The sequence below is a fragment of the Mesorhizobium sp. WSM3224 genome (assembly GCF_000427725.1).
Taxonomy (GTDB): domain Bacteria; phylum Pseudomonadota; class Alphaproteobacteria; order Rhizobiales; family Rhizobiaceae; genus Mesorhizobium.
This window is the reverse complement of sequence record NZ_ATYO01000006.1, coordinates 111,245-223,667: the sequence shown is the minus strand read 5'-3', so window position 1 is coordinate 223,667 and position 112,423 is coordinate 111,245. Positions and strand designations below refer to the sequence as shown.

Below are 112,423 nucleotides of genomic sequence, written 5' to 3'. Positions count from 1 at the left end.
CGAGACGATCGCGGCCGGCCTTTCCGAGCCGCGCGACGCCATCGAGGACATCATCGAGCCCTATCTCATCCAGCAGGGCTTCATTCAGCGCACGCCACGCGGCCGCGTGCTGACGGCGAACGCATGGCGCCATCTCGGGCTTGACCCGCCGAAGGATCTCGCCCAGCAGCAGATCAGCCTGTTCCAGGAAGAATAACGGAGATTTGTTCGCCATTTGGCCGTGCAATGGCCTGCCTGCGCAGAATCTGCGCGCCTCGGCCTAGGTGAGGGCGCAATTGCGGCCTTTAAGGCACGCTTACCGGATGCAATCCCAAGGGGCTTGGGCGATCTATGATCACCAGACGTGGTTTCCTGCGCGTTGTCGGCAGCTCGGCCTTCACCCTGGCGTCGCTCGGTGCCTATGCGGTCGGCATCGAGCCGATGCTGCTGACCCATGTGAAGCGCTACACGCTGACCCCGCCGCATTGGCCGGCCGGGCTCAAGCTGCGCGTCGTGGCGCTGGCCGACATCCATGCCTGCCGGCCGTGGATGACGCCGGAACGGATCGCAGCGCTTGCCGCGGAGGCCAATGCGCTGCAGCCGGACCTCATCGTGCTGCTGGGCGACTATACCGCCGGAACCAAGATCGTGACGGGCCGGGTGCGCGTGACGGAATGGGCGAGGCCTTGTCGGGGCTGAAGGTGCCGCTCGGCGTGCTGTCGATCCTCGGCAATCACGACTGGTGGACGGATTTTTTTGCCCAGCGCGCCGAAGCCGGGCCGACCCAGTCACGCAAGGCGCTCGAGCATGTAGGCATCCCGGTGCTGGAAAACGATGTCGTGCGGCTGGAAAAGGACGGACATGGTTTCTGGATCGCCGGGCTTGCCGATCAGCTGGCGCTGCTGCCGAACAAGGCCAGGGGCCGCGACAGTTTCCAGGGTCTCGACGATCTCGACGGCACCTTGGCCAAGGTGCAAGGAAGCGAGCCGGTTATCCTGCTCGCGCATGAGCCCGACATTTTTCCGAAAGTGCCATGGCGGGTTTCCTTGACGTTGTCCGGGCATACGCATGGCGGACAGGTGCGGCTGCTCGGCTATTCGCCGGTCGTGCCTTCGGCCTATGGTAACCGCTTCGCCTATGGCCATGTCGTGGAAAACGACCGCAACCTGATCGTGTCCGGCGGGCTGGGCTTCAGCATCGTCCCGGTGCGTTTCGGGGTGCGGCCGGAGATCCTGCAGATCGATCTCGGCTAAAGCGCGTCGCGTCGAAACGGATTCAGGCGACGCGCTTTAAGTCTTTGTTTTGATGCATGTCGTTGTCCCAGAACCGCTGCGCACTTCTGGGCGACATGCATTAGAGCTCCCATTAAAGCGCGTCGCGTCGAAACGGGTTCAGGCGACGCGCTTTAAGCCTTTGTTTTGATGCATGTCGTTCTCCCAAAACCGCTGCGCACTTTTGGGCGACATGCATTAGTCTAATTTCTCTAGGTGGCGTGGATGGGAGTGCCGTCGGCTTCGTAGCCGGTGATGCCAGGTTCCCACCACAGCACCGGATTGTTCCGGAAGCTGGCGCGATCTTCCATCCTGCTCACAAGCGCACGGATTTTCGGATGCCCGTCAAGCCGGGTATCGAGGTCCAGGGGCCGGTTGGCAATGAAGCGAAGGTGGCAGGCGAGAAAAATGTCCTGGACCGACACGACCTTGCCGAAAAATCCCTCGCCGCCGCGGTCGATCCGCTCCTCCAGCCATCCGATCAGATGGGCAATGCGCTCGGCGCAGCGCGTCAAATGCGAATTGCCGCGATGCCTGACTCCGGACCATTGCATCTGGCTGATCGTCGTTGCGGCGGTGCCCAAAGTCTGGATCGAAGCAAAGAGCAATCGGTCCTGCCATTCCGATCTCGCCCGCCACATCGACGACGCCAGAACCGGCTCACTGCCGACACGCTGCGGATAGGTGGCAAGCAGATACTCGGCGATCACACCGCTTTCCCAAAGTGTCAGATCGCCATCGCGTAACGTCGGGACTTGAAGCGCAGGGGTCCATTCGGCGCGAGACGCTGCAGATGGCGTCGTCGTCTCCTCCTGGCGCTCATAGTCGAGGCCGATTTCGTCCAGCACGACACGAGTGCCGCGCGCGAAAGGTGATCCGGTCGTATAAAGCAGCGAGCGCATAGCCTAATCCCCCCGATGCCAACGCGGAATTGGTAGCATCGCTGGTGACTAACGCGGAAGCTGGCGGATTACGTCCATCACGTCGGGTTCCGCCTTCTCGCCGTCGAACGCATCGACGACGCCGAAGGCGCCGCCATAGCTCCAGACCGACCAGGAAAAGCCATGCGCCTCGGCGCGGGCGATCATGTCGCGCACATAGGCCGCGCGGTATCCGGCCGGCATGACAAAGCCGTTGCCATAGTCCTTGCGGATCATGCCGAATTCGCCGAGCGTGATATCCTGCGGCTTGATGCCGTTGGCCTTCGCCCAGGCGTCGACGGTCGTGAACGGCGCATCCATGACGGCGAGCAGCTTTTCGGGACTGTCCATCGTCGCCACCTGCTCGTCGAGATAGGCGAGCAGGCCGCTCTGCCGCGCCCAGGGCGCCTCGGCCCTGATCCGGTCGCGGATCGTGTCCAGCGTCAGGTCCAATCGCGCCTTCGGAATAGCCGTCAGCGGGTAGGGCAGGCCGGTGACATATTGGATGAAGTCGCCGGCCCAGCTCGCGCCCTGATGCGTCAAAAGGAACGGGTCGTAGGAGTGGAAGGTCCAGATGATGTTGTCGTCCGCGATCGCCTTGGGGTCGATCCTGGCCAGCGACTCCGCGTTTGAATAGCAGCCGCCGGTCAGGATCAGCGTGAGCCTTGTGGCGGAGGCGCGCGCGGCGGCGAACAATTGCTTCTGGCGGTCGGGCCAGAGATTGGTGCCGTTCTCGTCGCAGTCGACCAGCGGCTCATTCATCAACTCGAGCGCGACAAGCTTCGGATCTTCCTTTGCCAGCGTCCGCGCCATCTTGCGCACCAGCTCGGTATAGGCATCCAGGGCGGCCGGGTCGTGCATGACCTCGCTCATGCCGATCTTGCGGTTGCCGCCAGCGGGGATCAGATGCAAGTCGACGATCACCTTGAGGCCGGAGCGATTGATCATGCGCGCCGAGTCCAGGACGCTGGCATAGAGGTCGTCGCGAAGATCTGTGGTCCGGTCCGAAAGAAAGGGCGAGGGATCGACCGGCATGCGCAGGAAGTCGAGGCCGGCATCCTTGAGCGCCTTGAGGTCGTCCTCCTTGAGGAATTTTCGCCACTCCGGATAAGGCAAGATCGCCTGGCGCTCGCCCCATTTGTCCTCGGCCGGCCAGGTGACCCACTGGTCGAGATTGAGGCCGCGCTTCATCGAGAATGTCGCCGCCCCGGCTGGCAGCGCCAGCACGCCAAGCGCAAGCAGCGCTGCCATCAGGGTCTTGATCATCATGCCCAACAGTGCCATCCCGTTCCCGCGCGAGAACACCTGCCCGTTCAGACCAGAAAAGGAAAGCGCGATGGACGATCATGGTGAATCGGCGGCGCTCAGCGCCGGGCTTTCCGGAACTTTGACGGATTTCGGCCACCGGCTGATGGCCAGGGTCTACTATGCCGACACCGATTTTTCCGGCGTCGTCTATCATGCGCGCTATCTCGAGTTCCTCGAACGCGGCCGTTCAGATTACCTGAGGCTCACCGGCGTGCATCATACCGAGCTTTTGGACGGCAAGCATGGCGAGCGCATCGTCTGGGTGGTGCGGCGCATGGAGATCGACTTCCGCTCGCCGGCGCGCATGGACGACATCCTCACCATCGACACCCGCACCGACGATATTTCCGGCGCGCGCATCTTCATGGGGCAGCAATTGAAGCGCGGCGGCGATGTGCTGGTCGAGGCCATGGTCGAAGCGGCGATTGTCGGCGAAAGCGGCCGGCCGAAGCGGTTTCCAAAGGAATGGATTGCCGCCTTCATGCCTCGGCCAAGCTGATATTCAGGTGAGGCCGGCCTGACCTGAATCTCAGCTTGCCCTTGCGTCGCGCCTCGCCCACCGGCCCAACCAAGCGCGGCAATGCGCCGCGCCCTACACACTAACCCATCCTTAACCATAACGGTTCATGAAGGAATTGGCGAAGATTGGCGCAATTCGTGCGCCTTCCTTTCACCAATATTTGCCTCGAAAAGGCCGCGGAACGGTGCATTCGGGGCTTGTCCCGCAAGCTTCAAGCTTCGCGCGATCGGACCAAAGGGATGCCCATGGGCCAGCCGCCAGCGATGCCCGGAAAATCTTAAGGACTTAAGTCATGGAAAACATCGCACTCGCCGAACCGGGCGCGCATCTGTCGATCTGGGCCCTGTTCATGCAGGCGGGCTGGGTGGTCAAGCTGGTCATGATCGGCCTGCTCTGCGCCTCGATCTGGACCTGGGCGATCATCATCGACAAGCTTGTCGCCTATAGCCGCATGCGGCTGGCGCTCAACCGCTTCGAGCAGATTTTCTGGTCCGGCCAGTCGCTCGAGGACCTTTACCGCACGCTGTCCGACCGCAAGACCACCGGCATGGGCGCGATCTTCGTTGCCGCCATGCGCGAATGGAAGAAGAGTTTCGAAAAAGGTGCGAAATCGGCGCTGGCGCTGCAGACCCGTATCGACAAGGCGATGGACCTGGCGCTGACACGCGAGATGGAGAAGCTGGAGGGTCGCCTCGGCTTTCTCGCCACCACCGGGTCGGCCGCCCCCTTCATCGGCCTGTTCGGCACCGTCATCGGCATCATGACGTCGTTCCAGGCGATCGCGGCCTCGAAGAACACCAGCCTTTCGGTCGTAGCGCCCGGCATCGCGGAAGCGCTGCTGGCGACGGCGATCGGCCTGCTCGCGGCCATTCCCGCCGTCATCGCCTACAACAAGCTGTCATCGGACGCGAACAAGCTCGGCATGCGCATGGAAGGGTTCGCGGACGAGTTTTCCGCCATACTCTCGCGCCAAATCGATGAAAAAGTAGCGCAGAAGGCCTGAGGAACGATCATGGGGATGACTGCTGCTGGCGCAGGTGGCTCGGGGCGAGGCGGACGCGGTCATAGGCGCCGTGGCCGCCACCATGCGCTGATATCCGAAATCAACGTCACGCCGATGGTCGACGTGATGCTGGTGCTGCTGATCATCTTCATGGTCGCGGCGCCGCTTTTGACCGTGGGCGTGCCGATCGACCTGCCCGACACGCAGGCCAAGGCGATGAATGTCGACACGCAGCCGATCACCGTGTCGATCAACGCCGCCGGTCAGATCTATCTGCAGGAAACCGAAATCCCGATCGACGAGCTGGTGGCCAAGTTGCAGGCGATTTCCAAGACCGGCTATGACGAGCGCATCTTCATCCGCGGCGACAAGCTGACCGACTACGGCACGGCGATGAAGGTGATGGCCCGCATTTCGGCGGCCGGCTATAAGAATATCGGCCTGGTCTCGCTGCAGGAACAGGATCAGTAGACGCCAAATGCGGACCGGCCTCACCTCATCGGTGATCTTGCATACGGTGGCGCTGGCCTTCGGGCTGTTCTCGCTGTCGTCGCCGCCGGCCATGCCGGCCGCGGACGTGGAGTCCGTGGCGGTCGACATCGTGCCCATGGAAGCCGTGCCGCAGACGCTGCAGGGCGACAAGAAGTCGGTGATGCATGAAAAGCCGGCGCCGCTGCCGACCAAGCGTCCCGATATCGTGCCCAATGCCCAGAAGGTCGGCGAGAACACCGTCGACACCGACAAGCCGGTGACGGACGAAGCCAAGCCGAAGCCGGTCGAGAAGACCGCGGCGCCGCCGCCGGCGCCGACACCGAAAGAGAAGCCGGCGGTGGAAGACGTGCCGAAGCCGCAGGAGAAGCCGAAGCCGACGCCTGCAACGGAGGTCGCGCCGACGCCGACGCCGAAGGAAGAGGTCAAGCCCGAGCCGGTCAAGCAGACGGAACCCAAGCCGACGCCGGCCAAGGAGCCCACGCCCGCGCCGCCGAAGGACACGACCGCCGCTATCCAGAAGGAAGAGGTCAAGCCCGACGCCGTCGCCGAGGCGATCTCACAGGACCAACCGACGGACGAGGCGAAGCTGCCGGATTCAGCCCCTGCGCCGGAGGCGCGGCCGAAGCCGCAGCCCGCTCCGGCCGAGAGCGCCAAGGCGCCGGAACGCAAGGACGCTGAAAAGCCCGTCAAGGAAGCCTCCTCGAAGCCGAAGTCGGACGACAAGCAGTTCAATGCCGATGAGATTTCTGCCCTGCTGGACAAGCAGAAGCCGTCCGGCGGCGGCGCCAAACGCTCGACCCAGCAGGCCTCGCTCGGCGGCGAAAAGGACCAGGGCCAGAAGCTGTCGAAGTCGGAGGAAGGGGCTCTGCGCGATCAGCTTGCGGGTTGCTGGACCTTTCCGGCGGGCATGGAGGCCTCGGATGACCTGACAGCTGTGATTTCGTTCAATCTCGACGCCTCGGGCAAGCTGGACGGCCGGCCTGTCGTCGAGAAATCGAGCGGGAATCGCCAGGTCGACGAAAGCGCGGTGCGCGCTATCCAGAAATGCGACATGGCCGGCCTACAGGTTCCTGCCGGAAAGCAGGATATCTGGGGGCAGATCAAGGTCACTTTCGATCCGAGGGAAATGCTTGGCCTCTGAGGCCTGCCCTCCGCACACTCAGTGAAGAGAAGCGAGAAGACATGAAATTTATCCTCAAGCCGCTCCTGATGGTCGCGACAATGGCATTGGGTTCCATGGTTGGCGCCGCAGCCCCGGCATGGGCCCTGGTCGAGATCAACGTCAACAAGGGCAATGTCGAACCGCTGCCGATCGCCATCACGGATTTCCAGTCCGGTGATGCACTCGGCGCCCAGATCACGGAGATCGTGACGGCCGACCTGAAGCGTTCCGGCCTGTTCGCGCCGATCGACAAGAGCGCTTTCATTGAGAAGATCTCGGGTCCGGACGCCACGCCGCGCTTCGAGGACTGGAAGGTGATCAATGCGCAGGCGCTGGTCACCGGCAGCGTCGGCAAGGAAGCTGACGGCCGCATCCGCGCCCAGTACCGGCTGTGGGATACGTTCGCTGGCCAGCAGATGGCGGGCGAGCAGTTCTTCGCCAACGATGCCAACACCAGGCGCGTCGCCCATATCATCGCCGACGCCATCTATGAGCGGATCACCGGCGAAAAGGGCTATTTCGACACCCGCGTCGTCTTCGTCGACGAATCCGGCGCCAAGAACGCGCGCAAGAAGCGCCTCGCCATCATGGACCAGGACGGCGCCAATGTGCGCTATCTGTCCGACGGCCGCGCGATCGTTCTGACGCCGCGTTTCTCGCCGAACCGGCAGGAAATCACCTACATGTCCTATGAGAGCGGACAGCCGAAGGTCTACCTGCTGCAGATCGAGACCGGCCAGCGCGAGCTGGTGGGCAATTTCCCCGGCATGACGTTTGCGCCGCGCTTCTCGCCCGATGGCCAGAAGGTGATCATGAGCCTGCTGCGCGACGACGGCAACTCCAACATCTTCGCCATGGATCTGCGAAGCCGCTCGACGACGCGGCTCACCGATTCGACCGCCATCGACACCTCGCCGTCCTATTCGCCGGACGGCTCGCAGATCGTCTTCACCTCCGACCGTGGCGGCGGCAGCGGCCGCTCGCAAATCTACGTCATGGGAGCGGACGGCTCCAATCCGCACCGCATCTCCTTCGGCGAGGGCGTCTATTCGACCCCTGTCTGGTCGCCGCGCGGCGACCTGATCGCCTTCACCAAGCAGAGCGGCGGCGAGTTCCAGATCGGCGTCATGAAGACCGACGGCTCGGGCGAGCGCATCCTGTCCTCCGGCTTCCAGCAGGAGGGCCCGACCTGGGCGCCGAACGGTCGCGTGCTGATGTTCTTCCGCGATTCCGCCGGCGGACCGAAGCTTGTCTCGGTCGATCTCACCGGCCGCAACGAACAGCAGATTCCGACCGCGAACTATGCTTCGGATCCGGCCTGGTCGCCGTTGCTGGAATAGTGTCGCATTTGTCTGAGAACCATGGAAAAGAGGCCTTTCTGGCCTCTTTTTTCACAAGCCGGTCGCGTTTTGGCCGCATTTCCGCCTACGGTCCGCACGCAATGTGAGACCGGCAAAAACGGCCGCGGACGGCGGCTCGAAACCAAAAATTAACCCTGTTTCTTGAACGGCGGTTAACCCAAACGTGGTTACTGGGTGATCAACGAAATCACTCGAATACGAAGGAGAGGGCGGCATGGGCCGTATCGCAGCACTTACGAGAAACCCGGCGATGATCGCGCTGGTGGCGCTTCTCGCCATCACCGGTTGCGCATCGAAGAAGACCCCGAACAGCGCGGCCGATCTCGGCCTCAACGGCGCCGGGGCCGCCACGCCGGGCTCCGCGCAGGATTTCACCGTCAACATCGGTGACCGTATCTTCTTCGACACCGATTCCGCGTCGATCCGCGCCGATGCTCAGACAACGCTCGGTCGTCAAGCGCAGTGGCTCAACCAGTACCGGCAGTACGCGATCGTCATCGAAGGCCATGCCGACGAGCGCGGCACGCGTGAGTACAATCTGGCGCTGGGCGCCCGCCGCGCCGCCGCCACTCGCGACTTCCTGGTCTCCAAGGGCGTCTCCGCCGGCCGCCTGAAGACGATCTCCTACGGCAAGGAGCGCCCGGTCGCGGTCTGCGACGACATCTCCTGCTGGTCGCAGAACCGCCGTGCCGTCACCACGCTGTCTGGCGCTGGTTCCTAAGATCCCGCCGCCGCGGCGGGCGCTTCGGCGCGGCGTCACGGGCGACAAAAATACAACAGTTGGAAATGAAAGGCGGCCGCAGGGCCGCCTTTTTCATATGCGACAAACCGAAACAAAATTTGGCCGAAGTCTCGCGTCCTGCTATGAGCGCGAGGGCGCTTCCTCCCCAGTTTTGATTTGGAAAGGCGCATCAGGCCAACACCCACCGCGAGAGACAGAATGCATTTCAGAACGGTCCTGAGCGGCACGCTTGCGCTGCTGCTCGTATCAAGCCTCCCAAGCCTGGCCGCGCCGGCCGACAACACCGGGCAGGCCTCCGACAGAGGGTTCACCTTCCATCTGCCGACGCTCGGCATCTTCGGCGACAAGAAGAAGCCGGAACAGGCGCAGGTCGCGCAACAGGAAGGCGGCGCCGGCATGACTGGTCTGGAGGACCAGCTTCGCCAGATGAACGGCAAGATCGAGGAGCTCAATTTCCAGATCCTGCAGATGCAGGAACAGATGCGAAAGCAGCAGGAAGACAATGAGTTCCGCTTCCAGCAGCTCGAGGGCGGCACGCAAGGAGGCGCCAAACCGGCCGGGCAGAAGAAATCGGAAGCCGCGCCCCCGGACGGGAACAGCAACAACGGGAACAGCAATCTCGGCGATGCCGGCACCGGTCAATCCGGTACCGGCGACGCCGGAACCGATAACAGCGTCGCCCGAGCCCCGGCGACGCAGGCGCCAGCCGACACCGGTGGGCAAAACGGCGACGGCAAGAGCGTCGGCGACGTCATCGTGGAATCGCAGACCGGCGATCCCGGCAAGCTGATCACCGGCGCGCCGCCGAAGAATTTCGGCACCATCACCGTCGACAAGAACGGCAACGTCGTCAACGCCGAGACCGGCCCGCAGGCCAGCGCGCCGGCGGAGGCTCCCGCGGCCACGGCAAACGCTCCTTCCGCCGAAACACCGGCCAAGAAGAGCAAGTCCGGCGGCACCGAAGTCGCCGCCCTGCCGTCGACCAACGATCCCGACGAGCTCTATCGCAACTCCTACCAGTTCATCCTGTCGGGCGACTATCCGACCGCCGAGCAGGGTTTCCGCGACCATATTTCCCGCTTCCCCAAGGACGCCAAGGCGGCGGACGCGCATTACTGGCTGGGCGAGTCGCTGCTCGGTCAGCAGAAATACCGCGACGCGGCCGAAGTCTTCCTCGCCGCCAGCAAGGACTATCCGAAGGCCAAGAAGGCGCCCGACATGCTGCTAAAGCTCGGCGTCTCGCTGGTCGGCCTGAAGCAGAACGACGTGGCCTGCGCCACCTTCAGCGAAATCGGCAAGCGCTACCCCGACGTTTCCGGCACGCTCAAGGAACGCATCAAGCAGGAAAAGGCCCTGGCGTCGTGCTGACGGCCGACATCAAACCTGACCTTTCAGACTGCCTTTTTTCCGACCTGGACTTCTCGAACGGCGCCGTTGCGGCCGTATCCGGCGGCAGCGATTCGACCGCCCTGCTCCTTCTCCTCAAAGATTACCTCGACCGGACCGCATCGACCGCCAGGCTGCTCGCGGTGACGGTCGATCACGGCTTGCGTCCCGGTTCCGCCGCCGAAGCGCGGCTCGTCGCCCGCTTTTGTGTCGAGCGCGGCATTGCGCATCGCATTCTTGCCTGGAGCGGCGACAAGCCCGCCAGCGGGCTGCCGGCCGCCGCGCGCGAGGCGCGCTACAATCTGCTTGCCGCGGCGGCCGACGCCGCAGGCATCAAGCTGATCCTGACCGGCCACACCGCCGACGACCAGGCGGAGACGGTGCTGATGCGGCAGGCACGCGACGATGACGGCCGCGGTGTCGCCGGCATGGCGCCCGCCACGCTTCACGACTGGCGGACCTGGATCGTCCGGCCGCTGCTCGGCACACGGCGCGCGGCGCTGCGCGACATGCTGCGGCGCCGCGACATCGGCTGGATCGAGGACCCGACCAATGTCGATGTCCGCTTCGAGCGGCCGCGCGTGCGCGCGGCGCTCGCTCAGGGCGAGGGCGAACAGCGCATCGCGGGAGCGCTGGCACGGGCCGCCCGGGCGGCCGTCGAACGCGAGGATTTCGGCCATCGCGCAGCTCTGCTGATCGGCGCCTTTGCCAGCATGCCGGTGCCGGGCCTTGTCCGCCTCGACCGCGGTTTTGCCGCGCATGAGGACAGCCAAGCCGCCATCTATGCGCTGCGCATCCTGCTGGCCACCGTAGGCGGGGTATCGTTTCCGGCCGATGAGGCGCGCTGCGCCGCGCTGTTTTCCCGCCTGCGGTCCGCGCCGCTTCGTGCCACATTGTCGCGGACGGTGATCGACGCGCGGCGAACCGGCATTTTCCTTCGCCGTGAGAGGCGCGACCTACCCGTCGCCGCGCCGCCGGTGGACAACCGGCTTTGGGACAACAGGCGGCGCATCACTTTGAAAGACGGGCCGGGCGACTTGGTGATCGCGCCGCTGGGGCCCGCCGCCGCCAGGCGGGCAGCGTTGAGCGAGGATATTCCGCCAAGCCTTTCACGCGCTGCACTTGCAGCGGAGCCCTCGCTGTGGGCCGGAGGCGAATGCCTTGATTTTGCTGGTGGCAATGCCGGCCCGCAATCGGTCTCGATCGTTCCTGCGGTAGCCCCTTTCCAGCGCTTCCTGCCTTCCTTCGACATCGAGCCCGCCGCTGCGGTTGCGGCGCTTGTCGGCGCGCCGCCGCTGCCGGCGCCGCCATTCCATGGACATGATGGCGGTGGAGGGTGGGCGAAAGCTTAACCGATACGTGCTGTTCTGCTTGGCAATGGGGGGCGCTCTCCCTATGTTAGGCCCAAGCTTCTCCATCATCGTGGGTCCGCGCGCGGGCCCCAACGGGACAATAGATGAATCCGAATTATCGCAACCTCGCGCTCTGGGCGATCATAGCGGTCCTGCTCATAGCCCTGTTCAATCTTTTCCAGACGCCGCAGACGCGTGGTGCCACGACGGATATCGCCTATTCGCAGTTCCTGCAGGATGTCTCCTCCGGGCGCGTCAAGAGCGTGACCATCGCCGGCGCCCGGATCTTCGGCAACTACACGGACAACGCCAACGGCTTCCAGACCTATTCGCCCGGCGACCCGTCGCTTGTCTCCAGGCTGCAGGACAAGAACGTCACCATCACCGCCAAGCCTGAAACCGACGGCTCCAATTCGCTGTTCGGCTATCTGATCTCGTGGCTGCCGATGATCCTGATCCTCGGCGTGTGGATATTCTTCATGCGCCAGATGCAATCCGGCTCCGGCCGCGCCATGGGCTTCGGCAAGTCGAAAGCCAAGCTTCTGACCGAGGCGCATGGCCGCGTCACCTTCCAGGACGTCGCCGGCGTCGACGAGGCCAAGGAGGACCTGGAGGAGATCGTCGAGTTCCTGCGCGATCCGCAGAAATTCCAGCGCCTCGGCGGCAAGATCCCGCGCGGCGTGCTGCTGGTCGGCCCTCCCGGTACCGGCAAGACGCTGCTCGCCCGCTCGGTCGCCGGCGAGGCCAACGTGCCGTTCTTCACCATTTCCGGCTCGGACTTCGTCGAGATGTTCGTCGGCGTCGGCGCATCGCGTGTGCGCGACATGTTCGACCAGGCCAAGAAGAACGCGCCCTGCATCATCTTCATCGACGAAATCGACGCCGTCGGCCGCCATCGCGGCGCCGGCCTCGGCGGCGGCAATGACGAGCGCGAGCAGACGCTCAACCAGCTGCTGGTCGAGATGGACGGCTTCGAATCCAACGAGAGCATCATCCTGATCGCCGCCACCAACCGGCCCGACGTGCTCGACCCGGCGCTGCTGAGGCCAGGCCGTTTCGACCGTCAGGTGGTGGTGCCGAACCCCGACATCGTCGGCCGCGAGAAGATCCTCAAGGTGCATGTGCGCAACGTACCGCTGGCGCCCAATGTCGACCTCAAGGTCGTGGCCCGCGGCACGCCGGGCTTCTCCGGCGCCGACCTGATGAACCTCGTCAACGAATCCGCGCTGATGGCGGCGCGGCGCAACAAGCGCCTCGTCACCATGGCTGAGTTCGAGGACGCCAAGGACAAGATCATGATGGGCGCCGAGCGCCGCTCGTCGGCCATGACCCAGGCCGAGAAGGAGCTGACCGCCTATCACGAGGCCGGCCACGCCATACTGGCGCTCAACGTGCCGTCGGCCGATCCGTTGCACAAGGCCACCATCATCCCGCGTGGCCGGGCGCTCGGCATGGTCATGCAGTTGCCGGAAGGCGACCGCTATTCGATGAGCTACAAATACATGATCTCGCGCCTCGCCATCATGATGGGCGGCCGCGTCGCCGAAGAGTTCAAGTTCGGCAAGGAGAACATCACGTCGGGTGCCTCCTCCGACATCGAGCAGGCGACCAAGCTGGCGCGCGCCATGGTCACGCGCTGGGGCTTTTCCGACAAACTCGGCCATGTCGCCTATGGCGACAACCAGGAAGAGGTCTTCCTTGGGCATTCGGTGGCGCGCACGCAGAACATCTCGGAAGAGACCGCGCAGATCATCGACGCCGAAGTGCGCCGCCTGATCGACGAGGCCTATTCGACAGCGAAGTCGATCCTGACCAAGAAGAAGAAGGAATGGATCGCGCTGGCGCAGGGCCTGCTCGAATACGAGACGCTGTCCGGCGAAGAGATCAAGCAGCTGATCGCGGGGCAGAAGCCCGCCCGCGACCTTGGCGACGACACTCCGCCCAGCCGTGGTTCGGCCGTGCCGAAGGCCGGCACCGGCGGCCGCCGCAAGAAAGGCCCCGAGCCCGAAGGCGGCATGGAGCCGCAGCCGTCGAGCTGAGGACGAGCGAACACATACAATAGGCGCCGCGGATCAAACCGCGGCGTTTTTGTTTGGTTGGGAGCGTCGAAGGCGGCCAAGCCGATCTCTCGGCTCGCGTCGCCTGCGCTCCATCTTCAAGGCCGGTGCTGCCCCTCATTGCCCTGCCGGGCATTTCTCCCCGTGAACGGGGAGAAAAGAGGCTGGCCGCTTCCTCGGTGCTCATCCTACAACGCTGATGATTGGCGAAACACGCCGAGACAGCGTCCTTCTCCCCGTTTACGGGGAGAAGATGGCGGCAGCCAGATGAGGGGCGGCGCCAACGCCGGAAGATATGCCTGCTTCCTATGATCCGGTATGTTGCGGCTTCGCGCTTCGTAGACGGCAAACAAAAAGCCCGCGCATCTTGCGATGCGCGGGCTTTTTCCGGAGATAGCTGCTAAGCGATCAGCTCTTCAGCTTGGCATTGCAGAGGCTGTAGAAGCCGCCGCCCTTCTGGATCCACTTCAGGCCGTTCAGCGTGTTGGCCTCCTTGTTGGCGTAGTATTGCTCGAGGCAGGTGTGCATGCGGCCCTTGGCCGGGGTCTCGGTGGCGAACTTCGGCGAGATCGCCTTCGGGAAGCTCACGCCCTTCGGCGCCGCAACGGACGGCTTCGCCGGCTCGTTGGTGTAGGTCGCTTCCGTCGGAGCCGGCACGGTGTCGTCATCGTCGGCGGCGGCGCCGCATTCGGCCTTGCGGAAGTCGTTCCATTTCATGCCGTTGAGCTTGTTGGCGGTCTTGGCAGCCTGGTACTTGGTGCTGCATTCGGCCATGCTCAAGCCCTTGCCGCCATCGGCGGCCGCGGTCGAGGTCTTGGTCGTCTTGGCAGGCTTGGCGTCGGTGGCGGGCGCGGTGGCAGCCGCGGCGGTTGCGCCAGGACCGCACTCGGCCTTGCGGAAGTCGTTCCACTTCATGCCGTTCAGCGTGCCGCCGGATTTTGCAGCCTGGTACTTGGCGCTGCATTCCTTGGAACTCAGGCCCTTGGCTGCGTCATCGGCAGCGGCGGCCGTCTTTGTCTTCTTGGCAGGCTTGGTATCGGCAGCCTTGGTATCGGTCGCCGCCTTCGTATCGGTCGCCGCCTTCGTATCGGTCGCCGCCTTGGTGTCGGTCGCGGCGGATGCGTCGGTGCCGCACTGGGCCTTGCGGAACTGGTTCCAGGTCTGGCCAGCGAGCGTTCCCGCATCCTTGGCCGCATTATACTTGGTGCTGCACTCGGCCATGGTCAGCGCGTTGGCTGGCGCCGCCAGGAACAAGGTCGCGACGGCGATCCCCGTCAAAGCCGCAAGTCTATGAATAAGCATGGCGTTTTCTCCCTTTGCTGCCGCCAGTAAGTGTCCCTATGCCAAAATCAATAGCGCTCAATGTCCGGTTGCGCCAGATGCTACCAGAACGGACGCCGTCACAAAGTGTGTTTGCTCCCGATAAGGTGATGAATTGCTTGCGGGTTCGCCGGCAGCCAAGCTTTTCCAACGGATACGCGGCCGAAAAGCATCGCGCTGGCAGGTGTAGCGGCGCTAAATCAAAGGTGGTAGTAGGCTGTCGAATCACCTGCGCCGTCCGCGACAATGATTTTCTAAGGATTGGTAATATACAATTACGAAATTTGATGATCGGATGCGGCCCAATTGTGGCAATACGGGCGGCTGAAAACCGACGGGGACTGTAAGGAACATGACAGGTCAGTATTTCGGCACCGACGGTATCCGCGGGCGCGCCAACAAATTTCCGATGACGGCCGAGATCGCCATGCGTGTCGGCATGGCCGCCGGGCTGTCGTTCCAGCGCGGCAATCATCGTCACCGCGTCGTGCTCGGCAAGGACACGCGGCTTTCCGGCTACATGATCGAGAACGCGATGGTGGCGGGCCTGTGTGCCGCCGGCATGGACGTCTTCCTGCTCGGCCCCATACCGACACCGGCCGTCGCCATGCTGGTGCGCTCGCTGCGCGCCGATATCGGCGTGATGATCTCGGCCTCGCACAATCCTTATTACGACAACGGCATCAAGCTGTTCGGGCCCGACGGCTACAAGCTCTCTGACGAGATCGAGGAGCGCATCGAGGGCATGCTCGACAAGGACATCGAGCTGGCGCTCGCCGATTCCGACGGGCTCGGCCGCGCCAAGCGCGTCGATGGCGTGCATGACCGCTATATCGAATTCGCCAAGCGCACACTGCCGCGCTCGATGTCGCTTTCGGGCCTGAGGATCGTCGTCGATTGCGCGAATGGCGCGTCCTACAAGGTGGCGCCCGAGGCGCTGTGGGAACTCGGCGCCGAGGTCGTGGCGATCAATGTCGAGCCGAACGGCTTCAACATCAACAAGGAGTGCGGCTCGACCCATCCGGCCGGCCTGCAGAAGAAGGTGCACGAGGTGCGCGCCGACATCGGCATCGCGCTCGACGGCGACGCCGACCGCGTCGTCATCGTCGACGAGAACGGAGCGATTGTCGATGGCGACCAGATCATGGCGCTGATCGCCGAATCCTGGCACCAGAGCGGACGGCTGGCCGGCGGCGGCGTCGTCTCCACCGTGATGTCCAATCTCGGGCTGGAGCGCTTCCTCGGCGACATGAAATTGCAGCTGCACCGTACCAAGGTCGGCGACCGCTATGTCGTCGAGCATATGCGGGCGCATGGCTTGAACGTCGGCGGCGAACAGTCCGGCCACATCGTGCTTTCCGATTTCTCGACCACCGGCGACGGGCTGGTCTCGGCGCTGCAGGTGCTGGCCTGCATCAAGCGGCAGAACCGCCCGGTCAGCGAGCTGTCGAAGAAGTTCGAGCCGGTGCCGCAGCTGCTGAAGAATGTCCGCATCTCCGGCGGCAAGCCGCTGGAGGAAGCGCCGGTCAAGGCGGCGATCGAAGAGGGGCGCAACCGGCTTGGCAAGTCCGGCCGCCTCGTCATCCGGCCCTCGGGCACCGAGCCGCTCATCCGCGTCATGGCCGAGGGCGACGACCCGCAGCTGGTCGAGGCGGTCGTCAACGACATCGTCGGCATCCTCCAGGAAAACCGCAGCGCCGCCTGAGATTGCCGCTACGCCGGCCTGCAGCAACGAGCCCGCCGTCCGGCGGGCTTTTTGTTTGCACTCCGAGGAGGGCCCGCACACCTGGTTTCTAGTTAAAATTGCATAGATTCGTGGTTAATCGATACGGTTAAACGGCTTTTAACCTTTGCAATTCATTATCCAAACCCGAGGTCAATCACTTCGGGCGGTGTCGTCCCGAGGCTTCTTAGGGGTGACAGAATGTTCAAGACAGCAAGAATGGCATTGCTTGCCGCGCTGTTCGCGGGGATAGCCGGCCCGGCTCTCGCCGCCGATCTCGCGGAACCGCTTTCGGTCGAGCCGGCGCCGCCGCCAGTCGTCGAGGCGCAGCCGGTCGATTTTGGCGGCTGGTACATCCGCGGCGACATCGACTATCACAAGTCGACTTTGCGCGGCATCAACTACATTACTTATGGCCCACCGCCAGGCAGCAATGATTTCGATTTCGGCAAGCTCAAGGGCGGCTTCTCGCTCGGCGGCGGTGTCGGCTACAAGATCAATGATTACTTCCGTACCGATCTGACCGCCGACTACTGGTTCAAGTCGAACTTCAACGGCCAGACCTCTGATCTGACCACGGTGTCGACCGAGGTGTCGAAGATGAGCGCCCTGCTGCTGCTCGCCAACGCCTATGTCGATATCGGTACCTATCACGGCATCACGCCTTACGTGGGCGCCGGCATCGGCGGCGCGCACATCAAGTGGGACACGGTCCACGATCCGAACACCACCGAGACCAATCCTGGTTCGTCCAACTGGCGTTTCGCTTACGCCCTCATGGCCGGCGCTTCCTACTGCTTGACCGACAGGGTGATTCTCGATGCGGGCTACCGCTTCACCCATATCCAGGGCGGGCGCATGTTCGAGTTCGATACAAGCAGTTCCGGGCCAGGCTTTGACGGCGGCATCAACACCCACGAAGTGCGCGGCGGCCTGCGCTACCAGTTCGGCGGCAACAATGGCTGCGCCGCACCGGTGGTCGCCTACCAGCCGGAACCGGAACCGATCTACACCAAGTAATCGCTTCCAGTTATACTGAAATTCGTCAGCCGCCCGGCGTCAGCCGGGCGGTTTTCGCTTTTTGCACCCACCGCTAAAATCCGATCGAAATCAATTCGGTAACCGGCTGTTATCCTTAACCGCCACTTAACCACTATGGTTAACAATGGCTCCTTGAAACGGCGCTCGCGTTTGCGGCTGGCGCCAATTTCGGGAGCCGGGGACCATGATATCCAGATTGCGTGTCGCGTCAGCGCTTGCCGCAGCCATCCTGTTGCCGATGACGCCGGCGCTTGCGGCCGATTACGATCCGCCGGTCTACGCCGACCAGGCGCCGGACTACCAGCCGGTCGAGGTCGGCTCGGGCTGGTACCTGCGCGGCGATGTCTCCTATCTGGCTCAGAAGAGCTTCGAAAATGGGGATTTCACCTTCCCGGTAACGATCGCCAACGAAAGCTTTAGCGAGAGCGAGGACGCATATTTCGCGAGCATCGGCTTCGGATATCATTTCAACGATTATCTCCGCGCCGATCTCAACCTGGGCTATCTGCCCGGCAACAAAGCCAGCTTCAGCTATGACGATACAGCAACCGCGACGCCGTCGATCGTGGCATCGGGAAATCTCAAGAATTATGCGGTCACAGGCATACTCAACGGCTATGTCGATCTCGGCACATATGTCGGCATCACGCCTTATATCGGCGCTGGCATCGGCGTTGTCCGAAGCACGCGCAAGCTTTCAGCGCGCTATGACGATCTCAATGTCCCCGCCAACAGCTTCACCGTACAGGACAACAAGTCTCAATATTCTCTGGCATATACGCTGAATGCGGGTCTTGCTTATCAGGTATCCAAGAATGTCTTGGTCGACCTAGGATATCAATATTTCTCCGCGCCTAACGCAGAGTATGTCACCGCCGCCAGCCCGAATTCGTTCCCTGTCCGCAAGGGCATCAGCAATCACCAGGTCAAGCTCGGCCTGCGCTACGACCTCTGGTAGGCGGAGCAGGCGGCCCGATACCGATGGCGGATCGCGAGATCCGCCATTTCCGTTTTTTACGCGGCGCTCGAAGGCGAGCATCCCGCCAGCGACAAAAATTTTGCTCTTGACGCCGAAAGCGTGAGCGCATATCGCCGTCCGTGGGCCACCCCTCCCCAACGAGGGGCCACTATCTGGAAGGATAGACCACGATGACGACACCTACCAAGCCCGGACTCCGTCCGGCAAACCCCAATTTCTCTTCAGGTCCCTGCGCAAAACGCCCCGGCTGGTCGGTCGAGGCGCTGTCGAAGGCCGCGCTCGGGCGCTCCCATCGCGCCAAGATCGGCCAGAGCAAGCTCGAGCAGGCAATCGAGCTGACGCGGGAAGTTCTCCGAGTTCCAGCCGATTATCGCATCGGCATCGTGCCGGCGTCCGACACCGGCGCGGTCGAGATGGCGCTGTGGTCGCTGCTCGGCGAGCGCGGCGTCGACATGGTCGCCTGGGAAAGTTTTGGCTCCGGCTGGGTGACGGATGTCGCCAAGCAGCTCAAGCTCGCCGACATGCGCAAGTTCGAGGCCGGCTACGGCAAGCTGCCCGACCTGACGCAGGTCGATTTCGATCGCGATGTCGTCTTTACCTGGAACGGCACGACGTCCGGCGTGCGCGTGCCGAACGGCGATTTCATCCCGGCCGACCGCAAGGGCTTGACCATCTGCGACGCGACCTCGGCCGCTTTTGCCCAGCGGCTCGATTTCGCAAAACTCGATGTCGTCACCTTCTCCTGGCAGAAAGTGCTGGGCGGCGAGGGCGCGCACGGCATGCTGATCCTGTCGCCCCGCGCGGTCGAGCGGCTGGAGACCTACAAGCCGGCCTGGCCATTGCCGAAGATCTTCCGCCTGACCTCGGGCGGCAAGCTGATCGAAGGCATCTTCAAGGGCGAGACCATCAATACGCCGTCGATGCTGTGCGTCGAGGACTATCTCGACGCGCTCAACTGGGCGAAGTCGATCGGCGGGCTCGAGGCGCTCATTGCCCGCGCGGACGCCAACGCCGCGGTGCTCGACCGGTTCGCCGGCAAGTCGGCGTGGCTCGGCCATCTCGCCGTCGAGCCGGCAACGCGCTCGAACACGTCGGTCTGTCTCTCGTTCACCGATCCTGACGTGGCGGCGCTCGATGCCGACGGGCAGGCGGCCTTCGCCAAGGGGATCGTGTCTTTGCTCGACAAGGAAGGCGTCGCCTACGACATCGGTTCCTATCGCGACGCGCCGCCCGGCCTGCGCATCTGGTGCGGCGCCACTGTCGAGACCGCTGATCTCGAAGCGTTGCTGCCCTGGCTCGATTGGGCCTTCGCCACGCAGAAGGCGTCGCTCAAGGCCGCGGCCTGAGTTTTCATGGCGGCCCGCGGGCCGCCATTTCCCGACACATCCATTTCCACGTCAAGGAGGCCGTTATGGCGCCCCGCGTTCTCGTTTCGGATAAACTTTCCACCACCGCCGTGCAGATATTCAAGGATCGCGGCATCGATGTCGACTACTTGCCCGATCTCGGCAAGGACAAGGAAAAGCTGCTCGAAGTCATCGGCCAATATGACGGCCTCGCCATCCGCTCGGCGACCAAGGTCACCGAGAAGCTGATCAATGCGGCAACCCGGCTCAAGGTCGTCGGCCGCGCCGGTATCGGCGTCGACAATGTCGATATCCCTGCTGCCAGCCGCAGGGGCATCATCGTGATGAACACGCCCTTCGGCAATTCGATCACCACGGCCGAGCATGCGGTGGCGATGATCTTCGCGCTGGCGCGGCAGATCCCGGAAGCCAATGCCTCGACCCATGCCGGCAAATGGGAAAAGAACCGCTTCATGGGTGTCGAGATCACCAGCAAGACGCTGGGTGTGATCGGCTGCGGCAATATCGGCTCGATCGTCGCCACGCGCGGCGTCGGGCTCAAGATGCATGTGATTGCTTTCGACCCGTTCCTGTCGGACAGCCGCGCCGAGGAGCTCGGCGTCCAGAAGGTCGAGCTCGACGAGCTCTTCGCCCGCGCCGACTTCATCACACTGCACACGCCGCTGACCGACAAGACGCGCAACATCATCGATGCCGCCGCGATCGCCAAGATGAAGGACGGCGTGCGCATCATCAACTGCGCGCGCGGCGGGCTGGTCGTCGAGGCCGATCTGGTCGCGGCGCTGAAGAGCGGCAAGGTGGCGGGCGCCGGCATCGACGTGTTCGAAGCCGAACCGGCCGAGCAGAACGCCCTGTTCGGCATGGAGAATGTCGTGGCCACGCCGCATCTCGGCGCCTCGACCGCGGAAGCACAGGAGAATGTCGCGCTGCAGGTCGCCGAGCAGATGAGCGACTATCTGATCAAGGGCGCGGTTTCCAACGCCATCAACATGCCGTCGATCACCGCCGAGGAGGCGCCGCGGCTGAAGCCCTTCGTCAAGCTCGCCGAAGTGCTCGGCGCCTTTGTCGGCCAGGTCACCGAGGATCCGATCAAGGAGGTCGAGATACTGTTCGACGGCTCGACCGCGACGATGAACACGCGCGCGCTGATCAGCGCCGCCCTTGCCGGCCTGATCCGGCCGCAGGTCTCGGACGTCAACATGGTGTCGGCGCCGATCATGGTGAAGGAGCGCGGCATCATCGTCGCCGAGGTCAAGCGCGACAAGTCGGGCGTCTTCGACGGCTATATCAAGCTCACCGTCAAGACCGAGCACATGGAGCGCTCGATCGCCGGCACGTGCTTTTCCGACCACAAGCCGCGCTTCATCCAGATCAAGGGCATCAACCTCGACGCCGAGGTTGGCCAGCACATGCTCTACACCACCAATGCCGACGCGCCCGGCATCATCGGCCTGCTCGGCACCGTCTGCGGCGAGAACGGCGTCAACATCGCCAACTTCCAGCTCGGCCGCAACCGTCCGGGCGGCGACGCGATCGCGCTGCTTTACCTCGACGCGCCCTTCCCGGAAAAGGTGCTGGAGCAGGTGCGGGCGCATGCGTCGATCGACTCGGCCAAGCCGCTGCATTTCGACGTCGGCAGCGCATGAACGGCCATTGCCCTAAAGCGTGTCGCGCTGAAAGGGATTCAGGCGACACGCTTTAAGTCTTTGTTTTTATGCATGTCGTTGTCCCAGAACCGCTGCACACTTCTGGGCGACATGCTTTAAGTCTTTGATTTTAAGCATGTCTTTGTCCCGAAACCGGTTCCACTTTCGGGAGACATGCTTTAGTGAAAAACGCCCCGCTTGCCGGTGCAGGCGGGGCGTTTCGATAGATTCAGATCTTGTCCAACTTCACTTGCAGGGGAAGCCGGGCGCGATCTTGCATTGCGGCTTGTGAGGCTTGGGAGGGCGCGGCCGGTGCGGCTTATGCGGCGGCCAATGCGGCCTGTGCGGACGGTAATGCGGCGGGCGAATGACGATACGCGGCTGCACGATCACGGGCCGCACGATGTGGGACCGCTCGAGGTAGCCAGCGCTCGCCCAGCCATGGATACCGGCCGCGCGAATCGAGCACCAGCTGTCCTCGCAATGGAAGAGCTCAACCCTTTGGCCGGCCGGCAAGGTTGCGATCCTGGCATAGTGCGCGCCCGGGCCGCTGCGGACATTCAGCGACGTCGTGGTGTGGGCGATGCTGGCCGCCGAAGCCGATACGCAAAAGGCCGTGAGGCCAAAAAGGGCTGCGATCAGCGCCAAAAACATCCGGAAATTCATGGTCCCTCCATCCAAGCCGGAGCGATTCACCGTGAACCGCCCTGACTCTGGGTCTGACGCAATTCCGGGCGGAAAGGCTTAGTGCGAACTAGCCGAGCCCAACCGTGTCACACTTTCCTGGAATTGCTTAAAATAGCTCGACCTCGGCATCTGGTCGTTGAAAGTCGAGAAAGTCAATCGGTCCCACGAGCTTCGAAGTATTCGAATATCGATATGCTTAATGGGCTCGGCATAGTTGATTGCTGCTTGGTCTATTCCATCGAGGGTTCACCGCATCTGCAGCGCTTCTCTGCTGCCGCTGTATTCGGCGAGCGCAATGCCACCGAGCACCAGCGCGAGCGCGAGCGCCTGGTAGGGCTCAAACTGCTCGCCGACGATCAGCACCGAAAGCAACGTGCCGAAGATCGGCACAAGGTTGATGAACAGGCCGGCGCGGTTGGCGCCGATCAGCTCGTTGCCCCTGATGTAGAAGATTTGCGACACGACGGAGGCGCCTAGCGCCGTGTAGAGCGCAATCGCCCATCCGCTTGCGTCGGGCATGATGACGCGGCCGGCCATGACTTCCCAGATGAAGAAGGGCACGGAGGTCAGAAGCGCCGAGATCGACAAGGCCAGCATGAGGCTTTGCCAGCGAATGGCGGGTTTCAGGCGCAGCCCGACCGAATAAAGGCTGTAGCAAAGCACCGCGACGAGCATGATGGCGTCGCCGAAATTTAGGTTGAGTTTCAGCAGCTGATGGAGGTCGCCGTGGCTCGCAGTCAGCGCGACGCCGACGATGGTGAGCGCGACACCGACGATCTGCAAGGCCTGAACGCGCAGCCGGAAGAACGCGAAATTGGCAAGGATGATGACGATGGGGATGGCGGCCTGCTCGATCGAGACGTTGATGGCCGTCGTGTAGTTGAGCGCCGTGTAGAAAATGACGTTGAAGAATGTGAAGCCGCAGGCGCCGAGAGCCGCGACCAGCCGCCAGTGCCTGCGCAGCTGCGGCCAGTCCTCGCGCAGCGGCCTCCAGCCGACGGGCAGCAGGATCAGCACCGCCATCACCCAGCGCAGGAACACCAGCGTCATCGGCGAGACATGGCCGACGGCAAGCTTGCCCGCCACCGAATTGCCACCCCACAGCAGCATGGTCGACAGAAGCAGAAGATAGGCGGCTCGATGCATCGGCAAAATCCGGCGCGGCGCAATGCGTTCAACGATCGAAGCCGGGGTAGTGCGGCAGCGGCGGCAAGTAAATGATGCGAAAGCCGGTTTTTGTTGTGCCTGGACAGGATGATGCTCGTTGCGGATTGTTCGGATTTCAGCGGCAAAGAAAGGGTCGCGCGCGCCGGCGCTTGACGCTATAGAGGCCTGTCGTTTCAGGCCGCCCACGCGGCATTTCAAGGGAAAAGAACATGGCCAATGTGGTGGTCGTCGGCTCGCAATGGGGCGACGAAGGCAAAGGCAAGATCGTCGACTGGCTGTCGGAACGGGCCGATGTGGTCGTGCGCTTCCAGGGCGGCCACAATGCCGGCCATACGCTGGTCGTCGACGGCAAGGTCTACAAGCTGTCGCTGCTGCCCTCCGGCGTGGTGCGGGAAGGCAAGCTTTCGATCATCGGCAATGGCGTGGTGTTCGATCCGCATGCCTTCGTCGCCGAAGTCAAGAAGCTCAAGGAACAGGGCGTTAAGGTCACGCCGGAACGCCTGAAAATAGCCGAAAACACCGCCCTTATCCTGTCGCTGCACCGGGAACTGGACGGGTACCGCGAAGACGCCGCCTCGAATTCCGGAACCAAGATTGGCACGACACGCCGCGGCATCGGCCCCGCCTATGAGGACAAGGTGGGCCGGCGCGCGGTGCGGGTGATGGATTTGGCGGATCTGGAAACGCTCCCCTTGAAGGTCGACCGGCTGCTGACGCACCACAATGCGCTGCGCCGCGGGCTTGGCCATGCGGAAGCGACGCATGAGGCGATCATGCAGGAACTGACCTCGGTGGCCGCCGAAATCCTGCCTTACATGGACCGTGTCTGGAAAGTGCTCGACGACAAGCGCCGCGCCGGCGAGCGCATCCTGTTCGAGGGCGCGCAGGGCACGCTGCTCGACATCGACCACGGCACCTATCCCTTCGTCACCTCGTCCAACACCGTGGCCGGGCAGGCGGCCGCCGGTTCGGGCGTGGGCCCCGGCGTCATCGGCTATGTGCTCGGCATCACCAAGGCCTATACGACGCGCGTCGGCGAGGGGCCGTTCCCGACCGAACAGAAGAACGAGATCGGCGAGTTCCTCGGCACGCGCGGCCATGAATTCGGCGTCGTCACGGGCCGCAAGCGCCGCTGCGGCTGGTTCGATGCCGTGCTGGTGCGCCAGGCCGTCGCCGTCAACGGCATCAAGGGCATCGCCCTCACCAAGCTCGACGTGCTCGACGGGCTGGACGAGATCAAGGTCTGCACGGGCTACAGGCTCGACGGCGAAACGATCGATTACCTGCCGGCCAGCCAGGGCGCGCAAGCGCGGGTCGAGCCCATCTACGAGACGCTCGAAGGCTGGAAGGGAACCACGGCCGGCGCCAGAAGCTGGAACGATTTGCCGGCGCAAGCCGTCAAATATGTCCGCCATATCGAGGAGCTGATCGGCGCCCCGGTGGCGCTGCTCTCCACCAGCCCCGAACGGGACGACACAATACTTGTGACCGACCCGTTTCAAGACTAGTTTCACAGCCCTTCCCGGCGCTACGGCTGATTTGCGCCCGGCGGGAAAAGAATGCAGGTTACCTGACGCATGGCAGATTTCGTTAGTGTTCTGAAAAAGCAGCTTGATAAGAAGGGCGAACCTTCGTTCGAGCTGCGCAAGCAGATATACGACGGTGCCCGCGTGGTGCTGGCGAAGAAGCTCGCCGACTATTCCCCGCCGCTTGCGCCCGATGTCGTCAGCAAGCAGAAGCGCTCGCTGGAAGACGCCATTTCCAGCGTCGAGCGCGAATATGTCAAACGCGTTCCGGCCGAGGATCCGCTGGCGGAGCTGGAGCATATTTTCTCCTCCATCGATCGCAACAAGAACCAGCCGAACCATGCCCGCCAGCCGGCGGCGCCAGAGCCTGCCAAGCCGGATCCGTTCAAATCCGAACCGTTCAGGCCGGCCCCGGCGCCCGCCAGGACTGAACCGAGCTGGCAAAGCGCGCCGAAGACAGGACCCGCGCCGCAAAACCCTACGAAGGCTGAGCCGGCCTGGCAAAGCACGGCAAGGACCGAGCCAAATTGGCAGGCTGCGCCAAAGGCGGAGCCTGCCTGGCAGAAGGCGGCGCCACCGCCGATTCCGTCGCCGCGCGAAGACGATGTCGGCCTCGCGGATGATGCCGATGCCGACGACGGCAGCGACGTCTTCGCCAATGACGAGCAGCCGGCGGCCGATACCTTCCAGCGCCTGCGGCATCAGCCGCAGCGGCGCAAGCGAAGCTATGGCGGCCTTATCGCCGCCGTCATCGCGCTGCTGGTGCTGGCCGGCGGCGGTTATGGCATATGGCTCAACAAGAACGCGTTCGGCTCGCTCTTCGGCCTTGGCGGCAGCGGCAGCAAGACGGTCTCGACGGAGCCGCTGGTCAAGCCGGTTCCGGCCAAGCCGGCGACCGAGACGGCGGCGGCGCCGCCCTCCGCCGGCACCAGCGAGCCTGCCGATACGGCCAAGTTCACGCAGCGCCTGACCCAAGAGGGCAAGGAGATCGATCCCGGCCCGGCCGCCGGGCAGGCCACTATCGGCGAAGGCGAATCCGTCGCGGCGCTGACCTCGCGGCCGCCGGCTGCGCCGGCAACGGCGCCCGCGACGACCGGCACTCCGCCTGCTCCCGCCACGCAAACGCCTGAGACGCCTGCCGCGGCAGCAACGCCGCCGGCGCCGGCGGCCGACGCGGCCAATCCGCCTTCGCCGGCGGCCGGAACCACACCGCCAGCGGCTGATGCGGCAACGCCGCCCGCGGCTGGCGCCACGCCGCCCGCGCCGGCGGCAACGCCGCCGGCCGCAGGCACGACACCGCCCGCGCCGGCGACGGCTGAGGCTACCGTGCCGGTCGGGCAGAAGGCGATCTTCTATGAGGAGCGCACCAGCACCCAGCAGGGCACTGCCGAACCCGGCAACATCGTCTGGTCGCTGGTGCAGGAATCGCCTGGCGGCGACCTGCCGCCGGAGCCGGCGATCCGCGCCGAGGCGACGATCCCCGGCAAGAATGTCCAGCTGCGCATGACGATCCGGCGCAACACCGACCAGACCCTGCCGGCCAGCCACATCATCGAGATGATCTTCCTGACGCCGGAAGGGTTCGACGGCGGCGGTGTCGACAACATCCTGCGCATCGCCATGAAGGGCTCCGAGCAGGACGCCGGCAGTCCGCTGATCGGCATCCCGGCCAAGATCGCCGACGGCTTCTTCCTCGTTGCGCTCAACGACACCAAGGCCGACGAGGACACCAACCTGACGCTGCTCAGGGGCCAGGACTGGATCGACGTGCCGGTGGTCTACAAGACCGGACGCCGCGCGCTGCTCACCATGGAAAAGGGTATTCCGGGCGAGAAGGTGTTCGATGAGGCGCTGAAGGCGTGGGCTACGAAGACGTCGGGCTGAGGTAAGGGCGTCTCAAAAGCCTTGAAAGAGCATGTCGAGCGCCGCGACGATGTCGTCGTGGTGCCTGGAAAGATTTCCTTCCGCCGCTTGCAGTTCAGAAGCCGTCAAAGCTGATATGAATTGAGTGACCATCACATGGTCCTCTCCATCGATCCTGAAGACCGGGTTCAGCCTGCGAGCAGGCAACGGTGCCATGTTGGGCGGCAAAAGCGGAACGACCACTTTGGTATCCAGGTGTTCCAGCAGGTCGGACTGGACATCGAGAAGATAACCGTCGCTTCTTGCGATCCGGTAGAAATCGTAACGGGCCATCAAAACAGCCGGTATTTGGCCAAAGGCAGACCGTTGCGCTTAACGTATTCGTTGGAGCTTTCGAGCGCCGCCTTGTTCTCTTCCTGCCAGCGCCGCGTCTTTTCGGCGGAAATCGCTTTCGCGATCCCTTGCTCGGCGGCACGGGACATGTTGATGCCCAGCGCTTTGGCCTCCTCGATCAATCTGGAATCAATCGAAGTGTTGACCGATTTGCGTTGCGATTTTCCATTTGATTGAAGCATGACCGCGTCCTTTATGCGCATACAATAGGCGCATAAACGCATGCAGGCAAGGGTTCTAACCCTCCATCTCCTCCCGCAACATCTCCAGCTCCAGCCACTCTTCCTCGAGCGCGCCGAGCGTCGTTCGCTCCTTGTCGAGCGCGGCTATGGTCTTCTGGAACGAGGCCGGGTCGCGCTCGTAGAAAGAGGGGTCGGCGATGTTGTTCTCCAGCCGCGAGATCGAGGCCGTCACCGCCTCGATCTTCTTCGGCAAGGTGTCCAGCGCGAATTTCTGCTTGAACGAGAGCTTCTTCGCCGGACCCTTCGCCGCGGCTTGTTCGGCTTTCGGCGCAGCCTCGCCCGTCTCAACCTTCGGCCGCGCCTTGCGGTCCTCCAGCCTGGTGCCGCCGCGTTGCGCCAGCATGTCGGAATAGCCACCGGCATATTCGATCCAGCGTCCGGCGCCGTCCGGCGCGATCACGCTGGTGACGGTGCGATCGAGGAAGTCGCGGTCGTGGCTGACCAGGATCACCGTCCCGGCAAAGCCCGCGACCAGTTCCTGCAGCAGCTCCAGCGTCTCCATGTCGAGATCGTTGGTCGGCTCGTCGAGCACCAGGAGGTTGGCGGGCCTTGCCAGCACGCGGGCCAGCAGCAGCCGCGCCCGCTCGCCGCCGGAAAGCTCGCGCACCGGCGTGCGCGCCTGCTCCGGCTTGAACAGGAAGTCCTTCATGTAGGAGACAACATGTCGCTGTTCGCCATTGACGACGAGGTTCTCGCCGCGTCCGTCGGTGAGGTAGTGCGCCAGCGTCTCGGTCGGATCAACCGCTTCGCGCTTCTGGTCGAGCGTGGCGATTTCCAGATTGGTGCCGAGCCGGATCGAGCCGGCATCGGGCTTCATCTCGCCGGTCAGCATTTTCAACAGCGTTGTCTTGCCGGCGCCGTTCGGTCCGACCAGGCCGACGCGGTCGCCACGCTGGATGCGGGTCGAGAAGCCCTTGACCACGGTGAGGTCGCCAAAGCTCTTCTCGATGTTTTTCGCCTCGATCACCAGCTTGCCGGATTCGGCGGCATCGCTCGCCACCATGGTCGCCGTGCCTTCGGCGCCGCGATGGCCGCGGAAGCGCTGACGCATGGATTGCAACTCGCCGAGGCGGCGCATGTTGCGCTTGCGCCTTGCGGTCACGCCATAGCGCAGCCAGTGCTCCTCGCGCACGATCTGGCGGCCGAGCTTGTGTTGCTCGCGCTCTTCCTCTTCCAGCACCTGGTCGCGCCATTCCTCGAAATGCGCGAAGCCCTTGTCGAGCCGCCGCGTCTGGCCGCGGTCCAGCCAGACGGTGCCCCGCGTGACGCGTTCGAGAAAGCGGCGGTCGTGCGAGATCAGGATCACCGCCGACGAGGTGCGAGCAAGCTCTTCTTCCAACCATTCGATCACAGAAAGGTCGAGATGGTTGGTCGGTTCGTCGAGCAGAACGATGTCGGGCTCCGGCGCCATGACCCTGGCAAGCGCCGCGCGGCGCGCCTCGCCGCCGGAAAGGTCGTTCGGCCGCTCCTCGCCGGTGAGGCCGAGATGCTCCATCAGATAGGTGGCGCGATGCGGATCGTCGGCCGGGCCGAGGCCGGCTTCGACATAGGCGCGGACGGTCGCGAAGCCATCCATGTCCGGCATCTGCGGCAGATAGCGCACCGTGGCTGATGGCTGGCGGAACACCTCGCCGTCCTGTGGCTCGATCATGCCTGCGGCGATCTTGAGAAGCGTCGACTTGCCCGAGCCGTTGCGGCCGACCAGCGCGATCTTCTCGCCGGCGGACGCGCTGAGCGCCGCGCCATCGAGCAGCGGGGTGCCGCCGAAGGTCAGTTTAATGCCGTCGAGATTGAGGAGTGGCGGCGCCATGTCAACTTTCTGGAAGAGGATAGGGGTGGGCCAGAAGCAGCGCCCGGCCGCGCTCCAGCGCGACGCCAAGCTGCCCTTCGACCTCGTTTGATATAGTGAGCGAGGAGCCGAACGCCACCTCGACGCGGTCGAGCGGCCATTTGGCGCCGGTAACCGTCAGGCCGGACAGGTCGGAGAAGCCGAGCACCGAAAACAGAGTACCGCCGTCATAGTCGAAGCTGGCCTTGCCAGGCAGGACGGGAACGCCCTCTTGTGCGCCGCTGGTCAGCAGCACCGGCGTGCCGGCGGCAGCCAAGCGCAGGGCTAGCGTCAGATGCAGGAAGGCATGGTCGGCGCGCCTGCCGCCGAAGGCGCCGGCCAGCACCAGGCTGGTGGCGCCGCGCTGAAGCGCTTCCGCGACAGCGAGCTCGCCATCGGTCATGTCCTTCTCGGCCGGAAAGACTTTTCGCGGCACGGCGGCCAGATCCTTTGGCAGGTTCGCCGGCACCGAGTCGAAATCGCCGACCCAGAGCTCCGGTACCAGGCCAAGCATGCGGGCATGGCCGATGCCGGCATCGGCGGCGATGACGCGCGAAGCTTCGATCTGGCGTTCGAGCCGGGGCGTGCGGATGAGGTCGCCGCCAAGCAGGATGGTGAATGTGCCCATGGCCGTCGCCCTTACCAGCCCGCCGGGCGAAACGGAAGCCAGGCAGCGCCGCACGTTGCGTCCAAGGTCCCGCCCGAACATTAGCTGCCCGACAAACTTCCGCTTGCGCGCCGCTTCGACGCAGCCTATCTGTCGAGACGCTCTAACGGGGTGCCGGACATGATCCGGCTGAGAGGCAACCAAGCCAACCCGCTGAACCTGATCCGGTTTGTACCGGCGGAGGGATTAGACGTTTCGGACCATCCGGCGCCTCAATTCCTTGTCACTCGAACGAAGGAGGCGCCGATGCGCGCGATGCTGTCCCATCTCATTCTCGCAACCGGTCTTGTTTCGCTTCTGGCAGGCGTTGCGCCTGCCGCTGCAAAGGACAAGCTCACCGTCTATACCTATGAAAGCTTCACCGCCGACTGGGGTCCCGGACCGGCCATCAAGAAAGAGTTCGAGGCCGAATGCGGCTGCGATCTCGAATTCGTCTCGGTCGCCGACGGCGTCGCCTTGCTCAACCGCGTCAAGCTTGAGGGCGCCGGCACCAAGGCCGATGTCGTGCTCGGCCTCGACACCAATCTGACCGCCGATGCCAAGGCGAGCGGTCTGTTTGCGCCGCACGGCGACGTGTCCGGCATCAATGTGCCCGGCGGCTGGAGCGACGACACTTTCGTGCCCTTCGACTACGGCTATTTCGCGGTCGTCTATGACACGCAGAAGCTGAAGACGCCGCCGAAGAGCCTGAAGGACCTGGTCGAGGGCGCCGGCACGGACAAGATCGTCATCCAGGATCCGCGCACCTCGACGCCCGGCCTCGGCCTGCTCCTGTGGGTGAAGTCGGTCTATGGCGACAAGGCGCCGGAAGCCTGGGCCAAGCTCAAGCCGAAAGTGCTGACGGTGACGCCAGGCTGGAGCGAGGCCTATGGGCTGTTCACCAAGGGCGAGGCGCCGATGGTGCTGTCCTACACCACCTCGCCGGCCTACCACATGGTGGCCGAGAACACCGAGCGCTATCAGGCTGCGTCCTTCGAAGAGGGCGAGTACCTGCAGATCGAGGTCGCAGGCATCACCACGACCGGCGCGAAGAACCCGCTGGCGCAAAAGTTCATCGCCTTCATGACTGGGCCGAAATTCCAGGACGTTATTCCGGAAACCAACTGGATGTTCCCGGCCGGCAAGACCGACAAGCCGCTCAACCCGGCCTTCGACAAGCTGGTGAAGCCCACCAAGACCTTGCTGTTCAGCCCGCAAGAGGTCGCGGCCAACCGCAAGGCCTGGGTGGATGAGTGGCTGGCGGTGATGAGCAAGTAGGTTCCAGGATGGCGCTTGAACACCCCCCTCTGGCCTGCCGGCCATCTCCCCCGCAAGGGGGGAGATCAAGCGCTCGACCGCTTTCGCCAATCTCCAACGCTGCAAGAGTGGGGCGGCGATCGAAGCTGCTAATCTCCCCCCTTGCGGGGGAGATGGCCGGCAGGCCAGAGGGGGGTGGGCGGGAACTCGACGCGGATAATGTTTCTGCTCTATCCGAGCCATCCGCTCTGTTTGGATAGGGCGAAATGCCAGCGCCCCATCCCAGCGATTCCCGCATCACCGCCGGCGTCATCGCCCTTGCGGCCGTCGCCGTGCTGATCGGCGGCGCTTTCGCTGGCCTCGCCGTCGAAGGCACGCATGATCTCTCCGGCGCTGCCGCCGCCTTCGACAGCTATCTCTTGCGCGTCGCCCGCTTCACGCTGTGGCAGGCGCTGCTGTCGACGCTGCTGTCGGTCGCGCCCGCGCTGCTGGTGGCGCGCGCTTTGTCGAGGCATCCGGCTTTTGCCGGCCGTCGCCTTATCCTGCAGCTTTTCACCGTGCCGCTGGCATTGCCGGCCATCGTCGCCGCGCTCGGCATCCTGGCGCTCTATGGACGGGCCGGGTACTTTGCCGGCGTCTTCGCCGAGCTTGGCGGCTCAGAGTGGCCGGGGATCTACGGCCTCTCCGGCATCCTTGTCGCCCATGTCTTCTTCAACCTGCCCTTGGCCACGCGTCTCTTCCTCGAGGCGCTGGGCACCATTCCCGTCGACCAGTGGCGGCTGGCGAGCCAGCTTGGCATGGGTGCCCGGCCAGCCTTCCGGCTGATCGAATGGCCGGTGCTGCGCGCGGCCATGCCGGGGGTTGCCGGGCTGGTCTTCATGCTCTGCATCACGTCCTTCACCATCGTGCTGACGCTGGGCGGCGGGCCGGCCGCGACGACGCTGGAGGTCGCCATCTACCAGGCGCTGCGCTTCGATTTCGATCCCGCGCGCGCCGTGGTGCTGACGCTGCTGCAGATCGCCCTGACCTTCGTCGTGGTCATCGTGCTCACGCGGCTTGGCGCCAACACGATCGGTGACGCCAATCTGCCGGTGGCGCCGCGCCGCTATCTTTCGGCGGGCCGGTTGGAAAGCGTGCTGAACGCGGGCCTCATCGCGCTTGCGCTGCTGTTCGTCGCCGGACCGATGGCGGCGACCGTGCTTTCAGGCCTGGGGGCCGATCTCGGCCGGTTGGCGGGTGAAGAGGCAGTGCGCCGCGCCACCGTCACCAGCGCGGGCCTCGCCTTCCTCGCGGCGCTGCTCGGCGTAGCGCTGTCGCTGGCGCTGATTGCGGCGCGGCGCGCATTGGCCCTGCGGCGCCGGACAGGCGGCGCCATGCGCCTGCTCGAACATGCCACCGACACCGGCGCCGGCTTCGTGCTCGTCGTGCCGCCGATCGTGCTTGGCGCCGGCTGGTTCCTGGCCCTGCGCAACGTCACCGATGTCTTTGCCATCGCGCCGATCATGGTCGTCGCCGTCAACGCGGTGATGGCGATGCCCTTCGCCATCCGCGCCATTCGCCCTGCCTATGACGCGGCCAGCGAACGCCATGAGCGGCTTTGCCTGGCGCTCGGCATATCCGGCTGGACCCGGCTGCGCCTGATCGACTGGCCGTCGCTCAGGCGCCCTTTAGCTACCGGCTTTGCCTTCGCCATGGCGCTGTCGCTCGGCGACCTCGGCGTGATCGCGCTGTTCGGCAGCGATTCCGTGCAGACCTTGCCCTACCTGCTGCTCGCGCGCATGGGCAGCTACCGGACAGCCGACGCGGCTGGGCTTGCCTTGCTGCTCGGCCTCGTCTGCCTGATGCTGGTGGTTGCTGCCGACTGGCTTGGGCAGGAAGGAAGGTCATGACGACCATCAACGGCACTGCCGGGCAAAAGGGCCTCGCTGTTGCGCTGGATGGCGTCTCGTTCGGCTATGGCGAGGCCTCCTTCCGCTTCGACGCCGAATTCGCGGCCGGCAGGATCACCGCCATCATGGGGCCGAGCGGCTCCGGCAAATCGACGCTGCTCAATCTGATAGCCGGCTTCGAAGCGCCCTACACAGGCAAGGTGCTGATCGGCGGCATCGATCTCGGCAACGCGCCGCCTTCGGCGCGGCCGGTGTCGATGGTGTTCCAGGAAAACAACCTTTTTGCGCATCTTGCGGTCGAGGCCAATGTCGGGCTCGGCCGCTCGCCGTCGCTCAGGCTCGGCGATGCCGATCGCGCCGCGGTCGCCGAGGCGCTGGCGCGGGTCGGCCTTGCGGGCAAGGAAAAGCGGCTGCCGCGCGAGCTTTCCGGCGGCGAGCGGCAGCGCGTGGCGCTGGCGAGAGTGCTGCTGCGCGACCGGCCGGTTTTGCTGCTCGACGAAGCTTTCGCGTCGCTCGGCCCGGCGCTGCGCGACGACATGCTCGACCTTGTGGCAGGCATCCATGCCGAGCGCAAAATGACGGTCCTGTTCGTTACGCATCAGCCCGAAGATGCGCACCGCATCGGCCAGGACGTCGCATTCCTCGACGAAGGCGCAATCGCGGCAATCGGGCCGGCGGATGATTTCTTCGATCGATCTGGACCGGATGGGTTCAGGCGCTATATCGGCGATCGAGGCGGCACCGTTGCCGGATCACAACATATTGCCCGGAAGCGGACATAATTTACGGCCAAACCGGCAATGGGCGATCCGGCGTTTGCTTGCCTTGTCCGGGGGAGTATGGCTAGGTCCAGCCATGCTGGTCCGGCGGGACAGTGATTTGCCGAAAGATTTCGAAAGGAAGCCGATCTGTCGACCGGCGCTCAGAAAGTGTGGATGAGGCCGCTTGCACGATTCTTCGCGCTGGCGAGCGTTGCCTTGCTGGCCAGCTGCCAGATGTTCACGCCGCCGGACGTGCAGGAGAGCGGCTTCCAGCCTTCCGACAAGCCGATCACCGTCGACAATGTCGCCGCCAACGCCAAGCTCGCCGAAATGGCGAAGGCGCAGCATCCGCGCATCCTGGCCACCTATGGCGGCGAGTATTCCGACCCCAGGCTCGAACGCATGGTGGCCAAGGTCGTCGGCAATCTGACGGTGGTTTCGGCCAATCCGACCCAGACCTATCGCATCACCATCCTCAATTCGCCCAACGTCAACGCCTTCGCTCTGCCGGGCGGCTATCTTTATGTGACACGCGGCCTGCTGGCGCTGGCTAATGATTCCTCCGAACTCGCCGCAGTCATCGCGCATGAGATGGGCCACGTCACGGCGAATCATGGGCTGCAGCGCCAGCAGCTCGAGGCCGAGGAAGGCCTCGCGACCAAGGTGGTGTCAGACGTGCTCGGCGACAGCCCGACCGCCAAGGCGGCGCTGATCCGCGGCAAGCTGAGGCTCGCGCAATTCTCGCGCAACCAGGAACTGCAGGCCGACGCCATCGGCATCAAGTCGATCGGCGAGGCAGGTTACGATCCCTATGCCGCCGGCCGCTTCCTGCAGTCGATGTCGGCCTATACCGATTTCCGCTCGGTCAGCGGCGCCACCGACGCCAGCCTCGACTTCCTGGCAACGCACCCCAATACGCCCCAGCGCATCGACCTGGCGCAGCGCCTTGCGCGCAATTTCGGCCCGCCCGGCGTCGGCACGCGCGACCGCGACGCATTTCTGGCCGGCATCGACGGCCTGCTTTACGGCGACACGCCGGAAGAAGGCTATGTGCGCGGCCAGACCTTCATGCATCCCAATCTGGGCGTCTCCTTCACGGTGCCGGAGGGGTTCGTTATCGACAATTCGGCGGCTGCGGTCACCGCGACCGGGCCTGGCGACATCGCCATCCGCTTCGACGGCGTGGCGATCGACAAGTCGGTGTCGCTCACGGACTATATCCGCAGCGGCTGGGTGGCCGGGCTGGAAGATGCCAGCGTGCGCCAGGACATGGTCAATGGCAACGAGGCGGCGACGGCGCATGCCAGCGCGCAAGGCTGGCAGTTCGACATCGCGGTGATCCGCGCCGGCGGGCAGGTTTACAGGCTGCTGACTGCCGCGCCCTCGGCCAGCACCGCGCTGGACCCGGTCGCGCGCTCGGTCAGCGGTTCCTTCCGCGTGCTGAGCCCGGCCGAGAAGGCGGCGCTGAAGCCGCTGCATATCCGCGTCGTCACCGTTCAGGCCGGCCAGACCATGGGCTCGCTCGCCGCGCAGATGGTCGGCGTCGACCGCAAGCTCGATCTCTTCCGGGTGCTCAACGCGATGTCGCCGGGCGCGACGGTGTCGACCGGCGACAAGGTCAAGATCGTCACCGACAGGTAGGCTGTCAGGCCGCCTGCGGCCGCAACCTGGGCCGGCGCTTGGATCCCAGGCTTTCGTCGCCGCCGTCATCAGAAGTCGGTGCTGCCACCGATGCCGTCGCCGGTGTTTTTGCCGGTGTTGTTGCCGGGCGGATCGGAATGATCGCCGCCATTGCCGCGCCAAGACGCCCGGCCGCCCTGCCCTGGCTTGGCGCCCCTTGGGATTGACGTCACAGGGGGCTTCGGGGCCTTCGCCTTCGGTGCGGGTATGCGGATCACCTTTACCTTTGTGATGATTTTCGGCGGGACCTTGCACGACGCGACTGCCACGGTCTTGCGCAAGGGAAGGCCCAGAAGGCTCATCGAATACATATCTTGTCGTTCCATGCCGGCTTTGAGGAAGGCCAGGGCGCGGGCCGGGTCGGCGGGCACGCCATTGCGGCCTTCCTTGAAGATCACCGCAAGGTCCTTCATGGCATCGATGTGCCCCATCGCCGCCGCCTGGAGCAGCAGGTCCAATCCCTTGCCGGAATCGCGCTGGACGCCGAGCCCATTGAACAAAGCGCGCCCCCAGGCGGCCATGGCGTAGGGGTCTCCCTTGTCGGATGCTTTCGAATAGAGGTCGTTCGCTTTCGCCGTATCGACAGCCGTTCCCATTCCGGACGAGGCGATGGAGCCGAGCGCGAACAGGGCGCGGATATGTCCTTTGTCCGCAGCTTGCTGGATCGCCTGCCTGGCTTCATCGATCGTGCCCGACGCCAGCAACGCCCGGCCCAGCTCGTAACGGAAGCGCGCAATGTCGGGGTAGGCCTTCACCGCCGCCTTGCAGGCCTCGACGGCTCCACCGCCGATCTCGTTCGGCAAGCGGCCTGGGACGACGCCCTGCAGGTCGAGCGGCTCGCCGGCGGCCTGGTCGCAGGGGTCGACGTTCGGCGACAGTGTCATCGTCGCCTGCTTCACGGCGTTGCCCACGCGGATCTGGAAGCCGACGTCGACGGGAGCGGCCGAACCGATCTGCGGCTCGTAGCGCAGATTGTCGACCTCGGCGGCCATCAGGCTCGATTGCGGCGACAGGACGCGATCCGGCAAGGAGAGCGTTCCGGTCGCCGGGTAGCTCGCAAGCTTGAGGCCGATCGAGGCATCCTTGGCCGGAAAGTCCAGTCTCAGCGGAACCGGGCCGACGCCGACCGGGACGCGGATGTCGCGATTTCCAATCGCTTCGGCGGCGGCGACGACCTGGATTCCGCGCTCCGCCGCCTGCTGGTTTTGCTCCTCATTGAGCGGCGGCAGCGCCGGTTGCCCGGCCCCGCGCATCAGCACGACATCGTCGATCAGCGAGGAGTTTTCCCACGGAACCTGCTTGCCGTCGGTAGCCTTGACCACGTCACGGCGGACGGCCGCCATGATCGAGCGTATCTCCTGGTTCGGCGCCAGCGCGCGGCGCGAGAAGGATGACGAGAACGGGCTTAGGTCGCCGGATCCGTCATAGGCAACCGCGCCCGGCTCGGTGGCAAAGGCAATCAGCGTGTTCTGCGAACCTGTTACCTGCGCCAGGCCGGTGCCACCGGCGACGATCAACTGGTCGCGCAGCCAGTAGTCCTTTCGCGGAAAAGGATTGTTGCGGCAGGCGTCGAGGATGACCACCTGGATCTTCGATTTCGAGCGCAGCTGCCGCAGTATGTCATTGACCTTGATGGCCTGGACTTCCATGTCGGCCGCATCCTTGAGCGACGCATCGACCGGAATCAGGAAGTTCTCGCCACCGATCTGAAAGCCGTGACCGGAATAGTAGACGACCGCGAGGTCGGCGCCATCCGCCGCCGCCAGATAGTTGCGGAACTGCTCTTCGAACTGAAGCTTGGTCAGGTCCTTGGCGGCGAACACCTGGAAGCCGGCCAGCCGGAATGTCTTCGACACGTCCTCGGCATCCTTGTCCGGGTTCTTGAGCGCCGGGATTTCGCGGTATTCGGAATTGCCGATGACAAGGGCAACCCTTCGATCGGCATGCGCCTCGAGTGTCGTGAGACCCATGAGGATCAAGGCCGCAAGGAGCACGCAGCGTCGCAGCATGGCAAATCCCCCATCCGTTTGATCTGGAGGCTTCAACAAGAACGATTGCACTGCGATGGTCTGTTAAAGAATTCACAGTTGATAGGCATGGGAAGTAAGACCTGCCTCAATGGCAGTATATTGATATTTAATAAATATCTGAACTAACGATCCCCTGGTGGTTGCACTATCTCTCAGGCGGCTTCGGCCAGAAATTCCGGGTTCTGCTTCACCAGCGCCAGCTTCAGCTTCTCCATGGCGCGGGCCTCGATCTGGCGGACGCGCTCCTTGGAGATGCCGAGCTGCTCGCCAAGCGATTCCAGCGTGGCGCCGTCATCGCTCAATCTGCGCTCCTCGATGATGCGAAGCTCGCGGGCGTTGAGCGCGCCGAGCGCGCTTTTCAGCCAGACGGCCCGACGCTGGACATCGATCCTTTCGCCGACGATCTCGTCGGGGAGCGGGTCTTCAGAGACCAGGAAATCCATCCGCTCGGCGGCGCCGTTCTCGTCGGCCAAAGGCGCGTTGAGCGAGCTGTCGGGAGAGGATAGGCGCGAATCCATCATCGCCACGTCGGCCTCCGGCACGCCGAGGGCAACCGAGACCTCGCGGTAGAGCGAGGCATTGGAGAGCGGCTCGGCGCCATTGGCGAGGCGGGCGCGCAAACGCCGCAAATTGAAGAACAGCGCCTTCTGCGCCGAACTGGTGCCGCCGCGCACGATCGACCAGTTGCGCAGGATGTAATCCTGCATCGAGGCGCGGATCCACCAGGTGGCGTAGGTCGAAAAGCGGACTTCGCGCGCGGGCTCGAAACGGGCCGCCGCCTCAAGCAGGCCGACATGGCCTTCCTGGATCAAATCGCCGAGCGGGAGGCCGTAGTGGCGGAATTTCGAAGCCATGGAGATGACCAGGCGCATATGGGCGACGGTGATCCTGTGCAGCGCGTGCTGGTCGTTCTCTTCCTTCCAGCGCAGGGCGAGGACATGTTCCTCGTCGCGCTCGAGATAGGGAGCCCTCATTGCCGCCCGGACCAGTGTCCGTCCTGCCGCGTCCTCGATCATGCCGGCTCCTTTTGGCGGTGGTTCGTTTATGGCGGTTGAAAAGACACCGCCGCGCCCTACAACAGCCATGCAACGTGTCAGGCGCATCGATGGTTCCGCCGCCCGAGGGGGCAATGTTGCCGGCGGGAACATTTTGTTATTCGCCCGGAAATGCCGCTTGGCGAATCGTCGCGTGATTTTGAGAATCAGATTTCTGGTAGAGCCGATATTTGAAATCTGGTTCCTTATTTCGCAGGCTTCTATCTGTCAGTTTCCGGCTCGCACAATCGAGCCGGGACACCGGTCAAAACGGGATCACAGAAAAATGAAATGGCTTACATCGCTGCTTATCGGCGCAACGCTGCAGGTTTTGGCGGTCACCGCCAGCCATGCCGGCGCCAATCTCGACCAGATCAAGCAGGCTGGCGTGCTCAAGGTCGGCACCGAAGGCACCTATGCGCCCTTCACCTATCATGACGAATCCAACGCGCTGGTCGGCTTCGACGTCGAGATCGCCAAGGCCATCGCCGACAAGCTCGGCGTCAAGGTGCAGTTCCTCGAAGGCAAGTGGGACGGCCTGATCGCCGGCCTCGACGCCAACCGCTACGACGCCGTCATCAACGAGGTCGGCATCACCGATGCCCGTAAGGCCAAGTATGATTTCTCCGATCCCTACATTGCCTCGAAGGCGGTGCTGATCGTGCGCGGCGACAACACCGACATCAAGACCTTCGCCGATCTCAAGGGCAAGAAGTCGGCGCAGTCGCTGACCTCGAATTTCGGCAAGCTCGCCGAGAAGAACGGCGCAGAACTGGTCGGCACCGACGGCTTCGACCAGTCGATCCAGCTTCTGCTCACCGGCCGCGCCGACGCCACCATCAACGACAGCCTGTCCTTCCTCGACTTCAAGAAGCACAAGCCGGACGCCAATGTGAAGATCGCCGCGCAGGAAGAGAACGCCGACTATTCCGGCGTCATCGTGCGCAAGGGCGATCCGGAACTGGTCGCGGCGATCAACAAGGCGCTGGCCGACATCAAGGCCGACGGCACCTACAAGAAGATCGCCGACAAGTATTTCGGCCAGGACGTTTCGAACTAAGGCAGTCGTCCTCTCGCTCGAAAACCGGCGGGCCGTCTTTGACGGTCCGCCATTTTTGCATGATATCGGGGCCGTCTTTGACGGTCCGCCATTTTTTGCATGATAGTCATTCCGTACGGGGGAAGGTGCCGCCGTATCCGGAAAGGAGAAGCGCTCCGTGCCGCACTGGCTGCAATTGATGCTGGAATCGTTGCCGACGCTGTTATGGGCGGCGCTGATCTTCACCGTGCCGCTGACGCTCTTGTCCTTCGCGCTGGGGCTCATCGCCGGACTGGTCACGGCGCTGATCAGGCTGTTCGGCCCGAAGCCGCTGGTCGCGCTGGTGCGCTTCTATGTCTGGATTTTTCGCGGCACGCCGCTGCTGGTGCAGCTCTTCCTGATCTTCTACGGACTGCCGTCGGTCGGCATCCTGCTCGACGCCTTTCCCGCCGCGCTGATCGGCTTCACGCTGAACATCGGCGCCTACACCTCGGAGATCATCCGCGCCGTCATCGGCTCGGTGCCGAAGGGGCAATGGGAGGCTTCCTATTCGATAGGCATGACCTGGAGCCAGGCGATGCGGCGCACGATCCTTCCGCAAGCAGGCCGCGTCGCGGTGCCGCCGCTCTCCAACACCTTCATCTCGCTGGTCAAGGACACGTCGCTGGCGGCCGCGATCACGGTGCCGGAGATGTTCCAGGCCGCGCAGCGCATCGTCGCCACCACCTACGAGCCGCTGATCCTCTATGTGGAGGCGGCGGCGCTCTATCTCGCGTTGAGCTCGGTGCTGTCGGCGTTGCAGGCGCGGCTGGAGGTGCGGCTCAACCGCTATGGCGGGTTCTTGGAGGCCAACGCATGATCGGCCTCACCAACATCGAAAAGCGCTTCGGCGACAATCTGGTGCTGAAAGGCGTCACCGTCAGCCTCGACGAGGGCAGCGTGACGGCGCTGGTCGGCCCTTCCGGCGGCGGCAAAAGCACGCTGCTGCGCTGCGTCAACCTCCTGGAGATCCCGACTTCCGGTTCCTTGCGCATCGGCGAGGAGACGATTGCATTCCATCCGGGCGGAAAGGTGTCGGCAAAGGACATCCAGCGCATCCGCCTGCAGACCGGCATGGTGTTCCAGAACTTTCAACTGTTCCCGCATCGCACGGCGATCGAGAACGTCATGGAAGGGCTGGTGACGGTGCTGAAATGGGCTGAGCCAAAGGCGCGCGAGCGGGCGATGGCGCTGCTCGAAAAGGTCGGCATGACGCACAAGGCCGATGCGTGGCCGGCGACGCTGTCAGGCGGCCAGCAGCAGCGCGTGGCGATCGCCCGGGCGCTGGCGCCATCGCCGCGCGTGCTGCTTTGCGACGAGCCGACCTCGGCGCTCGATCCGGAACTGGCGCAGGAAGTGGTGGATGTGCTCGCCCAGCTTGCGCGCGAGGGCACGACCATGGTGATGGCCACGCACGACCTGCGGCTCGCTTCCAAGATCGCGCAGGAAGTGGTGTTCCTCGATGCTGGTGTCGTCGTCGAGAAGGGCCCGGCTTCTGTGGTGTTCGATAGCCCCGAGCGCGAGCGGACCAAGCGCTTCATCGCGTCGCTGCGGCAGGAAGAGGCGCAGAAGGAAGGGGGCGGCTGAGGATGAGAAGCGCTGACTTTTGCAATATTGCTCGCAACAAAAAACCCGGCGCCAGGCCGGGTTTTTCGCATTCAGTCAGTACGAGAAATTCAGGCAGCTTCTTCCTGCTCGGCTTCCTCGTTGTCGGCCTTGGCGCCGCGCTTCGGACCCTTGTTGAGGTTGACCTCGATGAGGCGCACCGCCTCGGTCTCCGACATGCGGTTCACGGCGGCGATCTCGCGGGCCATGCGGTCGAGCGCGGCTTCATAGAGCTGACGCTCGGAATAAGACTGCTCCGGCTGGTTGTCGGCGCGATAGAGGTCACGCACCACTTCCGAGATCGAGATCAGGTCGCCGGAATTGATCTTGGCATCATATTCCTGGGCGCGGCGCGACCACATGGTGCGCTTGATGCGGGCGCGGCCCTGCACGACCTTCAGCGCACGCTCGACATAATCCTCTTCCGACAGCTTGCGCATGCCGATCGAGGTCGCCTTGGCGACCGGAACCTTAAGCCGCATCTTGTCCTTCTGGAAATCGATGACGAACAGTTCCAGCTTGTGACCCGCTACTTCCTGCTCATCGATGGCCACAATCTGGCCTACGCCATGCGCCGGGTAGACGATGAACTCGCCGGTCTTGAACCCGTGGCGGGCCGCGGTGGACTTCTTCTGCGGGGTGATCGTTGCCATTACGCCCTGAACTCCTTGTTGTAGCGCCGGCATGGCGGCGCCGGCTAAAATCGCGCGGTCGGGCTACCGACCGTTAGCCGCACAACAGATGAACCCACCGGAAAAAGCCGAGACGGCAAACCGCACGAATGCGACCGCCTGCCCCAGATTGCTCTGGTCCGGATTGAGAAGCTCACCTTTCAGTGATTTGGGGCGTTAGCGCCATAAATCGACGTCGTGTCACCGGCATGTTTGGTTGATGTAACACAAAAAGTCGGAAGAATCAAGGTTTTGCTGCATTCGCTAACGCCAAGCGGGGTCGCTGCCTGTCAAGACAGCGATTGTATCGGCCCCGTTACGTCGCGTCATGCCGGCGTTGCCGGCGCCTGCATCAATCGCCTTCGCCTGGCTCGGCCGAGAAATATTTCTCGAACTTCCCGGTCTCGCCGTCGAAGGTCTTGGCGTCCGCCGGCGGCTCTTTCTTGGCGGTGATATTGGGCCATTTGTCGGCGTATTCGGCGTTGACCTGCAACCATTTGTCGAGGCCGCCCTCAGTGTCCGGCTTGATCGCGTCGGCCGGGCATTCAGGCTCGCAGACGCCGCAGTCGATGCACTCGTCGGGATGGATGACGAGCATGTTCTCGCCTTCGTAGAAACAGTCGACCGGACAGACCTCGATGCAGTCCATGTATTTGCATTTGATGCAATTGTCGGTCACGACATAGGTCATTGCAGGCTCCGGGAAGTCCCTTTCTGCGGGGCTTTTGAAGGTGAGGTAACGCCTTTGACCCCTGCTTGCAAGGGCAGGACTTGCTGCATGAGCCGGCGTTGCGGAACAGAATTCCGGGTCGCCTGCCGCGACGTGGTCCGGTCGTCTCTTCAGTCGTCGCCAAGCAGCCGGTCGGTCTGCCGGCGCTCGCGCTTGGTCGGGCGGCCGCTGCCGGCCTCGCGCAGCGCCGGAATGGCGTCTGGAACGGCCTCGCCTTTGGGTGTCGGCGCCGGCGACATGTCTTCGTAAAGCAGGCGCGCCTCGTCAGCCGGGCCACGCCTCGTGCCGCAATTCAGCACTTTCCAGACCAGGATGCGGCGCTCCAGCGTGATGGTCAGCACGTCGCCGGGCTTGACCAGATCCGAGGCCTGCGCTGCTTTGTCGCGATTGATGCGGACGCGCCCGGCAACGACGACCTTTGCCGCCAAGGACCGCGATTTCACCGCGCGCGAGAAGAACAGCCATTTGTCGACGCGCTGGCGGCCTTCTCCAACCATCGGGGCTAGCTTTGTTGGAGCATGATCTTATCCGAAAACCGGTTCCCACTTTTCGGGATCATGCTCTAGCCTATTTCTTCAGCTGGTCGCGCAAGGCGGCGAGCTTGGCGAAGGGCGAATCCGGATCGAAGCGCTGCGGGCGTTCCTCGCGCGGCTTGCCCTGGAAGGCGGGCTTGCCGCCCGGAGCGCTGCCCTTGCCGTCCTGCCTGTTGCCCTTCCAGTCGGGCCGTCCGTCGCGGCGATCTGGGCGTTCGCCCTGCGGCCTGCCTTCGCGCCGTTCGCCGCCCTCGCGCCGGTCGCCCGTCTCCGGCCTCGGCTTGAACTTCGAGCGGTCGAAGCGCGGCTTGCCGGCGCCGTCGCGCTGCTCGCGGCGGCCTTCATTGGCCGGACGATCGCCCGGCTGGGCGCTTGCGGCACCTGCCTGGTCCTCGCGAGCGGGCTGGCCGCCGCGTGGGCGATTGTCGCGACGGTTGTCGTGACGGTGGCGCGGGCGCTGATGGTCGAAACGCGCCTGACGCCACAGAAGGACAGGCTTCGGCTCTTCAGCCTCGGCCGGGGTTTCGCCGGCGGCGGCTTCGCTTCCTTCACCCTCCCCCTCGTGGGGAGGGTCGGCCCGCAGCGCCGGAGCGAGGGGAGCGCCGTCGCCATCGGCACTACCCGCATCGTCGGCATCGTCACCCACGTCGCTTTGCGCCGCGACCTCCGCCATCGAGGGGGAGGTAGGAGCTTCGGCGGGTTCGGCCGATTCAAGCGCCGCTGCAGTATCCTCTGCAGGATGAGCATCCTCCACAGGATGAGCCTCTTGCGTGACCTCGGCCAGAGCGTCCGCCGGCTCTCCCGCGACAGGTTCCGCGGCCACTTCCGAGACGGCTTCCGCAGGAGCTTCGGCGGCGACAGCGGCAGCCGGCTCCGAACCTTCGACGGGAACTTCCGCAACCGCGTCCGTTGCCGCAGCTTCCGCGGCCTTGGCCTGCGCGGCGCGGGCCGCTTCTTCCGCGGCGAACTTCGCGGCGGCGGTCTCGCGGGCGGCGTCGTCCAGCGCGTCGAGCTTCGCCTTTATCTCGGCAGCCGGCTTTGCCTCGGAGCGGTAGCCGAGACCCTTGAGGATCTCTTCCATATCGTCGGCGGTGGCGCCGAGGATCGACATCATCGGCGGCGTCACCATGAAGGCGTGGCCGTCATAGGCGCCGTCCGGACGCTGGCCGAGGCCGGGCTTCCAATTGGTCGCCGGGCGGATGAGGTCGGCAAGCCGTTCCAGGATATCGACGCGCACCGCGCGACGGCCGAGATTGCGATAGCCGGCGAGCTTGTAGAAACTCTTGTCGAAGGCGGGGTCGATGACCACCGAGGTGCGGCCCGACGCCAGCGCGTGGACAACGTCACCGAAGCCGGGCTTGTCCTTGCCGTCGTTCTTCAGCGCCCAGAGCAGCGTCACCAGGCCGGCCGGCGCCGGCTTGATCAGCGCCGGCACGAAGACATGATAGGCGCCGAAACGCACGCCGAGGCGGCGCAGCGCAGCGCGGCCCTCCTGGTCGAGCGACTTCATCTCCTCCGCGATGTCGCGGCGGTTGATCAGGCCGAAATGCTCGACCAGTTGGAAGGCGATGCCGCGCGCGATGCCGGTAAGCTGGTCGGCATTCTTCAAATCGACCAGCGGCTTCAGCAGCGTTTCGATCTGGAAATTGACGAAACGTTCGGCGCGCGCGGCGACCTTTTCGCGGGCAGGGCCGGTCAGCTGCTCGTCGGCAAGCAGGACCAGGCGCGGCTTCAGCGCCTCGTCGCCGCCGACCAGCGTGCCGATTGGCGCGCCGATCCAGCGCAGGACGCCGTCGGAGCCCAAAGCAAGGTCGCCATTGGCGCAGGCGGCAAAGCGTTCGGCGCGCGCGTCGAACTCGGCCGCGAGCGCCTTCTGGGCGGCAGTGCGCACCGCCTTGGCATCCTCGCCGCCGGCGCTTTGGTCGGCGGTGAAGCGGAACCCCTGCAACTCGCCGACATGATGGCCTTCGACGAGGACGGTTCCGGTTGGGCTGATTTCGGCTTCAGGCATGGTATTTTCTCTAAGGCGCCGCATGAGGACGGAAGTCCTGCGGTCTACGAAGCGTTTCGTCAACCGCTCATGCAGCGCATCCGACAATCTGTCTTCGATTTCGCGCGTCTTTTCCTGCCAGTGTAGCTGATCGGCCAGCCAGCCGGGGCGGTTGGAGACGAAAGTCCAGGTGCGGATCTGCGCGATCCGGTGCGACAGCGTGTCGATATCGCCTTCCGTCGTGTCGGCGCGCCGCACCTGCTCGGCCATGTAATTCTCATCGACATGGCCATGGCGCGCAAGGTCCATATAGATAGAGGCGATGAGGTCGGCATGCTGGGCCGGCGCGATCTTGCGGTAGTCGGGCAAGGCACAGGCCTCCCAGAGCAGCGCGACGCGCTGCTTGCCGGAGGCGAGCGCGCGGATGTCGCCATCGCGCGACAGCTGCTCCAGCGCCTGGGCGTCGACAGCCGGCAGCGCGCGGGTCAGCCCCTCGACGGGCGCATTGGTCTCGATCGAGCGCTTCAGCGCATCGAGGCTGGAAAAATCGAAATCGGCGGTGCGCCATTGCAGCACCTTCACCGGATCGAACTCGTGCCCCTCGATCTTCCCGACCAGGTCCTCGTCGAGCGGATCGACCTGGCCGGTGACACCGAATGTGCCGTCGCGCAGATGCCTGCCGGCACGGCCGGCGATCTGGCCCAGCTCGGCCGCGGTCAGGTTGCGGTATTGATAGCCATCGAATTTGCGGTTCTGGGCGAAGGCGACATGGTCGAGGTCGAGGTTCAGCCCCATGCCGATGGCGTCGGTGGCGATGAGATAATCGACGTCGCCGGACTGGAACAGCGCCACCTGGGCGTTGCGGGTGCGCGGCGAGAGCGCGCCGAGCACGACGGCCGCGCCACCTTGCTGGCGGCGGATCAGCTCGGCTATGGCATAGACCTCGTCGGCGGAGAAAGCGACGATCGCCGTGCGCCGCGGCAGCCGGGTGAGCTTCTTGGAACCCGCATAGGCAAGATGCGACAGCCGTGGCCGCGTCACCACCGATACGCCCTTCAAGAGGCGCTGCAGGATGCCATGCATGGTGGCCGCGCCCAGCAGCAGCGTCTCCTGGCGGCCGCGCAGATGCAGGATGCGGTCGGTGAAGATGTGGCCGCGTTCGAGATCGCCGGCGAGCTGCACCTCGTCGATGGCGACGAAGGCGGCATCGGTCTCGCGCGGCATCGCTTCGACCGTGCACACCGAATATCTCGCGCCGGCCGGGACGATCTTCTCCTCGCCGGTGATCAGCGCCACCTTGTGGGCGCCCACTTTCTCGCAGACACGGGCATAGACCTCGCGGGCGAGCAGCCTGAGCGGCAGGCCGATGACGCCGGTCTCATGCGCGACCATGCGCTCGATGGCGAGGTGGGTCTTGCCGGTGTTGGTGGGGCCCAGCACGGCCGTCACGTCGCGGCCCGAAAGGATCAGTGGCTGGGAGTGTTTCGGCTGGATATTCATCGGCTCGGAAATGAGTTTTTCTGCCGCTTTTGGTCGGAGGCGCGGCGGCACTGCCGCGTGTGACAGCCGACACATAGGGATTTAGAGCGCCAAGCGAAAGCGGAATGTTCCTTCGGGGACAGACGAGCCCGATCGGGGAGGGTCAAAATCGGCTGTTGTTAACGGCTGGAACGAGTCTGGAACGAATCGGCGACGAATCACAGACTCGCGCGGATTCAGGTTTTGTTCACGGCTACATGTGGATTTTTTGACGGTGAGTCTCACCACATGCTGAATCATGGAACTGGCCCGATTCATGCTTCGGCCCTGCCGCGGGCGAGTCCCCGTTAACCTTTGCCGGCAAACGGTCGCGACCGGGACCGGCCGGCCTGGCAACATTATGAAACTATTGACTTTTCTTAATCGCTTTTAACGAATTCGGTGACGTTTGCGCCCTCCGCCGTTAACTTCCCGGCCAAAGCCAGAACGAATCGGCGACGAATCAGCGTTCTACCGATTTTCCCGTTTTGTTCACCCCTAGATATGGTGTTATCCACAGCTTGCCCACCGAGAATTCACAGCTTGTGAGTGGGTTTTGCACAGGCGTGGCCCGGGCTGTTAACCTTTGCGTGCCGAATTGGGGCAAGGTGTCGCGCCGACCTTGTCGGCGCTAGAGCAGACGGCTCTGGTCTTGGAGCCGCCTGCGGTCACAATCGGTGTCAGACGAAGTACTGGCCGCCATTGGCGCTGATGGTCGAGCCGGTGATGAAGCCGGCCTCGTCGGAAGCCAGGAAGACGACGCAGCGTGCAATCTCTTCCGGTTCGCCGAGGCGGCCGACCGGGATCTGCGGGATGATGCGCTCGTTGAGCACCTTCTCGTCGATCGCCTTGACCATTTCGGTGGCGATATAACCGGGGCAGATCACGTTGACGGTGATGCCGGCCCGGGCCCCCTCCTGCGCCAGCGCCTTGGAGAAGCCGATATCGCCGGCCTTGGCGGCGGAATAGTTGACCTGGCCGGCCTGGCCCTTCTGACCATTGATCGAGGAAATGGTGATGACGCGGCCGAACTTGCGGTCGCGCATGCCGCTCCACAGAGGATGCGTCATGTTGAAGACGCCGGAGAGGTTGGTGTCGATCACTTCCTTCCACTGCGCGGGCGTCATCTTGTGGAACATGGCGTCGCGGGTGATGCCTGCATTGTTGACCAGCACCGCGACCGGGCCGAGATCGGCCTCGATCTGCCTGATGCCGGCGGCGCAGGCTTCGTAGTCGGCGACGGACCATTTATAGACCGGGATGCCGGTCTCGGCCTTGAACTTAGCGGCCGCCTCGTCATTGCCGGCATAGTTTGCCGCGACCGAATAGCCGGCGGTCTTCAAGGCGACCGATATCGCGGCGCCGATGCCGCGCGATCCGCCGGTGACGATTGCTACTTTGCTCATGTGGTCCTCCCTTTAAAATCGTCTGAGCGAATAGGGAGTAGCGAATAGCGAGCAGGGATCCGATGTCCCGCCGTGCGACGCTTTTTCTTCCCTGTTCGCTACTCTCCCTATTCGCTATTCGCTGAGCTCACAGCGCCTCGACGCACATGGCGACGCCCATGCCGCCGCCGATGCACAGCGTGGCGAGGCCCTTCTTGGCGCCACGGCGGCGCATCTCGTAGACCAGCGTGTTGAAGACGCGGGCGCCGGAAGCGCCGATCGGATGGCCGATGGCAATAGCGCCGCCATTGACGTTGACGATCGAGGGATCCCAGCCCATGCCCTTGTTGACGGCGCAGGCCTGCGCGGCGAAGGCCTCGTTGGCCTCGACGAGATCGAGGTCCTTGACCGACCAGCCGGCTTTCTCCAGCGCCCGCTTCGAGGCGGGAATAGGTCCGGTGCCCATGATAGCCGGATCGACGCCGGCGGTCGCCCAAGAGGCGATGCGGACCAGGGGGGTAATGCCGCGCCGGGCCGCCTCGGCTTCGGTCATCAGCACCGCGCCGGCGGCGCCGTCATTGATGCCGGAGGCGTTGGCGGCGGTGACCGTGCCGTCCTTGTCGAAAGCGGGTTTCAGCTTGGTCATTGCGTCAAGCGTCGCGCCATGGCGGATATATTCGTCCTGGTCGACGACGGTGTCGCCCTTCCTGCCCTTGATGGTGAAGGCAACGATCTCGTCCCTGAACTTGCCGGCTTTCTGAGCGGCCTCGGCCTTGTTCTGCGAGGCGAGCGCGAACTCGTCCTGGTCCTCGCGCGTGATCTGGAACTGGCGGGCGACGTTCTCGGCAGTGTTGCCCATATGGTAGCCGTTGAAGGCGTCCCACAGGCCATCCTTGATCATGGTGTCGATCATCTTGTAATCGCCCATCTTGACGCCGGCGCGCAGGTGCTCTGCATGCGGCGACATCGACATCGACTCCTGGCCGCCGGCGATGATCACCTTGGCGTCGCCGGTGGCGATCTGCTGCATGCCGAGCGCGATGGCGCGCAGGCCGGAGCCGCAAACCTGGTTGAGGCTCCAGGCCGTTGTTTCCTTCGGTAGGCCGGCATTGATCGAAGCCTGGCGGGCCGGGTTCTGGCCTTGCGCGGCGGTCAGCACCTGGCCGAGGATGACTTCGTCGACTTCCGCAGCCTCGACGTCGGAGCGCGCGAGCAATTCCTTGATGACGACGGCGCCGAGCTCATGCGCCGGCGTGGTGGCGAAGCTGCCGTTGAACGATCCGACCGCGGTGCGGGCGGCGCTGGCGACGACGATTGAATTGGAAGCGGACATTTTCTTCTCCAGACTTCGAGTGTCGTATTTTCGGGATCGCTTTAGGACTTTCTTGCCCGTTCGAAACCTCAAGTCAAACCGGAAATGGGCATGGCCGCCATGCGCGGCAAGCAGAGCGCGCACCGGTTGCGGTAACATGACGTTGACCGCGCAGCGGTTTTTGCCGTGGCTGTGCAGCATTAATTGATGCCGCAGTGCACAAACCGCTTGGAATTGTGACGCTTTTGCGCGTATCCTCGATAAAGGGCGCAATCGTTACCGGCCACTTGCTCCTAGAGGTGCCGGTGTCCTGGGGAGGATACGGATGGCCGCAAAAGACGACCCGATCGTCATTAAGAAGTATGCCAATCGCCGGCTCTACAATACCGGCACAAGCACTTATGTGACACTCGAGGACTTGGCCGAGATGGTCAAGAAGGGTGAGGAGTTCACGGTCCAGGACGCAAAGACCGGCGACGACATCACGCATCCGGTGCTGACGCAGATCATCTTCGAGTTGGAGAACAAGGATGGGCAGAACATGCTGCCGATCCCGTTCCTGCGCCAGCTCATCTCGTTCTACGGCGATCAGATGCAGATGATCGTGCCGAGCTTCCTCGAACAGTCGATGATCGCCTTCTCCAAGGAGCAGGAGCGGTTCCGCGAGCAGCTGAAAGGCGCCTTCGGCAAGACGCCGATCGACTTGATGAAGACGCCGATAAAGGCGCTCGAGGAACAGACGCGCCGCAATGTCGAGCTGTTCCAGAACGCCATGCGCATGTTCACGCCGTTCCCGCCCGCCGGCGGCAATTCCGCGGCGCCGGCCGAGCCGCCGAAGAAGGAAGAGAAATCCGACGATCTGCAGGAATTGAAGGCGCAGATCGCCGCGATGCAACGCAAGCTGGACACGATGTCCTGACGGGTGCGCCGATATTCAGGTGAGGCCGGCCTGCGAACGACGGCTTCCTGCGCTTCCGGTGCTCACGTACTTTAAGTACGCTCCGCTCCGGTTCTCGGAAGCCATCGTTCTCGACTCGGCCTGACCTGAATCTCGACACACCCTATCGCATTCACCGTAAGGCGAAGCGCTAAGCAGTTCACCCTTATGGCATCCATCGGCCGCCACTAAGTCCCGACCGGCCCATCATAGCGGGCGCGCGGTCTGATCGGCCTGTTGCTGGTCACCTGCTCGATGGCATGCGCCGTCCAGCCGGCGCTGCGGCCGAGCGCGAACAGGCGGAACGGCGCATCGGCGGGCAGGCGCAGGCTGCGTGTCATCGCGGCCAGGGCGAAATCTACATTCGCATGCATGCCGGTCGCGGCAAGGACGGCGTCTCGCAGACGCAACAGCCCATCATCGATTTCGAGATCGCGAAGAAGGGCTTGCCCGCGCGGATCGCCTTCCGGATAGAGCGGGTGGCCGAAGCCTGGCAGCGGCCGGTCGTGGGCGAGCCAGCGCGCGACCGCCTCGTCCGCCCCCAACCGTTCGGCATCCTCGACGAGGTTCAGGGCAGCCGCGCCGGCACCGCCGTGGCGCGGACCGGTGAGCGTGGCGAGGCCCGCGAGCAGGCAGGCGGCGATCGGCGCGCCGGTGGAGGCGGCAACGCGGGCCGCAAACGTCGAGGCATTGAGCTCGTGATCGGCGAGCAGAACCAGCGTCCTGCGGATGAGATCGGCGCCGGCCGCATCGACGGACCAGCCCTGCGCCAGCCTTGCATGCACAGGTTCGGATCCCGGCGTCGCGCCGAGCGCCGTGGCCAGCGCGCTGGTGGCGGAGGCGCCGTCCTGCTGCAGCATGGCTGGCCTGCGGCCGAGAGAGGGCCGGCCTTCAGCAGCGAGCGCCGAGAGCCTGGCAAAGGCCGTCGGGGCGCCGCTTTGCCGAACTGCTGAAGGGGTCAGCGAAGCGAACGACACCGGGGCGTTCGACGCCCACAACAGTGCGGCCGTTTCCTCGAGCGTCGCAGCAGAAGAAAACGCCACCGCATCCTTGCCGCGATAGACGAGGCGACCATGCTGCACGGTCGAGATGGCGGTGGTGATTGACGGCTCGCCCCAGGCGATGGCGCTTTCGGCGATCGCCTGCGGGCTCCTACCGCGCGCCCGGCGGGTGGCGAGCGCGGTTATGTCGTCGGCGCGGTATTGGCTGCGACGCGGGTCGGCTCCGTCCGGCCGCATGCCGATGCGTCCGCGGCTGACATAGGCATAGAGCGTCTGTGGCCGGACATTGAGCCTCGCCAGCGCCTCCTCCCGCGTCAGCCATTCCGTCATTTGCTGCCTTACATTGATTATATTGATCAAGATTGATGCGCCGATTGCGCAGCATTAATTTCGTTGCGCGAAAGGTCAAGGAGACAAGTCATGGCAAACGGGCTCGATGATGTTGTGGCGGCGGACACGGTGCTTTCCGATGTCGACGGGGCGGGCGGGCGTCTCACCATCCGAGGCCGTTCATTGACGGAACTCGCCGGCCGTTGGCGCTACGGCCAGGTGGTCCGGCTGCTGTTAGACGGCTTCTTCGATGACCTTCCAAGCGATGCCGAACTGGAGCAGGCGATCGGCAGGGCGCGCGTCGAAGTGTTCGACCGCGTGCGGCCAATGCTCACCCAGCTTGCGCCGCTCGACATCTACAGCGGCATGCGAGCCGGCATGGCCATCTTGCCGGACGGCGACGAGCTTGCAGATGCTTTGCGCCTGATCGCGGCGCCGGCGGTGCTGACGCCGGCGCTGCTGCGCCTTGGCCGGGGCGAGACGCCGATCGGTCCCGACGAAAAGGCCGATCATGCCGGCGACATGCTGCGGATGCTCACCGGCAGCGCGTCGCCGTCGCTTGCCAGGGCGCTGGACAGCTATCTGGTGACGGTCTGCGACCATGGGCTCAATGCCTCGACCTTCGCGACCCGCGTGGTGGCGTCGACACAAGCCGGACTGACCTCCGCGATCCTGGCCGGGCTCGGCGCGCTGAAAGGCCCGCTGCATGGCGGCGCGCCGGGGCCGGTGATCGAGATGCTGGACGCCATCGAATCCAGCGGCGATGCCACCGCTTGGCTCAGCAACGAGATCGCACATGGCAGGCGCATCATGGGTTTCGGCCATCGCATCTACCGTGTGCGCGATCCGCGCGCCGACGCGCTGAAAGCGGTCGTGCGGCAGCTCGGTTCCCGCAGCGGAACAAGTAGCCGGCAAATGGGCAGCCGGCTCGCCTTTGCCGAGACGGTGGAGCAGGCGGCGCTCGACGTGCTCAAGGCCGCCAAGCCGCAGCGCTCGATCCAGACCAATGTCGAGTTCTACACCGCGCTTCTCCTGGAAGCGGTGGGCTTCCCGAAAGAGGCATTCTCCAACGTCTTTGCCGCCGGCCGCGTCGCCGGCTGGATCGCGCATGCGCGCGAGCAGCAGGCGACCGGGCGGCTGATCAGGCCGCAGTCGCGCTATGTCGGGCCGGTGCCGGACCTAGTAGCCTGAGCTTGGTTCCTCGCCCACTCCGTGGGTCGAGGAAAGAGTTCCCTCATGACCGAAATTTCACCCGATCACGCTTGTGTGTTCGTGTTCTTGCCTTGGTTCGCCCTTATATGCTGCACTGCAACATAAGCAGGCGGAAGCTGCCCCACGCGATGACGCAAGGGCAGGCCGGCGCATTGAGACAAGGACAACGCCATGGCGAAGAACGGCAAGGCGGAGGAAAAGAAGAAGATCAACGTCGCCCTCCAGGGCGGTGGCTCGCATGGCGCCTTTTCCTGGGGCGTGCTCGACCGGCTGCTTGAGGATGGGCGGCTGGAGATCGCGGCGGTGTCCGGCACCAGCGCCGGCGCGATGAACGCGGTGGCGCTGGCCGATGGCTTTGTCCGAGGCGGAGTGGAGGGCGCGCGAAAAAAACTCGACGATTTCTGGCGGGCGGTGGCATCGAAGGGCCGTTTCAGCCCGGTGCAGCGCATGCCGTGGGACGTGGCCTGGGGCAATTGGTCGATCGAGAACACGCCCGGCTACGTCTTCTTCGACACGATGTCGCGGGTGTTCTCGCCCTATGTTGCCAATCCGCTCGGTCTCAACCCTTTGCGCGATGTGGTCGAAAAGGAGATCGACTTCGACAATGTGCGCGCCTGCAAGTCGATGGAACTGTTCATCTCGGCGACCAATGTCGAAACCGGACAGCTACGGGTCTTTTCCGATGGCGAGATCGACCTCGACACGGTGATGGCCTCGGCCTGTCTGCCGCAGTTGTTCCAGGCGGTCGAGATCAAGGGCGTGCCCTATTGGGACGGCGGCTATGGCGGCAATCCGGCACTTTTTCCTTTCTTCAAGACGGCGGCGACCGAAGACGTGCTTCTGGTGCAGATCAATCCCGTGGTGCGCGAAGGCACGCCGAAAAGCGCCAACGAGATCCAGAACCGCATCGACGAGATCACCTTCAACGCCGGTCTGCTGCGCGAATTCCGCTCGATCGCCTTCGTCAAGGAACTGATCGCGGCCGGCCGCCTGCCGCATGGCGAATATCGTGACATCCGCATGCACCGCATCGATGCGGACGAGGCCTTCAAGGACCTTTCGGCGTCATCCAAGGTCAACGCCGAATGGGCTTTTATCGCCTATCTGCGCGACCTCGGCCGCAGCGCTGCCAGCGACTGGCTGGAAGAAAATTACGATGCCGTCGGCCAGCGGGCTACGCTCGATCTTTCGGGCGAGCTCGACGACGGCTTCAAGCCGTTGCGGGGTCCCGCGCCGGGGCGTCGCGTCAAGGAATTCCTGGCCGCACGCATCAAGCCGGAGTCCGCGCGGCGCCGCGCCTGATTGCCGTCGTCAGCCGTAGAGACCGACATCGGGCTGGACTGCGGCCGGTCCGTTCCTTGCGAACGGAAGATAAAGGCCGCGTTCCCGCCGCGCTATTTCAGGGGCAGGAAGAGCTCGATGATGATTTCGGGTGTCGAGAGTTCCGGAAGGAAGGACAGCCGTCGCTGGCAATAGATCGGAAAGTCGCGTGCTTCCTCACCGCTGGCCGGAAGCCATTCACGATAAAGGTAAAGCGCGGCTGGCTCCAGATTGTTGGTGTTGCCGGGGTAGCGCAGCACGGCGCAGCGCCCACCGGGGATCACACCGGCCTTCATCTGCTTGTCGTCCGCCGCGATCGGCTGGTCGGTGCCAACGCAAATGTCCATGCTGTAGTCGGCTGCGACGGCGGGACATCTCTCGGAACGGAAGATGTTGAAGGTCGGGCTTGTTTCGGGCGACAGGCCGGCTGCTTTGCGCCAGGCGATGAACCGCTGGATGGTGTCGCCGAGCGTCGCCCGATCCCCCCGATGTTCCATGATCGCCACAGGGGTGGGCGGCACTTCGCGGATCGTTACGTCGTCATGGGTGAAAATTATTTGCATGAGCTTTCTCCTGGCGTTGTCGAGAGGCCCGAAGGCCATCAGCCACGACCCCCAGTCGGGTGATCTCCGGAACGAGGAAGGCGATTGCCCGCACCGTTGACGAAAGGCGCGGGCGAAGGCATCCGGTGCGTCGTAACCAGCATCCATCGCTATATCCGTGACGCTTTCGGCGTCCGCGTGGCCCAGCCGGAATGAAGCGCGCTTCATGCGGGCGAGCTGGATATAGCGATGCACGGACAGCCCGAAAGTCGCCGTGAACTGCCGGTGGAAATGATATTTCGAATAGGCTGCGACGCTGCTCAGCGCGTCCAGGTCCAGATCGTTGTCCAGGTGCCGGTCTATGTGATCCAGCACCCGCTGCATCCGGGCATGGTGGTTTTGAACCGCCGCCTTCATCGTTCCATTCTCCGTGGCAGCACCAGCTAAGCTGCGCGGACATGAGGCGCTCGACCGATCTTGCGGTTTTTGTCACGAGCCGCACCGTCGCCAAGGATCGTTTATGCACGCCCAATCGATGTATGAACGGCGAAAAGGGCCGTTTGCGGACTGGTGGCGTTCCCATGTCGATGACGGGTGCCAAACGGCATATTTGAGGCGTTTGGATCGGGGGCAACTACCGGAGCCTTCCCCAGCGGAACCGTGGCAATGCTGGATTCGGTTGTTCGAGCGATGTAACTTACCTGAACGTAAACGGGAGGTCGCGATGCTGCAGACCAGACAGAACGCTCTCGGGGTCACGTTTGAAGCGCAGTGCAGGGCCTTCGAGAAGGAGCCGTTCCCGACGCTGGAAGTCCGGAAGGACCGGCTGAACCGCCTGCTGGCGCTCACCGAGAAGCACGAGGCCGAGATCTGCGCGGTGATCGACAGCGATTTTTCCGCCCGCTCGGCTGAGGAAACGCGGCTTGCCGAATTGTTCGTCGTGCGCGCCGGCATCAGGCATGCGCTGTCGCATCTCAGCGGCTGGATGCGCGAGCGACGCGTCGCCACCAGCCTGCCGTTCCTGCCCGGCCGCAACCGCCTGTTGCCGCAACCGCTCGGCGTCGTCGGCATCGTCTCGCCCTGGAACTATCCTTTCCAGCTCGCCATCGCGCCGGCAACCGCGGCTTTGGCCGCCGGCAACCGCGTGATGCTGAAGCCATCGGAGCTGACGCCGAAGTTTTCCGATTTGCTCGCCAGCCTTGTCGAGACATATTTCGCCGCCGACGAGGTCAGCGTGATGGTCGGCGACGCGGAACTCGGCAAGGCGTTCGTGTCCTTGCCGTTCGATCATCTCCTGTTCACCGGCTCGACCGCCGTCGGCCGCCAGGTTGCGCTGGCCGCCGCCGCCAACCTGACACCGGTGACGCTCGAGCTCGGCGGCAAGTCGCCGGCGATCTTCGATCCGTCCTGCGATCTCGACGCGGCGGTCGCCAGCGTCGCCTATGGCAAGTTGCTCAATGCCGGCCAGACCTGCATCGCGCCGGACTATCTCATGGTTCCGCGAGGCCAGGGCGGAGCGATCGCGGCCAAGCTCGCGGCGGCAATCGCGAAGCTCTATCCGCGCCTCGCCGACAATCGCGACTATACGGCCATCGTCAGCGAGCGGCATCATCGGCGCCTCAGCGACATGGTCGCCGAGGCGCGCGACAGCGGCGCCGACGTCACCGAGGTCAATCCGGCGAATGAGAGGCTCGGCGTCACCGACCGCAAGATGGCGCCCGTGCTGGTCCGCAATGCCGGGGAGAATCTGCGGCTGATGCGTGAGGAGATTTTCGGGCCGGTGCTGCCGATCGTCGAATATGGCACGGTGGACGAGGCCATCGACCATGTGAACCGGGGCGAGCATCCGCTGGCGCTCTACTGGTTCGGCAGCGCCGTCGCCAATCGCAAACGGGTCTTGCAGGAAACCGCGGCCGGAGGGGTTACGGTCAATGATTGCATGATGCATCTGGTACAGGAGCGGCAGCCCTTCGGCGGGGTCGGCGACAGCGGCATGGGCGCCTATCACGGCGAGTGGGGGTTTCGCACCTTCAGCAAGGAAAAGCCGATCTTCATCCAGTCGAAGCTCAGCGCCGGCGGCCTGCTGCGCCCGCCCTATGGCAGAACATTCGAGCGTATATTCCGGTTGCTGAACCTCATCACTTGACAGCTTCAGCCCGAGAATGACGGGGCGAGGCTGCGCTCCAATCGGGCAATTGCCGCCGCATAGGGGAGATTTTTGCATCATCCTGACGGCTGCTGCCAGTGACCTTGAGGAAACTTTCGGAAAACTGTCGGCGCGCCGACAAAAGCGGCGGCCGGCTGGCAAAAAAGCCCTTATTTGTCGAGGTACTGTGTTCCACGACGCAATGGTCCTGTAACTTTTCTGACTATATTGCGCCGCAACTTTAAGGTAGAAGCGCGCTTTCGCCGATCACGGCAAATTGAACTAGGCCCCGCGCACACCCATATCGGCCGCGCGCCCGAAGTCGGAGGCGCCGACCTCGCCAGGTCACGCAACGGAAAAAATGACGATGCCGAAATTCAGGTTTCACAAGCTTGCAGCCATTGCCGTGCTCATCGGATTCGCGGCCTGGATGGGTACGGGCGAGTTTTCGTCGGTCGGCAGCGCCGCCGACAAGTCGGTTACCGCCGACAAGCACGCCGAGGCCGGCAAACCGACGGCGGTTGAAGCCGGGAAGCCGGAGGCCGCCAAGCCAAACGCGGCGCAGGCCGAGCCGAAGGCCGCACCGCGCACCGTCGCGGTGGTAACGCCGCCGCGCAAGACCTATGCTCGCGCCATCCGCGTCTCCGGCCTGACCGAAGCCGACAAGCGCGCGGTGCTTGCGACGCGCGTCGCCGGCGTCATCGAAAAACTACCGGTCAAGCAGGGCGATCACGTCAAGACCGGCGACCTTGTGCTGATGCTCGCGGCGGAAGAGAAGATCTCCAACGTCGACAACGCCAAGCAGCTCCTGGTGCAGCGCAAGGCCGAGCTCGACGCTTCCGAGCGGCTGGCCAAGACCGGCAATTTGCCCAAGCTGCAGCTCGACACCGCCCGCTCCAACCTGACCCTGGCGCAATCCCAGCTGGATACCGCGCAGGCCGAACTCGACCGCAACGAGGTCAAGGCGCCATTCGACGGCGTGATCGATCGCATTCCGGTGGAACTCGGCAGCTCGGTGATGCAGGGCGGCGAGGTGGCGACGATCCTCAAGCTCGACCCGATCATCGCGCGTGGCGAGATCAGCGAGCGCGACCTGCGCTATCTCAAGATCGGCGACGAAGCCGATGTGCGCCTGGTCAACGACCAGAAGGTCACGGGCACCGTTCGCTATATCAGCCGCGATGCCTCTTCGCAGACCCGCACCTTCCGCGTCGAAGTGGCGATCCCCAACGGCGACGGCTCGATTCCGGCCGGCATGACGGCCGAGATCGCGCTCAGCGCCGAGCCGACCAATGCGGTCATGCTGCCGCGCTCGGTAGTGACCCTAGGCGACAAGGGCGACCTCGGCATCCGCGCCGTCGGCAAGGACGACAAGGTGGCGTTCTTCCCGATCGACCTCGTCGACGACACGCCGCACGGCCTGGTGCTGGGCGGCATCCCGCAGGACGCGCGCATCATCGTCGCCGGCCAGGAGCTGGTGAAGGAGGGCGATCTGGTGAAGCCCGTAGAGGCCGACCAGGCGACCATCAACAAGCTGATCGGCGAAGCCACCGCCGGCACGCAGTAAGCACGACGCGCCTTTGTCCGGCCCACCCGGCGATGGCCGGGGCCGCAGCCTTCGAGAAATAACAGGCCGAAGTCATGGATATCGTCAGACTCGCCATAAACAATGCCCGCCTCACAATATCGGCGCTGATGTTCCTGCTCATCGCGGGCTGGATCGCCTATCAGTCGACGCCGAAGGAAGCGGAGCCCGACGTTCCGATTCCGATGATGTATGTCAGCCTGATCTATCAGGGCATCTCGCCGGAGGATTCCGAGCGCCTGCTGCTCAGGCCGATGGAAAGCAAGCTCAAGAGCCTCAAGGGGCTGAAGGAGATGCGTTCGGCCGCCTTCCAGGGCGGTGGCTACGTGCTGGTCGAATTCCAGCCGCAGACCGACCTGGCGACAGCGTTGCAGGACACGCGCAGCAAGGTGCAGGACGCCAAGGCCGACCTGCCGCAGGCGGCCGAGGAGCCGACCGTCAACGAGGTGAACGTCTCGGAGTTCCCGGTCCTGGTCGTGACGCTCTCCGGCGATGTGCCGGAGCGGGTGCTGACATCCGCCGCGCGCGAGCTGCGCGACCGCATCGAGGAAGTGCCCGGCGTGCTCGAAGGCTCGCTGCAGGGCGCGCGCGACGACCTCGTCGAGGTCGTCATCGACCCGGTCAAGCTTTCCTCCTACGGGCTGCAGCTCGACCAAGTGATCCAGGGCGTCGCTTCCTCCAACAGCCTCGTCGCGGCCGGCAATCTCGAGGGCTCGGAAGGCAAATACGCGGTCAAGGTGCCGTCGCTGATCGAAAGGCCCGAGGACGTCGCCAACCTGCCGGTCGTGGCCACGCCGAACGCCGTTGTCCAGGCCAAGGACGTCGCCACCATCCGCTCGACCTTCAAGGACGCCGAGACGGTGACCCGGCTCGACGGCAGGCCGGCCATCGCCATCGAGGTGAAGAAGCGCATCGGCGCCAACCTCATCGATACGCTGACCCATGTCAGGGAGGTGTCCGACACCTTCATCAAGACGATGCCCGAAGGCATGCACGTCACCTACACGCAGGACAAGTCGGTCTTCGTCAACCAGCTGCTCGGCGATCTGCAGAACCATGTGATGATCGCCGTCATCCTGGTGTTCATCGTCATCCTCTATGCGCTGTCGGGGCGCGCCTCGCTGCTTATCGGGCTTGCCATTCCATCGTCCTTCCTGATGGGCATCCTGCTGCTTGCCATGATGGGCTACACGATCAACATGATCGTGCTGTTCAGCCTGATCCTGGCGGTCGGCATGCTGGTGGACGACGCCATCATCGTCACCGAATTCGCCGAACGGCGCATGAGCGAAGGCATGCCGAAGGCGGACGCCTTCGCTCTGGCCGCCAAGCGCATGGCCGGTCCGGTCATCGCAGCGACGATGACGCGCATCGCCGCCTTCTCGCCGCTGCTGTTCTGGCCCGGCATCATCGGCGATTTCATGAAGTACATGCCGATCACGCTGATCGTGACGTTGTCGGCCTCGATGCTTTACGCGCTGGTCTTCGCGCCGACGCTGGGCGCGATCTTCGCCAAGGCGCCCAAGCATCACGAGGACGACCATCGCGATGGCTGGTACATGGCCGTGGTCAAGCAGGCGGTGCGCTTCCCGATCACCGTCATCCTGCTCACCGTCGGCCTTCTGGTCGGCGTCGGCTTCGCCTATTCGAAATATGGCGCCGGTGTCGAGTTCTTCCCCAGCGTCGAGCCTGACTACGGCCTGCTCTATGTGCATGCCCGCGGCAATCTTTCGCTGGCCGAAATGGACGCAGCGACCAAGACGGCGGAAAACCGGCTGCTCGGCTGGCCGGGGGTGAAATCGGTCTATACGCGCGTCGGCAAGACCCAAGGCGGCGGCCAGGACATCCCGGAAGACGTGGTCGGCGTCATCCAGTACGAGTTCGTCGACTGGCGCGAGCGCAAGTCCGCCAACCAGATCCTCGACGACCTGCGCGGCGTCATGGCCGGCATTCCCGGCGTCGATGTCGAGGTGCGTGTGCCGGAAGCCGGTCCGCCGACCGGCAAGCCGATCCAGATCAGGCTGTCGGCCGCCGATCCGGCCGGGCTCGACGACAAGGCGCGCGCGGTGGCGGCACGCATCGCCAAGATCCCCAACGTCATCGACATTTCGGACGGCCTGCCGCCGCCCGGCGTCGATTGGGCGATCGAGGTCGATCGCGCCAAGGCGGCGCAATACGGCATCAGCCCGACCTCGGTGGGCACGGTGGTGCAACTGGTGACCAACGGCCTCAAGCTCTCCGAATACCGGCCGGCCGGCGCCGACGACGCGGTCGATATTCGTCTGCGCCTGCCCGAAGACCGGCGCACGCTGTCGACGCTCGACGAGCTCAGGGTGCAGACCTCGCAAGGGTCGGTGCCGATCTCGAACTTCGTCGTGCGCAAGCCCGAGCCGACCGTCGGTATCCTGAACCGCATCGACGGCGCGCGTACCGTGGTCGTGCAGGCCAATGTCAGCGCCGGCGCGCAGGTGGCGGCGGTGCAGGAGCAGGTCACCAAGGCGGTCACCGACATGGATCTCGGCAGCGGCATCCGCTGGAAGCTTGCCGGCTCCAACGAGGACAGCGCGGAAGCCAGCGCCTTCCTCGGCAAGGCCTTCGGCGCGGCGATCTTCCTGATCTTCCTGGTGCTGCTTGCGCAGTTCAACAAGTTCACCAGCGTGTGGCTCGTCTTGTCCTGCGTGGTCATGGCGACGATCGGCGTGTTCCTCGGATTGCTTTTGACAGGCGAAGCCTTCGGCATCGTCATGTCCGGCATCGGCGTCATCGCGCTCGCCGGCGTGGTGGTGAACAACAACATCGTGCTCATCGACACCTATGACCGGCTGCGCGAAGAAGGCTGGGACAAGATGGATGCGGTGCTGCAGACCTGCCGCGAGCGCGCCCGCCCGGTGGTGCTGACGGCGGTGTCGGCGATCCTCGGCGTGCTGCCGATCGCCTTCGGCCTCGGCCTCGAAATCTTCCATCACGAGACGACGATCAACGCGCCGTCGACGCAATGGTGGATCTCGCTGTCCTCGGCGATCGTGTTCGGCCTGTCCTTCGCCACCTTGCTGACGCTGGTGGTGACGCCGTCGATGCTGATGGTGTTCACCCGCGCCAAGGTGAAGCCCGGTGCGCGGCGCCACTGGTTCAGCCGCCTGTTCGAGCGCGGCAAGGGCAAGGTAGCGACCGACGAACCGGTCGACGAGCCCGGCGCCGGGCCGGTGGAGGCCTTCCCGAAAGCAGCGGAATAGAGCGATTTAATAAGCCGATGGACAAAAGCCGCCCGGGAACAACCGGGCGGTTTTTTGCATTGTCCCTTCGAACGCAGCCAGACGGCGAGGGTTTCCATGCCGATCAGCACAATTCTGGTAATCATCGTGGTCCTGATCCTGCTCGGCGCCGTGCCGGCTTGGCCGCATTCACGATCCTGGGGCTACGGGCCGTCCGGCATCGTCGGCGTCATCCTGATCGTGCTGCTGATCCTTTTGCTGATGGGCAGGATCTGATCAGGCCGCCTGACGCGAGGCCGCGACGGCAATGCCGATATCCTGCATGGCTTCCTTCACCGCCTGATCCAGAGGCGTATGCGGGATTTCGCCGATCACCTCTTCCAGCCGCGTCGAGACCAGCCGGTGCGCTTCGAAGCGCAGATAGGACATCGAGACGATCTCGCGCCACATGGCGACGAACGGGCTGCCGGCGCGCAGCACCCACCAAGGCATGAAGGAGAGCTTCAGCTTGCGGCCCAACGCCTTCTCGGCCGCGGCCTTCATGTCGAGGTCGGTGATGGCGTGGCCGGGGAAGTTGATGGCCTCGTGGAAGCCGAGCTTGTCGAGGTTGCGCGCAAGCCCGACGAAGGCTACCGCGAAATCCGGCAGATAGGCCCATTCATGAGTAAGGTCGGCTGGGCCGGGCGCGGTGTAGACGCCCTTTTCCATCTTGGCGGCGACGATGAGGTCGAACCAGGAACCGCTGCCGGTGCCGCCGAAGAAATCGCCCGCTCTGAGCACAATGGTGCGCACCCGGCCGGCCTCGGCCTCGCGGCGGAACAGGTCTTCCATGGCGCAGCGGATGCGGCCCTTTTCGGTGGTCGGATGGAATGGCGTCGCTTCCGTGATCACCTGCGGCATTGGCGAGCCGTAATTGTAGACCGTGCCCGGGAAGAGATGCAGCGCGCCGTTTTCGCGGCAGGCGGCCATGACGTTCTCGGCCATCGGCAGGCACTTGCCCCAGTCGGTGTAGATCGGGTTCAGGCCGTTGAAGACGATGTCGACGCCTTGCGTTGCGCGGATCAGCGACTGGCGGTCCAGAGCGTCGCCGGCAACTGCCGACGCGCCTTTGAGCTCGGCCGGCACCTTGCCGGTTCTGGTGACGGCGCGGACGTCGAAGCCGGCGTCGATGAAAGCCTTGCCAACCACGCGGCCGAGCCGGCCGTTGGCACCCAGAATTGCGACCTTGGTCATTTGTTCTCTCCGTTGCTTGCGTTTGCCCGGGTAATCTGAGGCGTTCATGAGCGAATTGAAATTGACTGACATCGGCGATCTGTTATTCAAAAATGAATGAAGGAATTTGACTGGAACCTGATCAAAAGCTTCGTGGCGGTGGCCGAGACCGGCAGCCTTTCGGCCGCTGCCCGCAGGCTTGCGGCCAGCCAGCCGACGCTGGGTCGCCACATCGCCGAGCTCGAGCAGGCGCTCGGCGTCACGTTGTTCCGGCGCGGGCGGCGCGGCTATGAGCTGACGGAGGCTGGCAGCACGCTCTACGAGCGCGGCCGGGCTGTCAGCGAGGAGGCCAATGCATTCTCGCTGCTGGCGCTGGGTTCGGTCGAGGCGATCGAGGGCACGGTTCGCATCGCAGCCTCAGAGGTGGTCGCTGCCTTCGTGCTGCCTGACATGATGGCCCGCCTTGGCGAGCAGGAACCGGGCATCGAGGTCGAGATCGTCGCCTCGAACCAGGTCGAGAACCTGCTGCGCCGCGACGCCGACATCGCCATCCGCATGGTCCGGCCGGCGCAGAACGAACTGGTGGCGCGCAAGGTCACCGACATTGCTCTGTGCCTTTGTGCCGCCAGATCCTATCTCGACCGGCGCGGCCGTCCGGAAAAACCCGTCGACCTTGCCGATCACGCCTTGGTCGGCTTCGACCGCAGCGACGAGATCGTTCGCGGCTTCACCGCGGTTGGTATCCCGGTCGGCCGCAGCCATTTCCGCTTCAGGACCGACAACCAGATTGTGCTGTGGGAGGCCGTGCGGACCGGCAATGGCATCGGCATCGGCCAGGAACCGCTGGCCGCGCGCGATCCGGACCTGGAAAAGCTGCTGCCAGAGGTGCCTTTGCCGATCCTGCCGGTCTGGCTCGCCATGCATCGCGATGTGCGCACAAGCATGCGCATCCGCCGCGTGGCGGATTTCCTGCATGAGGAGCTGAGGCGCTATTCGGCGGGCACGGGGTCTGGAGCGAACTCGGCCCTGTGAGCCAGGCCCGCCATCATGAGCACGATGACCAGCAGCCCGGACAGCGCGATGAAGATCGGGCCGAAGCTCGAATGCTCGGCGACGAAGCCGATTGCCGACGGGGCCACCAGGATGCCGGAATAGCCCATGGTGGTGACGACGCTCATGCCGGTGCCGGACGACATGCCTTCCTGGTTGCCGCCGGCCGAAAAGATGATCGGCACCATGTTGGCGATGCCGAAGCCGCAAAAGGCGAAAGCGGCAATGGCAAGATACGGCGAGGGCGAGAGGCCGGCGACCAGCATGCCGGCGGCGGCGACCAGCGCCGAGCCGCGCAACGTCGCCACCGCGCCGAAGCGGTTGCGCACGCCGTCGCCCAGGAAACGCATCAGCGCCATGACGCCGGAGAAGGCCGCATAGGCGAGACCGGCGATCGCGAGATCGGCGCCCAGTTCCTGGTGCAGGAACAGCGCCGCCCAGTCGAGCACCGCGCCCTCGGAGATCATGGTGAGCAGCGCCATCAGCCCAACCAGATAGACGGCCGTGTGCCGCGGCAGCGTGAATTTCTGATGTTCGACAGCCTGCGGCTTGTCCTCGGCGACGAGGTAGCGAATGGCAAAGGCGATGACGCCAAAGGCGATCGCTGTCACCGCGATGGCATGGGGAAGATAGCCGTAGTTCTGGATCGAATAGCCGCCAAGCGCGCCGCCGGCGAAGCCGCCAAGGCTCCAGAAGCCGTGCGAGGACGACATGATCGCCCGGGAAAGCTTTCTTTCCACTACCACGGCATTCGAGTTCATCGCGACATCCATGCCGCCGATCGAGCCGCCGAAGACGAGCATGGCAATCGCCGCCAGCGGCACGTTGGGCGCGAGGGCCACGATCAGCAGGCCGAAGCTGCCGCAGACGCCGAACCAACGCGTCACCGTGCGAGAGCCATGCCTTGAAATGAGATGGCCGCACCAGGTCATGGCAATGACCGCGCCGACACCGAACAGGAGGATCAGCAGGCCGAGCGTGAATCTGGTGATGTCGAGCCGGGTCAGGAACACCGGAATCTGCGGCGCCCAGCTGCCGGTGAGAAAGCCGTTGGCTAGGAAAATACCGGCGACGGCCCAGCGGCCGCGCGTCGCGGCCTGCATCGTGGTCTGCACGCTCATGGTCTGAAATCCGCTGCGTGAAGGGGTTCTCGCGCGGCAAATTAGATCGATTCAATTTGCAGTCAAGGACCGCCGGGAAGAAGTTCTTGGACCAAAGGCGCGCGCGGGCCTGTCAGGATGACGCCCACTTTGGAGATTAGCCGAAACGCCCATCGCTTCGTCATCCACGGGCGTAGCAAGGAGCGAAGCCGCACAGGACCTTCAATGATCCTTCGGCCGCCTTGCCTCGAACTCGGCCTTCTTGGCCTCCGACGCCTCGGTCTGGTTGAGCGCCTGCCAATCGGCATAAGGCATGCCGTAGATGATCTCGCGCGCAGCGTCCTTCGACAGCGCCACGCCTTCGGCGTCGGCGGCTTCGCGATACCAGTTGGACAGGCAGTTGCGGCAGAAGCCGGCGAGGTTCATCAGGTCGATGTTCTGGACATCGCCGCGCTCGCGCAGATGCCCCACCAGCCGGCGGAAAGCGGCTGCCTCGAAATCGCGTTTCTGCTCGTCGCTGAGTTCGGTCATCTCGGGGAACTCCCGGCCCTGGCGGCCTTTTCACGTGGCTTACTGGCCTGACGGCCTCATGCCGGCCCGGTGCGCGAGCCGAACATCTTCACCTGATGTATATCGGGACGGCGGTCGATGGCGTCAACGATCGGCGCCAGCCGTTCGGCCCAGGCGAGCGCGCCGGCACGGTCGGCGATCAGGTCCTGGCGGATCTCGATCAGCGCATGGGCGTAACCGTTGACGATGGCATGGTGGAACATGGTGTCGCCGCGCAGCGCGCCGTCATAGGGCTCGTTGTCGCCGACGACGAGGGTCTTGTCCGCGGCCAGCAGGTCGATCAGTGGCCGCGCCACGCGATCGTCGAGGTCCCACAGGACGCCGACATGCCAGGGGCGGATAAAGCCCTGCATAACCGGCGTGAAGGAATGCACGGAGAAGATGAACGGCGCCTTGCCCGAGGCATGGGCGACCGAGGCGATCATCGCGCCGACGGCGTCATGATAGGGCCGGTAGAAGCGGTCGAGCCGCCTCTCGCGTTCGTCCGGGGCAATCGGATAGTTTCCCGGCACCACGGTGCCGTCATAGAGCTGACGGATCATGGTCGGGTCGTCCTCGCCCCGGTTGGGGTCGATCAACAGCCGCGAGAAGCCGGCAAGCACGGCCGGCACGTCGAGCGCCGCCGCAAGTTCGCGCGTCACCGTCTCGACGCCGATGTCATAGGCGATGTGGCGCTCGAATTCGGACGCCGGCAAACCGAGACTGCCATATTCCTCGGGCAGGTCACGGCGGGCGTGATCGGCGAGAAGCACGACGCCTTTCTTGCGGTCGCCCTCGACAATGTCGAACGGCGTGAAAACTGTGGATCGGGTCATCAGCTGAAAAGGGGATGGCGGCTTCGATGTGGTATCGTCATTCCATGAAGAGGACGCTGGCGCAATGCCGTTGTTTGGCCAAGGTTTCTGCAAAAAATCCCCGACGGGAACAGAATTTGTGCGACGTGCCCTTCTAAATCGATTGGAATTGAACAAAACGGCGCGTTGACATGCGACCGGAGTTTGCTGAAAAGGGCTTCGAGAGATGCAAATGTGGTTCGCAAGGGGATCTGCGATGGGTTTTGCCGGCCGGTTGCGCAAGCGCCTGGCCGTGCCGTTGCTGATCATCGGCGCGGGATTATGCGCGATCGGCGCGACCTCGCCGGCCCGGGCCGACTTCCGCGTTTGCAACGCAACGCAAAATCTGGTGGGCGTCGGCATCGGTTATCGCGCCAAGGCCGGCTGGATCACCGAGGGCTGGTGGCACATCGAAGGATCGACCTGCAAGACGCTGATCGAGGGTCCGCTGTCATCAAGGTTTTACTATCTTTATGCAGAAGACGCCGAACGCGGCGGGCGCTGGGACGGCCCGATCAACATGTGCGTCGCCGAGAAAGAGTTCAAGATCGCCGGCGTGAATGATTGCGTCGCCCGGGGCTTTCAGCGCGCCGGATTTCAGGAATATGACACGGGCGAGCAGGCAAGCTGGATGGTCCAGCTGACCGACGAGCCCGCAACGGGAGGCGCGCCAGCGGCCCCCGCTCCGGGAACAAACACTCAATGAGACGTAACCGCAAGGTCAAGATCCTCGCCACCATCGGTCCGGCTTCCTCCTCCGAGGAGATGCTGAAGAAGCTTTTCGAAGCCGGCGCCGATGTCTTCCGCATCAATATGAGCCATACCGACCACGAGCTGATGCGCACGCTGGTCGGACGCATCCGCGCCGTCGAGGCCGATGTCGGCCGGCCGATCGGCATCCTCGCCGACCTGCAGGGGCCGAAGCTCAGGGTCGGCAAGTTCGCCAACGTCAAGGAAGCGCTGACCGCCGGCCAGACCTTCACGCTCGACGACAATCCGGAACCCGGCAATTCGAAGCGGGTGTATCTGCCGCACCCCGAAATCCTGAGCTCGGTCGAGGCCGGTCACCGTCTTTTGATCGACGACGGCAAGCTGGAGCTGAAGGCTCTGAAGAGCGACGGCAAGTCGATCACCTGCACGGTCGTGGCCGGCTCGGGCATTTCCGACAAGAAGGGCGTCAGCCTGCCAGACACCGACCTGCCGGTCGGCGCGCTGACCGAGAAGGACCGCGCCGATCTCGACGCGGTGCTCGCCACCGGCGTCGACTGGGTGGCGCTGTCCTTCGTGCAGCGGCCGGAGGATCTGGCCGAAGCGCGAAAGATCGCGCGCGGCCGGGCGCTGATCATGGCCAAGATCGAGAAGCCGCAAGCGGTGGCCCGACTGGCGGAAATCATCGAATTGTCCGATGCGCTTATGGTCGCCCGCGGCGATCTCGGCGTCGAGATGCCGCTCGAAGCCGTGCCAGGCATCCAGAAGCAGATCACGCGCGCGGCGCGCCGCGCCGGCAAGCCGGTGGTGATCGCGACCCAGATGCTGGAATCGATGATCACCGCCCCCGTGCCGACCCGCGCCGAGGTCTCCGACGTGTCGATCGCCGTCTTCGAGGGCGCGGATGCGATCATGCTTTCGGCCGAGTCCGCGGCCGGCGCCTATCCGGTCGAGGCGGTCGGCATGATGAACCGCATCGCCACCAAGGTCGAAACCGATCCGACCTATGCCGGCATCATCAACGCGCAGCGCTCCGAGCCGGAAGCAACCGGCGCCGACGCCATTTCGCTCGCCGCGCGCGAGATCGCCGAGACGCTGAAACTGTCGGCGATCATCACCTACACCGCGTCGGGCACGACCGGGTTGCGCGCCGCGCGCGAACGGCCGCAGGTGCCGATCGTGGCGCTGTCGCCGATCCTCAACACCGCGCGCCGGCTATCGCTGCTGTGGGGCACGCATTGCGTCGTCTCGGAGGACGCCAAAGACCTCGACGATATGGTCGACCGCGCCTGCCGCATCGCGCTCGACGAGGGCTTCGGCAAGCCCGGCGACCGCATCATCATCACCGCCGGCGTGCCGCTGAGGACGCCGGGCTCGACCAACATGCTGCGGATTGCTTACGTCGGGTCGGAGACCCATTAGGGCGTGCCCTGAAGCGCTTTCGTCTCGCAAGTCAGCCCGGCGCCAGTTCGGCGTCAGGCACCTGAAGCTCAGGGCATTTCCCGGCGCCTTGCGTGTCGCTGGCAATCCGCGCCTCCACTCTCGCAGCAATCGCCTGCAGGTCGACGGACTTGCCGGTCACCTTCTCGATGGCGCCGACGACGAGGTCGGGCGCGATCCAGTCGGGCTTGTGGCCGAGATTGCGGACCCACACCAGCTCGGCGCCGGCAATGTCGCGCTCGAGCCCGACGGAATGGATCGTCGCGTAGACCACCTTGTCGCGATCGCCCGAGATGACGACGGTGGGCGCCTTGATCTCGCGGTAATCAGGCGAGGCGGCGCGGATATAATCGTAGAGCTGGGCGACGTCGCGCGCGTTGGCGCGGAAGGCTGATGGCCGCAGCACCAGCGGGATCGAGGCGTCGCCGATGTACTCGGCCGGCAGGTGGTTGGGCGAAAAGACGCAAGATGTGGCATTGCCGATCTGCAGCATGCCGGCCGGATAAGCGAGCGTTTCGGAAAACAGCCAGCCGATCACTGGCGTGGCGGCGAGCTTGTAGTACCAGGCGGTCGCCCCGCCCGGCCAGGGATGGCTGGCAGGCGAGATGAAGACCAGACCCAGCGTCTTCTCGGGATGCTGGCGGGCAAAAGCCGTGGTGATGGCACCGCCGAAGGAATGCGCGACGATGACAGCCTTTGTGATGCCGAGGCGGTCCATTGTTGCCGCGATCGTATCGGCCTGCGCCGCGAGCGTCTCGTGGTTGCCGCGCTCCGACCAGCCGAAGCCCGGGCGGTCGAGGAACAGCATTTCGGCGCGGCCTTCGAGCAAGGGTCTCAGCGGCAGCATCTGGTCCTTGAGGTTGGCGCTGGCGCCGTGGATGAAGACGACCGGCGGCAGGTCGGCGCTGGCCGGCGCCGGGATGTGGACGAAGTGAATGCGCGCGCCGTCGATCTCAGCGAATTCGCCGACTGGCGGGCTGCGGCGCTCGATCGACCAGACGCCGGCGCGAGTGACACCGGCGAGGGCAAAGAAGAGCGCGACGAGGAAAAGGAAGGCGGCGCAGATGAGGTTCATGGGGGAGACACTGGTGAAAGGCGGAATTAGTTTTGAGGGCAGTAGGGCAGTAGGGCAGTAGGGCAGTAGGGCAGTAGGGCAGTAGGGCAGTAGGGCAGTAGGGCAGTAGGGCAGTAGGGCAGTAGGTGGGCTCTTCCCTTACTGCCTTACTGCCCTACTGCCTACGTTCAAATCCCCTCGCCGGCCAGCTCTTCCGAAAGCGTCGAAACCTGGCCCTGGGCGCTGCGCATCATCGGATAGATCGCGAGCACCTTTTGCCAGGCTTCCAGCGCCGACTGCTTGTGGCCGGTCTCGGTCATGATCTGGGCGAGGCCCGAGAGCGCGCCGAAATGGCGGGGCTCGAGCTGCAAGGTGCGGTCGATATCGGCCATCGACTTCCCGTAATTCTTCATCAGGAAATGCACGGTGGCGCGGCGGTTCCAGCCCTCGGCATAGTCGGGCTGCAAGGTCACGACCTGGTCGAGGAAATCGAGCGCGACGTCGAATTTCTGGTCTTCCGTCGCCTTTTGCGCCCATTGCATCATCAGGTCGATCGAGGCGCTGCCGGACTGGTTCCACTCGTTCCAGATGCGGCCGGCGATGCGCTCGGCCGCCTTTTCATTGCGCTCGCGCTTCAACTCGGTGAAGAGCTGATCGAGGCGACCCTGCCTGGTCGGAGCGGCCGGTGGCGGCGTGGCGGCGGGCGGCGGCGCGGTATCTGGAGGCAGCGCGCCTGGCACCTCTTCTGCCCCTGTAGGCAAAGCTGTGCCGGACAGCAAAAGGGCGGTGAACAACGCAAAAAGAATCCGCATCGCCGGAATCTAGTCCCGGACGGCGGATCGTCAAAGTGATTTTAGCGTGAGAGCGCCGGCGAACCGGCAATCGACATCAGCGCGGCGCGGTCTCTCGCATGTCGCTTCCTTTCGGGCGACATGCATCAAGCCGCGCGCAAGGCTCAGCCCTGGCGCGCCTTGTAGCGCGGGGCGGTCTTGTTGATGATGTAGATGCGTCCCTTGCGGCGAACCAGCTGGTTGTCGCGGTGACGCGCCTTGAGCGCCTTGAGCGAATTCTTGATCTTCATCGTCTTGCCTGTTCGGTCAGGGCCCATCCCGGGCCGAATTTTAAAGGCGCGCCCGAAAAAGCGCGCCTTTGAACTTGCGTGGCTCATAAACGAGGAGGCTTGCCCGTGTCAACCATGTGCGCATGCCCGAATGCCACAAGTTGAGCCGCTCATCAAATATCCGCCATCCAGGCGGCGCGGTATTGCGCGACTCAAAGGCGGCTGGGATGGTGAGGCAACGCCAAGCGACCGGGGGCTCCATGCGCCGTCTCTTTCTGTCCGCCTGCCTTGTCTTTCTGGCAACCGCCCCGGCCGCCTGGGCCGAGGACTGCGACCGTGGCGACGACAGCCAGTCGATGATGAACATCTGCGCCGATGCCGACCGCCAGGCGGCCGATGCCAAGCTCAATGCTGCCTACAAGGACCTTGTCGACCGCAACGATCAGGCCTCGAACAAGCTCTTACAGACGGCACAGCGCGCCTGGATCGCTTTCCGCGACGCCGAATGCGCCTATTCGACCGCCGACAGCCAAGGCGGCTCCATCCATCCGATGGAGGTGTCGCAGTGCCTGACGGAACTCACCAGCGCGCGCATCAAGCAACTGACCTCCGATGCCAACTGCAAGTCAAATCCGGCCTGCGCCAGCCCGGACGGGGACGAAGACCAGGATTTTCAATAGCCTGCGGGTTTAAAGCGGTTGTCGTTATCCCAAAACCGCTGCGCAGTTTTGGGCGAGATGCATCAGTTTCGCCGGCGAATCCGGGTGAAATGGCCCATCTTGCGGCCGGGGCGCGTTTCGGCCTTGCCGTAGAGATGCAGCATCAGGTCGGGTTCGGCGAGCAGCGCCGGCACTTGTCGCATGTCGTCGCCGATTAGGTTTTCCATCACGCAATCGGAATGACGGGCAGGCGAGCCCAGCGGCAGGCCGGCGACGGCGCGAATATGCTGCTCGAACTGCGAGACGACGCAGGCAGCCTCCGTCCAGTGGCCGGAATTGTGCACGCGCGGCGCCAGCTCGTTGGCTAGAAGCGAGCCGTCGGCAAGGACGAAGAACTCGACGCCGATGACGCCGACATAGTCGAGCGCGGTCAATATCTTCCCGGCTGCCGTCTGCGCCGCCGCGGCTGTTTCCAGCCTGATCCCGGCCGGCAAGGTGGAGCTGCGCAGGATGCCCTCGCGATGGATATTCTCGGCCGGATCGTAAGCGGCAACAGCGCCGTCCGGCCCACGCGCGGCGATCACCGAAATCTCGCGTTCGAAAGCGACGAGCGATTCCAGGATCAGCGGCACATTGCCCATCGCCTCGCATATGCCGGCGAAGCCAGCCGTCTCCATGTTGCGGAAGACGCGCTGGCCCTTGCCGTCATAGCCCATGCGGCGGGTTTTCAGGACGCCGCTGCCGTTGAACTTCTTCAACGCTTCGGTCAGCTGATCGTCATTGTCGACCGGACAGAATTCCGCCGTCGGGATGCCGATGCCGTTGAGGAAGCTTTTCTCGGCGACGCGGTCCTGCGCGACTTCGAGCGCGCGTGCCGGCGGATAGACCGGAACCGTTGCCGCCAGCATTTGCGCCGCGGCGACCGGGATATTCTCGAATTCGTAGGTGACGACGGCGCTGGCGGCGGCGAGTTCGGCGAGGGCCGCCGGATCGTCATAGGCGGCGACGATCTGCCAATTGGCGACCTGGGCCGCCGGGCAGTCGGCCTGGGGCTCCAACACGACGATGCTGTAGCCGAGGCGTGCCGCGGCCATCGCCAGCATGCGGCCGAGCTGGCCGCCGCCGATGATGCCTATGGTTGAACCTGGAGCCAGGCTCACGGCGTGTCCGTCGGCTCGGTGGCGACCTTGGCGGTCTGCGACGAGCGCCAGGCATCGAGCCGCGCAGCGAGCTTGTCGTCGTTGAGCGCCAGCACCGCCGCGGCGAGAAGCGCTGCGTTGGCCGCACCCGCCTTGCCGATCGCCAGCGTGCCGACCGGGATGCCGGCCGGCATCTGCACGATGGAAAGCAGCGAGTCCTGGCCCGACAGCGCCTTGGATTCGACCGGAACGCCGAAGACCGGCAGCGGCGTCATCGCCGCCGTCATGCCGGGCAGATGCGCCGCCCCGCCAGCGCCGGCGATGATCACCTTGAAACCGGCGGCCTTGGCGCCCTTGGCGAATTCATAGAGCCGGTCGGGCGTGCGGTGCGCGGAGACGATCAGCCTTTTGTGCGGGATGCCCAGCGCCTCCAGCGTTTCCGCCGCCTGGCGCATCGTCGCCCAGTCGGACTGGCTGCCCATGATGATGGCGACGTCGGCACGCTGATCGGTCAAGGGTTCGCTCCCCGGCGGCAAAGGCGCGCCTTAGCGGAATTCGCTCCTAGCCGCAAGGATTGTCGCGGCTGCGTCCCTTCGCTGTCAGGACGGTCCGCAGCCTCCTGGCCGCGGCCCGCTCAGGCAATGATGTCGGGGATGATGCGGTCTTCCAGCGCCATCAGCCGGTCCTTCAGCAGCAGTTTCTTCTTCTTCATGCGCTGAATCTGAAGCGGGTCGCAGCCCATGGCGATCATCGCGTTGATGGCGGCGTCGAAATCGGCGTGTTCTTGTTTGAGCCGGGAATATTCGAGGCGTATTTCAGCCTGTTCCTGTTCGGACATTATCTACCGTCTGCGTATGCATCGCCCAATTGGGCTGTTTGGGCGGGACCGGTCAGGTTGTCTGTTGGTGACCGGCGGGCAGCCCTTACCACATTTCACTTTGTCGTGGAATGCTACCACGTGGCATTCGACATCGAGATCGGTTGGTGGCAAACTGTCATTGTGCCGTCACAGTCTCAACCTGCGGTGGACGCGCCTGCGACGGCTGCAATCGAGGAAACCATGAAAGGGAGAACCAATCATGTCTCTTGCATCCCATCTTGATGAGTTGCAGCGGAAACACGGTGATATCGAGCGCGAGCTCACCGATGCGATGAACCATCCTTCGGTGGACGATCTCGAAATCGTGAATCTCAAGCGACGCAAGCTGGCAATCAAGGACGAGATTGAAAAGCTGAAGGGAAGTCCGACGACACACTGAAGCTCCTCTCAGGCACCCGTCACCGCAACCCGCCGCGGTGAAACCTCCCGGTGGCAGGAAATGCCGCCGGCTTGGTGTCACATACCGAATTCGCTGGCTGTTTGGTCGCGTCATCTCGTGGCCAGGCGTCGGTTTTTGAACTCTCCGGCCGGTGGTCACGGGCAGGCGATTTGCCAATTCCTGTTGCCGCTTGCCATTGACAAGCCATCTTTGCTCCGCCACCTCATGCCCGGACCTTGCAGATAAAAGGCGGCCGGCATGACCGGATATTTCTCTTCTCCCTTCCCGCGCCGGACATCTGTCGGCGTTTCGGTCGGCGGCGTTTCGGTCGGCGGCGGCGGGCCGGTCGTCGTACAATCGATGACCAATACCGATACAGCCGATGTCGACCAGACCGTCGCGCAGGTGGCGGCGCTGCATCGCGCCGGTTCCGAGATCGTGCGCATCACCGTCGACCGTGACGAGAGCGCCGCGGCGGTGCCGCGCATCCATGAGAGGCTGGCGCGGCTCGGCGTCAACGTGCCGCTGGTCGGCGACTTCCATTATATCGGCCACAAGCTGCTCGCCGATCACCCGGCCTGCGCCGAAGCGCTGGCGAAATACCGCATCAATCCCGGCAATGTCGGCTTCAAGGACAAGAAGGACCGCCAGTTCGCGGCCATCGTCGAGATGGCGATCAGATATGACAAGCCGGTGCGCATCGGCGTCAACTGGGGCTCGCTCGACCAGGAGTTGCTGACCCGGCTGATGGACGAGAACCAGACCCAAGGTTTCCCTCGGACGGCACAGGAAGTCATGCGCGAAGCGATCGTCCAGTCGGCGATTCTGTCGGCCGAGATGGCGGAAGAGATCGGGCTTGGCCGCGACAAGATCATCCTGTCGGCCAAGGTCAGCGGTGTGCAGGACCTGATCGCCGTCTATACCGAGCTTGCGACGCGCTCCAACCACGCGCTGCATCTCGGCCTGACCGAAGCCGGCATGGGCACCAAGGGCATCGTCGCCTCGTCTGCGGCGATGGGCATCCTCCTGCAGCAAGGCATCGGCGACACGATCCGCATCTCGCTGACGCCGGAGCCGAATGGCGACCGCACCCGCGAGGTGCAGGTGTCGCAGGAACTCCTGCAGACCATGGGCTTCCGGCAGTTCGTGCCGATCGTGGCGGCTTGCCCCGGCTGCGGGCGCACGACATCCACCGTGTTCCAGGAACTCGCCCAGAGCATCCAGGCCGACATCCGCAAGAACATGCCGGTGTGGCGCGAAAAATATCCCGGCGTCGAGAACCTCAAGGTCGCGGTGATGGGCTGCATCGTCAACGGCCCCGGAGAATCCAAGCACGCCGATATCGGCATATCGCTGCCCGGCACAGGCGAGACGCCGACTGCGCCGGTCTTCATCGACGGCAAGAAGGCGGCGACGCTGCGCGGCCCGTCGATTGCGCAGGATTTCGAGAAGATGGTCGGCGACTATATCGAGCAGCGGTACGGACACGGCAAAGCCGCCGCGGAATGAGCCCATGCAGCGCACGTTCAGGGCGGCACTGATCCTGACTTGCGCGCTGACCCTTGCCGGTCAGGCATTCGCCGATCCGCCGCAGTCGCGGTCGGCCGCAAAACGGCTGATCAACCGCGTCTGCGACCTGATCGAGGCCCAAGCCCAACACAACGGCCTGCCCAAGGATTTCTTCGCCCGGCTGATCTGGAAGGAGAGCCGCTTCGATCCGAACGCGGTGAGCCCGGTCGGCGCCGAAGGCATCGCGCAATTCATGCCGGGCACCGCCAAGATGCGCGGCCTGGCCAATTCCTTCGACATCGAGCAGGCCATTCCCGCCTCGGCGAAGTATCTTGCCGAGATGAAGGCAAGCTACGGCAATCTCGGCCTCGCGGCAGCGGCCTATAATGCCGGCGAGAACCGGGTGTCGCGGTGGCTGGCCTCCGGCGGCTTCCTGCCGATGGAGACGGAAAGCTATGTCTTCGACGTCATGGGCGAGCCCGTCGACAAGTTCTCGGACACTGCCTATGCCGGCACGGTGCAGCCGCTCGATCCCAAGATGACCTTCGCCGTCGCCTGCCGCAGGCTGCCGGTGATCATGTCGCGGACCGTCGCCATGGCTTCGATCAACGTCAAGCCGTGGGGGGTCCAGGTTGCGGGCAATTTCCGCCGCTCGGCGGCAATCGGCCAATGGCTGAGGGTCAGGGGCCGGTTCCCGGCTCTGCTCGCCAGCCATGACCCGGTGGTCAGCCGGGTGCGCACGCCGATCGGCCGGCGCGGCATCTATGCGGTCAGGATCGGCGCCAACTCGCGCACCGAGGCCAACGGCATCTGCGACAAGCTGCAAAGCGTCGGCGGCGCCTGCGTGGTGCTGCGCAACCGGTGAGGTTCAAGGGCGTCAAGACCAGAGGCATCAAGACAGGGTCGCCAAGACATGACAGCGAAAATCGTCCTGCTCAACAGTGTCGGAAGTGCCGGCAAAAGCTCGATCGCCAGGGCTTTGCAGGCAATGACCGCCGAGCCGTACCTGCATGTCGAGATGGACGTCTTTTTAGAAATGCTGCCGGAGGCGTTGCAGGAAGATTTGCCGGGCTTCGCTTACAAGACCAGTTGGCAGGACGGCAAACCGTCCGTCGCCGTCGAGGCAGGGCCGGTCGGCAGGCGAGCCATGCAAGGCATGCGGCACGCCATCGCGGCGATGGCGCGCCAGGGCAACAACCTCATCGTTGACGATGTGATGATTGACGGGGAGATGGCGGAGTACAGGGCTTTGCTCTGCGATTTCGGGCTCCATTGCGTCGGCCTGTTCGCGCCGCTCGATGTGCTCGAAGTCCGCGAAAAGGAGCGTGCAGACCGATTGCCGGGACTTGCACGCTGGCAGTTCGAGCGCGTGCACCGGGGGATCCGTTACGATCTCGAAATCGACACCAGCCGGCTGACGCCGACCGAATGCGCCCGTCGCATCCAGCAGAGATTCGGATTGTAGCGACTGGCATTTGCTACGGCGGCTCGAGCTTTCCCGGTCGCCAGTAATGCCGATAGCCAATTGCTAATGTTGCGGCGAGAATCCGCTTGTCAGGACGGCGCCGGTTAAATCTTAATGCGCTTTGCCATAAGTAAGAGCGGGATCAGTATTTCCGGGGCGTATTTTTATTCGCTATCTTATAGGGGGGCATCATGCCGGAGGGGAATTTCCTTAAAAAAGTTATCGGCGAGCTGGAAACGCCGCGCACCAAGCGGCCATTCGGCTCCGGCTGGCTGTCCGGCTCGATCGCGCTGCTTGCCGGCATCACCAGCCTCTTGATGGTCGTCGTGTTGCGCTATCCGATGCTGACGTCGATGCCGGATCTGGCTCCCATCCACCAGATGTTGTTCTTCAAGCCGGTCCTCTATTTCGTGCTCATCTCCGGTTACGTCCTGGCCATCCTGAGCATGATGCTGCGCAGGGAAAAGACGCTCGGCGCGGCGGCAATGGTCACCGTGCTGCTGGCCTCGCTCATCGGCATGCTGCCGGCGCGTCATGAACTGCGGATCGAGGGGGTGTTCTTCGGCCTCGATTTCTTCATCCTGAACGCCCTGTTCATGGGTGTGCTGTTCGTTCCGCTCGAACGCATTTTCGCCCGCAACAAGGCTCAGACGGTGTTCCGCGACGAATGGCGCGAAGACCTGTTCTATTATCTGGTCTCGTCGCTTCTGGTGCAGATATTGACCTACCTGACACTGGCGCCATCCAATTTCGTCAATGCACAAGGCGGTCTCGGTTCGGTTCGCGCCTGGGTTCACGAGTTGCCCTGGCTCGTACAGTTGCTGGCGGTGATGTTCCTGACCGATCTTGCCCAATATTGGGTGCACCGGGCATTCCATCGCATTCCCTTCCTGTGGAATTTCCATGCCGTGCACCATTCGGCCAAGTCGATGGACTGGATTGCCGGCGCGCGGATGCATTTCCTGGAAATCATCGTTCTGCGCAGCCTGACCGCCACGCCGATGTTCGTGCTCGGCTTCGATGAATCGGCGATCCAGACCTATATTCTGATCGTCTACGTCTATTCGTCCTTCATCCATTCCAACATCGGAACCAGCTTCGGGCCGGTTGAAAAGGTGCTGGTATCGCCGCGCTTCCATCACTGGCATCACGGTCTCGAGAAAGAGGCGATCGACGTCAACTTCGCCATCCATTTCCCGCTGCTCGACCGGCTGTTCGGCACCTATCATCTGCCTGAGGGACGCTGGCCGAAGGGCTACGGCATTCACGGCCATCCGGTGCCGAAAGGATATTGGCGGCAATTTCTCTACCCGTTTCGGCGCGGCTGAATTTCGAAAAGAGATGTTCAGAGACGTCGGCGGGACAGCGCCCCCTCTGTCCTGCCGGACATCTCCCCCACAAGGGGGGAGATTGGCCGTCACATTTGCTTTCGCCTATCTCCAGCGGACCGGGCGAGGCGCCGAAACCGCTGATCTCCCCCAAGTGGGGGAAATGCCCGGCAGGGAAGAGGGGGCGCGAAGGAACTCGGCGATGGCCGCCAGACGCTATCTGACGCTCAAGCCGTCCTCACCGCCACCGTTTCGCTCAACCACGTGCCGATCTTGGCGCCGAGGCGGTCGGGCGAGACCGGCTTCGGCAGATAGTCGTCCATGCCGGACTCGATGCATTTTTCACGGTCGCCCTTGAGTGCGTGCGCGGTGACGCCGATGATCGGCGTGTGATCGCCGTTCTGCTCTTCCAGAGCACGGATGGCGCGGGTCGCTTCATAGCCGTTCATCTCCGGCATGGAGACGTCCATCAGCACCAGGCGGGGACGCAGCGAGCGGTACATCTCGACCGCGGTGCGGCCATTGCCGGCAATGCGGTAGCTTAGCCCGAAACCGTTGAGGATCTGGCCGAAGACGAGCTGGTTCACGTCATTGTCCTCGGCGATCAGGATGTCGATCGGGCCGCTCGGCGGGGCGGTCGATTCCGGTGCCGCCGGCACGGGCACGGCCGGGCCGCGGATGACGGTGAAGGCCGGCGGTGCCGCCTGTGCCGCGACCGGCTCGCGCACGAAATGCGCCTTGGCCCCTTGCGTGCGCGCCTTCTGGATGGCGGAGATAACCGTGCCGAGCAGCACCGCCGAACGCGCCGGCTTGGTGAGGTGCGCGACGATGCCGAAATCGATCACCATCCTGCCGAAATCGACCTGGTCGACCGAGGTGAGCAGCACGACCGGAATGGAGGAGAGGCGGCTATCGGCGGCGATGGCTCTCGCGACATCGGCGCCGTTCATGCCGGGCATCTGGTAATCGAGGATGATGCAATCGACCGCAGCGCCGAGCTGGCAGGCGCGGTCGAGGAAGGCGAGACCGACGGCGCCGCTCTCGGCGGCGGCGCAGTCGAAGCTCCAGCTTCTGAGCTGCTCCAGCAGGATCTCGCGGTTGACCGGATTGTCGTCGATGACCAGCACCCGGGCGCCGGTGACGTCGACCGGCACGAGTTCGTCGCGCGACTGCTGGTTGTGCGCCGGCAGCGGCACGGCGAACCAGAACACGGAGCCGCGGCCGATCTCGCTTTCGACGCCGATCTTGCCGCCCATCAGGTCGACGAGCCGGGCGCCGATCGCCAGGCCAAGCCCGGTGCCTTCGTGGCGGCGGGTCGAGGAGCCATCGACCTGGGCGAATTTCTCGAACACGTTCTGCAGTTTCTCGGCCGGGATGCCGATGCCGGTATCTTCGACGCGGACCTTGAGCTGGACCACGCCGTCGACGACGTCGCCGCCGACATCGACCAGCACATGGCCCTTCTCGGTGAACTTCACGGCGTTGCCGAGCAGATTGGTGACGATCTGGCGGAAACGCCCGGCATCGCCGACGACAAAGGCCGGCAGGCGCGGGTCGACGCGCACGATGAGCTCGAGGTTCTTTTCGGCGACGCGCGCCGACACCAGCGTCGCCACATCCTCGACCGCCTCCGCCAGGCGGAAGGGGGCGGGGTCGAGCGTCAGCTGGCCGGCGTTGATCTTCGAGAAATCGAGAATGTCGTTGATGATGGTGAGAAGGGCGTTGCCGGATTTGACGATGACGTCGGTGAAGGTCTTCTGGCGCGGCGTCAGCTCGGTCTTGGCGAGCAGCTCGGCCATGCCGAGCACGCCGTTCATCGGCGTGCGGATCTCATGGCTCATATTGGCGAGGAATTCCGACTTGGCGCGGTCGGCGGCCTCGGCCTTGAACAGCGACGCGGCGCTCTCGGCGAAGGCGCGGCGGATCGCATTCTCCATCGGCCGGAAGATCCAGACCGCGGCGATGGCGAGCACGGCGAACAGCAGGCCGCTCGCCCACAGGAGCAGCCGGTCGCTGGACGCATCGGCGAGGCGACGCTCGTCGTCGAGCGCGGTGCGCACGCGCACCAGCATCGGCTGGGCGAAAAGGTCGTTCTGGTTGCGGATCTCGCGGTAGCTCCATTCGTCGACCTTCTGGGCCGCCGACATCAGGTTGAAGTTGCGCACCATGTCGCGCGCCGACCAGAACAGGTCGCCGTTGACCGAGGAGGAATCGAGCGCGTTGATCGTGTTGCGCGACAACTTCGACCTGATCGCGGCAAGTTGTGCGTTCAGGCCCCCGATCTCGCCCGTCAGCCGTTCGGAATGGCCGCGCGCGGCGGCCGTCAGCGCATCGCGCGTCTCGCTGCGCCAGGCGGTGCCGGTCGTCTCGGCGAAATTGGTGGCGTTGCGCAGGTCGCGGGCGAAGATGACGAAATTGGCGCTGAGCGCATCGACTTCATGGCGGTAGGAATTCACGCGGTTGAGCGCGAACATCACGGCGGCCGAAGCCAGCGCGAAGATTAGCAATCCTGAAATGTAGCGGATCCGGATCGACCGGATGAATGAGGAATATTCCGGCATGCGCAACCCCAACACATACGCACAATTTTAATGGCCGGGATTACGCTTGATTTACATTAAGATTTCGTTGGTGGCGGGCATGACCGGGTGCCAGCGGATCAAGGTGGGCGAGCCACTCGGCGCGCGGCTCGCCCAGCCGCAGCTTTGGCGAGGGATTCTTCTTCGAGATCGTCGATCGCGGAATCCTGCGCTAAAACCCGCCGACCGGAACAGTTCTGACAGCTTGGGAAGCCGAATTTCGGGGCGCGCAAAACCCCGCCAACGCGGTTCAGCGTGCGAGCAACAGCCTTGCTGCCTCGCGGTTTGTCTCCGCTATGGCAGGATCCCGCGTTGTTTGTGCGATTACGATCGAGCCTTGGATGAGCGACAGGATCTGGACCACGGCTTTTTCAGGCTTGCTCAACGCTAAAGGCGCAATGAGGGATGCTACAAATTCATGTAAACCATCGAAATACGCGGCGATAGCCGCCTGTACGTCTGGGGAGCTGGCGTCCGGTCCGAACTCGGCAAGTCCCTTCACGAACGGACAGCCGCGGAAGGAAGGCGCACGGAAAGGTTCGTCCAGCGCGTCAAAAATAGCGAGGACGCGCTCTAGCGGCGATAGCCCGCTTCTTTCAGTCGGGGTTGCGAGCATCTGAAACCACACCACACTTTTATGGCGCAGATAGGTAGCGATAAGGTCGGCCTTTGACGGGAAGTGCTTGTAGAAAGTCATCTTGGCCACGCCGCTTTCGGCAATGATACGGTCGACCCCAACAGAGTGGATGCTGAATCGGTAAAACAGGTCCGACGCTGTCTTCAATATCCGCTCTCGCGGGGCAAGGGCACTAAGCGATTGCCCTTCCAAATCCATCAACTCAAGCTCGTCCCGCGTTCTCATCTTCCACCACCTCAAACGCCTTACGGCCATGATAGACAGAATAGTCCGTCCATTTTTTGATTGCAAGGACATACAGGTCTGTCTATAGGAGTCGCAATGCCCTTCAGGCAGAACACAGAAAGGACTTGAGATGAGCGGAAAAGTCGTTGTGGTGACCGGCGCGAGCAGTGGTTTTGGAAAACTCACAGTATTGGAGCTGGCAAGGCGGGGTCACACGGTGGTTGCGACCATGCGCGACGTCGAAGGAAGAAATAGCGGAGTCAAAAGAGAGCTCATCCAGGCTGCGAAGGCTGAAGGGCATGTGTTGCAGGTCCTTGAGATGGATGTCGCCGACGAGGTATCCGTCAATTCGGCGATCGACCATGTAATCACGCAGCACGGAAGAATTGATGCGCTGATCAACAACGCAGGAACGATGCCCGTTGGGATCACAGAAGCCTACACCGTCGCGGACATAGAACGGCAATTTGCGGTCAATTTCTTCGGCGCCGTGCGAGCTGACCGCGCTGTGCTGCCACATATGCGTGCCGCCGGCAGCGGACTTCTCGTCCATGTCACGTCACTCATGGGCCGAGTGATCTTTCCTTTCTTCGGTGTTTATTCTGCGAGCAAGTTTGCGCTGGAAGCGCTCGCCGAAGCCTATCGATACGAACTGTCGAGCTTCGGAATCGACTCGGTGATCGTCGAGCCAGGGCCATTCCCGAGCAACCTGCTCCCGTCCAGTCCAGAGCCGTCCGACCATGGCGTGCTGACATCATATGGCGAGGTCGCGGCGATCCCGGGCCAAATCAAGGACAGCTCCAGCCAGGCACAGGACACGCCCAATCCGCCGAGACCCCAGCTGGTAGCGGATGCCATCGCGCGGCTGGTCGAAGCCACGGAACGGCGTCCGTTGCGGACGGTCGTCATGCCTGAGGGCATGGATTTCGGAGTCGAACGGCTGAACGAGGCCGTAACCCCTATTCAAAACGACCTCCTCGGAGCGCTCGGTATGTCGAGCATGATCTGAAACCCTGAAGGGCGGCCACCTGCCGCCCTTCGGGGGCATCTTCGCGCGGCGTTGGGAACGCCCCTCCAACGACGGATGCCCACTGGCACGCAAAGCCTGCCCGGCGTCACGCGGATCCGCGCACGACCAATCGTCCCGGCATAGTTACCGTCTTCTTGGGCTCGCGGCCCAGGATCATGGCAACGGTTGCCTTCACCATCGCCTCGACAGGTTGTTCATACGTCGTGAGATCATAGGCTGGCGCGGCAGCGAACAGCGTGTTGTCGAAGCCCGCCACGGCGATGTCTATCGGCACCTTCAAGCCGAACTCGCTGCGAATGACGTCCATTGCCCCGAAGGCCAGGACATCGTTTTCGCACAACAGTACATCGACGCGGCCAGCGGGCGACACCTCGTTCAGATAGCGCCGGACGGCCTCGGCGCCGGAGGCCGCGCTATAGTGGTGCGCCGCCAGTTCCGGCATCTCGGTGATGCCGTGGGCCCTCCAGAATGCCTTGAAGGCCCGACGCCGGCCCAGCGCGGTCGACAAGGTCTTTGGTCCGGCCATGAAACCAGGCCGCCTGTACCCTTTTTCATGCAGATGCCTGCACAGGTCCTTGATGGCCAACGTGGTGTCGCAGTTGATCGCAGGCACGCCAGGTATCTGGCTGTCGCGTGCCAGAACGAACATCGGGGCCGCTCCGTCCAGCCTGACATCCTGCAGCATTTCGGTTCTGAAAGCGGTGCCGCACATGATCACGGCATCGAGCTGGCGCTGATCGGCGTTGAGAAGCGCATGCACGTGGTCGAAGTGTTCGTTGATGTTGATCAGGACGGCAACGAGACCCTCCGACTGAAGTTCGAGGGTGAGCCGCTCAAGGAATGACAGCTTGTAGGGATTTTCGAAATCGTCGACGAGCACGGCTACCTGATGCGTAAGATTGGTCGCCAGGCTTCGGGCGAGCAGATTGGGGCGGTAGTTCAGCTTTTCCGCGACGGCCATGACCTTGGCACGGCTGCCCTCGGTGATTGACGCCCCCGGCGTGAAGGCACGAATGACCGTCCATTTGGAGACGCCCGCCTGTTCCGCAACGTCTCTCGCAGTCGCCCTCTTTGCCATCGCACTTCCCGCACTTGTCGTTACATGGAATGCCTATTTCATTTTATCTGAAAATGAAATGAACATTGACATTCCTCGGCTTCCCGCTATGACTATGCGCGTTTGCTACCGGTAGCAAAAAACTTCTGACGGCAAACGCGCGAAATGTGTGGAGGAGGGCGTCGCAAAGCCGCGCCCATTTGGAGGAACCGAAATGAAATCGATATTGAGGAAGCTTGCCTTTGGCGCGGCCGTGCTCGGCTGCCTTGCGACCGGTGCCCAGATGGCTTCGGCAAAGGACGTCAAGATCATCGTCGTCAGCCACGGCCAGGCCAACGACCCGTTCTGGTCCGTGGTCAAGAATGGCGTGACGGCGGGCGCCAAGGATGTCGGCGCCAAGGTCGATTATCGCGCACCCGAGACATTCGATATGGTGGCAATGAGTCAGTTGATCGATGCGGCGGTCAACCAGAAGCCGAATGGCCTGATCGTCTCGATTCCGGATGCTTCCGCGCTTGGGCCCTCGATCAAGAAGGCGGTTGCCGCCGGAATCCCGGTCATCTCGATAAACTCCGGCTCCGATGTTTCGCAGTCGCTCGGTGCTCTCCTGCATGTCGGCCAGGACGAGTACAGTGCCGGCAAGGCGGCGGGAATGAAGCTGAAGGAGATGGGCGGCAAGACAGCCATCTGCGTCAACCAGGAAGTCGGGAACGTCGCGCTCGACCAACGCTGCAAAGGCTTCGGCGATGGCTTTGCAGGCAATGTGAAGGTTCTGCCGGTCTCCAATGATCCCGCCGACGTCCGCGCCAAGGTGAAGGCGGCGCTGAGCGCGAACGGCGATATCGACACCATCATGGCGCTCGGCGCCAGCACCGCCGGCGAACCGTCGCTGGCCGCCGTCAAGGATGTCGGCAAGCTCGGCAAGATCAATGTCGCCACCTTCGACCTTTCGGCGGACTTCCTGAAGGCGGTCGCGGCCGGCGACGCCGCCTTTGCCATTGATCAGCAGCAATTCCTGCAAGGATATCTGCCGGTCGTCTTCCTGGCGAATTATGCGAAATTTGGCTTGATCCCGGGCGGCAACGTGCCTTCCGGCCCGAACCTGATCACCAAGGACAAGGCGGCGCAAGTCGTCGAACTGTCGGCCAAGGGCATCCGCTGATCAAGCGTTGCCGAACCCAGTGATTGTCGAAGGTCCCTCCCCGGCTTCGGGGAGGACGCTCGGTACGCCCAAGATCCGCAACACCATCCGGACACCAGCGCCTTCGGCAACCCCGCACGCTATGGGAGGGAGGAATCATGGCTCAAATCGAACAACAGACGACCGTTGCCGCAAAACCCGACGAGCGGATCAGGCAAGTTGGTTTTCTCACGCATATGATGCGCCGGCCCGAACTCGGCGCTGTTGCCGGGCTTGTCCTGGTGGTGGTGTTCTTCTTCTTCGCCGCCGACCCCTCGATGTTTTCGCTTTCCGGTTTGATGACCATCCTGGCGCCGGCGTCGCAACTGGGGATCCTCGCCATCGCTGCCTCGCTTTTGATGATCGGCGGCGAGTTTGATCTTTCAATCGGCTCGATGGTGGCCTTCACCGGCCTGATCTTCGGCGCGCTGCTGACCAATTTCGGTCAGCCGCTTTGGATCTCCATCGTCTTCACGCTGATGCTTGCAGCCGTCATGGGCGCGGTCAACGGACAGATCGTCATCAGGACGCGGCTGCCTTCGTTCATCGTGACGCTTGCTTTCCTGTTCATCCTGCGTGGCTTGACCCTGGTCGGCCTCAAATGGGCGACCGGCGGCTCGACGCAGCTTCGCGGGATAGAGGATGTCGTCGGCGACGGATTGCTGAGGCAGGTGTTCTCGGGCGTCGCTTTCCAGCCCCTGTTCAACTGGCTGGCCGAGCACGATCTCATCGAGAAATTCGACAATGGCGTGCCCAAGGTGGCGGGTGTGCCGGTCTCCGTTCTCTGGTTCGTCGGAATTACCGGGGCAGCCACCTGGATGCTGCTGCGCACACGCGTCGGCAACTGGATCTTCGCAGCCGGCGGTGATCCGGTCGCGGCGAGAAATTCCGGCGTCCCCGTTGACCGCGTGAAGACGGGACTTTTCGCCCTGACGGCATGCGCAGCCGCGCTCGTTGCCATCATCACCGTGCTGGATGCGGGCTCGACGGACGCGCGCCGCGGTTTCCAGAAGGAGTTCGAGGCGATTATCGCCGCCGTCATCGGTGGCAGCCTGCTGACTGGCGGCTATGGCTCCGCGATCGGCGCGTTCTTCGGCGCCATCATCTTCGGCCTTGTCTCCATCGGCCTGACATATACCCAGTTCGACTCCGACTGGTTCCAGGTGTTTCTAGGATCGATGCTGCTTCTGGCCGTCCTCTTCAACAACTTCATCCGCCGCAAGGTGACAGGGGAGCGCTGATCATGGCTGACAGCAAAACAGCGATGTCGACCCCCGTCATCGAGGTCAACAATGTGGTCAAGCATTATGGTTCCGTCATCGCGTTGTCGGGCGTTTCGATGAAGGTGTCGCAAGGCGAGGTGCTGTGTCTGCTCGGCGACAATGGTGCAGGCAAGTCGACGCTCATCAAGACGCTTTCGGGGGTGGTCCGTCCGACCAGCGGCGACTTCCTTGTCGACGGCAAACCCGTCACGTTCAACAGCCCGCGTGACGCGCTCGATGCCGGCATTGCCACGGTCTATCAGGATCTGGCGATGATCCCGCTGATGTCGATCACCCGCAATTTTTTCATGGGCCGCGAGCCGCTCAAGGGCATCCCGCCATTCCGTCACATCGACTTCAAACACTGCCATACTGTGACGCATGAGGAGATGCGCAAAATCGGCATCGACATCCGCGATCCCAATCAGGCGGTCGGCACGCTCTCGGGCGGCGAGCGGCAATGCGTGGCCATTGCGCGCGCTGTCTACTTCGGGGCGAAGGTCCTGATCCTTGATGAACCGACTTCGGCGCTAGGCGTCGCCCAGACATCTATGGTGCTGAAATACATTCATCAGGTTCAGCAGAAGGGCCTCGGCGTGATCTTCATCACCCACAATGTGCGCCACGCCTATGCCGTCGGCAGCCGTTTCACCGTGCTCAACCGCGGCAAGACGCTTGGCACCTGCGCCAAGGGGGAGATCAGCATCGATGAACTGCAAAACATGATGGCCGGCGGCAAGGAACTGCAGACCCTGTCCGACGAACTCGGTGGAACGATCTAACTCGAACCAGGATACTGATGATGATGACGGCCCCTGAAACCGCGGGACCCTTTACCTTGGCGGTTTGCGTGGAAATGGTGTTCCGCTCGCTTCCCGTGCTCGACCGCCTCAGGCGGATCACCGAACTCGGCTTTGTCGCCGAAATCTGGGACTGGACGAAGCACGACATTGCGGCGCTGGCCAAGTCCGGCGCCGCGTTTTCCTCGATGACCGGATATGTCACGGGGACGCTCGCCGATGAGGCGGGCGCGGACGAGCTGATCAGGACGGCGAAACTGTCCATACCGGTCGCGAAAGAGCTGAACTGCCCGAGGCTCAACCTTCACGGTACCGGGCTCGACGGGCAGGGCCTGCCGGTCGTCAAGTCGGAAGTCGTGACCGGTACGATGTGGCTCAAGGCGCGCGACACGCTTGACCGCATAGCCGACCTCGGTGAGCGGGAAGGCGTGACCTTCGTGCTCGAAAACCTCAACGAAACTGTCGACCACCCGAAAACACCGTTCGCCAAGGCGGCCGACACGATCGCACTCGTCTCGTCGGTCAATCGGCCGTCGCTCAAACTCAACCTCGATCTCTACCATGCGCAGATCGGCGAAGGGAATCTGATCGAGCTCTGCCGCCTTGCGCTTCCCCACATCGGCGAGATCCAGGTGGCCGATGTTCCCGGCCGCACCGAGCCGGGTACCGGAGAAATCAATTATCCAGCCATCGCCCGCGCCCTCGAACAGATGGGCTATCGCGGCGTCATCGGCATGGAAGCCTGGCCGTCGGGCGACGACGCGCTCGCACTCAGCCGCTTCCGCCAGGCTTTCACCCTCTAGGCCACCATTTTCTCATCGATTGAATTCGGAGCATCAAATGCCTACCCAACGCCCTGTGAATGTCGCCCTGATAGGCGCGGGCCGCATCGGTTCCTTTCACGCGGAATCCGTTGCGCGCCGGCTTGTCGACGCAAATCTGGTCGCGATTGCCGATCCGGACGAAGGCGCCGCACAGGCACTTGCCACGAAGCTAGGCGTGCCATCTGCCGCGACCGACGTCTCGGCGGTGCTCGGCGAGCCGGCGGTCGAAGCCGTCATCATTGCTTCGCCGGCGCGCTTCCATGCCAGCCTTGCCGTTCAGGCGGCCGAGGCCGGCAAGGGCGTCTTCTGCGAGAAACCTATGGCGCTGACGCTCGAGGAGGCAGATCGCGTGATCGCCGCTGCGTCCAGGGCGCAGGTGCCACTGCAGGTTGGCTTCAATCGCCGTTGGGACCAGGCTTTCGCTGAAGGACGAGCCGCGATCGATGCGGGCAAGGTGGGAACGCCTCAGTTGATCCGGTCGCTGACGCGCGATCCCGGCCCCTATGGTGGCAGTCCTCAAAAGACGCCGCGGTGGACGATCTTCTACGAGACGTTGATCCACGACTTCGACACGCTTGTCTGGCTCAACCCCGCAGCCCGACCGGTCGAGGTCACCGCCATCGCCGATGCGCTCGTGCGGCCCGATGCCAAGGACAAGGGCTTCCACGACACGGCCGTCGTCACAATCCGCTTCGACAATGGCTCGATCGCCGTGGCCGAAGCCAACTTCTCGGCCATGTACGGCTATGACATCCGAGGCGAAGTGTTTGGGTCGGGTGGTATGATCACCATGGGCGACGTGCGCCGCTCAAGCATGACCCTCTTCGACAGGAACGGCGTCTCGAGCGACACGTGGCGGCGGGACACCGATCATTTCGTGCATGGCTACACCGCGCAGCTTGCCTCCTTCGTGGGCTCGGTTCGCAGTGGCGTGGTCAATGGGCCAACCGGTCAGGACGCGCGCACGGCCCTTGCGATCGCTCTCGCATGCATCAAATCGGTGGAAGAGCGGCGCACCGTGTCCATGAACGAAATCTGATGGATTGCGCGAAGGTCGGGACATGTCGGCTTCAGATCACGGCGCCAATCGGTCGGCGACCTTTGCGGACTTGAGAAGATGGATTGCTTGTCGCGAGCTCGTTTTCCCGCCGCAAGTCGAAAAACTCGCCGCCGCCGCCTTTGCGCGTCCCGAACTTCTGGCTTTCGACAGTGCGGACAAGATCGCCGCCAGCACCGGCGTCTCGAAAACAACTGTCGCCAGATTCGCAAGGCTTCTCGGCAACCGGAGCCTGAAAGAGGCAAGATGTGTTTTTCGCGAGGAACTACGCCGGCGTCACGAAATGGATGCCAGACGGGCAGATCCGTAGCACAGCGACTGCGTCGATCACTTTGCTTTCAGCAATTTTCAGGCTTCGGTGATCACGCAATCACCGCCTGGTTGCGAGCGACGATTTCGTCGTGCGTCACCTTGCCGCCGCCCGCCATGAATTCCCTAAGGAGAGCGTCGCGATTCTCGGGCGCGCGAGCGGTCGGCTGACCGTAGCGCCGATTTCAGCACTTCATCGTCAATTCCGATTTTCATTGGATTTCCCTTCGCGAATGTCGAAGAGCGCCCGCCTTAGACCGGCAGCCCGAGCTGCTTTCGCAGGCTCTTGTCGAATGCGGAGGCGGGGACGAAACGGCGCAGGAGACTGACCTGGCGCGCCATTTTTCCCGCCGCATAGCGCCTCTTCGGGCTGGGGTCGGTCGCAGCCGCCAAAACGGTGTTGGCTATAATTTCGGGGGCATCGCCTTTTTCCATCGCCTTCCGCACGGCTATGGTCATGCCGGCGCGCGCGGCGTCATAGATATCCAGCAACTGGTCCGGCTTGGCGAGATTGTCTTCGAACGACGTGCGGGTATAGGCCGGCTCGACCAACGAAACGCGAATGCCGAACGGGCGCAACTCGTGGTCGAGCGATTCGGAATAGCCCTCGACGGCATGTTTGGTCGATGCGTAAAGCGCGAAATAGGGAGCGGGAATGAACCCCTGCACCGAGCTCAAATTAACGATTCTGCCTTTACCCTGGCGCCGCATCGCCGGCAACACCGCGTTGGTCACGCGGAAAACGCCGAAGACGTTGACGTCGAACAGCGCCTGGGCCTGGGCGATCGAGGACTCCTCCGCGCCGCCGAACAGGCCCATGCCGGCATTGTTGACAAGCAGGTCGATGCGCCCGGCCTCGGTCAGGACTTCATCGACCATTTTCGCCACGGACGCGTCATCGGTCACGTCACATGCAATCATGGTAATGCCGTCTGAGCTTTCGGTGGCTCGGCGACTGGTTCCGAATACGCGAAAACCCGCGCCCTGCAACGCTATGGCCGTCGCGCGCCCGATGCCGGAAGATGCTCCGGTCACCAGGGCTACGCCAGGATTGGTCTTGTTCATGGAAGTCGTTTCCTTCTTTGCGTTGGATCGGCGTGGAGAAGCATGAAAGGTCGCAGCGATGGCATCAGACCTCAGCCCCTCTAGGCCCTCGCGTCGGTTCACTGGGTGGTCCATCGCCTGAACAAGGCGCTGGCATTCACGCCGCCAAAGCCGAAGCCATTGGACATCGCGTACTCCATCTCCATTGGCCGGGGCTCGTTTGCGACGAAGTCTATTCCGTCACCAGCCGGATCAGGGGCGCTTAAATTGAGGGTCGGCGGTGCTATCTGGTCCCTGAGCGCCAGGATCGCGAAGATGGCGCCAAGGCCGCCGGCGGCCCCGAGCAGGTGTCCGGTCGCCGATTTCGTTCCGCTGACGGCTATGGAGAAATCCGTGCCGAAGAGCCTCTTGATCGCTTCGATTTCTCCAAGGTCGCCCACCGGCGTGGAGGTCGCGTGCGCATTGAGATGGCGGATGTCACGCGGTGAAATGCCGGCTTGGGCAATCGCGATCTCCATGGCGCGGCGCGCGCCATCGCCGTCCTCGGGGCCGGAAGTGACGTGATGCGCATCCGCCGTGGTGCCGTAGCCGACGATCTCGGCGAGCGGTTTGGCGCCGCGCGCCAGCGCATGGCTCAATTCCTCGATGACCAGCAGGCCAGCGCCTTCACCCATGACGAAACCGTCCCGCGATATGTCGAACGGCCGCGAGGCCTGGTCGGGACGGTGATTGAAGGAGGTCGAAAGCGAGCGTGCCGCCGCAAAGCCGCCCAGACTGACGACATTCATGCAGGCTTCGGTGCCGCCGCACACGGCGATGTCGGCTTCGTCGGCGCGGATGATGCGAGCCGCGTCGCCGATCGCCTGGATGCCGGCGGCGCATGCCGTTACCGGTGCGCCGATGTGGCCCTTGAAGCCGTAGCGGATCGAGACGTGGCCCGCCGCCAGGTTCACCAGGAAAGACGGCACCGTGAACGGCGAAAGACGCCGGACGCCGCGCTGGTCGACTGTCCGAACCGCCTCGGTTATCGCGGGGAACCCTCCGATACCTGAAGCGATGATCGTCGCGGTGCGAACCCTATCGTTTTCCGAAGCCGGCTTCCATCTCGCCTGGGCAAGCGCCTCTTCCGCCGCCGCCAGCGCGAGCAGAATGAAGCGATCCACTTTGCGCTGGTCCTTCGGAGCGAGGAAAGCATTCGGATCGAAGCCGGCTTCGGGGTCTTCTTCCAAGGTAGGAACCACACCGCCGACTTTCGCCGGCAGACTTTCCACCATTTCGTCTGGAAGCCTGCGAATGCCCGAGCCACCGGCCAGGAGACGCGACCACGAGGTCTCGACATCTGCGGCAAGGGGTGTGACCGCGCCCATGCCCGTGACAACAATCCGTCGCATCCATGCTCCTATCAAACCGAGTTGCCGGCCCGCGCCGTTCAAGTGGCGACGGCGTCGCGAACCTGATCGGTCGCCGCATCCAGAAATGCCTGAGCGAGGTCGGGGTCGTTGACGATGCGCGACAACATCAGCGCACCGACCATCGTCGAGAGAACGGCCATGGTCTTGCTATTGGGCTCCTCGCCGTCAGTCTCGCCAATCAAACGGCCGATGACTTCGAGATACTCCTTGATCCCCGCTTCGAACGACGCTTTGACGTCGCTGCCCTGCCTGGCGGCATCCGAGCCGAGCGCCACAACCGGGCACCCGTCCATCCTTTCTTCGCGATGGTCCGTACTGAGGTAGAACTCGATCACTGCACCAAACGGATCGTCAGGGTTCGACGCAGTTGCCTCCGCCCATCGAAGGGCAGCGCTCTCCATCGCCCGCCTGGACGCCTGCGCCGCCAAATCCTCTTTCGATGCGAACTGTTTGTAGAAGGCGCCCTGGGTCAGCCCGGCACCCTTCATCAGATCCTTGAGGCCGATGCCGTCGAAGCCGTGCTCCCGAAAAAGCCGGCTGGCCACATCGATCACGGTTTGCCGGTTCTGCTCAGCTTGAACGCGACTTACGCGCATCATCGGTCTCCATATTTAGATTGCGTACAAAATCTATATCTCAGTTAGAGGCCGAACGCAATCTATCAAGAGGAGATGCGGGATAGGCGGCTCGCCACGCGAGTGGGGGTGGCGGTCTGCCGCAGGCCGAATATGTTCCTTCTTTTTTAGATTGCGTATGAAATCTAAATGGTATAGAGTTCAATCACAATCTAACAAGAGGAGATACGAAGATGACCCGCAGAACCCTGAGCGCATCGCTTCTAGTCGCACTGTCTGTCGCGACGCCGGCGCTTGCCGAAGAAGCCACCATCGAACGCCAGATCGAAGGCGGCAGCCTGCACGAGGGCAGCCTCGACATGGTGGCCTACTACGTCCCGGTCGACGGCAACCTCCTGGAGGTCACCGCCACTTTCGCGCCGAAGGCTGGGGGCGATCCGCTCCGCGTCGTGATGGGCCTCGCCAACGGGGACTCGGTGGCGTTTTCCATGCCAGGCCATCAGGGCTCGCCCTACGCGTTCTCGAGATCCGGCGGGAAGGTGACGGTATCGTCCGGGAACGACGTTCCCACGCGAGAGCCGATGACCATGAACTGACCGGCCGTGCAGGCCGCAGCAGGAGAGGCGATGAGCATGAAAAGGAGACCGGTTATTATGCTGGGCGCGGTTCTGATCACGGCATCAGGGGCGATCGCGGTGTCGGGGGCGATGGCATTCGTCACATTTGCCAATCCCGCTCAGGAGGCTTCCGCCGTGAGCGACCCGCGGCAGGAACCGCCTATCGTCAGGCTGGCGGCGGCGGCGCCGGTGACTGGATCAGAACGCGGCTTCACCGGCATCGTCGGGGCGAGGGTGCAGAGCAATCTCGGCTTTCGCGTACCGGGCAAAATCGTGGAGCGGCTGGTGGATGTCGGCCAGAAGGTCAAGGCCGGTCAGCCGCTGATGCGGATCGACGACACCGACCTTCGCCTCGCGCTCACCGGAAAGCGCAACGCGGTTATTGCCGCGCGTGCGATCGTTGCTCAGACAGAACCGGATGAACGGCGATACGCCAATCTGCTCAAAGATGGATGGGTCCCCCGGCAGCGGTACGAACAGGCGAAGGCCGCGCTGGATACCGCCGCGGCCCAGCTCGCCGCCGCCGAGGCCGACGCGACGGTCGCAGAAAATGAGGCGACCTACACAGTTCTGGTGGCGGACGCCGATGGAACGGTGGTTGAAACGCTCGGTGAGCCGGGGCAGGTCGTCCCTGCCGGCCAGCCGGTGGTCCGGATCGCCAAGGCCGGCCCCCGCGAAGCGGTGGTCACGCTCCCCGAGACGATCCGGCCGGCGATCGGCTCGGCGGCCGAGGCCAGCGTGTATGGTGGCGATGGGCGGCGCTACACGGCACATCTGCGGCAGCTGTCGGACTCCGCCGATGCCCAGACCCGCACCTACGAGGCCCGCTATGTGCTCGACGGCGAGGCCGCGGCGGCGCCGCTTGGCGCGACGGTGACGATTCGGCTTGCAAGCAAGGCGAGCCAGCCGGAAGTCCAGGTGCCGCTGGGAGCACTGCTCGACGACGGCGAGAGGACCGGCGTTTGGGTCCTGGACGGCGCCGCCTCGACCGTGCACTTCCAGCCTGTCCAGCTTGTTCGGGTAACCAGCGAAATCGCTGTGGTCAGCGGACTGAACTCCAGTGATCGGATCGTGTCGCTCGGCGCCCATCTCCTGCAGGAGGGCGCCCGCGTCAGGACTGCATCCGCAAGCGGGAGCAACTGACGATGAACCTCAATGCTTCCGCGTTCGCCGTTGGAGAAGTCCAATGATCTACAGCTACATTGTCAAGAAAGAGATCCGAAAGACCTTCGAGCACGTCAACAACCATCGCTGGGATGCGGCGGTGAAAGCAGTCGCGCCGCATGTCCATCACCGGGTTTCCGGAGCCCACGCGCTTGGTGGCGCGCGCCACGACAAAGAAGCTCTGCGCCGCTGGTTCGAGCGCCTCGGCCGTGTGCTGCCTACTCTCCGTCTCACGGTCAACCACATCTGGGTGAAGGGCTGGCCGTGGCATACCAAAGTGTTTGCCCAGTGGGACGGCACCGCAACGCTGCTCAACGGCGACGCGTCGTACGTCAACCGGGGCCTCCACGTGTTCACCCTGCGGTGGGGCAGGGTCTACGCACTCGAGGAATTTTACGATTCACAAGCGGCTGCCCGCGGTCTTGCCGTCCAAGCGGCAGCTGGCCTCGAAGAGGCCGTCGCCGAACAAATTGTGAGCTAGTGGAAACCGATGAACCTCAATCTTTCCGCGATCGCCGTCCGCGAACGCGCCGTCACCCTGTTCTTCATCCTCCTGCTGGTGGCCGCCGGCGCCTACGCCTTCCTCATGCTCGGGCGAGCCGAGGACCCCAATTTCACTATCAAGACCCTGACGGTCACGACGGCGTGGCCGGGCGCGACTGCGCGCGAGATGCAGGACCTTGTTGCCGAACCGTTGGAGAAGCGGCTTCAGGAACTGACTTGGTACGACCGGGTGGAGACGACCACGCGGCCGGGCTACGCGTATATGACGCTCACGCTGAAGGACAGCACGCCGCCATCCGTCGTGCAGGAAGAGTTCTACCAGGCCCGCAAGAAGCTCGGAGATGAAGCCCGCAACCTACCGTCAGGCGTCTTCGGCCCGTTCGTCAACGACGAATATTCGGATGTGAGCTTCGCGCTCTACGCGCTGAAGGCCAAGGGCATGCCGATGCGTGAGCTGGCGAGGCAGGCCGAGACGATCCGCCAGGACCTCCTGCATGTTCCCGGCGTCAAGAAGATCAACATCCTTGGTGAACGCCCCGAACAGATATTCGTCGAGTTCTCCTACGCCAAGCTGGCAACGCTGGGCGTGTCGGCACGGGACATCGTCGCCGCCTTGCAGCGGCAGAACACCGTCACGCCGGCGGGCTCGATCGACACAAAGGGGCCGCGCGTCTTCATCCGGGTCGACGGCGCTTATGACAGCGTTCAGGCGATCGCCGACACGCCGATTGTCGCTGCCGGGCGGACGCTGAAGCTCTCCGACGTCGCCGAGGTCCGCCGCGGCTATGAAGATCCTCCCACTTACCTCATCCGGCGCCAGGGCGAGCCTACCATCATGCTCGCGGCCGTTATGCAGGAGGGCTGGGATGGTCGGGCGCTCGGCAAGGCGCTGGAGGACAGGACGGCGGCCATCGCAAAGACGCTGCCGCTCGGGATGACGCTCGACAAGGTGTCCGACCAGGCCGTCAACATCACCTCGGCGGTCGACGAGTTCATGTTGAAGTTCGCGATGGCGCTCGGCGTCGTGCTGCTGATCAGCCTGCTCAGCATGGGCTGGCGCGTCGGCATCGTCGTGGCGGCGGCCGTTCCCCTGACGCTCGCCGTCGTGTTCCTCATCATGCTGGAGACCGGTCGGTTCTTCGATCGCATCACGCTCGGCGCCCTCATCCTGGCGCTTGGTCTTCTGGTGGACGACGCCATCATCGCCATCGAAGTGATGGTGGTGAAAATGGAAGAGGGCATGGACCGCATCAAGGCGGCCGCCTATGCCTGGAGCCACACCGCGGCGCCGATGCTGTCCGGAACACTGGTGACGATCGCCGGCTTCCTGCCGGTGGGCTTTGCGCGCTCCACGGCCGGCGAGTATGCCGGCAACATCTTCTGGGTCGTGGGGTTCGCGCTCATCGTCTCCTGGATCGTCGCGGTGGTCTTCACGCCCTATCTCGGCGTCAAGATGCTGCCCGCGATCAAACCGGTCGAAGGCGGTCACCACGCCATCTACGACACACCGAATTATCGGCGCCTGCGGCGGCTCATCACCTTTGCCGTGCGCCACAAGTTCGTCACCTGCGGTATCGTCGGCATCGCCTTCGGGCTTTCCGTCGTCGGCATGGGCTCCCTCAAGCAGCAGTTCTTCCCGACGTCGGACCGCCCGGAAGTGCTTGTCGAGGTTCGCCTGCCGGAAGGCACCGGCATCGAGACGACGACCGCCACGGTCGAGAAGCTCGAGCATTGGCTGGACGGCCAGCCCGAGGCCAGGATCGTCACCAGCTATGTCGGTCAGGGCGCCCCGCGTTTCTTCTTCGCGATGGCGCCGGAACTGCCCGATCCCGCCTTCGCCAAGATTGTCGTGCTGACCCCGAACGCCGAGGCGCGCGAGGCGTTGAAGCACCGGCTCCGGGGGGCGGTGGCGCAGGGGCTTGCACCCGAAGCTCGTGTCCGCGTCACGCAGCTCGTATTCGGCCCCTACACGCCGTTCCCGGTCGAGTTCCGGGTCATGGGAGCCGATCCTGCACAACTCTACGGCATTTCTGAGAAGGCCCTCGACATCATGCGGGGCGTCCCCGACGTGCGGCAGGCTAACCGCGACTGGGGCGACCGCACGCCCGTGCTTCGCTTCGTCCCGGATCAGGATCGACTGAACCTCATCGGCCTGTCACCGGCGGAGGTGGGCCAGCAACTGCAGTTCCTGCTCACCGGCATCCCCGTCACGCAGGTGCGCGAGGACATCCGCAATGTCCCCATCGTGGCGCGCAGCGCCGGCGTCGAGCGGCTGGATCCGGCGCGCCTGGCGGATTTCTCGCTGATGAGCCGCGACGGCCGCTCGATTCCGCTCGACCAGATCGGCCATTCGGAAATCCATCTGGAAGAGCCGATCCTGAAGCGCCGCGACCGCACGCCTGTCATCACGATCCGCTCGGATATCAACGAGGCGACCCAGCCTCCGGAGGTTTCCAAGCAGATCATGAAGGCCCTTCAGCCGCTGATCGCATCCCTTCCGGCCGGCTATCGCATCGAATTGGGCGGATCGATCGAGGAGGCTGAAAAGGCCAACACCGCGTTGGGCAAGGTCTTCCCGGCCATGATCGCCGCCATGCTGATCGTCATCATGCTGCAGGTGCGATCCTTCTCGACGATGTCTCTGGTCATGCTGACGGCACCGCTCGGCCTTGTCGGCGTCGTGCCGATGCTGCTCACCTTCAACCAGCCCTTCGGATTCAACGCCATTCTGGGCCTGATAGGACTGGCCGGCATCCTGATGCGCAACACGCTGATCCTGACCGAACAGATCAAGGAGAACCGTGCTGCCGGCCTTGACGGCTATCACGCCGTCATCGAAGCCACGGTGCAACGCACCAGGCCCGTGATCCTGACGGCACTTGCCGCCGTGCTGGCCTTCATCCCCCTCACACACTCAGTCTTCTGGGGATCGATGGCCTATACGCTGATCGGCGGCACCGCGGTCGGCACGGTGCTGATCCTGCTCTTCCTTCCCGCGCTCTATGCCGCCTGGTTCCGGATCAAGCCGACTGCTGACGATATCCCAATCGCGGACGATACCCAGGAGGTTTCGACGGAGGAACCCGAACTGCAGCTAGCAATGGCCGCCGAGTAGGGGCGCTGTCGTGGAGGCGGCTTGCGTTCCCGCCGCAGAATCCTGTTCGAAACGGCGGCAGGAAGCTGACCTCACGTGCAATCGTTTCCCCTGCGCTGTTCACCGTTTCCTGTAATTGCCCTAGGTATTGACGGCGCGCAGGGCTAACATGCTCACTGGGAGGTGGGCGATGACAAACGTCTCGATCCGGCGGGCGGACTTCATGATGGTCCTTGCCTATGCGTCGGACCTTGCCACGGGCCATTCTCGCGACTTTGCGCTGAAGTCCTGCGTGCTTGCGATGCGGATCGCCGATCTTGCCGGAGTTTCCGAGCAGGATCGGCGCAACGCCTATCACCAGTCGATGCTCCGCTATGTCGGTTGCAACGCCGACACGGATCTTCTGTCGGCCACCTTCGGCGACGAAATCGCGCTCCGCCAGGACCTCGTCGGACTCGACATGGGCAACCGTGCGGAACTGGGCAGGGTCTTCGTCCAGGCCTTCAAGCGGTTCTACTACGATCTTGGGCCCGACGCGCAGGCCAGGGCGATCGAGGCCGCGATGTCGCAGGCGATTGCGGTGGCCCGCCCGGTGCTCACAGCGCATTGCGAAGTAGCGCAGCGGATCGGCGAGCGGCTCGGCCTGTCCGACGAGATCCGGCGTAATCTTGGACAGATCTATGAACGGTGGGACGGCAAAGGTCTGCCGCGTGGGCTGAGTGGTGAGGATGTTCTGCCCGCCGTGCGCCTGATTACATTGGCGCAGGATGTGATTGCGCTCAGCGATGCCGTCGGCATCGACGCGATGGCCGAAACCGTCGCCAGCCGCGGCGATGGCCCATACGAAGCGGACCTGGCCCAGCTCGTCTCGGCGAACGCGTCGGAGCTTATGCAGGGCATCGGTACGACGGTCGACCGCGAGACGATCCTGGCGCTCGAGCCCGATCCACCGGTGACGCTTGACGAGGCAGCCTGCGACGAAGCGTTCCTCGCCATCGCCGACATGATCGACATGCGTATGCCGTTTACCTACGGCCATTCGCGCATGGTGGCGGAACTGGCCGAGGGAGCGGGCGGCCGGATGGGGTTGCCCGTCGCCGACCTCCGTGCGCTGCGCTGGTCGGGCTGCATCCACGACATCGGTGAGCTCGTGGTGCCGGTGGCGACCTGGATGCGCAACGGCCCGCTGTCGGTGCGCGAGCGCGACGCGGCGCAGCTGCACGCCTATTACGGCGAGCGGGCACTGACCTCGTTCGGTCGCGAGGGCGAGGCGATGGCCGCGCTCGTCCTGCGCCATCACGAACGTCTGGACGGCTCGGGCTATCACCGCAAGGTCCACGGCTCCGACCTGTCCCCGGCGGCGAGGATCCTGGCCGCTGCCGAAGCCTTCCAGACGTCGCGAGAGGAACGCCCTCACCGCCGGGCGCTGTCCAGCGAGACGGCGGCAACGCAGTTGCGCGCTGCCGTTCGCGAGGGCTGTATCTGTCCTGACGCCGCCGAGGCGGTGCTGTCCTTTGCCGGGCAGCCGTCGCGCCGGGCGCCGCCCCGGTCGCTGGCAGGAATGACGCCGCGCGAGATCGAGGTGCTGCGCCTGATCGCCGCCGGCCTTACGGCGAAGGAAGCGGCGCGCAAGCTGGATATTTCGCCCAAGACCGCGGACCACCACATCCAGAGCGTCTATGCCAAGGTCGGTGTGACCACCCGCGCCGCCGCAGCGCTCTATGCGGTCGAGCACGGCCTTGTCCGCCCGGGCGAGACGCAGGGATAGGGAATACACCCCATGTGCGGCCGCTGCTGGGCGCGCATCGTGATCCTGTCGACGAGCCAATTGTGGCCGCGACCGACAGGAGGATAATCAAATGCTTCTCGCAACGACCAAGGTGGCGGACGTCGACCACTTCATCCGTATCTTTTCAACCAAGGGCGCCGACAAGCGCCGGCTGCACGGCTCGAACGGCGCAACCGTGTTCCGTGACCCGAGCGAGCCCGACCGCGTCTGGGCGATCTTCGACTGGGACGCCGAGGGCTGGAAGAATTTCGTATCGGATCCGGAGGTGCCCGCGATCCTGCAGGAAGCCGGCCATGTCGGCAAGCCGCAAGCTGCACTGCTGCTCGGGCACTACGAGGCCTGACGTCCACGCCGCGCGCCGCCTGCCGTCGGCGGTGGCGCGCCCGACGAACCCCAGAATCGGAGAAATCAGATGGATCCGAAACCCATCAAGATCGGCCTTATCGCCGAACTCACCGGCCCGTTGTCCTTCATGGGCATTGCCAACGCGAACCTCACGACAATGCTCGTTGACGATATCAACGCCAGCGGCGGCCTGCTTGGCCGGCCGGTGCAGGTCGTCATCGAGGATGGCGAGACCACCGACAGCGTCGCCAAGGCAAGGACTGCGAAGCTGATAGACGTCGACAAAGTCGACCTGGTCGTCGGCGGCATCTACAGCTCGACCCGCCAGGCCATCAAGAGCGAGGCAGTCGCACGCGGCAGGACGCTCTATATCTACACCGAGCAGTACGAGGGACAGGAAAACGACCCGCTGATCTTCTGCACGGGCCCGGTGCCCGCGCAGCAGGTCGAGCCGCTGATCCCATGGTTCATGAAGAGTACCGGCGCGAAGAAGTTCTACCTGCCGTCGGCCGACTACATCTGGCCTCATTTGCTGAACAAGGCGGCGAGCCGGGTGGTGCGCGCCAATGGCGGCGAGATCGTCGGAGAGGAATATTTTCCGCTCGACACCGTCGATTTCCGGCGCACGGTGCAGCAAATCATGGCGAGCGGCGCCGACGTCGTGTTCAACACTCTCGTCCCGCCCGGCCTGACGCCATTCCTCCACGAACTCCACAGGGCCGGTTTCGGCAAGCGGGGCGGCAAGATCATCTGCACGTATTTCGACGAGAACTTCTTCAATCTCGTGCCGTCCGAACAGATCGAGGGGCTCTACAGCTGTCTCGACTACTATCAGGAACTGGACGATCCGTTTGGCCGCGCGCTCTTGCGTCGCTACCAGGACCGCTTCCCCGGCAGCGCCATGTTGACCGCGGGCAGCGGCTGCACCGGCCACTACCGGGCGGTCAAAATGTGGGAAGCGGCGGTGAACGAGGCCGGGACAGTCGAGCGCGACGCGGTCATCCGGGCGCTCGATCACGCCCGGATCAGCGAGGGGCCGGGCGGGCCGGCCGAGATGGTCCCCGGCCAGCACCATGTCCGCATGACCATGTACATCGCCCAGGCACAACGCGGCCGGTTCCGGGTCGTTGAGAACCTGGGTCCGATCGATCCCAACGAACGGATGCTTGCCGGCGAACTGCAGCTCAACGGCGCGGACTGAGCCAGCGATGTCGATCACTGTCCTTGCAGGTGGGGGCGAGCGGATGCTTGCCCCCGCCATCCGACCGTGTCGACTGTAGCTGTTCCCGTTCTGCGCCAGCTGTTGGCCACGAGCGCTAGAGCGTTTCACCGTTTCACGGAAACGGCGAACCGCTCTATCTCCTTGTTCTTACGCAATTCCGGACGGAAAACCGCTCACACTTTTCCTGGAATTGCTCTATCTGCTGCGCCGGATGCGAAGTCGCCGACAGGCAGAGAACTTGAGCCTGTTCAATGTCCGCTTGTTGCAGCAAAGCGGACAATTTCGAAAGCGATAGCCGGCGGAACGCCCGGCGTCAGCTATTTCGTGTCGCCACGAAAGTGGCGGCGGCTTTCAGCAGAGCCGCGTGAGCGTCTGTGCGGCTTCAGCGCGAGGCCAACTACCATTTCCACCATTTGTTTCTTGAGTGCCTCCTGCCCGCCGGCGCTGAAAAGGTCCGTGCCGAAGATGTGCGAAAAGCTGGTTCGGTTCGAGACATTGAAGAAGCTCATTGCGCTGATGTGCCAGTGTAATTGAAGCGGCGTTACGTCCTCGCGAAACACACCAACCTCGCGGCCGCGCCGGCAGATCGTCTCCAGTTTCTGTACGGCGCCGGCATTCAGCGGTCGGATCAGTTCGGATCTCTCCAGATAAGCCCCGTGGTGGATGTTCTCGATCATGACGAGCCGGATGAAGTCCGGGTGGCGGCTGTGGTGGTCGAAGGTGAACTCCGCGAGCAGCTTCAAAGCCTCGACTGGCGGCACGTGGTCGAGCTCCAGTTCCTGTTCGCCGGCACGGACCTCGCGATAGGCTTCTTCCAAGACCCGCCTGTACAGCCCCTCCTTGTCGCCGAAATAGTAGTAGATCATGCGCTTCGAGGTGCTCGTCTTGGCTGCGATCTCGTCGATGCGTGCCCCCGAGAGGCCGTTCGCGGCAAATTCCGCCATCGCCACGGCAAGGATATTCTTGCGCACGCCAGCGGGGTCCTGTTTCCAACCGCCGCTGCGTCCATTCGCCGGTTTGTCGTCCATGATCGGCTGCCGCCTCCGGTCCGAACGGTTACATCCGAATGGGTCTTTAGCAAATTAACCGGTTTGTACAAAGTGGTTGACGAAATTAACCAGACAGTACAAAGTGTGCGCGGATGCCGGGAGGAGCTTGCCGATTACGTGGCAAGTCCGGGAGGTCGCATTGACATCGTTTGCTGCTCGCGCGACGGCGGATGAAGGAGTAGTTGCTCCCGATCAGCGGTGCGTGCTGGTGGGCCTGGTCGGGCGCGGCATCCAGCTGTCGCGCACGCCGGCCATGCATCAGACGGAGGGCAGGGCGCAGGGTATCGCCTACATATACCGGCTGCTCGACGCCGACCGCATGGGCGAGGGCACGCTGCGGCTGGAGGACATCCTTGCTTTCGCCGGGCATCTCGGCTTCGACGGGCTGAACGTCACTTTTCCCTACAAGCAGGAGATCATTCCGCTGCTCGACGAATTGTCGGAAGCAGCGGAGGCACTGGGCTCGGTCAATACCGTCGTGCTGCGGGGCGGCCGCCGGGTCGGCCACAACACCGATTTGTGGGGGTTCACGGAAAGTTTCGGGCGCGGCATGGCGGGGGCGCCGCGCGACAGCGTCCTGCTGCTCGGAGCCGGCGGGGCGGGCGCGGCCGTGGCCCATGCTCTGCTCGAGCTCGGCGCCAAACAGCTGCTCGTCCGCGACATCGCGCATGCAAAGGCAACGGCGCTCGCCGCGCGGCTCGGATCGCTTTTCGGACCGGACCGGGTGACCGCCGTTTCCGACGTCGCCGCGGCTGCGGCGCGAGCCGACGGAATCGTCAACGCGACGCCGGTCGGAATGGCCAAGCTACCGGGCATCCCGCTCGATCCGGCGTTGCTGAGGCCCGAATGCTGGGTCGCCGACATCATCTATTTCCCGCTGGAGACCGAACTGCTCGCGGCAGCGCGGCAGCGCGGCTGCCGCACGCTCGACGGTGAGGGCATGGCCGTCCACCAGGCGGCGCGAGCCTTCGAGCTTTTCACCGGCATTCAGCCGGATGTCGATCGTATGAGGGCGGCCTTCGCCGCTTTTGGCGACACGCCCGTTCCCGAACGGGCGGGCGACCGAGCCCGACAGGCCCAACCGAATGAAACAGGGAGGAAGACATGATGTTGAAAACAACTCGCCGAGAATTTCTCGTCGGCGCCGGTCTCGTGGCGACCGCCACGGCGTTTCCGGCCTTTGCCCAGGAGAAGCCCAAGCTGCGGTTCTCGGCCGTGTTCTCGGAGCAGGATATCCGCGCCGAGATGATGAAGAAATTCGCCGACGCCATCAAAGACGACTTCACCTTCGAAGGCTACTACGGCGGCAATCTCTTCAAGCAGGGAACGGAACTGGTCGCCATCCAGCGCGGCAACCTGGAAATGGGCAATATCGCACCGCAGGACGTCTCCAAGCAGATTCCGGCATGGTCGATCGTCACCGCCGGCTATCTCTTCCGCGACGCCGCCCACATGCGGAAATTCTTCACTAGCGAAATGGGCGCAGAGCTGAAGAAGATGACCGAGGACCAGCTTGGCATAAAGGTGCTCGGCCCGACCTATTTCGGCGTGCGCCAGGTGGGCCTTAAGCCCGATAAGCAGATCAGGACGCCCGCCGACCTGGCTGGCATCAAGCTGCGGATGCCCGGCGGCGATGCATGGCAGTTCCTCGGCTCCGCGCTCGGCGCCAATCCGACTCCGATGGCCTATGCGGAGGTCTATACCGGTCTGCAGACGGGTGCGATCGACGGCCAGGACAATCCACTGCCGAACGTCGAGAACATGAAGTTCTACGAGGTGATGTCCCAGATCGTGCTCACCTCACACCTCGTCGGCTTCGATCTCCTCGCCGTTTCGAAGAAGGTGTGGGACGAGATGGGCGCCGACAAGCAGGCAAGGTTCCAGGCGGCGGCCGATGCGGCCATCGAATTCTCGACCGAAAAGCACCTGACCCACGAGAAGGAGCTCGTCGGGTTCTTCAAGGGCAAAGGGCTGAAGGTCTATGAACCCGACGTGGCTGCCTTCCGCAAGCATGTGCAGGAGCAGTACCTGGCCTCCGACCTGGCGAAGGAGTGGCCGGCGGGCATGGTCGAGAAGATAAACGCGCTCTGATGGTTCGGCCGGGCGAGCAAAGACGAGCTCGCCGCAGCCACTTGGTGCACCGTTCACAGCCGTGAGGAACCGTTTTGAACGCCAATTTGAGGCCCATTGCCGGCCGGCTGTATCGCTTCGCGGAATTTGTGCTGGCGGCGATGCTGGCGCTGATGTTCGCCGCCTTCACCTTGCAGATCGTCTTTCGCTACCTGCTCAATCTTCCGATCGGCTGGACCAACGAGCTCAGCGTGATCCTCTGGATCTGGCTGGTCTTGTGGGGCGCCGCCTTCGTGATCCGCGAAGAGGAGGAGATACGCTTCGACCTCATCTACGCGTCGGCCGGACAGACGGCCCGCCGCATCATGTTCCTGATCGCGGCCGCGGCGCTCATCGTGCTTTACGCGATCTCCTTTCCGGCAGTCTTCGACTACGTGACCTTCATGAAGGTGGAGCACACCGCCTATCTGAAGTTCCGCTTCGATTGGCTGTTCTCCATCTATCTGGTCTTCGTCGTTGCCACGCTGGTCCGCTACCTTTGGCTTTCCTGGCAGGCCGCCTTCGGCCCGGCTCCGAAGAGGCCCGATCCGACAGAGATGGGGACCGGCACGTGAACCTCGCCCGCCCGTTCTCGCTGTCGGTCGTCGCGATCACCGCACTCGCCTTTCTTGGCCTGCCGATCGGTCACGCCATGATCGCCGGCTCGATCCTCTACCTGCTGCTCGCCGGACTCGACATGGGCACCGTCGCCGAGCAGCTCCTGAACGGCATGTACGCCAACTACATCATCCTCGCCGTCCCGCTGTTCGTGTTGGCCGCCGAGCTGATGAACGTCGGCTCTATGACCGAGCGCCTGCTGCGCTTCTGCAACGCCTGCGTCGGCCGGTTCCGCGGCGGTCTTGCTTTCGTCAACATCGTCCAGGCGATCATCTTCGCCGGCATGTCGGGTTCGGCTATCGCCGATGCCGCCGGTCCCGGCAAGCTCATGCAGAAGATGATGACCAAGGACGGAAAATATCCGCCGAGCTACGCCGCCGCGCTCTCCGCCGCGACCGCGGTGATCGGCCCGATTATCCCGCCTTCAATCCCGATGGTTATCTACGCGCTCGTCTCCGACGCTTCGATCGGCTACCTCTTCCTCGGCGGCGTCGTGCCGGGCCTTCTGATGGCGGGCGGCCAGATGATCATCGTCGCCTATCATGCCCGCGTAAGCGGCTTCCCAGTCGAGCCGCCGACGCCGCTGCGCGAGCTGCCGCGTATCACTTGGCAGGCGCTGCCCTCGCTGATGATGCCCGCGGTGCTGCTCGGCGGCATCTATAGCGGCGTGACGACGCCAACCGAGGCAGCCGCCGTCGCCGGCGTCTACGCGCTGCTGGTTTCGGTTTTCCTCTACCGCAGCGTCAGCTTTGCCGACTTCTACCGCTCGGTGCTGGTCAGCGCTCGCACCAGCGCCTCGATCGGCATGCTGATCGGCGGTGCGCTGGTATTCAACTATGTGGTCACCGTCGAAAACATTCCCCAATCGGTGAGCGCGCTTCTGCAGACCTGGCAGTTGTCGCCTACCGGCTTCCTCATTCTGGTAAACGTATTGCTCCTCCTGCTCGGCTGCGTGCTGGAGGGAACGACCATCCTGCTGGTGATCGTTCCGGTGCTCATCCCGACCGCGAGGGCCCTGGGTATCGATCCGGTGCATTTCGGCGTGATGGTCGTGGTCAATATCATGCTCGGCCTCGTGACGCCGCCTTATGGCCTGCTGCTCTTCATCATGACCAGGATCGCCGAGGTGCCGTTCAGGGACCTGGTGCGCGACATACTGCCCTTCCTGTGGGCGATGATCGGTTCGCTGGTGCTGATCACCTTCTTTCCAGGCCTCGTGCTCTGGCTGCCGCGCCTGCTCGGCTATCCGGGCTGATAGAGGGGAGAAGACGACCGATGAAGCCCATCTTCGTGATCAACGGTCCGAACCTCAACCGCCTCGGAAAGCGCGAGCCGGAAATCTATGGCACGACGACGCTGGCCGAGATCGAGGCGATGTGCCGGGAGGCCGCGGGGACGTGGCCGGTCCGTTTCCATCAGTCCAATGCCGAGCACGAAATCGTCGACTGGATCCACGAAGCCTTGGACGACGGAGCGGGCATCCTCATCAACCCGGCCGGTCTCAGCTTCAGGTCGATCCCGATCCTGGATGCGCTGAAGATGTTTCCCGGGCCGATCGTCGAGCTGCACATCTCGAACATCCATCGCCGCGAGGCGATCTACCACCGTTCGCTGGTGTCCACTGCCGCCACGGCCGTCATCGCCGGTCTCGGGCCGCGCGGATACCCGACCGCGGTGAAATCGCTGATTGAACTGATCGGACAACAAGCCGGGCCGGCGGACCCGTCGGGCGGACCGATGCATCGGAGCAATGAACGGACTGGTTAGTGCTCGTGAACCGTTAAACCGAAAGGGAGGAAAACCGACATGTGCCCACCAGGATGCCTGCATTCGATCTGTGAGAAGGCGACCCGCAGGGGTCTGCTGAAAGCCGGTTTCACGCTCGGTCTCGGCGCTGCTGCTGCGGCCGCGCTCCCCACCACGCCGTCAGCCCAGGCGGGGGCGATCAATTTCACCGAAACGATCGACCTTTCCCATGCCCTCTATGAGGGTTTCCCGACCTTCAGCGGCGAGAAATGGTTCACGGTGGAGCATCTCGTCACTTTCGCGAAGGACAAGGTGAACTTGAACCGCTGGATATCGTCGAGCACAGCGGCACGCATATGGATGCACCGATCCACTTCTCCGCCGATGGCCTGACGGCCGATCTGATCCCGATCTCGGACCTTATCGTTCCCGTCGCGGTCATCAACATCGCCGCGCGCGCCGCCGAGAATGCGGACACGAGCCTGACGCCGGACGACATAAAAGCATGGGAGGCGAAGAACGGCAGGCTGCCGGACGGCTGCTGCGTGGTGATGAATTCCGGATGGCACAAACTGGTCGGCGACCCGAGGTTCACCGGCAACGACAAGGAGAAGAAAAACCACACGCCGGGCTTTCACATCGAGGCCGCGCAGTTCCTGATCGGCGAGCGCAACGTGAAGGGCATCGGCGTCGACACGCTTTCGCTCGACACCGGGCTCAACTCGAGCGGGGCGTTTCCTGTCCACTACGAATGGCTGGGCTCGGGCCGCTGGGGCATAGAGTGCCTGGCTAATCTCGATGCAATTCCCGAGTCCGGGGCGCGTTTGTTCCTTGGCATCCCCAAGGTGAAAGGCGCAACCGGCGGTCCCACTCGCGCGATCGCGCTCCTGTAACCTCGCGGGCGAAACAATGAAAACCTCCATCGCCACCGTTTCCATCAGCGGCGACCTGCGGGAAAAACTCGCAGCGATCGCCGCTGCCGGATTCGATGGCGTGGAGATATTCGAGAATGATTTCCTGGCCTTCGACGGCACGCCCGCCGAGGTTGGCCACATGGTGCGCGACAACGGGCTGGAGATCACACTGTTCCAGCCGTTCCGCGATTTCGAGGGTCTGCCCGAGCCGCAGCGAGGCCGCGCCTTCGACCGCGCGGAGCGCAAGTTCGACGTGATGCAGGAACTCGGCACCGACTTGATGCTCGTCTGCTCATCGGTCTCGCCGGTGTCGCTGGGCGGCATCGACCGCGCCGCCGCGGATTTCCATGAACTCGGCGAGCGCGTAGCGAAGCGAGGCTTGCGTGTCGGTTACGAGGCGCTCGCCTGGGGCCGGCACGTCAACGATCATCGCGACGCATGGGAAGTCGTGCGCCGCGCGGGGCATCCCAACATCGGCTTGATCCTCGATTCCTTCCATACGCTGGCTCGTAAGATCGAGCTGCCCTCGATCCGCGCGATCCCTTCAGACAAGATATTCATCGTCCAACTCGCCGACGCGCCGCTGATCGATATGGACCTGCTCTACTGGAGCCGGCACTTCCGCAACATGCCGGGCGAAGGCGACTTGCCGGTGCGCGAGTTCATGCAGGCCGTCGCAGCGACAGGCTACAATAGCTACATATCGCTCGAAATTTTCAACGACCAGTTCCGGGGCGGCTCGGCAAAGGCGATCTCCGTCGACGGCAAGCGTTCGCTCGTCTGGCTGATGGACCAGGTGCGGCGCGCGGAGCCGGCGCTCGATATTTCGGTGCCGGCAATGCCAGACCGCATCGGCGTCGAGGGAGTGGAGTTCGTGGAATTCGCCGCGAACCCGGAGGGAGCCGTGTCGCTTGGCAGCCTCCTCACCACGCTGGAATTCTCTGAGGCCGGGCGTCACGTCTCCAAGGATGTCACCCTCTACCGGCAGGGAGAGATCAACATCGTCATCAACACCGAGCGGCAGGGCTTTGCGCATTCCTCCTTCGTCGTTCACGGCACGTCGGCTTATGCGATCGGGTTGAAGGTCGAGGATGCGGCGGCGGCCGTCGCCCGAGCCGAGGTGTTGGGGGCGGAGATTTTCCATCAGCGGGTCGGTCCGGGCGAGCTGTCGATCCCGGCAATCCGCGGCGTCGGCGGCGGGCTGATCTATTTCCTCGATGGCAAGACAGACCTGGCCAGGGTCTGGGACATCGAGTTCAAGCCTGTCGCTGCCGCCGGCGCCGGCAGCGGCGCTGGCCTCACCCGCATAGATCATGTCGGCCAGACCATGTTTCACGAGGAGATGCCGAGCTGGCTGCTCTTCTACGTCTCTCTCTTCAGGACGACGAAGACGCCGATGGTCGACATCGTCGATCCGGCAGGCCTCGTTCGCAGCCAGGTGATCGAGGGTCTCGACAAGCGCCTTCGCCTCACCCTCAACGGCGCCGAGAGCCGTCGCACGCTTGCCGGCCACTTCATCGCCGAGACTTTCGGCTCGGGTATCCAACATCTCGCCATGGCGACAGACGACATTTTCCTGACCGCCGAAAGGCTCAAGGCCAACGGCTTCGAGCCATTGCAGATTTCCATGAACTACTATGACGATGTGGAGGCGCGTTTCGGTCTCGACCCCGAGCTCGCCGACCGGCTGCGTGTGTCGAACATCCTCTATGATCGTGATGAGAAGGGCGAGTTCTTCCAGCTCTATGCGCCGACCTTCGGCGAAGGTTTCATCTTCGAGATCGTCGAGCGGCGCGGCGCCTATGCAGGTTATGGCGGGCCGAATGCGCCGTTCCGCATCGCCGCGCAAAAGCGCATGATGCCGCCCAAGGGAATGCCGAAAGTCTGAACCGCACGAAATTCGCTGGCAGGCAGGCCGACAGTCGGCCCAGGGTTACCGCTCTCAGCTGCTCCGCGTCGCCACGAACGTCGCCGCAGCTTTCAGCAACTCCGCCTCTTCACCATAGGGCTCGAGCAGCGCATGCGCCTGATCGATGAGGCCGTGGAGCTGGCCGCGCGCCCAGTTGGCCCCGTGCAGCGCGGCAAGCGTCGCCTTGCCGGCGGCGGCGTCCTTGTTCGTCGCCTTGCCCATCTGCTTGGCGTCGGCGGTGAGATCAAGAAGGTCGTCGGCGAGCTGGAAGGCAAGGCCGATCGCCGAACCGAACTCCGCCAGCCTCTCGCGGTCGGNGGGNGGCGCGCCGGCGNCGATCGCGCCCGCCTCGCAGGCGAAGCGGATCAGCGCGCCGGTCTTCATCGCCTGCAACGTGATGATGCCCGCCTCATCGGGCCGTTTGCGCTCGGCCTCGAGATCGAGCGTCTGGCCGCCGACCATGCCGCCGGCGCCGGCCGCGCGAGCAAGGGAGAGAACAAGGGCGGCCCGGCGTTCGGCCGACAGCGCGGTCGCTTCGTCGGCGATGATGTCGAACGCCATGGTCAGCAGCGCGTCGCCGGCAAGGATCGCGGTCGCCTCGTCGAAGGCCCTGTGCACCGTCGGCTGGCCGCGTCGCAAATCGTCGTCGTCCATGGCCGGCAGATCGTCATGGATCAGCGAATAGCAGTGCACGCATTCGAGCGCCGCCGCGACGCGGAGCGCCGCGTCACTATCGGCAGAAAACAGCGCCGCACTTTCCATGACCAGAAACGGGCGCAGCCGCTTGCCGCCGTTGAGCACGCCGTGGCGCATCGCCGCCATCAGGCGCTCGGGCCGCGCGATCTCGCCGGAGAACAGACGCGCGTCGAGGATCCGGCGCAGCTCAGTCTCGACCGCGGCGGCGCGCATAAAAAGCGCGGTTTCGAAGGCGATCTGGTCGTCTTTGCTCATGGCCGGGAGCGGTAGCCGACACTCAGACATTGCGCAAGCAGGCGCGCGCCTTTATGCCGGAGGGGGCGAGGCATGGGTGGGGCGGCTTGACGGAACCGATCGTCGAACATGAAAGCGAAGGGCTGGACATGGCGCGGCCGCGGCGCCTGAACCGCGCCGGTCTGAAGCGCATCGTCCGGCGCTGCCTGGTCGTGGCGTTGGTGCTGGCGGCTATCCCGGTCGTGCTCACCTTCCTTTATCTGCCGCCCTTCGTGCATCCGGTTTCGACGCTGATGTTGAAGGACCTCGTGACCTTTTCGGGCTACGACCGGCGTTGGGTGTCGATCGACGACGTGGCGCCGGTGCTGGCGCATTCGGTGATCATGTCGGAAGACGGGCAGTTCTGTTTCCATCGCGGCGTCGATCTGGGCGAATTGCGCGGCGTGGTCGACGACGCGCTGGCCGGCGAGGCGACGCGCGGCGCATCCACCATCACCATGCAGACGGTCAAGAACCTTTTTCTCTGGGCGCGGCCGCTCAGCAGCGTGCGCAAGGTGGTCGAGCTGCCCTTAGCCGTCTATTTCGATGCGGTGATGTCGAAGCGGCGGATCATGGAGATCTATCTCAACGTCGCCGAATGGGGACCGGGCATTTACGGCATCGAGGCCGCCGCCCGACACCATTTCGGCGTCTCGGCCAAGCAATTGTCGCGCCGGCAGGCGGCGCTGCTCGCCGTCAGCCTGCCCAATCCGATCGCACGCAATCCGGCAAAGCCCGGACCGGGCTTGCGGCGACTGGCCTCGCTGATAGAAAGGCGGGCCGGTCGGTCAGGCGCCTATGTCGGCTGCCTTGACTAGGTGCGTCGATATTCAAGTGAGCCCGGCCTGCGAACGGCGGCTACCTGCGCTTCCGGTGCTCACGTACTTCAAGTACGCTCCGCTCCGGTTCTCGGTAGCCACCGCTCTCGGCTCGGCCTGACTTGAATCTCGACGCACCTAGCTCTTATCCTGCTCCGGCTCAAAAAAATTCGCGGGCACGCTGGCCAAAACGGCGCAGGGCGTGTATAGGCACCCGACTTTCTCAGATTATGGCCTCGATGCGGCCCTTTCGCGAGGGTTACCGAGGCATTTTGACCATGTAGTGGAGCATATCCATGGCCGTTCCAAAAAGAAAAACCTCTCCGTCGAAGCGCGGCATGCGCCGCTCGGCCGACGCCCTCAAGGCCCCGACCTATGTCGAGGACAAGAATTCCGGCGAAATGCGCCGTCCGCATCACATCGACCTGAAGACCGGCATGTATCGCGGCCGCCAGGTTCTGGAGCCGAAGGAAAGCTGAGAAGCTTCCACGGTTTGTGACGTTTCAAAAGACCGGCCTCTGGCCGGTCTTTTTGTTTTTGGCGTCTGGTCGATCGAGGCCTAGGTCGCGCAGGCTGCAGAAAAGCCAGGGCAACCGGCTGACATCGTTATTTCATTAGGTCTTACAGCGTGTTCGTCGCCGCCAGCGAAAAACCTTGACGGCGCGCTTGCTGCGGATTTTACAAAAGGGCTGCCCTTTTGGAGTCGCCCAGATGTTCGGTGCCGTCCCGCTGCTGATCGTGCCCTTCGTCCTCTACAATCTCGGCCTGCTGGGATTGTTCGGCGGCGGCGACGATCCCTGGATGATCGAGATGTTCTCCTTCCGCATGATGTCGGGCGGCGTGTTCTCGATGACGCTCGGCGACCTGATGGTGCTGATCGGGCTTATCTTCCTGTTCGTCGAGATCTCAAAATCGGTGCGCACGACCAATGCCTCGATCCTGGACCATCTTCTGTCGACGCTGGTCTTCGTCGCCTTCCTGGTCGAGTTCCTCCTGGTGAAGGGCGCGGCGCATTCGGTGTTCTTCACGCTGATGATCATCGCGCTGTTCGACGTGCTGGCCGGCTTCTCGGTGTCGATGCGCTCGGCCAGCCGGGATATCAATTTGAACTAGGGCTATGCCGATATTCAGGTGAGGCCGGCCTGCGAACGACGGCTTCCTGCGCTTCCGGTGCTCACGTACTTTAAGTACGCTCCGCTCCGGTTCTCGGAAACCATCGTTCTCGACTCGGCCTGACCTGAATCTCGACACATCCAGGGCGCTGCAGCTCTAAGGGGTTCACACGGTGGACGGTTCAACAACCTTCCGCGCGACGACCGCCTCGTACGCTGCCTGCAGCTGCTGGCGCACGGTCGGCGCGCTAGGCGGCGCCTTCAGGGGCATGCCCAGATGCTCGTGGCGCAGTTCGTCCATGAATTGCTCCCAGAGCTGGGGGCCGCC

Annotated in this window: 103 protein-coding genes, 1 pseudogene and 1 riboswitch (2 of these 105 cut by a window edge); of the genes and pseudogenes, 66 read left to right on the top strand and 38 right to left on the bottom strand. The window is 63.8% G+C overall.

Annotated features, from left to right (window positions below):
• Positions 1 to 196, top strand: the final stretch of a protein-coding gene (gene ruvB / locus YU3_RS0113340) for a Holliday junction branch migration DNA helicase RuvB (RefSeq protein ID WP_027166721.1). Its footprint begins 842 nt before the window's first position; only the last 196 of its 1,038 coding nucleotides appear in the window; its start codon lies off the left edge, out of view; the stop codon is at positions 194 to 196.
• Between the two features lie 134 nt (positions 197 to 330).
• Positions 331 to 1,232: pseudogene (locus YU3_RS36470) on the top strand (metallophosphoesterase).
• Positions 1,233 to 1,462: 230 nt separating this feature from the next.
• On the opposite strand, the gene YU3_RS36465 reads toward YU3_RS36470, so the two are convergent.
• The gene (locus YU3_RS36465) at positions 1,463 to 2,152 is read right to left on the bottom strand and encodes a glutathione S-transferase family protein (RefSeq protein ID WP_051333932.1); all 690 of its coding nucleotides are present in this window, start codon (positions 2,150 to 2,152) and stop codon (positions 1,463 to 1,465) included.
• Between the two features lie 48 nt (positions 2,153 to 2,200).
• Positions 2,201 to 3,454, bottom strand: coding sequence for a cellulase family glycosylhydrolase (locus YU3_RS0113325; protein ID WP_027166720.1), 1,254 nt, complete (start codon positions 3,452 to 3,454; stop codon positions 2,201 to 2,203).
• A 52-nt stretch (positions 3,455 to 3,506) separates the two neighbouring features.
• Here YU3_RS0113325 and ybgC point away from each other — a divergent pair, with 52 nt between their 5' ends.
• The 9 genes from ybgC (at position 3,507) to ftsH (ending at position 13,535) form a co-directional block, all read left to right on the top strand.
• On the top strand, positions 3,507 to 3,977 hold the full coding sequence (ybgC, locus tag YU3_RS0113320) for a tol-pal system-associated acyl-CoA thioesterase (protein ID WP_027166719.1): 471 nt from the start codon (positions 3,507 to 3,509) through the stop codon (positions 3,975 to 3,977).
• Between the two features lie 313 nt (positions 3,978 to 4,290).
• A complete protein-coding gene (tolQ, locus tag YU3_RS0113315) occupies positions 4,291 to 5,001 on the top strand; it encodes a protein TolQ (protein ID WP_027166718.1) in 711 nt (236 codons plus the stop codon).
• A gap of 9 nt (positions 5,002 to 5,010) precedes the next feature.
• Entirely contained in the window at positions 5,011 to 5,472 is a 462-nt protein-coding gene (tolR, locus tag YU3_RS0113310) for a protein TolR (RefSeq protein WP_027166717.1), read from the top strand.
• A gap of 7 nt (positions 5,473 to 5,479) precedes the next feature.
• Positions 5,480 to 6,634, top strand: coding sequence for a TonB family protein (locus YU3_RS0113305; protein ID WP_027166716.1), 1,155 nt, complete (start codon positions 5,480 to 5,482; stop codon positions 6,632 to 6,634).
• 68 nt (positions 6,635 to 6,702) lie between these two features.
• Positions 6,703 to 7,995: a Tol-Pal system beta propeller repeat protein TolB gene (tolB, locus tag YU3_RS0113300; protein ID WP_245273501.1), complete on the top strand. Its 1,293-nt coding sequence runs from the start codon at positions 6,703 to 6,705 to the stop codon at positions 7,993 to 7,995.
• 235 nt (positions 7,996 to 8,230) lie between these two features.
• Complete coding sequence (gene pal / locus YU3_RS0113295; protein ID WP_027166714.1) at positions 8,231 to 8,737, top strand: peptidoglycan-associated lipoprotein Pal; 507 nt, start codon at positions 8,231 to 8,233, stop codon at positions 8,735 to 8,737.
• Between the two features lie 219 nt (positions 8,738 to 8,956).
• Entirely contained in the window at positions 8,957 to 10,126 is a 1,170-nt protein-coding gene (gene ybgF, locus YU3_RS0113290) for a tol-pal system protein YbgF (protein WP_027166713.1), read from the top strand.
• Entirely contained in the window at positions 10,120 to 11,496 is a 1,377-nt protein-coding gene (tilS, locus tag YU3_RS0113285; RefSeq protein WP_027166712.1) for a tRNA lysidine(34) synthetase TilS, read from the top strand. The genes ybgF and tilS overlap by 7 nt, the downstream gene beginning before the upstream one ends.
• Positions 11,497 to 11,600: 104 nt before the next feature.
• Complete coding sequence (gene ftsH, locus YU3_RS0113280; protein WP_027166711.1) at positions 11,601 to 13,535, top strand: ATP-dependent zinc metalloprotease FtsH; 1,935 nt, start codon at positions 11,601 to 11,603, stop codon at positions 13,533 to 13,535.
• Between the two features lie 426 nt (positions 13,536 to 13,961).
• Here ftsH and YU3_RS0113275 read toward each other — a convergent pair whose 3' ends face one another.
• Positions 13,962 to 14,855 carry a hypothetical protein gene (locus YU3_RS0113275; protein ID WP_027166710.1) on the bottom strand — a complete coding sequence of 298 codons (894 nt, stop codon included), beginning with the start codon at positions 14,853 to 14,855 and terminating at the stop codon, positions 13,962 to 13,964.
• Between the two features lie 370 nt (positions 14,856 to 15,225).
• Here YU3_RS0113275 and glmM point away from each other — a divergent pair, with 370 nt between their 5' ends.
• The 5 genes from glmM (at position 15,226) to serA (ending at position 21,629) form a co-directional block, all read left to right on the top strand.
• Positions 15,226 to 16,578: a phosphoglucosamine mutase gene (gene glmM / locus YU3_RS0113270; protein WP_027166709.1), complete on the top strand. Its 1,353-nt coding sequence runs from the start codon at positions 15,226 to 15,228 to the stop codon at positions 16,576 to 16,578.
• Positions 16,579 to 16,797: 219 nt separating this feature from the next.
• Positions 16,798 to 17,616, top strand: coding sequence for an outer membrane protein (locus tag YU3_RS0113265; protein WP_027166708.1), 819 nt, complete (start codon positions 16,798 to 16,800; stop codon positions 17,614 to 17,616).
• A 205-nt stretch (positions 17,617 to 17,821) separates the two neighbouring features.
• The gene (locus YU3_RS0113260) at positions 17,822 to 18,595 is read left to right on the top strand and encodes an outer membrane protein (protein WP_027166707.1); all 774 of its coding nucleotides are present in this window, start codon (positions 17,822 to 17,824) and stop codon (positions 18,593 to 18,595) included.
• A gap of 191 nt (positions 18,596 to 18,786) precedes the next feature.
• On the top strand, positions 18,787 to 19,962 hold the full coding sequence (locus YU3_RS0113255; RefSeq protein ID WP_027166706.1) for a phosphoserine transaminase: 1,176 nt from the start codon (positions 18,787 to 18,789) through the stop codon (positions 19,960 to 19,962).
• A 65-nt stretch (positions 19,963 to 20,027) separates the two neighbouring features.
• Entirely contained in the window at positions 20,028 to 21,629 is a 1,602-nt protein-coding gene (serA, locus tag YU3_RS0113250; protein WP_027166705.1) for a phosphoglycerate dehydrogenase, read from the top strand.
• A 246-nt stretch (positions 21,630 to 21,875) separates the two neighbouring features.
• On the opposite strand, the gene YU3_RS36460 is transcribed toward serA, so the two are convergent.
• Together YU3_RS36460 and YU3_RS0113240 are read right to left on the bottom strand one after the other, a co-directional pair.
• A complete protein-coding gene (locus tag YU3_RS36460; RefSeq protein WP_051333931.1) occupies positions 21,876 to 22,295 on the bottom strand; it encodes an SH3 domain-containing protein in 420 nt (139 codons plus the stop codon).
• Between the two features lie 267 nt (positions 22,296 to 22,562).
• Positions 22,563 to 23,462 (bottom strand): DMT family transporter, encoded by a 900-nt coding sequence (locus tag YU3_RS0113240; protein ID WP_027166704.1) that lies wholly within the window; start codon positions 23,460 to 23,462, stop codon positions 22,563 to 22,565.
• A 230-nt stretch (positions 23,463 to 23,692) separates the two neighbouring features.
• Here YU3_RS0113240 and YU3_RS0113235 point away from each other — a divergent pair, with 230 nt between their 5' ends.
• Together YU3_RS0113235 and YU3_RS0113230 are read left to right on the top strand one after the other, a co-directional pair.
• The gene (locus tag YU3_RS0113235) at positions 23,693 to 24,991 is read left to right on the top strand and encodes an adenylosuccinate synthase (protein WP_027166703.1); all 1,299 of its coding nucleotides are present in this window, start codon (positions 23,693 to 23,695) and stop codon (positions 24,989 to 24,991) included.
• 69 nt (positions 24,992 to 25,060) lie between these two features.
• Positions 25,061 to 26,893: a hypothetical protein gene (locus YU3_RS0113230; RefSeq protein WP_027166702.1), complete on the top strand. Its 1,833-nt coding sequence runs from the start codon at positions 25,061 to 25,063 to the stop codon at positions 26,891 to 26,893.
• 12 nt (positions 26,894 to 26,905) lie between these two features.
• On the opposite strand, the gene YU3_RS0113225 is transcribed toward YU3_RS0113230, so the two are convergent.
• From YU3_RS0113225 to YU3_RS0113210, 4 genes are read right to left on the bottom strand one after another with little or no spacing between them, the layout of a single operon-like run.
• Positions 26,906 to 27,205: a CcdB family protein gene (locus YU3_RS0113225; RefSeq protein WP_027166701.1), complete on the bottom strand. Its 300-nt coding sequence runs from the start codon at positions 27,203 to 27,205 to the stop codon at positions 26,906 to 26,908.
• A complete protein-coding gene (locus tag YU3_RS0113220; protein WP_027166700.1) occupies positions 27,205 to 27,447 on the bottom strand; it encodes a type II toxin-antitoxin system CcdA family antitoxin in 243 nt (80 codons plus the stop codon). The genes YU3_RS0113225 and YU3_RS0113220 overlap by 1 nt, the downstream gene beginning before the upstream one ends.
• 55 nt (positions 27,448 to 27,502) lie before the next feature.
• On the bottom strand, positions 27,503 to 29,317 hold the full coding sequence (locus YU3_RS0113215; protein ID WP_027166699.1) for an ABC-F family ATP-binding cassette domain-containing protein: 1,815 nt from the start codon (positions 29,315 to 29,317) through the stop codon (positions 27,503 to 27,505).
• Position 29,318: 1 nt separating this feature from the next.
• Positions 29,319 to 29,963: a thiamine diphosphokinase gene (locus YU3_RS0113210; RefSeq protein WP_027166698.1), complete on the bottom strand. Its 645-nt coding sequence runs from the start codon at positions 29,961 to 29,963 to the stop codon at positions 29,319 to 29,321.
• A 136-nt stretch (positions 29,964 to 30,099) separates the two neighbouring features.
• Positions 30,100 to 30,205: riboswitch (TPP riboswitch) on the top strand.
• Positions 30,206 to 30,248: 43 nt separating this feature from the next.
• On the opposite strand from YU3_RS0113210, the gene thiB reads away from it, so the two are divergent.
• From thiB to YU3_RS0113190, 4 genes are all read left to right on the top strand, one after another.
• Positions 30,249 to 31,259, top strand: coding sequence for a thiamine ABC transporter substrate binding subunit (gene thiB, locus YU3_RS0113205; protein WP_027166697.1), 1,011 nt, complete (start codon positions 30,249 to 30,251; stop codon positions 31,257 to 31,259).
• A gap of 245 nt (positions 31,260 to 31,504) precedes the next feature.
• Positions 31,505 to 33,127, top strand: a complete 1,623-nt coding sequence (gene thiP / locus YU3_RS0113200) for a thiamine/thiamine pyrophosphate ABC transporter permease (RefSeq protein WP_027166696.1) — start codon at positions 31,505 to 31,507, stop codon at positions 33,125 to 33,127.
• The gene (locus YU3_RS0113195) at positions 33,124 to 33,909 is read left to right on the top strand and encodes an ATP-binding cassette domain-containing protein (RefSeq protein ID WP_027166695.1); all 786 of its coding nucleotides are present in this window, start codon (positions 33,124 to 33,126) and stop codon (positions 33,907 to 33,909) included. Before thiP ends, YU3_RS0113195 begins: the two co-directional genes overlap by 4 nt.
• Positions 33,910 to 34,062: 153 nt before the next feature.
• Complete coding sequence (locus tag YU3_RS0113190; protein ID WP_027166694.1) at positions 34,063 to 35,529, top strand: M48 family metalloprotease; 1,467 nt, start codon at positions 34,063 to 34,065, stop codon at positions 35,527 to 35,529.
• Between the two features lie 68 nt (positions 35,530 to 35,597).
• Here YU3_RS0113190 and YU3_RS36455 read toward each other — a convergent pair whose 3' ends face one another.
• Both YU3_RS36455 and YU3_RS0113180 read right to left on the bottom strand, forming a co-directional pair.
• Complete coding sequence (locus YU3_RS36455) at positions 35,598 to 37,577, bottom strand: caspase family protein (protein WP_051333930.1); 1,980 nt, start codon at positions 37,575 to 37,577, stop codon at positions 35,598 to 35,600.
• 173 nt (positions 37,578 to 37,750) lie between these two features.
• Positions 37,751 to 38,614, bottom strand: a complete 864-nt coding sequence (locus YU3_RS0113180) for an RNA polymerase factor sigma-32 (RefSeq protein ID WP_027166693.1) — start codon at positions 38,612 to 38,614, stop codon at positions 37,751 to 37,753.
• A gap of 304 nt (positions 38,615 to 38,918) precedes the next feature.
• Between YU3_RS0113180 and YU3_RS0113175 the strand changes: the two genes are divergently transcribed.
• The 3 genes from YU3_RS0113175 to YU3_RS0113165 all read left to right on the top strand — a co-directional run bounded on the left by YU3_RS0113175 (position 38,919) and on the right by YU3_RS0113165 (position 41,297).
• A complete protein-coding gene (locus YU3_RS0113175; protein ID WP_027166692.1) occupies positions 38,919 to 39,692 on the top strand; it encodes an amino acid ABC transporter substrate-binding protein in 774 nt (257 codons plus the stop codon).
• Positions 39,693 to 39,849: 157 nt separating this feature from the next.
• Positions 39,850 to 40,530 (top strand): ABC transporter permease subunit, encoded by a 681-nt coding sequence (locus tag YU3_RS0113170; RefSeq protein WP_027166691.1) that lies wholly within the window; start codon positions 39,850 to 39,852, stop codon positions 40,528 to 40,530.
• The gene (locus YU3_RS0113165) at positions 40,527 to 41,297 is read left to right on the top strand and encodes an amino acid ABC transporter ATP-binding protein (protein ID WP_027166690.1); all 771 of its coding nucleotides are present in this window, start codon (positions 40,527 to 40,529) and stop codon (positions 41,295 to 41,297) included. Before YU3_RS0113170 ends, YU3_RS0113165 begins: the two co-directional genes overlap by 4 nt.
• Before the next feature lie 89 nt (positions 41,298 to 41,386).
• Here YU3_RS0113165 and YU3_RS0113160 read toward each other — a convergent pair whose 3' ends face one another.
• From YU3_RS0113160 to YU3_RS0113135, 6 genes are all read right to left on the bottom strand, one after another.
• Entirely contained in the window at positions 41,387 to 41,968 is a 582-nt protein-coding gene (locus YU3_RS0113160; protein WP_027166689.1) for a CarD family transcriptional regulator, read from the bottom strand.
• A 370-nt stretch (positions 41,969 to 42,338) separates the two neighbouring features.
• Entirely contained in the window at positions 42,339 to 42,677 is a 339-nt protein-coding gene (fdxA, locus tag YU3_RS0113155; RefSeq protein WP_027166688.1) for a ferredoxin FdxA, read from the bottom strand.
• 149 nt (positions 42,678 to 42,826) lie between these two features.
• Complete coding sequence (locus tag YU3_RS0113150; protein WP_027166687.1) at positions 42,827 to 43,213, bottom strand: RNA-binding S4 domain-containing protein; 387 nt, start codon at positions 43,211 to 43,213, stop codon at positions 42,827 to 42,829.
• Positions 43,214 to 43,283: 70 nt separating this feature from the next.
• Positions 43,284 to 46,739, bottom strand: a complete 3,456-nt coding sequence (locus tag YU3_RS0113145) for a helicase-related protein (protein ID WP_027166686.1) — start codon at positions 46,737 to 46,739, stop codon at positions 43,284 to 43,286.
• A 698-nt stretch (positions 46,740 to 47,437) separates the two neighbouring features.
• Entirely contained in the window at positions 47,438 to 48,163 is a 726-nt protein-coding gene (gene phbB / locus YU3_RS0113140; RefSeq protein WP_027166685.1) for an acetoacetyl-CoA reductase, read from the bottom strand.
• Positions 48,164 to 48,290: 127 nt separating this feature from the next.
• Positions 48,291 to 49,475 (bottom strand): acetyl-CoA C-acetyltransferase, encoded by a 1,185-nt coding sequence (locus YU3_RS0113135; protein ID WP_027166684.1) that lies wholly within the window; start codon positions 49,473 to 49,475, stop codon positions 48,291 to 48,293.
• Positions 49,476 to 49,779: 304 nt separating this feature from the next.
• Between YU3_RS0113135 and phaR the strand changes: the two genes are divergently transcribed.
• Entirely contained in the window at positions 49,780 to 50,373 is a 594-nt protein-coding gene (gene phaR, locus YU3_RS0113130) for a polyhydroxyalkanoate synthesis repressor PhaR (protein WP_027166683.1), read from the top strand.
• Between the two features lie 206 nt (positions 50,374 to 50,579).
• Here phaR and YU3_RS0113125 read toward each other — a convergent pair whose 3' ends face one another.
• Positions 50,580 to 51,722, bottom strand: a complete 1,143-nt coding sequence (locus tag YU3_RS0113125) for a citrate synthase (protein WP_027166682.1) — start codon at positions 51,720 to 51,722, stop codon at positions 50,580 to 50,582.
• 90 nt (positions 51,723 to 51,812) lie between these two features.
• Between YU3_RS0113125 and YU3_RS0113120 the strand changes: the two genes are divergently transcribed.
• Positions 51,813 to 52,913, top strand: a complete 1,101-nt coding sequence (locus tag YU3_RS0113120) for a citrate synthase/methylcitrate synthase (RefSeq protein ID WP_027166681.1) — start codon at positions 51,813 to 51,815, stop codon at positions 52,911 to 52,913.
• Between the two features lie 192 nt (positions 52,914 to 53,105).
• Positions 53,106 to 54,236: a patatin-like phospholipase family protein gene (locus YU3_RS0113115; protein WP_027166680.1), complete on the top strand. Its 1,131-nt coding sequence runs from the start codon at positions 53,106 to 53,108 to the stop codon at positions 54,234 to 54,236.
• Between the two features lie 92 nt (positions 54,237 to 54,328).
• Here the strand turns inward: YU3_RS0113115 and YU3_RS0113110 are convergent, their stop codons facing one another.
• Positions 54,329 to 55,213, bottom strand: a complete 885-nt coding sequence (locus tag YU3_RS0113110; RefSeq protein WP_027166679.1) for an AraC family transcriptional regulator — start codon at positions 55,211 to 55,213, stop codon at positions 54,329 to 54,331.
• A 307-nt stretch (positions 55,214 to 55,520) separates the two neighbouring features.
• On the opposite strand from YU3_RS0113110, the gene YU3_RS0113105 reads away from it, so the two are divergent.
• The 4 genes from YU3_RS0113105 to YU3_RS39260 all read left to right on the top strand — a co-directional run bounded on the left by YU3_RS0113105 (position 55,521) and on the right by YU3_RS39260 (position 62,015).
• The gene (locus YU3_RS0113105) at positions 55,521 to 56,942 is read left to right on the top strand and encodes a coniferyl aldehyde dehydrogenase (RefSeq protein ID WP_027166678.1); all 1,422 of its coding nucleotides are present in this window, start codon (positions 55,521 to 55,523) and stop codon (positions 56,940 to 56,942) included.
• 367 nt (positions 56,943 to 57,309) lie between these two features.
• Positions 57,310 to 58,509 (top strand): efflux RND transporter periplasmic adaptor subunit, encoded by a 1,200-nt coding sequence (locus tag YU3_RS0113100; protein WP_027166677.1) that lies wholly within the window; start codon positions 57,310 to 57,312, stop codon positions 58,507 to 58,509.
• Between the two features lie 74 nt (positions 58,510 to 58,583).
• Entirely contained in the window at positions 58,584 to 61,760 is a 3,177-nt protein-coding gene (locus tag YU3_RS0113095) for an efflux RND transporter permease subunit (protein ID WP_027166676.1), read from the top strand.
• Positions 61,761 to 61,856: 96 nt separating this feature from the next.
• Positions 61,857 to 62,015: a DUF3309 family protein gene (locus YU3_RS39260; protein ID WP_036258386.1), complete on the top strand. Its 159-nt coding sequence runs from the start codon at positions 61,857 to 61,859 to the stop codon at positions 62,013 to 62,015.
• Here the strand turns inward: YU3_RS39260 and YU3_RS0113085 are convergent, their stop codons facing one another.
• Entirely contained in the window at positions 62,016 to 62,972 is a 957-nt protein-coding gene (locus YU3_RS0113085) for an SDR family oxidoreductase (protein WP_027166675.1), read from the bottom strand. It abuts the gene before it with no gap.
• Positions 62,973 to 63,068: 96 nt separating this feature from the next.
• Here YU3_RS0113085 and YU3_RS0113080 point away from each other — a divergent pair, with 96 nt between their 5' ends.
• Positions 63,069 to 63,983, top strand: coding sequence for a LysR family transcriptional regulator (locus YU3_RS0113080; RefSeq protein WP_027166674.1), 915 nt, complete (start codon positions 63,069 to 63,071; stop codon positions 63,981 to 63,983).
• On the opposite strand, the gene YU3_RS0113075 is transcribed toward YU3_RS0113080, so the two are convergent.
• The 3 genes from YU3_RS0113075 to YU3_RS0113065 form a co-directional block, all read right to left on the bottom strand.
• Positions 63,941 to 65,122, bottom strand: coding sequence for an MFS transporter (locus YU3_RS0113075; protein ID WP_027166673.1), 1,182 nt, complete (start codon positions 65,120 to 65,122; stop codon positions 63,941 to 63,943). The genes YU3_RS0113080 and YU3_RS0113075 overlap by 43 nt on opposite strands.
• A 201-nt stretch (positions 65,123 to 65,323) precedes the next feature.
• A complete protein-coding gene (locus YU3_RS0113070) occupies positions 65,324 to 65,632 on the bottom strand; it encodes a DUF1244 domain-containing protein (RefSeq protein ID WP_027166672.1) in 309 nt (102 codons plus the stop codon).
• Between the two features lie 56 nt (positions 65,633 to 65,688).
• Positions 65,689 to 66,486, bottom strand: a complete 798-nt coding sequence (locus YU3_RS0113065; protein WP_027166671.1) for an N-formylglutamate amidohydrolase — start codon at positions 66,484 to 66,486, stop codon at positions 65,689 to 65,691.
• Between the two features lie 235 nt (positions 66,487 to 66,721).
• Here YU3_RS0113065 and YU3_RS0113060 point away from each other — a divergent pair, with 235 nt between their 5' ends.
• Positions 66,722 to 67,210 (top strand): DUF1036 domain-containing protein, encoded by a 489-nt coding sequence (locus YU3_RS0113060; RefSeq protein ID WP_027166670.1) that lies wholly within the window; start codon positions 66,722 to 66,724, stop codon positions 67,208 to 67,210.
• Positions 67,207 to 68,634, top strand: a complete 1,428-nt coding sequence (gene pyk / locus YU3_RS0113055) for a pyruvate kinase (RefSeq protein WP_027166669.1) — start codon at positions 67,207 to 67,209, stop codon at positions 68,632 to 68,634. Before YU3_RS0113060 ends, pyk begins: the two co-directional genes overlap by 4 nt.
• A gap of 31 nt (positions 68,635 to 68,665) precedes the next feature.
• On the opposite strand, the gene YU3_RS0113050 is transcribed toward pyk, so the two are convergent.
• From YU3_RS0113050 to ykgO, 3 genes are all read right to left on the bottom strand, one after another.
• Positions 68,666 to 69,727, bottom strand: a complete 1,062-nt coding sequence (locus tag YU3_RS0113050) for an alpha/beta hydrolase (RefSeq protein ID WP_027166668.1) — start codon at positions 69,725 to 69,727, stop codon at positions 68,666 to 68,668.
• A gap of 167 nt (positions 69,728 to 69,894) precedes the next feature.
• On the bottom strand, positions 69,895 to 70,518 hold the full coding sequence (locus YU3_RS0113045) for a hypothetical protein (protein WP_027166667.1): 624 nt from the start codon (positions 70,516 to 70,518) through the stop codon (positions 69,895 to 69,897).
• A gap of 143 nt (positions 70,519 to 70,661) precedes the next feature.
• Positions 70,662 to 70,787, bottom strand: coding sequence for a type B 50S ribosomal protein L36 (gene ykgO / locus YU3_RS0113040; protein ID WP_006203764.1), 126 nt, complete (start codon positions 70,785 to 70,787; stop codon positions 70,662 to 70,664).
• A gap of 239 nt (positions 70,788 to 71,026) precedes the next feature.
• On the opposite strand from ykgO, the gene YU3_RS0113035 reads away from it, so the two are divergent.
• Positions 71,027 to 71,446, top strand: a complete 420-nt coding sequence (locus tag YU3_RS0113035; RefSeq protein WP_027166666.1) for a lysozyme inhibitor LprI family protein — start codon at positions 71,027 to 71,029, stop codon at positions 71,444 to 71,446.
• 62 nt (positions 71,447 to 71,508) lie between these two features.
• Here the strand turns inward: YU3_RS0113035 and YU3_RS0113030 are convergent, their stop codons facing one another.
• The 3 genes from YU3_RS0113030 to YU3_RS0113020 form a co-directional block, all read right to left on the bottom strand.
• Positions 71,509 to 72,585 carry a 5-(carboxyamino)imidazole ribonucleotide synthase gene (locus YU3_RS0113030; RefSeq protein ID WP_027166665.1) on the bottom strand — a complete coding sequence of 359 codons (1,077 nt, stop codon included), beginning with the start codon at positions 72,583 to 72,585 and terminating at the stop codon, positions 71,509 to 71,511.
• Positions 72,582 to 73,079, bottom strand: a complete 498-nt coding sequence (gene purE, locus YU3_RS0113025; protein WP_027166664.1) for a 5-(carboxyamino)imidazole ribonucleotide mutase — start codon at positions 73,077 to 73,079, stop codon at positions 72,582 to 72,584. The genes YU3_RS0113030 and purE overlap by 4 nt, the downstream gene beginning before the upstream one ends.
• A gap of 119 nt (positions 73,080 to 73,198) precedes the next feature.
• Positions 73,199 to 73,402 carry a DUF465 domain-containing protein gene (locus tag YU3_RS0113020; protein ID WP_027166663.1) on the bottom strand — a complete coding sequence of 68 codons (204 nt, stop codon included), beginning with the start codon at positions 73,400 to 73,402 and terminating at the stop codon, positions 73,199 to 73,201.
• 241 nt (positions 73,403 to 73,643) lie between these two features.
• Here YU3_RS0113020 and YU3_RS0113015 point away from each other — a divergent pair, with 241 nt between their 5' ends.
• The 5 genes from YU3_RS0113015 (at position 73,644) to YU3_RS0112995 (ending at position 78,125) form a co-directional block, all read left to right on the top strand.
• Positions 73,644 to 73,823, top strand: a complete 180-nt coding sequence (locus YU3_RS0113015; RefSeq protein WP_027166662.1) for a YdcH family protein — start codon at positions 73,644 to 73,646, stop codon at positions 73,821 to 73,823.
• Positions 73,824 to 74,081: 258 nt separating this feature from the next.
• Positions 74,082 to 75,332 (top strand): flavodoxin-dependent (E)-4-hydroxy-3-methylbut-2-enyl-diphosphate synthase, encoded by a 1,251-nt coding sequence (ispG, locus tag YU3_RS0113010; protein ID WP_027166661.1) that lies wholly within the window; start codon positions 74,082 to 74,084, stop codon positions 75,330 to 75,332.
• A gap of 4 nt (positions 75,333 to 75,336) precedes the next feature.
• Positions 75,337 to 76,197: a lytic transglycosylase domain-containing protein gene (locus YU3_RS0113005; protein ID WP_027166660.1), complete on the top strand. Its 861-nt coding sequence runs from the start codon at positions 75,337 to 75,339 to the stop codon at positions 76,195 to 76,197.
• 48 nt (positions 76,198 to 76,245) lie between these two features.
• The gene (locus tag YU3_RS0113000; protein ID WP_027166659.1) at positions 76,246 to 76,797 is read left to right on the top strand and encodes a chloramphenicol phosphotransferase; all 552 of its coding nucleotides are present in this window, start codon (positions 76,246 to 76,248) and stop codon (positions 76,795 to 76,797) included.
• Positions 76,798 to 76,988: 191 nt separating this feature from the next.
• Positions 76,989 to 78,125: a sterol desaturase family protein gene (locus YU3_RS0112995; protein WP_051333929.1), complete on the top strand. Its 1,137-nt coding sequence runs from the start codon at positions 76,989 to 76,991 to the stop codon at positions 78,123 to 78,125.
• Positions 78,126 to 78,352: 227 nt separating this feature from the next.
• Here YU3_RS0112995 and YU3_RS0112990 read toward each other — a convergent pair whose 3' ends face one another.
• Both YU3_RS0112990 and YU3_RS0112985 read right to left on the bottom strand, forming a co-directional pair.
• The gene (locus YU3_RS0112990) at positions 78,353 to 80,686 is read right to left on the bottom strand and encodes a response regulator (protein WP_027166657.1); all 2,334 of its coding nucleotides are present in this window, start codon (positions 80,684 to 80,686) and stop codon (positions 78,353 to 78,355) included.
• A 268-nt stretch (positions 80,687 to 80,954) separates the two neighbouring features.
• The gene (locus YU3_RS0112985) at positions 80,955 to 81,566 is read right to left on the bottom strand and encodes a TetR/AcrR family transcriptional regulator (RefSeq protein WP_027166656.1); all 612 of its coding nucleotides are present in this window, start codon (positions 81,564 to 81,566) and stop codon (positions 80,955 to 80,957) included.
• A 130-nt stretch (positions 81,567 to 81,696) separates the two neighbouring features.
• Between YU3_RS0112985 and YU3_RS0112980 the strand changes: the two genes are divergently transcribed.
• Positions 81,697 to 82,575 carry an SDR family oxidoreductase gene (locus tag YU3_RS0112980; protein ID WP_027166655.1) on the top strand — a complete coding sequence of 293 codons (879 nt, stop codon included), beginning with the start codon at positions 81,697 to 81,699 and terminating at the stop codon, positions 82,573 to 82,575.
• Positions 82,576 to 82,681: 106 nt separating this feature from the next.
• Here the strand turns inward: YU3_RS0112980 and YU3_RS0112975 are convergent, their stop codons facing one another.
• Entirely contained in the window at positions 82,682 to 83,674 is a 993-nt protein-coding gene (locus YU3_RS0112975; RefSeq protein WP_027166654.1) for a LacI family DNA-binding transcriptional regulator, read from the bottom strand.
• 193 nt (positions 83,675 to 83,867) lie between these two features.
• Between YU3_RS0112975 and YU3_RS0112970 the strand changes: the two genes are divergently transcribed.
• The 6 genes from YU3_RS0112970 (at position 83,868) to YU3_RS0112945 (ending at position 89,086) form a co-directional block, all read left to right on the top strand.
• Complete coding sequence (locus YU3_RS0112970) at positions 83,868 to 84,815, top strand: sugar ABC transporter substrate-binding protein (RefSeq protein WP_027166653.1); 948 nt, start codon at positions 83,868 to 83,870, stop codon at positions 84,813 to 84,815.
• A gap of 137 nt (positions 84,816 to 84,952) precedes the next feature.
• Positions 84,953 to 86,074: an ABC transporter permease gene (locus YU3_RS0112965; protein WP_036258383.1), complete on the top strand. Its 1,122-nt coding sequence runs from the start codon at positions 84,953 to 84,955 to the stop codon at positions 86,072 to 86,074.
• Between the two features lie 2 nt (positions 86,075 to 86,076).
• A complete protein-coding gene (locus YU3_RS0112960; RefSeq protein ID WP_027166651.1) occupies positions 86,077 to 86,877 on the top strand; it encodes an ATP-binding cassette domain-containing protein in 801 nt (266 codons plus the stop codon).
• 20 nt (positions 86,878 to 86,897) lie between these two features.
• Entirely contained in the window at positions 86,898 to 87,698 is an 801-nt protein-coding gene (locus YU3_RS0112955) for a TIM barrel protein (RefSeq protein ID WP_156913459.1), read from the top strand.
• A gap of 37 nt (positions 87,699 to 87,735) precedes the next feature.
• Complete coding sequence (locus tag YU3_RS0112950; RefSeq protein ID WP_027166649.1) at positions 87,736 to 88,758, top strand: Gfo/Idh/MocA family oxidoreductase; 1,023 nt, start codon at positions 87,736 to 87,738, stop codon at positions 88,756 to 88,758.
• Positions 88,759 to 88,780: 22 nt separating this feature from the next.
• Positions 88,781 to 89,086, top strand: a complete 306-nt coding sequence (locus YU3_RS0112945) for a hypothetical protein (RefSeq protein ID WP_027166648.1) — start codon at positions 88,781 to 88,783, stop codon at positions 89,084 to 89,086.
• 251 nt (positions 89,087 to 89,337) lie between these two features.
• On the opposite strand, the gene YU3_RS0112940 is transcribed toward YU3_RS0112945, so the two are convergent.
• The 3 genes from YU3_RS0112940 to YU3_RS0112930 all read right to left on the bottom strand — a co-directional run bounded on the left by YU3_RS0112940 (position 89,338) and on the right by YU3_RS0112930 (position 92,137).
• Complete coding sequence (locus YU3_RS0112940) at positions 89,338 to 90,150, bottom strand: oxidoreductase (protein WP_027166647.1); 813 nt, start codon at positions 90,148 to 90,150, stop codon at positions 89,338 to 89,340.
• 98 nt (positions 90,151 to 90,248) lie between these two features.
• Positions 90,249 to 91,520: a beta-ketoacyl-ACP synthase II gene (fabF, locus tag YU3_RS0112935; protein WP_027166646.1), complete on the bottom strand. Its 1,272-nt coding sequence runs from the start codon at positions 91,518 to 91,520 to the stop codon at positions 90,249 to 90,251.
• 38 nt (positions 91,521 to 91,558) lie between these two features.
• Positions 91,559 to 92,137, bottom strand: coding sequence for a TetR/AcrR family transcriptional regulator (locus YU3_RS0112930; RefSeq protein WP_027166645.1), 579 nt, complete (start codon positions 92,135 to 92,137; stop codon positions 91,559 to 91,561).
• A 212-nt stretch (positions 92,138 to 92,349) separates the two neighbouring features.
• On the opposite strand from YU3_RS0112930, the gene YU3_RS36445 reads away from it, so the two are divergent.
• The 7 genes from YU3_RS36445 (at position 92,350) to YU3_RS0112895 (ending at position 100,830) form a co-directional block, all read left to right on the top strand.
• On the top strand, positions 92,350 to 92,712 hold the full coding sequence (locus YU3_RS36445; RefSeq protein WP_051333928.1) for a hypothetical protein: 363 nt from the start codon (positions 92,350 to 92,352) through the stop codon (positions 92,710 to 92,712).
• Positions 92,713 to 92,748: 36 nt separating this feature from the next.
• On the top strand, positions 92,749 to 93,876 hold the full coding sequence (locus tag YU3_RS0112920; protein WP_027166644.1) for an efflux RND transporter periplasmic adaptor subunit: 1,128 nt from the start codon (positions 92,749 to 92,751) through the stop codon (positions 93,874 to 93,876).
• A gap of 43 nt (positions 93,877 to 93,919) precedes the next feature.
• Positions 93,920 to 94,378 carry a nuclear transport factor 2 family protein gene (locus tag YU3_RS0112915; RefSeq protein ID WP_027166643.1) on the top strand — a complete coding sequence of 153 codons (459 nt, stop codon included), beginning with the start codon at positions 93,920 to 93,922 and terminating at the stop codon, positions 94,376 to 94,378.
• A gap of 9 nt (positions 94,379 to 94,387) precedes the next feature.
• Entirely contained in the window at positions 94,388 to 97,516 is a 3,129-nt protein-coding gene (locus YU3_RS0112910; protein WP_027166642.1) for an efflux RND transporter permease subunit, read from the top strand.
• A 202-nt stretch (positions 97,517 to 97,718) separates the two neighbouring features.
• Complete coding sequence (locus tag YU3_RS0112905) at positions 97,719 to 99,263, top strand: HD domain-containing phosphohydrolase (protein WP_245273497.1); 1,545 nt, start codon at positions 97,719 to 97,721, stop codon at positions 99,261 to 99,263.
• A gap of 91 nt (positions 99,264 to 99,354) precedes the next feature.
• Complete coding sequence (locus YU3_RS0112900) at positions 99,355 to 99,627, top strand: hypothetical protein (RefSeq protein ID WP_027024197.1); 273 nt, start codon at positions 99,355 to 99,357, stop codon at positions 99,625 to 99,627.
• A gap of 69 nt (positions 99,628 to 99,696) precedes the next feature.
• The gene (locus YU3_RS0112895; RefSeq protein WP_027166640.1) at positions 99,697 to 100,830 is read left to right on the top strand and encodes a substrate-binding protein; all 1,134 of its coding nucleotides are present in this window, start codon (positions 99,697 to 99,699) and stop codon (positions 100,828 to 100,830) included.
• Positions 100,831 to 101,168: 338 nt separating this feature from the next.
• Here YU3_RS0112895 and YU3_RS0112890 read toward each other — a convergent pair whose 3' ends face one another.
• Positions 101,169 to 101,879 carry a TetR/AcrR family transcriptional regulator gene (locus tag YU3_RS0112890; RefSeq protein ID WP_027166639.1) on the bottom strand — a complete coding sequence of 237 codons (711 nt, stop codon included), beginning with the start codon at positions 101,877 to 101,879 and terminating at the stop codon, positions 101,169 to 101,171.
• A gap of 223 nt (positions 101,880 to 102,102) precedes the next feature.
• On the opposite strand from YU3_RS0112890, the gene YU3_RS36440 reads away from it, so the two are divergent.
• From YU3_RS36440 to YU3_RS0112855, 8 genes are all read left to right on the top strand, one after another.
• Positions 102,103 to 103,008: a shikimate dehydrogenase gene (locus tag YU3_RS36440; protein WP_084508057.1), complete on the top strand. Its 906-nt coding sequence runs from the start codon at positions 102,103 to 102,105 to the stop codon at positions 103,006 to 103,008.
• Entirely contained in the window at positions 103,005 to 103,991 is a 987-nt protein-coding gene (gene dctP / locus YU3_RS0112880) for a TRAP transporter substrate-binding protein DctP (RefSeq protein WP_027166638.1), read from the top strand. Before YU3_RS36440 ends, dctP begins: the two co-directional genes overlap by 4 nt.
• Positions 103,992 to 104,065: 74 nt before the next feature.
• Positions 104,066 to 104,584, top strand: a complete 519-nt coding sequence (locus YU3_RS0112875; RefSeq protein ID WP_027166637.1) for a TRAP transporter small permease subunit — start codon at positions 104,066 to 104,068, stop codon at positions 104,582 to 104,584.
• On the top strand, positions 104,581 to 105,882 hold the full coding sequence (locus YU3_RS0112870; RefSeq protein ID WP_027166636.1) for a TRAP transporter large permease: 1,302 nt from the start codon (positions 104,581 to 104,583) through the stop codon (positions 105,880 to 105,882). Before YU3_RS0112875 ends, YU3_RS0112870 begins: the two co-directional genes overlap by 4 nt.
• A gap of 20 nt (positions 105,883 to 105,902) precedes the next feature.
• A complete protein-coding gene (locus YU3_RS36435; RefSeq protein WP_051333927.1) occupies positions 105,903 to 106,394 on the top strand; it encodes a type II 3-dehydroquinate dehydratase in 492 nt (163 codons plus the stop codon).
• 39 nt (positions 106,395 to 106,433) lie between these two features.
• Entirely contained in the window at positions 106,434 to 106,766 is a 333-nt protein-coding gene (locus YU3_RS41235; RefSeq protein ID WP_051333926.1) for a hypothetical protein, read from the top strand.
• Positions 106,730 to 107,266, top strand: coding sequence for a cyclase family protein (locus YU3_RS41230; protein ID WP_051333925.1), 537 nt, complete (start codon positions 106,730 to 106,732; stop codon positions 107,264 to 107,266). Before YU3_RS41235 ends, YU3_RS41230 begins: the two co-directional genes overlap by 37 nt.
• Positions 107,267 to 107,282: 16 nt before the next feature.
• Positions 107,283 to 109,175 (top strand): sugar phosphate isomerase/epimerase and 4-hydroxyphenylpyruvate domain-containing protein, encoded by a 1,893-nt coding sequence (locus YU3_RS0112855; RefSeq protein WP_027166635.1) that lies wholly within the window; start codon positions 107,283 to 107,285, stop codon positions 109,173 to 109,175.
• A gap of 54 nt (positions 109,176 to 109,229) precedes the next feature.
• Here the strand turns inward: YU3_RS0112855 and YU3_RS0112850 are convergent, their stop codons facing one another.
• A complete protein-coding gene (locus YU3_RS0112850; RefSeq protein ID WP_027166634.1) occupies positions 109,230 to 110,147 on the bottom strand; it encodes a polyprenyl synthetase family protein in 918 nt (305 codons plus the stop codon).
• Between the two features lie 128 nt (positions 110,148 to 110,275).
• Between YU3_RS0112850 and YU3_RS0112845 the strand changes: the two genes are divergently transcribed.
• From YU3_RS0112845 to YU3_RS0112835, 3 genes are all read left to right on the top strand, one after another.
• Entirely contained in the window at positions 110,276 to 110,983 is a 708-nt protein-coding gene (locus YU3_RS0112845; RefSeq protein ID WP_198021663.1) for a transglycosylase domain-containing protein, read from the top strand.
• A gap of 296 nt (positions 110,984 to 111,279) precedes the next feature.
• Entirely contained in the window at positions 111,280 to 111,462 is a 183-nt protein-coding gene (gene rpmF, locus YU3_RS0112840; protein ID WP_006203806.1) for a 50S ribosomal protein L32, read from the top strand.
• 232 nt (positions 111,463 to 111,694) lie between these two features.
• Positions 111,695 to 112,096: a hypothetical protein gene (locus tag YU3_RS0112835; RefSeq protein WP_027166632.1), complete on the top strand. Its 402-nt coding sequence runs from the start codon at positions 111,695 to 111,697 to the stop codon at positions 112,094 to 112,096.
• Positions 112,097 to 112,261: 165 nt separating this feature from the next.
• Here YU3_RS0112835 and YU3_RS0112830 read toward each other — a convergent pair whose 3' ends face one another.
• Positions 112,262 to 112,423, bottom strand: partial view of a helix-turn-helix domain-containing protein gene (locus YU3_RS0112830; RefSeq protein ID WP_027166631.1) — the 3' end only. Its footprint extends 360 nt past the window's final position; 162 of the gene's 522 nt are visible here — the last part of the coding sequence; the start codon falls outside the window, past its right edge; it ends in the stop codon at positions 112,262 to 112,264.

Excerpts from the sequence above, each read along its gene's own strand:
- YU3_RS36465 (WP_051333932.1), bottom strand. The coding sequence starts at position 2,152 with ATGCGCTCGCTGCTTTATACGACCGGATCACCTTTCGCGCGCGGCACT.
- YU3_RS0113325 (WP_027166720.1), bottom strand. The coding sequence starts at position 3,454 with ATGGCACTGTTGGGCATGATGATCAAGACCCTGATGGCAGCGCTGCTT.
- ybgC (WP_027166719.1), top strand. The coding sequence starts at position 3,507 with ATGGACGATCATGGTGAATCGGCGGCGCTCAGCGCCGGGCTTTCCGGA.
- tolQ (WP_027166718.1), top strand. The coding sequence starts at position 4,291 with ATGGAAAACATCGCACTCGCCGAACCGGGCGCGCATCTGTCGATCTGG.
- tolR (WP_027166717.1), top strand. The coding sequence starts at position 5,011 with ATGGGGATGACTGCTGCTGGCGCAGGTGGCTCGGGGCGAGGCGGACGC.
- YU3_RS0113305 (WP_027166716.1), top strand. The coding sequence starts at position 5,480 with ATGCGGACCGGCCTCACCTCATCGGTGATCTTGCATACGGTGGCGCTG.
- tolB (WP_245273501.1), top strand. The coding sequence starts at position 6,703 with ATGGTCGCGACAATGGCATTGGGTTCCATGGTTGGCGCCGCAGCCCCG.
- pal (WP_027166714.1), top strand. The coding sequence starts at position 8,231 with ATGGGCCGTATCGCAGCACTTACGAGAAACCCGGCGATGATCGCGCTG.
- ybgF (WP_027166713.1), top strand. The coding sequence starts at position 8,957 with ATGCATTTCAGAACGGTCCTGAGCGGCACGCTTGCGCTGCTGCTCGTA.
- ftsH (WP_027166711.1), top strand. The coding sequence starts at position 11,601 with ATGAATCCGAATTATCGCAACCTCGCGCTCTGGGCGATCATAGCGGTC.
- YU3_RS0113275 (WP_027166710.1), bottom strand. The coding sequence starts at position 14,855 with ATGCTTATTCATAGACTTGCGGCTTTGACGGGGATCGCCGTCGCGACC.
- glmM (WP_027166709.1), top strand. The coding sequence starts at position 15,226 with ATGACAGGTCAGTATTTCGGCACCGACGGTATCCGCGGGCGCGCCAAC.
- YU3_RS0113265 (WP_027166708.1), top strand. The coding sequence starts at position 16,798 with ATGTTCAAGACAGCAAGAATGGCATTGCTTGCCGCGCTGTTCGCGGGG.
- YU3_RS0113260 (WP_027166707.1), top strand. The coding sequence starts at position 17,822 with ATGATATCCAGATTGCGTGTCGCGTCAGCGCTTGCCGCAGCCATCCTG.
- YU3_RS0113255 (WP_027166706.1), top strand. The coding sequence starts at position 18,787 with ATGACGACACCTACCAAGCCCGGACTCCGTCCGGCAAACCCCAATTTC.
- serA (WP_027166705.1), top strand. The coding sequence starts at position 20,028 with ATGGCGCCCCGCGTTCTCGTTTCGGATAAACTTTCCACCACCGCCGTG.
- YU3_RS36460 (WP_051333931.1), bottom strand. The coding sequence starts at position 22,295 with ATGAATTTCCGGATGTTTTTGGCGCTGATCGCAGCCCTTTTTGGCCTC.
- YU3_RS0113240 (WP_027166704.1), bottom strand. The coding sequence starts at position 23,462 with ATGCATCGAGCCGCCTATCTTCTGCTTCTGTCGACCATGCTGCTGTGG.
- YU3_RS0113235 (WP_027166703.1), top strand. The coding sequence starts at position 23,693 with ATGGCCAATGTGGTGGTCGTCGGCTCGCAATGGGGCGACGAAGGCAAA.
- YU3_RS0113230 (WP_027166702.1), top strand. The coding sequence starts at position 25,061 with ATGGCAGATTTCGTTAGTGTTCTGAAAAAGCAGCTTGATAAGAAGGGC.
- YU3_RS0113225 (WP_027166701.1), bottom strand. The coding sequence starts at position 27,205 with ATGGCCCGTTACGATTTCTACCGGATCGCAAGAAGCGACGGTTATCTT.
- YU3_RS0113220 (WP_027166700.1), bottom strand. The coding sequence starts at position 27,447 with ATGCTTCAATCAAATGGAAAATCGCAACGCAAATCGGTCAACACTTCG.
- YU3_RS0113215 (WP_027166699.1), bottom strand. The coding sequence starts at position 29,317 with ATGGCGCCGCCACTCCTCAATCTCGACGGCATTAAACTGACCTTCGGC.
- YU3_RS0113210 (WP_027166698.1), bottom strand. The coding sequence starts at position 29,963 with ATGGGCACATTCACCATCCTGCTTGGCGGCGACCTCATCCGCACGCCC.
- thiB (WP_027166697.1), top strand. The coding sequence starts at position 30,249 with ATGCGCGCGATGCTGTCCCATCTCATTCTCGCAACCGGTCTTGTTTCG.
- thiP (WP_027166696.1), top strand. The coding sequence starts at position 31,505 with ATGCCAGCGCCCCATCCCAGCGATTCCCGCATCACCGCCGGCGTCATC.
- YU3_RS0113195 (WP_027166695.1), top strand. The coding sequence starts at position 33,124 with ATGACGACCATCAACGGCACTGCCGGGCAAAAGGGCCTCGCTGTTGCG.
- YU3_RS0113190 (WP_027166694.1), top strand. The coding sequence starts at position 34,063 with ATGAGGCCGCTTGCACGATTCTTCGCGCTGGCGAGCGTTGCCTTGCTG.
- YU3_RS36455 (WP_051333930.1), bottom strand. The coding sequence starts at position 37,577 with ATGCTGCGACGCTGCGTGCTCCTTGCGGCCTTGATCCTCATGGGTCTC.
- YU3_RS0113180 (WP_027166693.1), bottom strand. The coding sequence starts at position 38,614 with ATGATCGAGGACGCGGCAGGACGGACACTGGTCCGGGCGGCAATGAGG.
- YU3_RS0113175 (WP_027166692.1), top strand. The coding sequence starts at position 38,919 with ATGAAATGGCTTACATCGCTGCTTATCGGCGCAACGCTGCAGGTTTTG.
- YU3_RS0113165 (WP_027166690.1), top strand. The coding sequence starts at position 40,527 with ATGATCGGCCTCACCAACATCGAAAAGCGCTTCGGCGACAATCTGGTG.
- YU3_RS0113160 (WP_027166689.1), bottom strand. The coding sequence starts at position 41,968 with ATGGCAACGATCACCCCGCAGAAGAAGTCCACCGCGGCCCGCCACGGG.
- fdxA (WP_027166688.1), bottom strand. The coding sequence starts at position 42,677 with ATGACCTATGTCGTGACCGACAATTGCATCAAATGCAAATACATGGAC.
- YU3_RS0113150 (WP_027166687.1), bottom strand. The coding sequence starts at position 43,213 with ATGGTTGGAGAAGGCCGCCAGCGCGTCGACAAATGGCTGTTCTTCTCG.
- YU3_RS0113145 (WP_027166686.1), bottom strand. The coding sequence starts at position 46,739 with ATGAATATCCAGCCGAAACACTCCCAGCCACTGATCCTTTCGGGCCGC.
- phbB (WP_027166685.1), bottom strand. The coding sequence starts at position 48,163 with ATGAGCAAAGTAGCAATCGTCACCGGCGGATCGCGCGGCATCGGCGCC.
- YU3_RS0113135 (WP_027166684.1), bottom strand. The coding sequence starts at position 49,475 with ATGTCCGCTTCCAATTCAATCGTCGTCGCCAGCGCCGCCCGCACCGCG.
- phaR (WP_027166683.1), top strand. The coding sequence starts at position 49,780 with ATGGCCGCAAAAGACGACCCGATCGTCATTAAGAAGTATGCCAATCGC.
- YU3_RS0113125 (WP_027166682.1), bottom strand. The coding sequence starts at position 51,722 with ATGACGGAATGGCTGACGCGGGAGGAGGCGCTGGCGAGGCTCAATGTC.
- YU3_RS0113120 (WP_027166681.1), top strand. The coding sequence starts at position 51,813 with ATGGCAAACGGGCTCGATGATGTTGTGGCGGCGGACACGGTGCTTTCC.
- YU3_RS0113115 (WP_027166680.1), top strand. The coding sequence starts at position 53,106 with ATGGCGAAGAACGGCAAGGCGGAGGAAAAGAAGAAGATCAACGTCGCC.
- YU3_RS0113110 (WP_027166679.1), bottom strand. The coding sequence starts at position 55,213 with ATGAAGGCGGCGGTTCAAAACCACCATGCCCGGATGCAGCGGGTGCTG.
- YU3_RS0113105 (WP_027166678.1), top strand. The coding sequence starts at position 55,521 with ATGCTGCAGACCAGACAGAACGCTCTCGGGGTCACGTTTGAAGCGCAG.
- YU3_RS0113100 (WP_027166677.1), top strand. The coding sequence starts at position 57,310 with ATGCCGAAATTCAGGTTTCACAAGCTTGCAGCCATTGCCGTGCTCATC.
- YU3_RS0113095 (WP_027166676.1), top strand. The coding sequence starts at position 58,584 with ATGGATATCGTCAGACTCGCCATAAACAATGCCCGCCTCACAATATCG.
- YU3_RS39260 (WP_036258386.1), top strand. The coding sequence starts at position 61,857 with ATGCCGATCAGCACAATTCTGGTAATCATCGTGGTCCTGATCCTGCTC.
- YU3_RS0113085 (WP_027166675.1), bottom strand. The coding sequence starts at position 62,972 with ATGACCAAGGTCGCAATTCTGGGTGCCAACGGCCGGCTCGGCCGCGTG.
- YU3_RS0113080 (WP_027166674.1), top strand. The coding sequence starts at position 63,069 with ATGAAGGAATTTGACTGGAACCTGATCAAAAGCTTCGTGGCGGTGGCC.
- YU3_RS0113075 (WP_027166673.1), bottom strand. The coding sequence starts at position 65,122 with ATGAGCGTGCAGACCACGATGCAGGCCGCGACGCGCGGCCGCTGGGCC.
- YU3_RS0113070 (WP_027166672.1), bottom strand. The coding sequence starts at position 65,632 with ATGACCGAACTCAGCGACGAGCAGAAACGCGATTTCGAGGCAGCCGCT.
- YU3_RS0113065 (WP_027166671.1), bottom strand. The coding sequence starts at position 66,486 with ATGACCCGATCCACAGTTTTCACGCCGTTCGACATTGTCGAGGGCGAC.
- YU3_RS0113060 (WP_027166670.1), top strand. The coding sequence starts at position 66,722 with ATGGGTTTTGCCGGCCGGTTGCGCAAGCGCCTGGCCGTGCCGTTGCTG.
- pyk (WP_027166669.1), top strand. The coding sequence starts at position 67,207 with ATGAGACGTAACCGCAAGGTCAAGATCCTCGCCACCATCGGTCCGGCT.
- YU3_RS0113050 (WP_027166668.1), bottom strand. The coding sequence starts at position 69,727 with ATGAACCTCATCTGCGCCGCCTTCCTTTTCCTCGTCGCGCTCTTCTTT.
- YU3_RS0113045 (WP_027166667.1), bottom strand. The coding sequence starts at position 70,518 with ATGCGGATTCTTTTTGCGTTGTTCACCGCCCTTTTGCTGTCCGGCACA.
- ykgO (WP_006203764.1), bottom strand. The coding sequence starts at position 70,787 with ATGAAGATCAAGAATTCGCTCAAGGCGCTCAAGGCGCGTCACCGCGAC.
- YU3_RS0113035 (WP_027166666.1), top strand. The coding sequence starts at position 71,027 with ATGCGCCGTCTCTTTCTGTCCGCCTGCCTTGTCTTTCTGGCAACCGCC.
- YU3_RS0113020 (WP_027166663.1), bottom strand. The coding sequence starts at position 73,402 with ATGTCCGAACAGGAACAGGCTGAAATACGCCTCGAATATTCCCGGCTC.
- YU3_RS0113015 (WP_027166662.1), top strand. The coding sequence starts at position 73,644 with ATGTCTCTTGCATCCCATCTTGATGAGTTGCAGCGGAAACACGGTGAT.
- ispG (WP_027166661.1), top strand. The coding sequence starts at position 74,082 with ATGACCGGATATTTCTCTTCTCCCTTCCCGCGCCGGACATCTGTCGGC.
- YU3_RS0113005 (WP_027166660.1), top strand. The coding sequence starts at position 75,337 with ATGCAGCGCACGTTCAGGGCGGCACTGATCCTGACTTGCGCGCTGACC.
- YU3_RS0113000 (WP_027166659.1), top strand. The coding sequence starts at position 76,246 with ATGACAGCGAAAATCGTCCTGCTCAACAGTGTCGGAAGTGCCGGCAAA.
- YU3_RS0112995 (WP_051333929.1), top strand. The coding sequence starts at position 76,989 with ATGCCGGAGGGGAATTTCCTTAAAAAAGTTATCGGCGAGCTGGAAACG.
- YU3_RS0112990 (WP_027166657.1), bottom strand. The coding sequence starts at position 80,686 with ATGCCGGAATATTCCTCATTCATCCGGTCGATCCGGATCCGCTACATT.
- YU3_RS0112985 (WP_027166656.1), bottom strand. The coding sequence starts at position 81,566 with ATGAGAACGCGGGACGAGCTTGAGTTGATGGATTTGGAAGGGCAATCG.
- YU3_RS0112980 (WP_027166655.1), top strand. The coding sequence starts at position 81,697 with ATGAGCGGAAAAGTCGTTGTGGTGACCGGCGCGAGCAGTGGTTTTGGA.
- YU3_RS0112975 (WP_027166654.1), bottom strand. The coding sequence starts at position 83,674 with ATGGCAAAGAGGGCGACTGCGAGAGACGTTGCGGAACAGGCGGGCGTC.
- YU3_RS0112970 (WP_027166653.1), top strand. The coding sequence starts at position 83,868 with ATGAAATCGATATTGAGGAAGCTTGCCTTTGGCGCGGCCGTGCTCGGC.
- YU3_RS0112965 (WP_036258383.1), top strand. The coding sequence starts at position 84,953 with ATGGCTCAAATCGAACAACAGACGACCGTTGCCGCAAAACCCGACGAG.
- YU3_RS0112960 (WP_027166651.1), top strand. The coding sequence starts at position 86,077 with ATGGCTGACAGCAAAACAGCGATGTCGACCCCCGTCATCGAGGTCAAC.
- YU3_RS0112955 (WP_156913459.1), top strand. The coding sequence starts at position 86,898 with ATGATGACGGCCCCTGAAACCGCGGGACCCTTTACCTTGGCGGTTTGC.
- YU3_RS0112950 (WP_027166649.1), top strand. The coding sequence starts at position 87,736 with ATGCCTACCCAACGCCCTGTGAATGTCGCCCTGATAGGCGCGGGCCGC.
- YU3_RS0112945 (WP_027166648.1), top strand. The coding sequence starts at position 88,781 with ATGTCGGCTTCAGATCACGGCGCCAATCGGTCGGCGACCTTTGCGGAC.
- YU3_RS0112940 (WP_027166647.1), bottom strand. The coding sequence starts at position 90,150 with ATGAACAAGACCAATCCTGGCGTAGCCCTGGTGACCGGAGCATCTTCC.
- fabF (WP_027166646.1), bottom strand. The coding sequence starts at position 91,520 with ATGCGACGGATTGTTGTCACGGGCATGGGCGCGGTCACACCCCTTGCC.
- YU3_RS0112930 (WP_027166645.1), bottom strand. The coding sequence starts at position 92,137 with ATGCGCGTAAGTCGCGTTCAAGCTGAGCAGAACCGGCAAACCGTGATC.
- YU3_RS36445 (WP_051333928.1), top strand. The coding sequence starts at position 92,350 with ATGACCCGCAGAACCCTGAGCGCATCGCTTCTAGTCGCACTGTCTGTC.
- YU3_RS0112920 (WP_027166644.1), top strand. The coding sequence starts at position 92,749 with ATGAAAAGGAGACCGGTTATTATGCTGGGCGCGGTTCTGATCACGGCA.
- YU3_RS0112915 (WP_027166643.1), top strand. The coding sequence starts at position 93,920 with ATGATCTACAGCTACATTGTCAAGAAAGAGATCCGAAAGACCTTCGAG.
- YU3_RS0112910 (WP_027166642.1), top strand. The coding sequence starts at position 94,388 with ATGAACCTCAATCTTTCCGCGATCGCCGTCCGCGAACGCGCCGTCACC.
- YU3_RS0112905 (WP_245273497.1), top strand. The coding sequence starts at position 97,719 with ATGATGGTCCTTGCCTATGCGTCGGACCTTGCCACGGGCCATTCTCGC.
- YU3_RS0112900 (WP_027024197.1), top strand. The coding sequence starts at position 99,355 with ATGCTTCTCGCAACGACCAAGGTGGCGGACGTCGACCACTTCATCCGT.
- YU3_RS0112895 (WP_027166640.1), top strand. The coding sequence starts at position 99,697 with ATGGATCCGAAACCCATCAAGATCGGCCTTATCGCCGAACTCACCGGC.
- YU3_RS0112890 (WP_027166639.1), bottom strand. The coding sequence starts at position 101,879 with ATGGACGACAAACCGGCGAATGGACGCAGCGGCGGTTGGAAACAGGAC.
- dctP (WP_027166638.1), top strand. The coding sequence starts at position 103,005 with ATGATGTTGAAAACAACTCGCCGAGAATTTCTCGTCGGCGCCGGTCTC.
- YU3_RS36435 (WP_051333927.1), top strand. The coding sequence starts at position 105,903 with ATGAAGCCCATCTTCGTGATCAACGGTCCGAACCTCAACCGCCTCGGA.
- YU3_RS41235 (WP_051333926.1), top strand. The coding sequence starts at position 106,434 with ATGTGCCCACCAGGATGCCTGCATTCGATCTGTGAGAAGGCGACCCGC.
- YU3_RS41230 (WP_051333925.1), top strand. The coding sequence starts at position 106,730 with ATGGATGCACCGATCCACTTCTCCGCCGATGGCCTGACGGCCGATCTG.
- YU3_RS0112855 (WP_027166635.1), top strand. The coding sequence starts at position 107,283 with ATGAAAACCTCCATCGCCACCGTTTCCATCAGCGGCGACCTGCGGGAA.
- YU3_RS0112845 (WP_198021663.1), top strand. The coding sequence starts at position 110,276 with ATGGCGCGGCCGCGGCGCCTGAACCGCGCCGGTCTGAAGCGCATCGTC.
- rpmF (WP_006203806.1), top strand. The coding sequence starts at position 111,280 with ATGGCCGTTCCAAAAAGAAAAACCTCTCCGTCGAAGCGCGGCATGCGC.
- YU3_RS0112835 (WP_027166632.1), top strand. The coding sequence starts at position 111,695 with ATGTTCGGTGCCGTCCCGCTGCTGATCGTGCCCTTCGTCCTCTACAAT.